Raw genomic sequence first — 115,343 nt, forward strand, 5'->3', positions numbered from 1 at the left:
CCGGCCCGATGAACACGTGCCCCGGATCCGCAGCGGCCTTCTCGGCCCCGGCCCCGGCACATCCCTCATCGTCCACGGCCGGGCACTGCCCGGGTCCGATGGGGATGACGTTGAACACGTGCGGGGCCTGTTCGCGTTCGGGTGCGGGGTCTCCCACCAGGTCGAAACGGCATTGACCGGCCCGATCGCGGCGATGGACGGGACCGGGGCAGGGGAAGGTGTGAACCGGGAGACCGTGGGGGTTTCCTCATCCCTTCAGGGGGAAGAGTCCGGTCGCCCCTCCCCCTCCTCTAAGGAAACCCCTGTGACGGCCACCCCCATCGCCTCCCGGACCGCCGAGGCCATCGACACCTACCGGACCGGCGAACTCACCACGCTCGGGGCCGACGGCACCCCGCTGACCTGGCCAACCGCCGTCTGGCGGCACCCGGACGACACACTACTCATCACCACGTCCCTGGCCTACGCACAGAAGGCGCTCAACGTCCGACGCGACGGGCGCGTGTCGGTGCTCTTCTCCGACCCCACCGGCAGCGGCCGCGCCGACCTGCCCCAGGTGTTCGTCAGCGGGACCGCCACCTGCCCCGAGGAGATCCTGACCGGTCCCGGCGAGGCGGCCGATTACTGGCGCAGGCTCTTCGAACGCCAGCCGCACAGTCTGGGATACGTCCGGGCGCCGGGACGGTGGCTCATGGACTGGTACTACATGAGGTTGTCCATCACCATCACGCCCGACCGGGTGGAGACGCGGATCCCCCTCACCGAGCAACTCGCCGCCGGACCAGTCCCCGGCCAGGACCCCGCTCAGGGAACGGAAACCGGTTCCGGGCCGCTCGGCGCCGACCTGGTGGCACGTTTCCCGAGCGGGGTCCTGGGGGTCCGGGACGCCTCCGGAGCGCCGCTGCTGGCGCGCGTGCGCCCCAGGGCCACCGACGCCGGATTCGTCGTCGAGGCGGACGTCCCCGAGGGCGCCGTCCCCGGGAAGGCATCCCTGCTCGTGCACCGGCACGACGAGCACCTCAACGGCATGCACAACGCCCTGGTCCGGGGTGAGCTGCACATGGACGGGGAGCAATGGGTGCTGGTGCCCAGCAAGGTCATCGAACCGATGGGGGCCGGCAACCGCAGCAGCGCGGTCCGCATCCTGCGGGACGCCCGCCGGTCCACGAACCGGTACCTGGAGCGGCGGGGACTCGACCGGCCCAGGATCGAGTGGGGCCAGTTCCAGGAGCTGTTCTCCAAGAGCTCCCCCGCCTAGATCGTTGATGGGGGTTTGGAGGCGCCTCCTGCTGGACGCGGCGAAGGGCGTCAAGGTCGGTCTTCACATACCGATCCTTGACGCCCTTCGCCATAGAAGCAGTTCAGGAATCTCCCCTCAATGATCTAGGCGCAGTACTGCGCCTGCTTGCCGATCACCCGCTGCGGGCAGTCGGCGTACTCGACGAGTTCGAGCACGGCCCCGCGGTTGCGGCTGGTCTCGCGGTTGATGATGGAACCGGGCGGGTAGAAGCCGCCGCCGCTGGCGCCGCCCGGGTACATCTCGTAGGTGAACGCGAAGATCTTCTGGTTGGCCCAGAGCCAGTCGGTGCTGGACCCGTCGGTGATGTAGAGGTCGCTGGACTGCTGGGGGGTGTAGCCGTTGAGGGCGGCCATACGGCGGCCGAGGGCGGCGTGGGTGTCGTAGTCGTCGCGGGTCATGCCGGTCGCGGTCTCGGCGTAGGTGTAGCCGTAGGGCCACAGGATGAGCTGTCCGTAGGTGTGGAAGTCGATGGAGACGCGGATCTGCTGCTTTCCGCCCACGACCCGGCCGCGCACGAAGTTGGACAGCGCCCTGACCTCGGGCGACGACTCGGCTCGGGGGCCGCGGTAGGTCGTGCTGGAGGGGCTGCCGGAGGAGCCGTTGCAGCACCCCCACAAGTAGGCGAAGTTGCGGTTGAGGTCGGTGCCCACCGCGGTGGTTCCGGAATTGGGTTGGCGGTTCTTGCGCCAGCTGCGGTAGGAGCCGGTGGCGATGTCGTACTCGCTGCCGTCGGGATTGAGGCTGGGCAGGACCCAGATCTCACGGCTGTTGAGCAGCCGCGTGATCTGGGCGTCGTTGCCGTAGCCGTCGCTGAGCAGGTCGATGAGGTAGAGGCCCATCTCGACCGTCAGGTGCTCGCGGGCGTGCAACTGGTGGAAGAAGAGGACCTCGGGCTCGTTCTGATCGGTTGCGACATTGGCGCTGATCTTGACGGCGAGGAGGTTGCGGCCCTCATGGGAGGTACCGAAGGTGGTCTTGCGCACGAGAGTGGGGTGGTCGGCCACGGCCTTGTCGATCCTGGCGACCATTTCGGCGTAGTTGTGGTACGCCGAGTCACTGGGGGGGAAGTCCAGGGTCCGCAGGAGCGGGCTGACCTCGAAGCCCAGGGCCTCGATCGCCCTGACCTCGGCAGAGGTCGCTGTGATCTGCACGGAGCCGGTGTCGACCCCGTCGATGGCCGCGCCCGTGCGGGCCACCTCGGTGCGCTCCGCTGCGGTCGCGGGGCCGTCCACGCGGTACTGCGCCGGGGGGCCGGGGCGGGCCGCGCCGTCCTCGGCGTGGGCTCCGGCGGTAGCACCGCCGGAGAGCACTAACGCCGCGAGGGTGAGTGCCGTGAGCAGTCTTCGTCGTCCGTTCACCAATGCCTCCAAGAAGCGGGGGTGGGAGGGCGGAGCCCGCACGTGGACTTCGCCTCCTTATTGACGGACGAGCACCCAGGGGTGTCAATAAGTAACACAATGTCAACATATTGCGCTTTTATGCCTCCGGGCACGTAACTGCCCGGGTCCGACCCCCGAGACGATGTGGGGCTGACCGATAGCGGCCAGCCCCGTTTAGCGGACGGCTACTCCCAGCCGATGCGCGCCGCCGCCGCGGCCCAGTCCGCCTCCGCGCCGCGGGGCTCGTAGCGGCGCACCTCCTGGGTGGCGGCGATCAGCGCGCGCATTCCGGCCAGGTCGCCGACCAGGCCGGCTGCCCGCGCCTGGACCATGACGTTGCCGATGGCGGTGGCCTCGACCGGCCCGGCGAGCACGGGCAGTCCCAGGGCGTCGGCGGTGAGTTGGCACAGCAGGGCGTTGCGCGCCCCTCCTCCGACGATGTGCACCACTCGCAGGTCGCGTCCGGTGAGCACAGCGGCGGTGCGCAGCGTACGCCGGTGGGCCAGGGCCAGGCTCTCCAGGATGCAGCGCAGGACGGCCGCGCGGCCCCGGGGCGGGGTCTGGCCGGTTTCCCGGCAGTAGGCATCGATACGGGCGGGTATGTCACCGGGGGCGAGGAAACGCGGGTCGTCGGGGTCGACGAGGGCGGCGAAGGCCGGCGCAGCCGCCGCCCGGTCGACCAGGGCGGGGAGCGCCGCGGCGTCCAGTCCCCACGTGCGCATGCTCTCGCTGACCAGCCACAGTCCCATGACGTTGCGCAGGAAGCGGGTGGTGTCGTCCACGCCGAGCTCGTTGGTGAAGTTGGCGCGTCGAGCGCCCTCGGTGCGCAGCGGGGCGTCCAGCTCCAGCCCTGCGAGGGACCACGTTCCGCAGGAGATGTAGCCGAATTCGGGCGTGGTGGCGGGTACGCCGATGACGGCGGAGGCGGTGTCGTGGGAGGCGACCGAGACGACGGGGGTGCCGGTGAGGCCGGTGGAGCGAGCGGGATCGGCCAGTAGTTCGCCGACGGTGGTCCCCGGCTCGCGCAACGGCGGCAGCAGTGCGGGGCGCGCCCCCACGGCTTCGGCGAGTCCGGGCAGCCAGGCACGGGTGGCGGCATCCAGCATCCCGGTGGTGGAGGCGTTAGTGACCTCCGCGCCGATCTGGCCGGTCAGCCAGTAGTTGACCAGGTCGGGGACGAGCAGGAGGGTGGCGGCCGCGTCCAGTGCGGCGCTGTCGCGTGCGGCTGCCAACTGGAACACGGTGGTGAAGGGCAGGAACTGCATGCCGGTCAGCGCGTAGAGGCGTTCGGACCCCAGTTCTTCGGCGGTCCGGGCCGCGACGCCGTCGGTGCGGGTGTCGCGGTAGTGGTGGGGCAGGCCCAGCAGCGCGCCGGTGGCGTCGAGGAGACCGTAGTCCACCGCCCAGGAGTCCACGCCCACCGACACGGGGCGGTGCCCGGCGGCCAGTCGCAGCCCCCGCAGCACTTCGCGGTACAGCCCCAGCATGTCCCAGTGCAGACCGCCGGGCAGGCGCACCGGCTCGTTGGGGAAGCGGTGCGCCTGCTCCAGGGCGAGTTCGGCACCGCCCACCCTGCCCACCACGACGCGCCCGCTGGACGCGCCGAGGTCCACCGCGGCGAAGGATCGGGGCTCGGTCATGCGGGGATGCCTTTCGGTCGGGCTCGGGGCGACTCCGCGGTCCGGGGCGTCCACAGTTCGCGGGCCCGGCGACCGCAGGAGTCGTGACAGGGGCGGGGTACCGCTCGGTCGACGGGGTTGGGAACCCCCTGGTGGGGCGGGATGCAGGAGCGGCGCCGCTCCTGCATCCCGCCCGGTGCTCAGCGTAGGAACGCCGCCGCCACCCCGGCGTCCACCGGGACGTGCAGACCGGTGGTGTGGCTGAGGTCGCCGCCGGTCAGGGCGAAGACCGCGGCTGCCACGTTCTCGGGCAGCACCTCGCGCTTGAGCAGGGTTCGCTGGGCGTAGAACTCGCCGAGCTTGTCCTCGGACACGCCGTAGACGGCGGCACGCTCGGCCCCCCACCCTCCCGCGAAGATCCCCGATCCGCGCACCACCCCGTCGGGGTTGACCCCGTTGACCCGGATCCCGTGCGCACCCAGTTCTGCGGCCAGCAGGCGCACCTGGTGGGCCTGGTCGGCCTTGGCCGCACCGTAGGCGATGTTGTCGGGGCCGGCGAAGACCCCGTTCTTGCTGGAGATGTAGACGATGTCGCCCCCCATCTCCTGGGCGGCCATGATCCGGGCGGCTTCACGGGCCACCAGGAAAGAGCCCCGGGCCATCACGCCGTGCTGGATGTCCCAGTCGGCGGCGGTCGTCTCCAGCAGGGGCTTGGAGATGGACAGTCCCGCGTTGTTGACGACCAGGTCCACACCGCCGAAGGCCAGTGCCGCCGCGGCCAGCGCGGCGGCGACCTCCGACTCGTCGGTGACATCGGCGGTGACGGCAACCGCCCGGTCGGCGGTGCCGATCTCGGCGGCCACCTTCGCGGCCGTGTCGGCATCGCGGTCGGCGACGACCACGCAGGCGCCCTCGGCGGCAAGGCGCAGCGCGATGGCGCGCCCGATCCCCGATCCGCCGCCGGTCACGAACGCCACCCGGGTGGCCAGGGGCTTGGGCGCGGCCATGCGCTGGAGCTTGGCCTCTTCGAGCGCCCAGTACTCGATGCGGAACTTCTCCGCCTCCTCGATGGGGGCGTAGGCGGAGACGGTCTCCGCGCCGCGCATGACGTTGACGGCATTGACGTAGAACTCACCGGCGACCCGGGCGGTCTGGGCGTCCGTGCCGAAGGAGAACATGCCCACGCCGGGGACGAGGACGATGGCGGGGTCGGCGCCGCGCATCGCCGGGGAGTCGGCGTCGGCGTGGCGCTCGTAGTAGCCCCGGTACTCCTCGCGGTAGGCGGCGTGCAGCTCCTTGAGCCTGGTCACCGCGTCGGCCAGCGGTGCGTCGGCGGGCAGGTCCAGGACCAGCGGGCGGACCTTGGTGCGCAGGAAGTGGTCGGGGCAGGAGGTGCCCAACGCGGCCAGGCGCGGATGCTCGGCGCGGGACAGGAAGTCCAGGACCGCGGCGGAGTCGCTGTAGTGGCCGATCTGGGGGCGGTCGGTGGAGGCGAGACCGCGCAGGACCGGGAACAGGGCTGCCGCGCGCGCCCGGCGCTGGTCCTCGGGGAGGGCGGCGCGGCCCTCCAGAACGGGCCCGAAGGCGTGCTCGTCGGTGGTGCGGGCCTCGATGAACGCCTCGGCGGTGCGGATGATCTCCAGGGAGTTGGCCTCGCACTGCTCGGAGGTGTCGCCCCAGGCGGTGATTCCGTGGCCGCCGAGGATCACGCCGATGGCGGTGGGGGTGGCGGCCTTGATGGCGGCGATGTCCAGCCCGAGCTGGAAGCCGGGGCGGCGCCAGGGAACCCAGGCCACGCGGTCGCCGAAGCACTCCGCGGTCAGCTTCTCACCGTCGGCCGCACAGGCCAGGGCGATCCCGGAATCGGGGTGCAGGTGGTCGACGTGGGGGGCTTCCACCAGGCCGTGCATGGCGGTGTCGATGGAGGGGGCCGCGCCGCCCTTGCCGTGGCCGCAGTAGTCGAAGGCCGCGACCATCTCGTCCTCGCGCTCCACTCCCGGGTAGACCCCGGCCAGCGCGCGCAGCCGGTCGAGGCGCAGCACGGCCAGACCGTCCTCCGTGAGCGTGCCCAGGTCACCGCCGGAGCCCTTGACCCACATCAGCTCCACCGGCTCGCCCGTCACGGGGTCGGTGTCGGTGCCCTTGGCGGAGGTGTTTCCCCCGGCGTAGTTGGTGTTGCGCGGGTCGGCGCCCAGCGCGTTGGAGCGGCGCAGGAGTGCCTGGGCCTGCGGGTGGGGCGTGGGAGAGGTCATCTGGCGGTCGGTCCTTCCGATGGGTTGGGTGGTGTGGGGGCGGGGATGCTCACGCCCCCCATCCCGCCTGGTGGCCGCCCACCCTTTCGGCGGCCACGCGCTCGGCGTAGCCGGAGCGGGCGAAAGCGGCCATGGGGTCGGGGTCCAGCCCCTGCTCGGTGCGCAGGTCGGCCAGGAACGGACGTACGTCGGTGTTGTAGGCGTCCATCAGCGCGGCGTTGGCGCCGAGCACGTCGCCCCGGGCCTGGGCTTCCGCCAGCGTGTCGGCGTCGACCAACAGGGCCTTGGCGGTGGCCTCCTGGACGTTGAGCACCGAGCGGATCTGACCGGGGATCTTGGGCTCGATGTTGTGGCATTGGTCGAGCATGAAGGCGACGCCGGCCTCAGCGGAGAGGCCGCCTCCGCGCACCACCTCGTGCAGGATGCGAAACAGCTGGAAGGGGTCGGCGGCGCCGGCCATCAGGTCGTCGTCGGCGTAGAAGCGGGAGTTGAAGTCGAAGGCGCCGAGTTTGCCCGCGCGCAGCAGGAAGGCGACGATGAACTCGATGTTGGTTCCGGGGGCGTGGTGGCCGGTGTCCACCACGACCTTGGCCTTGTCGCCCAGTTCGAGGCAGTGGGCGTAGGCGGTGCCCCAGTCAGGGACGTCCATCGTGTAGAACGCGGGCTCGAAGAGCTTGTACTCCAGCACGATGCGCTGGTCGTCGCCCAGGCGCGCGTAGACCGCGGCCAGTGCCTCTGCGAGGCGGTCCTGGCGGGCGCGGATGTCGTCCTGGCCGGGGTAGTTGGTTCCGTCGGAGAACCACAGCTTGAGGTCGCGCGAGCCGGTGGCGTCCATGACGTCCACGCACTCCAGCAGGTGGTCCAGGGCCTTGCGCCGCACCGCGGGATCGGGATTGGTGACGCTTCCCAGGCGGTAGTCGTCCTCCTGGAAGACGTTGGCGTTGATGGTGCCCAGGCGCACCCCCTGCTCGGCGGCGTATTCGGCGAGTTCGGTGAAGTCCTCGACGCGGTCCCAGGGGATGTGCAGCGACACGGTGGGGGCGATACCGGTGTAGGCGTGCACCTGGGCGGCGTCGGCGATCTTCTCGTGCGGGGTGCGGGGCACCCCCGGCTGGCCGAACACCTTGAACCGGGTGCCGCTGTTGCCGAACGCCCACGAGGGCAGCTCGATGGCCTGGCGGGCCAGCGACTCCTTGACTGCACTGAATTCGGTCATCTCGGGAAGCTCCTGCTCCGATCGGCCAAGTCCACTGATTACAACGTTGCAATTCGATGTCGCTTGGATTTTCCGCCTATCAGTCAAGCGGAACGGTGAAACGACTCGGACGGCAGGGGTCGGGTTGTGGACCGGTTGGGCGTTTGGCGATAAATCGTTTTAACCGACGGCCGGGCCGCTCACGCGAGGTGGAAGACCTCGGTGAGGGGCACCATTGCCTCGTCGGGATTGCCGTCGATGCCCTCGAAGAACGGCGCCATGTCCCGCTGCCAGCGGGCGTTGACCTCCGTACGTTCCATCGCGGCCTGGGCCTCGGCGAAGTCGTCGGTCTCCAGGTAGCCCACGAGGAGGCCGTCCTCGCGGCAGAACAGCGAATAGTTGCGCCAGCCGGACGCGCTGAGCGCAGCGAGCATGTCCGGCCAGATGGCGGCGTGGCGTCGGCGGTACTCGGCCAGCCGCTCGGGCCTCACTTTGAGCAGGAAGCAGACGCGCTGCATGGGTGGTCTCTCCTCGGGGAGCGGTCCCCACTCCGGTGGGCCGGTGCGGGCGTCGCGGATGGGCGGCCCCCACACCGGCCCGGGAGGGCGGGTGGGACGGTGGCTAGAAGTCGAAGTCGTCGATGTTGTCGGCGTTGAACTTGGTGGGCGGGCCCAGGATGACCTCGCTGTTGGGGCCGATCTCGTAATCGCCCAGGCGCCCCGCGCTGAAGGTCTCGCCCTCGGCGCCGGTGATCTGGCCCGCCGACAGCGCCGCACCGGCATAACCGGCCAGGTACCCCAGGTCCTTGGGGTTCCACAGCGCGAACTCCTCGACCGTGCCGTTCTTGACGTACTCGCTCATCTGGTTGGGGGTGCCCAGACCCGTGACGGCGACCTTGCCCTTGTATTCGGAGTCACTGACGTAGCGCGCGGCTGCGGCGATGCCGACGGTGGTGGGCGAGACGACACCCTTGAGGTCGGGGTAGGTCTGGAGCAGGCCCTGCATCTCCTGGAAGGACTTCTGGTCGTCGTCGTTGCCGTAGACGGTGTCCACGACCTCGATGTCGGAGTACTCGGGCTTGGCCAGTTCCTCCTCCATCAGCTCCAGCCAGGCGTTCTGGTTGGTGGCGTTGGGGGTGGCCGACAGGAAGGCGATCTGGCCCTCGCCGTCGACCTGCTCGACGATCATCTCCACCTGCGTCTTGGCGATGCCCTCGGCGGAGGCCTGGTTGATGAAGACGTCGCGGCACTCCGGGGCGGTGTCGGAGTCGTAGGAGACGATGGCCGCACCGGCGTCGCTGGCGGAGTTGAGGGCGGCGCACACGGCGTTGGGGTCGTTGGCGGCGATGACGATGGCGTCGGCGCCCTGCTGGCTCACCGTGTTGATGTAGCTGACCTGCGAGGATGCACTGGCTTCGGAGGGGCCGACCTCCTTGAACTCCCCGTTGAGCTCCTCGACCGCCTCGGCCCCGCCGGTGTTGGCGAACGTGGAGTAGGGGTTGTTGAGCTGTTTGGGCAGGAAGCTGATGGTGAGGCCCTCGGGGATCTCCGCGTCGGGGTCGGCCTCTCCTGCCGGACGCTCGGAGCCGCCCTCCTCGACGGAGTCGCGGGTGGTGCCGCCGCAGGCGGTCAGGAGCAGCAGTGCTCCGGCGGCGGTGCCCGCTGCGATGCCGCGGGCGAGTCGGGTGCGGAACATGGTCACCTCTGGTTGGAGTGTGCGGGGACGGACGGGGTGTCGGGGCGGCGGCGCTCTTTGAGACGGGCCACGATGTTGGGTGCGACCACGGAGATCACCAGCAGCAGGCCGGTCACGACCGAGAGGGTGTCGGAGGAGACGTCGGCGAGTTCCAGGGCCTTGCGAATGGTGCCCAGCAGCAGAACGCCGCCGATGACACCGGGCAGGGCTCCCAGGCCGCCGAAGATGGAGACGCCGCCGAGCAGGACCGCGGCCACCACCGACAGCTCCAGGCCGAAGGCGTTGTCGGCGCGGGCGCTGGAGTACTGGAGGGTCCAGAAGACGCCGGCCAGGGCCGAGACGGCGCCGCTGGCCACGAACAGCCACAGCTTGGTCATGCGGACCGAGATCCCGGCGAAGCGGGCGGCCTCGTCGTTGCTGCCGATGGCGTACAGCGAGCGGCCGATGGGGGTGGCGTGCAAGACGATGCCGAAGACCACGGCGAGGGCGGCGATGAGCAGTACCACCCAGGGGATCGCGGTCTCACCGAGGCGCTGGGTGGCGCCGCTGGTCCAGGAGCGCGGGAAGTCGGCGACGGCGCGGTCTCCCAGGATGACGTAGGCCAGGCCCCGGTACAGCGCCATCGTGCCGATCGTCACCGCCAGCGAGGGCAGGCCGGCCACCGTCACCAGTAGGCCGTTGATCGCACCGAGCACGGCGCCCAGCGCCAGGCACAGGGGGACGATGGTCTCCAGCGGCAGTCCGAGGAACCACAGTTGGCCCATGACGGCGCTGGTCAGCCCGAGGATGCTGGCAACCGAGAGGTCGATCTCGCCGGTGATGACGATGAGCGTCATGGGAAGGGCGATCAGCGCGATCGCCGTGACGTCCAGGATCAGAAAGCCCGCGGTGCGGTCCGTGAAGAAACCGTCCACCCAGAACGAGGCGAGGATGACGGTCACCACGAGGGCGCCCAGGACGGAGGCTTCGCGGGTGGCGAGCAGTCGGCGCAGCGTGCCGCCGCGCGGGGCGCGGTCCGGTCCGAACGGCGCGCCCTGCCCCGATGAGGGGGCGGTCACTTCAGGCGCCACGGGATTGGCCTCCTCGGAGCTTGCGTTCGGCGCGCACGGCCAGGACCCGGTCGAGGCCGATCGCGGTGAGAATGAGCAGACCGACCACGGCCTGCTGCCAGAAACCGCTGACCCGCAGGATCGGCAGGGCCGATCCGATGGTGGTCAGCAGTACCGCGCCCAGCGCGGCGCCCAGGACGGTTCCGCTGCCGCCGAAGATGGCGACGCCGCCCACGACCGCGGCGGCCACGACCTGGAGTTCCAGTCCGGTGCCCACGGTGGCGTCGAGGGTGCCGAAGCGGGCTGCGTAGAGGACGCCGGCCAGTCCGGCGAGGGTGCCGTTGGCGACGAAGGCCATGAAGATGCGACGGTCCACCGGGATGCCGGACAGGCGGGCGGCGGCAGGCTCGGAGCCGATGGCGTAGAGCTCGCGTCCGCTGCGGTAGGAGGTGAGGTACCAGCCCACGACCGCCACGACCAGGACGGCCACCAGCGCCAGGACCGGGATGCCCAGGACGCTGGCGCGGCCCATGCCGAGGAAGGCGGAGGGCATGTCCGAGGCGTTGATCTGCTTGCCCGAGGCCCACCAGTAGTCGATGCCGCGGAAGATGTAGAGCGTGCCCAGGGTGACCACCAGCGCGGGTACGCGGGCCAGGGCGACCAGGGCTCCGTTGACCGCGCCGCACACGGTTCCCACCAGGACCCCGGCGATGATCGCGACGGGGACGGGCATGGTGGGGAACGCCGCGAACAGGCTGCCCACCGCGAACGCCGACAGGCCCAGGATGGAACCGACCGACAGGTCGACGCTGCGGGTGACGATGACCAGCGTCTGGCCCACGGCCAGGATGGTCAGCAGGGTGGCGCCCAGGAGCAGGTCGCGCACGCTCTGGGCGGACAGGAAGTTGGGGTTGACGATGGTGGTGGCGACGACCAGCAGGACCAGGGCGAGCAGGATGCCGACTTCGCGGACCTGGCGCAGTTTGCGGTCGGCCTTGGCGTCGCCTCCCCCGTGCTCTTGCAGCGGGGGTTGAGCGGAAGTGGAGACGGCGCTCACGCGGCGTCCTCCCGCTGCCCGGTGGCGGCGTACATGACGGACTCCTCGGTTGCTTGCGCGCGGCTCAGTTCGGCGCTGACGCGCCCCTCGTGCATCACCAGGATCCGATCGGCCATGCCCAGGACCTCGGGGAGCTCACTGGAGACCATGACGACGGCCAGGCCGCGCCCGGCGAGCTCGGACAGCAGGCGGTGCACCTCGGACTTGGTGCCCACGTCGATGCCCCTGGTTGGTTCGTCCACGATCAGTACCGCGGGGTCGGTGGACAGCCACTTGGCCAGGACGACTTTTTGCTGGTTGCCGCCGGAGAGGGTGGCCACCGCATCCGACAGCGAACCGGCCTTGACCTGCATGCGCCGGGTCCACTCGCGGGCGGTGCGCTCCTCGGTGGAGCGGCGCAGCCAGCCGAACCGGCTCAGGGCCCAGCGGCGGGTGAGGGTGGCGTTGCGCTCGACCGACAGCTCCATGACCAGCCCTTGCTGGCGGCGGTCCTCGGGGACCAGGGCGATTCCGGCTGCCATCGCCGCGGCGGGGCGGCCCTTGCGCAGAGGGCGGCCGTTGACCAGGACCCGGCCGGAGTCGTAGGGGTCGACGCCGAAGACAGCGCGCACGACCTCGCTGCGTCCGGCTCCCACGAGCCCGGCGAGCGCGACGATCTCGCCGGCGCGCACGGTGAAGCCGACGTCGGAGAAGACACCGGTGCGGGTCAGGCCCTCGACCTCGAGGACGACCTCCCCGGGTTCGGTGTCCTGCTTGGGGAAGAGCGCGGCGATGTCGCGACCGACCATCTTGCGCACCACCGCGTCCACCGTCAGTTCGGCGACGGGGTCGGTGGAGATGTAGCGCCCGTCGCGCATGACGGTGATCCGGTCGCACAGGTCGAAGACCTCGTCGAAGCGGTGGGAGATGAACAGGATGGCCGCCCCGGAGTCGCGCAGTGAACGCGCGACGGTGAACAGCCGCTCCACCTCCACCCCCGACAGCGCCGCGGTGGGCTCGTCCATGACCAGGACCCGGGCCTGCAAGGAGAGGGCCTTGGCGATCTCGATGAGCTGCTGGTCGGCGATGGACAGGCCCTTGGCGGGGCGGGCGGGGTCGATGTGCACGCCCAGCCGGGCGAACAGCGCCTCGGTGGCGGCGTGCATGGCCGGGCGGTCGATACGACGACCGCGGGCCAGTGGCTGGCGACCCATGAAGATGTTCTCCGCGACCGAGAGATCGGGGAAGAGCGTGGGCTCCTGGTAGATGACGGCCACACCGGCCTGTTGGGCGTCGGCGGGCCGGGCGAACTCGATCGGTGCTCCGTCCACCTCGACGTGGCCCTCGTCGGGACGGTGCACCCCGGCGATCATTTTGACCAGCGTGGACTTGCCCGCCCCGTTCTCACCGCACAGCGCGTGGATCTCGCCCGCCCGCAGCTCCAACGACACTCCCTGGAGCGCTTTGACCGCCCCGAAGGACTTGGCCGCGCCGACGAGTGCGAGAGGCGGGGGGACGGGCGGAGGCTCCTGGGCCACGGCGCCCTCCTCGACAATCGGGTCCAGTCGCCGCTCACCGCGACGACAAAAACGTTTCAATTGAAGAGGACGTTAGATGCGTCACACCCTTGAGTCAAGAGAACGGCAAAATTATTAACACGAAGCCACAGATATGGACATTTCAGCCACTCAAGTCACATGATGCGCCCCACCCGCAGGGCGCAATGATGAAGATCACATACTGCTATTGACACGTTTCAATTGAGCTGTGACGATAAGCCGCACCTCGCATGTCCACCGTCGCGACCCTGTTCGGAGCCCCCGCGTGTCCTCGACCGAGAACGTCAAACGGCCTGTCGGCATCAACGACGTCGCGGCACGGGCCGGAGTCTCCCCCGGGACCGTCTCCAACGTGTTGAACCGGCCCGAGCGGGTCGCCGAGGCCACCCGGCTGCGGGTGGAGAAGGCGATCCGGGAACTGGACTACGTGCGCAACTCCTCCGGGCGCAACCTGCGCTCCGGGCGCAGCGACTCGGTGGGGCTGCTCGTCCTGGACGTCACCAACCCGTTCTTCACGATGGTGGCCCAAGGGGTGGAGGACGAGGCCGCCGAGGCCGGGCGCACCGTCATGCTGCTCAACTCGGCCGAGGACCTCGCCCGGCAGCGCCGCTCGCTGCGGCTGCTGGCCGAGCAGCGCGTCGCGGGCGCGGTCGTCATGCCTGTGGACAACGACGTGACCGACCTGATGTGGCTGCGCGACCGCGGCATTCCCTGGGTGCTGCTGGACCGCGGCGACGTGGGCGCCGACCTGGGCAGCAGCGTATGCGTGGACAACCACGCCGGGGGGGTGGCCGCAGGACGGCACCTGATCAACCTGGGGCACGAACGCGTCACCTTCCTGAGCGGTCCGCTCGGCCTGGAGCAGTGCCGCACGCGTCTGGCCGGCCTGCGCTCGGCGCTGGCCGAGAGCGGGATCGACGCGGAGGATTCGGTACGGGTGATCGAGACCGGCTCGTTGACGGCCGCCTCCGGGGAGAAGGGCGTGGAGGAGGTCCTGGCCGGCGGCCCGCGCAGGCGCCCCCAGGCGGTTTTCTGCGCCAACGACCAGCTCGCCCTCGGGCTGCTCAAGGGCCTGGGCGAGCGCGGTCTGAGCGCCCCGCACGACATCTCCGTGGTCGGCTACGACGACATCGACGTGGCGGCCCTGGTCCACCCGGGCCTGACCACGGTGGCCCAGCCCAAGTACGAGATCGGACGGGCGGCGATGCGGCTGCTCAGCGCCGAGCTCGACGGCCCCCGCCACGGCTACGAGCGGATGCTCTTCGCTCCCGAACTCGTGGTGCGCGGCTCCACCGCCGCCTACCGCGACTAGACCACGCCCCACCGAACCCCGCGGAGCAGTACGAACGGTCGTGCCGCACGGTCCTCACCGGCAACGCCTTGTGCCAAGGGTCCGGTTCCGACCACCGGGACGACGGAGATGTCCGGCGCTGGCGCGCACCGCGGCCCGTCCCACATCATGGGTGTACACCACGACCGCGATCAGATATGAGAGCCGCCGCATGCCCCCTCCCCCGCCCGTGCCCCGCTCGCTCGAAGAGTTCCAGGACCTCGCCGACCAGGTGACGATCGCGGCGCTGCTGCCGACCCCCGTCGTCACGATGGACGGTCATGACTCCTCCCGTCACGCGGGTGGGCGCAAGGGGGTGCTGGCCCTGCCCTCGGACGTACCGCCCGAGACGGTGGCCGGGGCGCTGGGCCGGGGCGTGGGGCTGGCCGCTACCGCGGCTCGACGCGAACGGGTGCACACCACTCGCCGCCAGGGCGGACCGCTCGCGGCGGCGTTCGCGGTCCCGGTCGTCATCATGCTGGCCATGGGCCAATGGGCGGCCGCAGCGGTGGTGGTGGTGATCGCGGCCGTGTGCTGGTCATGGGTGCTGCTGGCGGCACTGGCCCGGCTGCGCGCCCTGGATCTGGCCGCCGATGCCGAGGGGGCGCGGTTGCTCGGCACCGTCGGCCACCCGGGGCACGATTGGGTGGCCGCCTGGGTGGCCGTGGAGACGGCCGGCCAGGACGCAGCGGACAGCCGCCCGCCGTGGCTGCGCGAGCGGGCCGCGCCCGAGCAGCGCCGTGCCGCGCTGCTCGGGTCGCCGCCGCCACGATGACCGGTCCTGCCGCGTCAGCGCACGCCCAGTAGGTGTTCCACAGCGAGCTGGTCGAGGCGTTCGAAGTGGTAGCCGCGCTCTCCCACCTCGGCCAGGTCGATCTCTTCGGCGAGCAGATCCTTGAGGTTCTCGCCGGGGTCGAGGGTGGGCCGGGCCAGCTCGGCGACCCTGGACGCGGCCAGGGCCTCCTGGACGTCGGGGTCGGCGCGGAAAGCCGCGGCCTTCTCTTTGAGGATGAGGTAGTTGCGCATACAGCCCCGCGCCGACTCCCACACCCCGCTCATGTCCTCGGTGCGCGGCGGCTTGAAGTCGAAGTGCAGCGACCCGTCGTATCCACTGCTCTCCAGCAGGTCCACCAGGAAGAACGCCTCCTTGACGTCACCGGCGCCGAAGCGCAGGTCCTGGTCGTACTTGATACCACGCTGGCCGTTGAGGTCGATGTGGAACAACTTCCCCTGCCACAGGGCCTGGGCGATGCCGTGGGCGAAGTTCAGTCCCGCCATCTGCTCGTGGCCGACCTCGGGGTTGACCCCCACCATCTCGGGGCGCTCCAACTGGTTGATGAAGGCGAGGGCGTGGCCGACGGTGGGCAGCAGGATGTCGCCGCGCGGCTCGTTGGGCTTGGGCTCGATGGCGAAACGCAGGTCGTAGCCCTTGTCCAGGACGTAGCCGCACAGAACGTCGAACGCCTCGCGCAGGCGGTCCAGGGCTGCTGCGTCGTCCTTGCCCGCCTCGGTCTCGGCGCCGTCCATGCCGCCCCAGCACACGAAGGTGCGCGCCCCCAGTTCGGCGGCCAGGTCGATGGTGCGCACGACCTTGCGCAGGGCGTAGCGGCGCACGTCCCGGCTGTTGGAGGTGAATCCGCCGTCGCGGAACACGGGGTCGCTGAACAGGTTGGTGGTGACCATGGGGACGGTGAGCCCGGTCTCGGCGAGTGCTGCGGTGAAGCGTTTGACGACGGTGTCGCGGGCCGCGGCGTCGGAGCCGGGCGCAACGAGGTCGTCGTCGTGGAAGGTGATGCCGTGGGCGCCGAGCGCGGCGAGCGAGTGCACGGCGTCGACCGGATCGAGGACGGGCCGCACCGCCTCGCCGAAGGTGTTGTGGCCGCGCCACCCCACCGTCCACAGGCCGAAGCTGAAGCGGTCCTCTGGGGTTGGCCGGTAGTCGCTCATGCGGGCTGCCTCTCACGGATGGGCCGGGCGGCTTGGCCGATCCGGCCGCCAGACGCGGACCCCATTAGTTTGATCACTAAACAAATTGCCTGTCAAGCCTGTGCGGCTCCGGAGCCGCAACGACCACGACCACGACCACGACGGGAATGTTTCGCGTGCCGCGGGAGTTGTGGGCGTGCCCCCTTCCCCGCGACGAGAGGTGTACCCGACCATGCCGCCCACCCCCACAGCAGGGACCACCCCCACTGGTATCGCCGGTCAGATCGACCGGCTCGTCGAACTGGGCCTGCCGGCGCTGGCCGGTATGACCGTCGAGGAGTTCCACGCCCTGGCGCGCGACCTCCCAGCCGAGGCGCCGGGCGCGATCGTGGCCGTCCACCCCGGGCTCGTCCCTGCGAGCGCGCTGGCGCCCCTGCTCAGCCGGGGAGACAAGAGCGGGTTCGTCGTGGTGGACATGGCCGACCTCGACGCGTTCGCCCCCATCGACGGTCTCGACGCCCCCGAGGACGCGCTGTACCTGATCAACGAGGTCGACCGGGGCGACGACATGGCCAACTGGAGCCCCGATGAGGCGCTTCCGGAGATCAGCTCCAGGGGACGGCGCCCCCTCACCATCGGGGAGGGGATCAGCTGGCTGCTCCAGGAGCCCGAACGCCTCGCGCCCAACCACTGCTTCATGACGATCGGATCCCGCAAGCGCAGGAAGGGCACCGCCCTGGACTCCCGCACCCCCGCGATCTGGATCAGCGGCGGCACCGGGCGCGACGGCCGCGACAACCGCGGTGCCCCGAAGGTCGGCTGGTGCTGGGCCGGCAACCGACACACCTGGCTCGGGTTCGCCTCTGCCGCTGCGCAGCCGCCTGCCTGACCGGCCTTCGGCGGGTGCGGCCGCACCGAAGAGCACCTGGAACGGCCGTTGGGCGGTGTCCGCGAAGGACACCGCCCCGCTCGACGCACCGGCGGTGCACCGCCGCGCATCCCCGTCGTGGGTGTCCGGGGCCGGCGCTCTCGGCCACCCCGGACGCCCACGGGTTCACCTGCGGTCGGCCCCCTGCTCAGTGGTGGCGCCGGTGCTGTCGGGGCGGTCGGCGTCCTGGGCCTCGGACGCGGTCTCGGGTGCGTCCGCCGTGGCGGCCCTTGTGGGCTCCTCCGTGACGGCCTCTCCGCGCGCGACCATCCCGGCGGTGTCGGAGAGCGGGATCTGCTTGAGCAACAGCGCCAGCAGAAGCGCGACGACGAGGAAAGGAACGAGGATCCAGAACACCGGTGCCAGGGAGTCGGCGTAGGCGTCCACGATGACCAGCCTCAGCTGTTCGGGCAGGGACGCGAGGGTCGCCGGATCGATGGTGGCCGCGGCCTCCTCCGCCTCGGCCGCCGAGGCGCCCGCGCCGGAGAACGCCTCGCCGAGCCGCTCGGAGAGACGGGTGGTGAACAGCGCACCGACGACGGCGACGCCCAGGCTCGCACCGACCTCGCGGAAGTAGTTGTTGGTACTGGTGGCGGTACCGACCATCGCGGGGTCCACCGCGTTCTGGACCACCAGGACGACCACCTGCATGACCAGCCCGATACCGCTGCCGAACACGAACAGGTAGGTACAGATGAGCCAGATCGGGGTCTGGCCGCTCAGCGTGGTCATCGCGATCATCGCGACGAGCATGAGGACGATTCCGGCGATCGGGTAGGGCCGGTAGCGTCCGGTGCGGCTGATCGCGAGCCCCGACCACGTGGCGGTGGCGAAGAGGCCCACCATCATGGGCAGCCCCAGCAGGCCGGATGCGGCGGCCGAGGTCCCCGCCGCCATCTGCAGGAAGGTGGGCACGAACGCCAGGGCGGCGAACATTCCCAGGCCGAGCATCAGACCGATGGCGGTGGCGTTGACGAAGATCGGGTTGCGGAACAGCGAGAGCGGGATGATCGGGTCCTGGGCTCGGCGCTCGACCATGAGGAAGCACAGCAGCGCGACGACGAGGCCGCCCGCGGCGAGCAGGGTCACCGGGTCGGTCCACCCGAGTTCGCCGCCGCCCAGGTCGGTGGCGAGGATGAGGCAGGTGGTGGCCACCGACAGCAGCGCCAGGCCGAGCCAGTCGATGCGCTTCACCGGGCGCTTGCCGGGCAGGGTGAGCATCTTCCAGGCGACCGCGAAGGCGGCGATGCCGATGGGGATGTTGATGTAGAAGGCCCAGTGCCAGGTGAGGTGGTCGACGAACAGTCCGCCCAGGAGCGGTCCGGCCACGGCTGAGACTCCGAAGACCGCGCCGAGCGGGCCCATGAACTTGCCGCGCTCCTTGGCCGGGACGATGTCGGCGATGATCGTCTGTGAGAGCACCATCAGCCCGGCGCCGCCGAGCCCCTGCATGGCGCGGAAGGCGACGAAGGTCCAGAAGTCCGGGGCGAACGCGCAGCCGATGGAGGCGACGGTGAAGATCGCGATGGCGCCCAGGAAGAGGTGGCGCCTGCCCAGGACGTCGCCGAGCTTGCCGTAGGCCGGCATGGCGACCGTGGTCGCCAGGAGGTAGGCGGTGGTGATCCAGGTCTGGTGCTCGACCCCGCCGAGCTGGCCGACGATGGTCGGCATGGCGGTGGAGACGATGGTCTGATCGAGGCTGGCCAGCAGCATGCCGCTGAGCAGGGCACCGAAGATGATCCAGATCCGGCGCCGGGTCAGGACCAGCGGGGCCTGCGCGGGCCGGGAGTCGAGGGTGGTGGAGTCCATTGCGGTCCTAGGCTGTGTGGTCGGTCGGGGCCGGGGCGAACAGCGCGCGCGCCGCGGCGAGGTGGGTGTGGACGAGGGCGCCGAGGTCGGTGCCCGGACCGTGGCGCAGGATCTCCTCGGAGGCGGTGCGCATGACGACGCCCACGAGGCGGACGGCCAGGCGGGGCACGGGGTCTTCCTCGGGGAGTCCCTCGCGGGTGCGGACGAGGTCGATCAGCCGCCGGTCGTGCTCCTCCCCGTCGCGCACGATCAGGTTGAGCAGTTGGGGTTCGCGGTCGAGGGCCCGGCGAACGGTCTCGATGTCGTCGAAACCGATGTCGAGGCGGACGAGGTGGCTGACCGAGAATTCGACGAGGTCGTCGACGAGGCGGCCCGGCGCCGCACCGGCGAGGAACCACTCCACCAGGTCGTCGTCGAAACCGTCCTCGACCCGGCCGATGACCGCGTGTTCCTTGGTCGGAAAGTAGTTGAAGAACGTCCGCCGCGAGACACCGACCTCGGCCGCGAGCTCGTCGACGGTGAAGCCCGCCATCCCGTGCCGCGCGACCAGCTCGCGCGCGACCCGGCTCAGTTCATGACGGGTCCTGCTCTTCTTGGCCGCCCGCCCGACCGGTTTTTTTGCACCATCTATCACATCGTGCAATAGTACACTTTGCTTTAAATAGTGCAAAATTACCGCCTCCTCTCGACGCCAGAAGCCCCTTGCGCCACCCCCGCGCACGGCTGCCGAGCAGAAAATCCCATTAGTTTGGTGATTGAATAAATTGATTGCCGAGGCAGCGGCGGCGCAGGCGCCGGCCCGTCCCGCCACACTGGTGCGGGGGCGCCGTCGGCGCGCACGGACATGGGAGAGATGCCGCGTGGTGGGCGTGAGTGAGGGACCGGCCGGATTCCAGGCCATCAGAGAGACCAATCTGGGTATCGTGCTGCGCACGATCCGCGAACAGGCGCCGTGCTCACGCGCCCTGGTCGCGGGCGCCACGGGGCTGACCAAGGCGACCGTGTCCAGCATCGTGGCCGACCTGATCGGCCGGGGGCTGGTCCGCGAGACCGGGCAGCAGGCCGAGCGCAAGGTGGGCCGGCCCGGCGTCATGCTCACCCTGGACCACCAGACCCTGGCCGCCATCGGGCTGGAGATCAACGTCGACTACGTCTCGATCGTAGCCGTTGACCTGCTGGAACAAGAGCTTCTTACCGAACATGTGGAGTTCGACGCGCGCGCGGCCGGACCGGAGGCGTGCGCACGCCGACTGCGTGACGCGCTGCTGGAGGTCATCGGCGACCCCCTGATGCGCCGGCGGGCCCTGCTCGGGGTGAGCGTGGCCGTGCCCGGTCTGATCGACTCTGCCTCGGGCACCGTCACCAACGCGCCCAACCTCGACTGGCACGGTTTCGCCCTGCGCGACCGCCTGTCGGCGCTGCTGGCGGATGCCGGCCACCCGGGACTGGCCCTGCTCGTGGACAACGACGCCAACCTCGGCGCGATCGCCGAGTACCGGGGCGGGCATCTGGCCCGCACCCCCGATCTCGTCTACATCACCGGGGAGGTCGGCATCGGCGCGGGCCTGCTGATGGACGGCCGGTTGCTGCGCGGGTCCGGCGGGTTCGCCGGCGAACTCGGACACATCCCGTTGCTCAAGGACGGTCCCGCCTGCGGTTGCGGCCGACGGGGGTGCCTGGAGGCGCTGGCCGGTGTGGACGCCGTGCTGCGCCGCGCGCTTCCCGACGTCCTGGCTCCCGAGCGCACCGCGAGCATCGACGTCGGCGCCATGGTGGACCTCACGGTGCAGCGTGCCGAGGCCGGGGATCCAACCGTGCTGGAGGCGCTGGAGGACGCCGGGACCTGGCTGGGCCGGGGCGCTGCGACCCTGGTGAACCTGCTCAACCCGCGTGCGGTGGTGTTCGGTGGATACTTCGTGCCCCTGGCTCCGTGGCTGCTGCCGCCCTGCCGGGCGGTCCTGGGCGCGCACGTCTTCGCCGCGGACTCCGGAGGATGCCGCGTGGATGCCTCGGCCCTGGGCCTGAGCGCCGCCGCACGCGGCGGGGCGATGGCCCTGGTGGACGCGCTGGACACCGGTGCGCTGCCGTTGCCGCCCAGCCGAAGCGCCGCCTGAGGCCGCGCCGTTCCGTCTGGCAGACGGTGCCGTGTCGGCAGCAACTGGTTGGATACAGGGATGAACGCTCCTGAGGTCGCCCCCCTGCTCCCGTCGGTTCCGGTTCTGCGCGAGCTGTGCCGGGCCATGGCAGCGGTGGAGTTCCTCGTCGCCCCCGACAACAGCTACCGCACGCATTCCTTCGACAGGGGCTGGTCCGAGCCGTGGGACCTCGCGGGTATGGACAACGGCGGCGGCGACAACTACTCGATCGTGCTGTCCGCCGAGGCCGCGCTGATCCGCTGTTTCGACCACGAGTCCCCGATGAGCCCCTACGTCGCCGTCGACGAGGGACTGTGGCCCGGGCTGACCGACGGCCTGCCCCCGGTGTTCGCCTCCCTGCTGAAGCACCCCGACTTCAGTCCGGAGGGCGTGTTCGAGGCCACCGCTCTGCTGTGGCGGGAGGAGGGGGACGGCGCGTGGCGTACCGCGACGGTGGAGTTCCCGCCCGAGGACCGGGGCGACGACGGCGCGGCGTGGTTGCTGGGCCGGCTGACCGCCGCCGACCCCGCCTCGGCGTTCACCGAGCACCTGTCGGTCCAGTACGGCACGGCCGTGGATCCCGCCGCGGTGGCCCATGTCTTCGACGGCGGGGCGCTCACCACCGAGGTGGCGGCGGCCCTCAACCCGGTGGTGGCCGATCCCTCGGCACTGGCCATCCGCGCATCGGTGGAGTGCGGTTGAAGTCGGTGGTCCCGGCGCGGCGGCGACCGCCCTGATGCAGGGAGTGGTCCACCGGCGCCCCAGGGGAAGCCATCGGCAACGGCGCTGGAGTTTGCCGCAACCTCTGGCCGGGCGGACTCGTGGAGACCCGAACACGAACGCCGGGCGAGCGGCTGCGAGGCGCGTCGTCCCGGTCCGCGTGATCTGGCGAGGACGCGCGCCTGGACGACCTCGCCGGGCACCGTCACGGGTGTTCGTGCTCAATCACACCGACACCGCACAGAAGGTGCGCGCCGCGGATCTCGGCCTGGGCGAGGACGCACACGACCTGGTGTCAGGACACGGGGCCGACCGTCTTGAGCTGGCTCGGGGTGACTGCGCCGTTCTGCGCGGCAACACACGGTGACCCGGCCCTGGGCAGGGGACCGCAGCGGACGTACACTCCTCCTATGAAGCGCACGCACGCGGGACGGGAACGCCAACGGCGCACCCCCTGTGCGTGTCCGGCACCGAGCTCCCGCCCCAAGGCGCCGCACGGCCGCGGCTAGCGCCCCCAGCGGCTCCGCCCCCGCCCCCGTGCGTCTGTGCACGGGACCAGCGGCCCCTCTCCTGATACGAGAACACCGCGCCCGCACGCGCCCCGGCCCCACAAGACCCGGTCCGGCGCAGAGCGCCCGTGCACTCCTGCTCCACCTCACCGCGGTGCCCCACATGCTCCGCCGGCTCCCGTTGCGTGCGCGGAGTCGGCTCCTGACAGCGTGCGCGGCACCGCCCCCCTGAAGGGATCGACCGTGCAACTGAGCAAACTGCTGGCCGGGTGCGAATACGAGGTAATCCAGGGCGACCCGTGGACGGAGGTCACCGCCGGGGCGTGCCTGGACGCCGAACGGGCCGCGGCCGGCTGCCTGTTCGTCGCCCTGTCCGGCCCCGAGGCGGGCGGGGCGGCGGCCGGTGCAGCGGCGCTGGCCCGCGGGGCGGCAGCCGTGCTCGTAGACGGCACGGCAGACGTACCGGGATGGGTCGGGAACGCCTGTGTGGTGCGGGTCGCCGATGCACGGGTCGCGACGGCGGTCGCGTCCGCGCACCACCACGGCGAGCCGGGGCGTGCGATGGAGATGGTGGCGGTGACCGGCACCAACGGCAAGACCTCGGTGTCGTCGATGGTGGAGTCGGTGTTGCGAATCGCCGAGGGCGCACGGGTGGGCGTCATCGGAACGCTGGGCAGCCGGATCGGCGACGCGTTGATCCCGATGCCCCCGACCGTGTTGAGCACGCCTGAGGCCCCGGAGCTGCAGTATCTGTTGGCCCGCATGCGCGCAGGCGGCGCCACGAGCGTGGTGCTGGAGGCCACGTCGATGGCCCTGCTGAACCACCGGGTGGACCGCGCGTTCATCGACGTGGGGGTCTTCACCAACCTGACCCAGGACCACCTGGACGACCACGGGACGATGGAGGACTACCGCGACGCCAAACTGGGCCTGTTCCGCGGTCTGTGCGGGCGAGCGGTGGTCAACGCCGACGACCCGGTCTGCGCGGTGGTGTCGGCGTTGATGCCGGGGGCCACCGCCACCTACGCCCTGGACGCCCCGGCCGACTACCGGGCCACCGACCTGTTCGCGGACGCCGGTGGCACCCGCTTCACCCTGCACCACGGCGGCCGCAAGTACCCGGCGGCGGTCCCGGTGCCGGGCCGGTTCTCGGTGTCCAACGCACTGGCCGCCGTGGCCGCCTGTCACGCACTGGGGCACGACCTGGCCGGACTCGTGTCGGCACTGGAACGGATTCCCCCGGTCCCGGGACGCTTCGAACGTTTTGCGACCGCGGGGGGCGCCACCGTGGTCGTGGACTACGCACACTCCCCCGACTCCTTGGAGAAGGTCCTGACCGCTATCCGCGGCTTCGCCACGGGCCGGGTCATCACGGTCTTCGGCTGCGGCGGCGACCGCGACATCACCAAGCGCGCCGAAATGGGGCGGATCGCCGGCACCCACTCCGACCTGTGCGTCCTCACCTCCGACAACCCCCGCACCGAGGACCCGGAGACGATCCTGGACCAGATCGCACCGGGTCTGGTCGCCGCCGATGCGGTGTTTCGGCGGTTGACCGACCGGCGGGCCGCGATCGCCCTGGCCCTGACCGCGGCCCGTCCGGGCGACACCGTGCTGATCGCGGGCAAGGGCAGCGAATCCCACCAGATCGTCGGCGAGGAACTGCGGCCCTTCAGCGACATGGCGACCGCTCGTGAACTCGCCGACGCTGCGGACGGGCGGGGCTAGAGCGAGCGGGCCGGACGCTTGTGACGGGCGGTGCTCTCCGTGGCCCCGCCCTCGGCCATCTGTTGGGCACGGGCCCTGGCCCCGGCCAGCATGGTGGCGGCGATCCACTCGTAGACCAGGATCCAGGACGAGCTGAAGGAGGAGGACCACACCGGCGACAGGTCGCGGATCGCCCGGACCATGGCGCGGCCCACGAAGGGGTAGTGGTCGGGCTTCACCCCGAGCATCTGGTGGTGGTGCGCCCCGAGCTGACGCAGGTAGTCGGCCACTTCGTGGGGCTGGTCCAAGTGGGTGACCACTTGGAGCAGCACGTCGGCCATGCGCTCGTGCTGGCGGGTCATGTCGGCACCGAACATGGACCGGATCTCCGGGACCAGGTCGAACAGGTGCCAGTAGAAGCGCTCCGCGAGGATCGTGGGGCTGTCGCCGAGATCGGCACAGGAGGCGCGCACCTCCTCGATGGTGCGCTCATCAGGCAGCGGTACGTCATCGATGGGGCGCGGTGCCATGGGCTCTCCGAGGTAATACGACGCGCGGAAGCGAACCAGTCCGTGTGGTGTCCGCTCCGCACCGCCTTGGGCAGGGGGTTGTGCGGTGCAACCGTAGCGATCACCGACACCAACGTGCACAAACCGCGGCTGAGAATACTTTTTCGTAAGCCCCTGACCGTGAAAGATAGTCGTTTCATTTTTTAGCGATAAAAAACACATAGGATTTGCCCATATTTCACTCTTTGTGAGTGGTATATTACCCCGCCCCCGTGATCGGAATGGTCGCTCCGGACCAGCGACAGGGCGGCCGCGTTCACCTCTACCGGCGGACACGGCCCCCAAACACGATCGGGTGGCCCCGCCCGCGACGGCGCCGACGGCTTTGGCCATAGTTGGCGGTTGGAGACCCCCACCGCCGAGGAGCACCATGCCCGACCTGATCCTGGCCAGCGCCCGCCGACTCCCCCGCCCGGTCCCCGAGACCGACCTGCTCGTGGCCGCACTGGACGCAGTGGGGCTGAGCGCCCAGGTGCGCGCCTGGGACGAGCCGCTGGACTGGGCCGAGATCCCTCTGGTCGTGGTGCGCACGCCCTGGGACTACGCCGGGCGCCACGGGGAGTTCCTGCAATGGACCCGGCACGTGGCAGAGGTGTCCCGGCTGCTCAACCCAGCGCCGCTCATCGAGTGGAACAGCCACAAGGGCTACCTGGTGGAACTGGCCGACAAGGGGGCTGCGGTGCTGCCCACCGCGCTGGTGCGCCGCGACGCCTCGCCCGGCCGGCAGGCCGAGGCGCTGCGCGCCTCCGGCACGGGCGAGGTCGTAATCAAACCCGCGGTGGGCGTGGGCGGCCACGGGGCGTTGCGTTCACCCGCCGACGATCCGCGGGCAGCAGACCACCTGGCCGCGCTGACCCGCGAAGGCGATGCGCTGATCCAGCCCTTCGCCCCCTCGGTCCTGGCCGACGGGGAGATCTCTCTGCTGTACTTCGGCGGACGCTTCAGCCACGCGGTGCGCAAGGTGCCCGCCTCGGGCGAGTACCGGGTCCACGAGCACCACGGCGGATCGGTCCTGGACCACACGCCCGATTCCCAGGAGCGCGCCGTGGCCGAACAGGCCCTGGGACTGGCACCGGAAACCACCGGCTACGCCCGGGTCGACCTGGTCCGGACCGCATCAGGACCGGCGGTGATGGAACTGGAACTGATCGAACCCGAACTGTTCCTGACCCGGGACGCCGGTGCCGCGTCCCGCTTCGCCGAGGTCCTGGCCGGCCATGCAGGCGCCCGGCGCTGAGCGAACCCGCTTCCGGGCATACTCCTGACCACTCGCCTGCCCGGCGGTGGTGATGGTTCTCGCCACCGCGGGTAGGTCACCATGAACGTCACGCCCACCGCGCCCGAAGGCGGCACGGGCCCCACGAGCGCGGAGTCTGATCAGCCATGGCAGTGGTGGCCGTCCTCATCTTCATCGGTACGCTCGCGCTGGTGATCTGGCAGCCCAAGGGGCTGGGCATCGGCTGGAGCGCGCTGGGCGGCGCCGCAACGGCGGTGGCGGCGTCGGTGGTGCACCTCAGCGACATCCCCGACGTGGTGGGCATCGTCGGCAACGCCACCCTGGCCTTCGTCGCGATCGTCATCATCTCGTTGCTGTTGGACGCGTCCGGTTTCTTCGAATGGGCGGCACTGCACGTGGCGCGGTGGGGTCGGGGACGCGGAACAGCACTGTTCGTTCTCGTGGTGCTGCTGGGCTCGGCGACCTCGGCGCTCTTCGCCAACGACGGGGCGGCACTGATCCTGACCCCCATCGTCGTACAGATCGTCCTGGCCCTGAAGTTCCCGCCCGGTGCGGCGCTGGCGTTCGTGATGGCCACCGGGTTCATCGCCGACACCGCGAGCCTTCCGCTGGTGGTGTCCAACCTGGTCAACATCATCACCGCCGACTTCTTCGGGATCGGATTCACCCGCTACGCGGTGGTGATGACACCCGTCGGATTGGTGGCGACAGCCGCGAGCCTCGCGGTGCTCCTGCTGTATTTCCGCCGTTCGATTCCCGCGACCTACGCGATGGACGCACTGCCCGCACCGGACACCGCCATCGGCGACCGGCTGACGTTTCGCGCGGGGTGGGTCGTACTGGCGCTGCTGCTGGCCGGCTATTTCGCCGCGGAGCAAGCGGGGGTCCCCCTGTCTGTGGTCGCCGGCCTCGGGGCGTTCGCGCTGGCCGCTGTGGCCGCGCGTCGACCGGCCGTCCTGTTCGCCCGGTTGGATGCGGACCGCCCTGCCGTCCGGCCCGTCGACGTGGGCCGGGTCGTGCGCGAGGCTCCTTGGCAGATCGTGCTGTTCAGCATCGGGATGTACCTGGTGGTCTATGGCCTGCGCAACCAGGGGCTCACCGACGAGCTCGCCCGGCTCTTCGCGTTCTTCGGCGACCACGGCGTGCTCGCCGCCGCCCTGGGGGTGGGCGTCGTCGTGGCCCTGCTGGCCTCGATCATGAACAACCTGCCCGCCGTGCTGGTGGCGGCGCTGGCGATCGGCACGGTGGGCGCCACCGGTCCCATCCACGACGCCATGGTCTACGCCAACGTCATCGGCTCCGACCTGGGACCCAAGATCACCCCCATCGGCAGTCTGGCCACGCTGCTGTGGCTGCACGTACTCGACCGCAAGGGAATGCACATCGGCTGGGGCCGCTACTTTCGCACCGGCGTCGTGCTCACCGTCCCGGTACTGCTCATCACACTGGTCGCCCTGGCCGGCTGGCTGACCGTACTCGGTCCCTGAACAGCGCTCGGGCCCCGCCCCGGGGCGCCGACCGGGCCAACGAGCCGCGACGCCGATCGGGTCACAGGATGCGGTGCGGCAGCACCGGCGGGGCCGGGCGGGCACGCCACTCCCGCGGATAGCCCAGGGACACCTCGTGGAAGCGGACCCCGTCGTGCACGGTGACGCGCGGGATGTGCAGGTGCCCGTAGACCACGGCTGCCGCGCGAAAGCGCCGGTGCCAGTCGGCGGTGTGCTCGGTACCGCACCACTGCGCGAACTCCGGGTAGTGCAGGATCCGGGTGGGCTCGCGGACCAGGGGATAGTGGTTGACCAGGACGGTGGACAGATCGGGATCACAGGCGGCGAGGCGGGCTGCCGTGGAGGCCACCCGGGCCGCGCACCACGCCTGCCGGCTGAGGTAGGGGGAGGGGTCGAGGAGGAACTCGTCGGAACACACCACTCCCGTCTTGTGGGCGTAGGCCAGGGCCTCCTCCGGTGTACTGGTCCCCTCCGGACGCCAGGTGTAGTCGTAGAGCAGGAACAGCGGTGCCACGGTGACGGGGCCGCCCGCTCCCCGCCACACGGGGTAGTCGTCCTCGGGGGTGAGCACACCCAGGGAGCGGCACATCTCGACCAGCGCCAGGTAACGGTCCTCGCCCCTCGGCACGTCGGCCCGGTCGCGCGGCGACCACAGTTCGTGGTTGCCGGGAACCCACACCACCTGGGCGAAGCGGTCGCGTAACTGCCGGAGCGCCCATTCGACGTCTTCGATGGTCTCGGCGACGTCCCCGGCGACCAGCAGCCAGTCCTCGGGGCCTTCCGGGCGGATCGTGTCCAGGACGGGGCGGTTGTCGCGGTGGCTGACATGCAGGTCACTGACGGCGAACAGGACGGACGGGCGCGCGGCCACGGGCGGACTCCCCCACGGGTGGATCGGACAACGACTGACCTCGACGTTATCGGGATCGGGGCGCACGATACGCCCGCAGCGAAGCGCCATCGGCAGGAGGGGCGCCGGTGTCTAGACTGACGGCACCGTCCACCGGCCAGCAGCGGAAGGTCCCATGAGCGATCGCATCCTGCACATCGTGCCCGATCCCGCCCACGACGAGGAACCGTTGCTGCGCCACCTGATCGGTGACGCGCTGCGCCGTGTCCGGCAGGAGCAGGGACGCACCCTGCGCGAGGTCGCCGACGCCGCCCAGGTCTCCATGCCCTACCTCTCCGAGATCGAGCGGGGACGCAAGGAGCCCTCCTCGGAGGTACTGGCCGCCGTCTACCGCGCACTCGACCTGCGGCTCATCGACCTGGTCGGCGACGTCGGCGAGCAACTGTCCCACCGCTTCGCGCCCGCCGCGCCGACGGCGCTTCCCGCGCCCCGCACCGGCCCGCAGGCGATGCTGCTGGCGGCCTGACCTCCTCTCGCCCCCGTCCCCGTCTTCAGCGGTGGGAACGGGGGCACTGCACCGTCACGACGGTGCTGGGCCGCTCAGCCGGCACGCAATGCGCCGTTGGGGATCACCTGGTCGATGATCCCGTACTCCTTCGCCTGCTCCGCGGTGAGGATCTTGTCCCGGTCGGTGTCCTCGCGCAGGGTCTGCACGCTCTGGCCGGTGTGCGCGGAAAGGATCGCCTCGACCTCGGCGCGGACCCGCAGGACCTCCGCCGCCTGGATCTCCAGGTCCGACGCCTGCCCCTGGGCACTGCCGGAAGGCTGGTGCAGCAGTACCCGCGCGTGCCTCAGCGCCGAGCGCTTGCCGGGTGCGCCGGCAGCCAACAGCACGGCGGCGGCCGAGGCGGCCTGTCCCATGCAGACCGTGGCCACGTCGGGGCGCACATACTGGACGGTGTCGTAGATGGCGGTGAGCGCGGTCGCCGAACCGCCGGGCGAGTTGATGTAGAGGTGGATGTCCTGTTCGGCGCTCTCGGCCTCCAGGTGCAGCAACTGCGCCATCACCACGTTGGCCACCCCGTCGTCGATGGCGGTGCCCACGAAGATGATGCGCTCCGACAACAGTCGGCTGAACACGTCGTAGGCGCGTTCGCCGTTGGAGGTGCGCTCCACCACCGTGGGGATCGTGTAGGAGCTCACGCGTCCTCCCCGGCGGTCGCGCCGTTGTCCACGGACCGGCCGACGAAGCCGTAGCCCCGCGAATCGGCGAAACCCACCGCGGCGGCGGAGTCCACGACGTGGTCCACGATCCCGTAGTCCCGTGCCTGCTCGGCGGTGAACCAGCGGTCCCGGTTGCTGTCGCGGGTGATCGTCTCCACGCTCTGGCCGGTGTGCGCGGCGATGCGCTCCTGCATGACGGCTCGGGTGTGGGCAAGGTTCTCGGCCTGGATGGCGATGTCGGCGGCCGTCCCGCCCAGTCCGCCGGAGGGCTGGTGCATCATGATCCGGGCGTGGGGCAGGCTGTAGCGCTTGCCCGCGGTGCCCGCGCACAGCAGGAATTGGCCCATGCTCGCCGCCAGTCCCATGGACAGTGTCGAAACGTCGTTGGGGATGAAGTTCATGGTGTCGTAGATGGCCAACCCGGCGCTGATGGAACCGCCCGGCGAGTTGATGTAGAGGTGGATGTCGTTGCGGGAGTCCTCCGCCGACAGCAGCAGTAGTTGCGCGCAGACGCGGTTGGCGACGGGGTCGTCGACCTGCTCGCCCAACACGACGATCCGGGCGTGCAGCAGGCGGGCCGCCAACTGGTCGTCGAAGGGCTGTGCGGCGGCGACCGCTCCCTCCAGGCGCTGGGTGATCGGTGCCATGGTGTCCTCCTGATGGTGGCCGGACCCGTTCCGGCTCACCACCAGGCTCACCGCTGGAGCACTCCCGGTGGAAGCGAATCTGCCCTGGGGAGATCTGCTACGGGCAGACGACGGCCGGCCCTTCAGCGCCCGGCGCGCCCCCCGGCCACCGTCAGCCCGTCCGGCACCCGGTCGACACGATCGCCCGGCCGGGCCGTACCGGAGCGACGCCGCTGCCGAGCGGGACCGCGCGGGGGCAGGGTGGACAGGGTGACCGCCAGGGCGCCCAGGAGGGCGAGTCCGCCCGCTGGGGCCAGCGCGGCCCACGGTGCGCGCTCGACGTAGCCCATCCCCTCGGCCAGGACCAGACCCCACTCGGGAGCGGGCGGCCGGGCGCCCAGGCCGAGGAAACTGAGCGAGGCCAGGGCCAAGGCGATCCCCGACAGCCGCACCAGCGCGTGCCGCAGGACGAAGGGCAGCACGTTGGGCAGTACCTGGGTTCGGTAGATCCACCAGGTGGAGGCACCGAGGGTCCGGCAGGCCTCGACGTATCCGGTGGCCAACTGTTCGCGCACCAGAGCCGAGGTGTGGGCGGCCAGCGGTGCCCAGGAGGTCGCCGCCACGGCCACGGCCGCCCCCAGAGCGCTCGGCCCCAGGGCCGCGGTGGTGACGAGGCCGGCGACAATGGGCGGCATCGCGTTGACGACCTCCACCGGCCCTCGACTGATCAGGGGGAACATTCCCAGGAGCAGTCCCACGGCCAGGACCGCGACGGTGACGGCCCCGGCCGTGGCGATGGTGCCTGCCGCACCGTGACCGACCCGCGCCAGGACGTCGCGCCCCAACGCGTCGGCGCCGAAGGGCAATGCCCAGGAGGGAGGTGCCAGCCGCATGGAGGTGTCCACCGCCTCGGGGTCGCGCAGCAGGCCGGCGACGATCACCACGCCCAGCACCGCGGCGATGGCCACCGGCAGTGCGCGGCGCAGTCGGCTGTCGGAGGGCGGGGGCGGCGGTGCTCCGGAGAGTGCGGCCCCGCGCAGCGCCGGCCCGATCACGATGAGCTGAGCGAGCGCGGCCAGGGCCCCGGCTGCGACACCCAACAGCAGCAGTATCAGCACGCATGCCTGGAGGACCGGCAGGTCCTGGACGATGGCCGCGCCCACGGCCGTGCGGCCGATACCGGGCACCGCGAACAGCGTCTCCACGGTGACGGCTCCGCCGACCAGGGACACCACGACGAGGGCGAACTGGGGGAACAGCGCGGGCAGGGCGCGGGCGAGTCCGCCGGCGACCACCCGGGTGCTGCGGAACCGCAGGGCCTGCCAGGTCTGGTTCCACTGCTCGCCGAACGCACCGGTCAATCCGTCGTCGACCAGGCGGGCGAGGAGGCCGCCGGCCGGGATCCCCATGGCCAGGGCGGGCAGCACCATGTTCGCGGGACCGTTCCAGCCGTAGGGCGGCAGCCAGCCCAGCCATACCGAGACCACAACGAGCAGCGCCGAGGCGATGAGGAACTCCGGGGTGGCGGTGAGCAGGGCGGCGGTGAAACCGGTGCCTTCGCGCCGTCTGCCGCGCGAACCGGCGTGCAGGGTCGGCAGGACGAGCAGGGCCGCCAGGAACAGGGCCACGGCCAGTGCGCCGCTCATCAGGGTGAGGGAGACCCCGAGGTTGGCCCAGAGTCCGTCCAGGACGGGGCGGCCCGACACCCAGGAGGTTCCGGGGTCGCCGCGCAGGAGGCCGTCCAGCCAGCGACCGAGCAGGGCGAGGGGGCCGTCCTCCAGGTCGAGGCGCCTGCGCACGGCCTCGACCGCCTCGGCGTCGAGATCGCGGTCGGCGGACCCCGCGCGCAGGATGGTCCGGGCGGGGTCGCGGCCCGACCACCAGGGCAGGGTTCCCAGGACGAGGAGCAGCAGCCCGACCGCGACGACCCGGCTGACGGCGACGATCAGCCATGGAGGCGGCCGGAGGTGGTCAAGGCGCACGGGATCAGCCCGCGGCACTGGTGTCGAGGCCGACGAGGAGCCGCTCACGGGGATCGAAGAGCGCTCCGGTCACGCCGGGCGCATTGCCCTGGATGACACGCTCGTGCAGCATCGGCACGGCGGCGCCGGTCCGCAGGATCGCGCGCTCGGCCTCAAGGACCAGGGTGCGGCGCCGGTCGAGGTCGGCCTCCTGTGCGGCGTCCGCGAGCAGGGTGTCGACCTCGTCGTCGCACAGGCCGGAGATGGCGAACCCGCCGTCGCAGGAGAAGTCGCTGACCAGGTAGGCAACCGGGTCGCCGGAGTCCAGGACGGTCGCGCGCGACAGGATGAACAGGTCGAACGCACCGTCCAGGGCGTCGGCCTCGATCTGGGAGTACTCCCGGATCTCCAGTTGGACGTCGAATCCCGCGGCTTCCAGTTGCTGCTCCAGCGTGGCGGCGACCTCGGGGAGTTCGGCGCGGTCGCTGAAGGTGCCCAGGGTGAGGGGGACGTCGTCGGGGTCGGCTGCGTCGGTGGTGAACCGGGGCTCCGGACGTCCGGCGGACCAGGGCAGCGCCGGGCCCAACAGGCCGGCGGCCCGGTCGGCGCGGGACTCGTAGATGTCGGCGACCAGTGGTGCGGGGTCGATCGCCTCGCGGACCGCGGCGCGCAGTCCCGGGTCGGCGAGAGGGCTGCTCTCCCGGGTGTTGAGGTAGAGGGTGTTGGTGCGCGGCATGGGTACCTCGCGGAAGGTGCCCTCCTGGAGCAACGAGGTCTGCGCGGGCGGGATGGCCTCGACGATGTCGGCCTCGCCGGTGCGCAGCGCAGCGGCGCGCGCGGTGCCGTCGGGAACGAAGGAGACGTCGATGCCGGAGGCGGAGGCGGTGCCGTTCCAGTAGTCGTCGTTGCGGTCCAGGGTGGCGCTGTCGCCGCCGCTGAGCGCGGTCAGCTCGAAGGGTCCGGTTCCGCGGCCGGTGGGGTCCACGGCCTGGCCGTCGTAGGCATCGGGTGCCAGGATGCTGAGTTGGGGGCTGGAGAGCCGCTGGGGCAGCAGGGGGTCGTCGGAGTTGCTGCGGATGACCACGGTGTCCCGGCCGACGGCCTGGATCTCCCATTCGACGCCGTCGAGGATGCGCGGCTTGGGCTCGGCCCGGGTGGCGGCGGTCAGGGCGGTGACCACCGTGTCGGTGGTCATGGGGGTGCCGTCGTGGAAGACGACGTCGTCGCGCAGGGTGAACTCCCAGGTCGTGGCGTCCACGCGTTCCCATCGGGCGGCCAGCATGGGGTGGGGGTCTCCTGGCTCGTCGAGTTGGACGAGCGTCTCGGCGATACCGAGCCGGGACAGTTTGAAGGCGTCGTCGGTGAAGGGGTTGAGCGCCGAACGGGGCGGCAGCAGCATGGCCACGGCCAGTCGGTCGTCGGCGGCAGGCGCCCCCGACCCGCTGAAGCAGCCTGATACGGCGAGCAGGGACAGTCCGGTGGCCATGGCGGTCGACGCACGGAGCAGCCGGGCGAGGGGATGGGCAGGCATGAGGGTCTCTTCTACTTCTGGGCGGGGCCGGGGCAGGATCACCGCGCGGGCGGGGCCCGGCGACCGGAAAAACGGCATTGCGGACGAACAGCCACACCTTACAATGAAAACGACAATGATTGTCGTTATTGTTCAGAGTCGGGCACCGGATGCCCCTCGCGGACGCGACCGATCAGCAGCCACAACGCCGCACCGCCCAGTGCGGGGACCCCCGCCAGCACGACCCACGGCAGCGCGCCGAACCCGTCCAGCAGGTGCCCGACCCCCGCCCCGCCGACCAGGACCGCCAGTCCGCCGACCGACGACAGGAAGCCGAAGTGCGCCCCCAGGCGCCGTTCGGCGGCCAGGTCCGCGACCAGGTCCTGGGCGGTGGGAACGGCCAGCATCTGTCCGAATGTGAGCAGCACCACCATCGACACCGCAGGAGTCAGCGCCCCCCAGCCCGGCGCGGCCCAGACATCCAGCGCCACGACAGCGAACGCCGCCGAGAGCAGCGCGAAGCCCAGCGGCAGCGCACGCCGCGGCCCCAGGCGGGCCCGGGCCCAGTCGGCCATCGGCAGCTGGCCGAGCACGACGAGCAGCGAGGCGAGCGCGAACAGCCAGCCCAGCGCCCACGGGTGCCCCGCGCGCTGCAACTCTGCCGGCAGTGCCAGGTAGAGCTGGTTGTGACTGAGCAGGTAACCGCTGTAGCAGAGCGCGAACAGCCAGAACACCCGGTTGCCCAGCACCTCCGACCATCCCGCCAGGACCGGTTCCGTTGCGTGGCGAGGTGCCGAGCGCGGCAGCCAGCGCACGTGCGCAAGGCCGATCAGCACGAAGGCGCCGGCGGCGACCAGACAGACCAGGGCGAAGTCCACCCGCAGCAGCAGGGCCCCCAGCAACGGCCCGGCGACCGCCCCCACCTCTCCGCAGACCGCGAACAGGGCGAACAGTTCGGATCGGGTGATCGTCCCTCGGCGCTCCAGACCGGCCCCCTGTTCGGCCAGCGCCGCCTCGACCGCCGGCGAGAACAACGCGCCGGCCAGCCCGGTCAGCACCGCGCCGACCAGGACCGACCACAGGTCTCCGGCCAGCGCCAGGATGGCAAATCCCGTGACCCGCAGTGCGCACCCGGCCAGCACGGCGGGCCGGGTGCCGAACCGGTCGGCGAGGGCGCCGCCGAGGGCGAACAGTCCCTGCTGGCTGAACGTGCGCACCCCCAGAACCAGGCCGACCGCCCAGCCCGCCAGCATGAGGTCCTGGGCGAGGTGGACAGCGAGGAAGGGCAGGACCAGGTAGAAGCCGACGTTGAAGGCCAGCTGGGTGAGCAGGAGCAGTCGGGTGGGCCCGGGAACGGCGCGCAGGCGGCCCAGCAGCCACCACCGCTGCACCAAGGCTGGGAGGAGTCTGGGCGCACGGGTGGTCGGGGACACGGGAGAGCCCTTGGTCAGTGCGGGTGGGTGAGGTCGTCGGGCGCGGTGGGGAGATCCCATGCCGGGAACGGGTCGGACAGGACAGCCGGGCCCCGCGCGTGCTCGTCTGCGGTGAGCAGGCATTCCTCCAGTGCCGCCTGCAAAGCGTCGGTGCGCAGTCCGGTGCCGATGAAGACGAGTTCCTGGCGAGGGGCGGCCGCCCGGGGGGCTTCCGCGGCGGGGGTCCCCTCCGGCGGTGCCTCGTCGAAATCCCAGAGCCCCGAGGGTTCGAAACGCAGAACCGGGCCGGCCTGGGACCACATCCCGCTCACTGCACCGCGGGTGGCCAGCCAGAAGAAGCCCTTGGAGCGCAGCACCGCGCCGAACTCCGCCGTCTGGACGATGCGCTCGACCACCTGCCACAACCGTTGCGGATGGAAGGGGAGCCCGGCGCGAAAGACCAGGCTGGAGATCCCGTATTCCTGGGTCTCGGGCACGTGGTCGCCGTTGAGCTCGGCCGCCCAGCCGGGAGCGCGTGCGGCCCGCTCCGGGTCGAAGAGATCGGCACCGATGATCAGGGCCGGATCGATGCGGCCGTGACTGGCGCGGACCACCCGGGCCAGGGGGTTGAGTCTGCCGAGCACGGCTGCGACCCGGTCCAGCTCCGCCGGGGCGACCAGGTCGGCCTTGTTGAGCACCAGGACGTCGGCGAATTCCACCTGGTCGATGAGCAGGTCGCTGACGGTGCGCTCGTCGTCCTCGTAGGCATCCAGTCCGCGGGCGGTTAGATCGTCGCCGGCCCCCAGTTCGCGCAGGAAGTTGGCGGCGTCCACCACCGAGACCATGGTGTCCAGGCGGGCACGGTCCAGCAGCCGGGCGCCGCTGTCGTCGGCGAAGGCGAAGGTTGCGGCCACCGGCATCGGTTCGGAGATACCGCTGGATTCGATGAGGAGGTGGTCGAAGCGTCCTTCGTCGGCGAGTCGGCCCACCTCGGCCAGCAGGTCGTCGCGCAGGGTGCAGCAGATGCAGCCGTTGGTCAGTTCAACCAGCCGCTCCTCGGTACGGGACAGGGCACCGCCCTCGCGCACCAGCCCGGCGTCGATGTTGATCTCGCTCATGTCGTTGACGATGACCGCCACGCGCACTCCCGCGCGGTTGTGCAGGACATGGTTGAGCAGAGTGGTCTTCCCTGCCCCCAGGAAGCCCGAGAGCACCGTCACCGGCAGCGTCGCCGCGTCGTCTCCTGTCGCGCCCACGCGCCACCGACCTTTTCGCAATGGTTATCGTTTTCAATATGCCTGTATAGCATCCCCCGTGCCCCGCGCGCACCGGCCCTGCAACGCAACGGGGCCGCCTCCGCGTGCGGAGGCGGCCCCGTTCGACCGGTCTAGGAAGCAGAGGCCGCGGCCTCTTCCGCCTCCACCTGACGGTTCCATTCGGCCTTGCCCGCCTGCCAGCCGTCCTCGTTGTTCCCCAGTCGCCAGTAGCCGGAGATGGACAGGTCGTCGCGGGCCAGGCCCCACTCGACGCGCAACAGGCGGCGCAACTCCTTGACGAACCCGGCCTCGCCGTGGACGAACGCGTGGACCCGACCGGTGGGAACGTCGAGATCGCGGACGGCGGCCACCAGGGCCGCGCCCACGGGGGACGTGCCGCGGTGCAGCCACCGCAGGCGCACTCCGGCCGGCACCGCGAGCTTCTGCTCCTCCTCGGGGCCGGCCACCTCGACGAACACGTGACCGCGGGCGTCCTCGGGCAGGCGCTCGACCGAAGCCGCGATCGCCGGCAGTGCGCTCTCGTCACCGACCATCAGGTGCAGGTCGGCGGCCGGATCGGGGGCGTAGAGGCCCCCCGGCCCCAGGAGTACGATCTCGTCGCCGGCCCGGGCGTTGGCCGCCCAGGGGCCGGCCAGCCCGGTGTCACCGTGGTAGACGAAGTCGATGGTCAGCTCCAGGGACTCGGGGTCCCAGGCCCGCACGGTGTAGGTACGCGTGCTGGGCCACTGCTCGCGCGGGAGGTCCCGGCGCACCGCCTGCATGTCGAAGGGCTCGGGGTAGTCGACTCCGGGCTGCGGGAAGACCAGCTTGACGTAGTGGTCGGTGTACGCCCCCGCCTCGAACCCGGCGAGACCCGCCCCGCCGAGCACCACCCGGATCATGTGCGGGCTCAGCCGTTCGACTGCGCGCACCCGGCCCCGGTTGACCGGTCGGGGATTGCGCTGTGGACGGTCGGACATGGTCACCACCAGCTGTAGTAAGGCACACCTCTTTGTTAGGTAAGCCTAATGCCTCTCCGAAGGGCAGTGACCTCGCACCCCGTCGATGCTATGAACCGATCGATCGCAACGCCGGACCGACCGGTGGCGCCGACACCGCCCGGAGCCTCCGGCGACGGGCACCCCCACTCACGGGCCGGTCGGCTGCCCCACGGGCCCGCTCCGTGTCCTAGGCCGAGTCGTCGGCGGCCAACCTCCGCACGGTGTCGCCGAACCCCGACCAGGCCCGCTCCGTGTCGGAGGTGCGGTCGTGCGGTGCGCGAAAGCAGGCGAGGAACTCGGCCGCGTCGGAGAAGTCCCACCTGAGCCGGTAGAACGCCAGAGCCGCCGGATCGGGCACCCTGCCACTGCGCCCGGCGTAGCGGTCGAGATCGGCGGACGTCGCGGCGACCAGCCACAGGTCGCGCTCGGGCAGGGCCAGCCCCACCGTGTCCCAGTCGACCAGCAGGAGACGCCTCCCCGCCCAGAGCAGGTTGCCCGGGTGCGGTTCTCCGTGGGTCACCACGGGAGTGCCTGCGCCGAGCCCCACCTGCTCGGCCAGGCGGTAGAACGCGGCCAACCGACGACGCAGTCCCGGCGCGTTGGCCGCGACCAGCCGGCGGGCGGGCTCGGCGTAGGGGCCGCCCGCCCAGGGCCGGCCGGTCCCCGCCAGGGCCGCGGCCAACCGGTGGCGCCCGGGCAGTTGAAGTGAACGGTCGGCAACTGCTGCCGGCGGGGTCTGCCGGTGCAGTTCGGCGAGGAGATCGATGACCCGGCCGCGCTCCTCTGCGGCCAGGTCCTGGCCGAAGTGACCGGTTTCCCCCTCCACGAACGGGAAGACACTGATCGTGTAGCGGTCCCCGAGCCGGTGCACCGTCCGGCCGCGCACGGTCCGCGACGGCGCCACGACCGTGCCCGATCCCCCGTCCTCGGCAAGGGCCGCGGCGGTGTCCATGGCGCGCCGCAGACCGTCCAGTGCGGCGGCCCGGTCCGCACCGCAGTGCTCCTTGTGGTCGAGGTCGGCGACGGTGACGAACCACCGCCGGCAACCGGCGTCGAGCACGTGCCAGTGGTGGTCGCCGAAACCGACCGGAGCGTAGTCCGACCGAACGGCGTCGATCCCCCATTCCCGCAGGGAGTGCCGTATTCCGGTCTCGTCGATGTCCGCTGGTCGCTCACGCACGCCGCCACGGTAACGCCCGGTTCCCCCGCACACACCCGAATTACCGCCCCGGCGGCAGTGCCGGTCAGGTCTCGTCGTCCATCAGCCCGCACCGGTAGGCCCAAGCCGCCACCTCGACGCGGTTGCGGGCGCCGAGCTTGGTCTGGACGCTGGACAGGTGCGTCTTGACCGTGCTGAGCGAGACGAACAGGTCGTCGGCCACCTCGACGTTGGTCAGCCCCTGTGCGACCGCGCGCACGATCTCGGTCTCGCGCCGGGTGAGGTCGTGCTCGGGCATCCCCCCGCGCGCGGCGCGTCCGCCCGTGGCGGTGAAATGCCGCAGCAGGCGGACCGTGACCGTCGGCGAGACCAGCGCGTCACCGCGGGAGGCGGCTCGCACCGCCTCGATCAGCAGCGTCGGCCCGGCGTCTTTGAGCAGGAAGCCCACCGCGCCGCCGGTGAGCGCGGCGTGCACGTACTCGTCGAGGTCGAAGGTGGTCACCACCACGACCTTGAGCGGGTCGGCCACCCCCGGGCCCGCGATCCTGCGGGTCACCTCCAGGCCGTCCAGGCCCGGCATGCGGATGTCGAGCAGGGCGACGTCGGGGCGCAGCCGCCCGGCCATCTCCAGGGCGCCTAGCCCGTCGCCGGCCTCACCGACCACCTCGATGTCCTCTTCGGCGTCGAGCATGTAGCGAAATCCGGTCCGGACCATTTCCTGGTCGTCGGCCAGCAGCACGCGGATCACCACGTCGTGTTCCCCTGTCTCACGAGTCCTCTACACCGGGAACCGGGCGTCGACCCGCCACCCTGGGCCGTCCGGCACCGGGCCCGCGGTGAAGTCGCCGTCGAGGATCTTGGCCCGCTCGGCCATCCCGGTCAGACCGTACCCCCTACGCCGGCCGGCGGCCGAAGCACCGCCTCTGCCGTTGTCGCGCACACTGAGTTCCACCCCGTCGCAGGCGACCCGGACCAGGACCTCGATACGGGTGGCATCGCGGGCATGTCGGCGCGCGTTGGTGACCGATTCCTGGGCAATGCGCAGTACGGCGTCGGCGATCTCGACGGGGAGCCGATCGGGGTCGCCCTCGACCCGGACGTCGACCCTCGCCTCGAACTCGCTCCCCGGAGCCGAAAGGGCGTGCAGGGCCACACCGGGCGGGGACGCCTCATGGCCGGAGCCGTCGTCCTCGCGCAGTGTGGCCACGATCCGGCGCATCGCGGTCAGGGCGTCCCCGCTGGCCTCCTCGATGGCGGGCAGCGCCGCCACCGCCAAATCGGGGCGGGCCGCCGCCACGTGGCGCAGGGCCTGGACCTGGACCACGATGCCGGTGATGTGGTGGGCGGCCGCGTCGTGCAGGTCGCGGGCGAGGAGGAGCCGCTCCTCCCGGCGGGCCTGGTCGATGCGCCAGGCGTGCTGGGACGCGCGCCACCGCAGGTAGAACCCGGGCGCCAGCGCGGCCACGCCGAAACCGAGGGGAACGACCCAGTTCTGCGGGTCGTCCCCCACCGTCGCCCGGCGCAGCTCGATGGACAGGTAGGCGACCAGCAGTCCGCCCGCGGTGCACACCAGCGCCCCGGGCGACCCGCGCAGCACGACCAGGTTCGCCAGCAGCGCCAACGCCAGCACCTCGGTCGTGGCGACGGGATAACCGAAGAACTGGCCCGGGGGCCCCGCCCCCAGGACTGTGGAGACCACGATGGACCCGACGGTGATCACCGCGGCGACGATCCAGGTGGGGCGGGCCGGGACCGCGGGAGGCAGAACGGCGAGCGCGGCCACCGCGGTGACCGCACCGAAGACCGGGGGCAGGTAGTCGCGCCACGACGGCGGCGGGCCCATCCACTCCGAGGTGAAACGCAGGTCGGGCAGCGTGTTGCCGAGATCGCTGTACCAGGCCGCCCCGAGCAGTGCGGCGGCAACGGCGGTCAGCAGCACCGACCTCCGGAGGGACATTTTCCCTGCCTTCTGCCCCGTCTGGTCGTACGTCCTGTTCGGCATCGCCCCAGAATAGGCCGCGCGGTGGTGTCGGGGCCTCGGCCGATCGGCCGAGGCCGTGTGAGCCGTCAGGCGGCGGGCTCGACGACCCGCCCCTGCTCCAGGCGCAACCACGGTCCGTCCCAGCCCCTGCGCAGCCACCGGTCGTGCGTGGCCACCACCACCGATCCCGGCGCGCTGCGCAGGGCCTCCTCCAGTTCCTCGGCCAAGGTCAGCGCGATGTGGTTGGTGGGCTCGTCCAGGAGCAGCACCTGCGGGGCGCGGGCCACCAGCAGGGCCAGCGCGACCCGACGGCGCTGGCCGACGCTGAGCGCGCCGACCGGTCGATCGAGGTCGGCGCGCGCCACGAGGCCGAGGCCGGCGAGGTCCGGCGGGTCGTCCATGGTGCGTGTCATGGCCGCGAACAGTCCCGATGGGGTGGCTTCGGGGCGCTTGAACCCGACGTCCTGTTCCAACAGCGCCACCTCGACCCCGCGTCGCCAGCGGACGGTTCCGTGAACGGGACGCAGGGTACGCGCCAGGACGTGCAGGAGGGTGGACTTGCCCGAACCGTTGGGACCGGTCACCAGGAGCCGCCCCGAGCCGGGCAGGTCCAGCTCGGGCACCACCAGTCGGCCCGGGACCTCGACGTCGCGCACCCGCACCGCCGCTCCTTCCGGTGGGATTCCGGTGAGTCCCGCGGCGAAGGAGAGCGGCCGGGGCGGGTGCGCCACCTGGTCGCGCTCCAGCGTGTCCAGACGTTGGCGGGCGTTGCGGACACGGCGGGCGATCTGTTTCTGCACGGCGTTGCCCATCCCCCCGTAGTCCATCCGGTTGCCGTCCTTCATCGGGCGGAACTGGCCGACCTTGCGGGCGGTGTCGTGCACGGACTGGCGCAGGTGCACCAACTCGTCCTGCTCGTCCCGGTACTGCTGCTCCCAGCGCAGTCGCTCCACCCGTTTCTCGCGCAGGTAGTAGCTGTAGGCGCCCCCGTAGAAGGTGCGTCCCTCGCGGGAGGGATCGAGGTCGAGGATCTGGGTGCACACCTCGTCCAGGAACACCCGGTCGTGGCTGGCCAGGACGAGCACGCCGGTCGTGGCGCGCAGGTGGTCCTGCAAAAAGGCCACGGCCGCGTCGTCGAGGTGGTTGGTGGGTTCGTCCAGGACGAGGGCTTTGGGACGGCGGACGAGCAGCGCGGCGAGGGACAGGCGTGCGCGCTCACCGCCCGAGAGCGTGTCCAGGGTGCGCTCGGGGTCGCGGTCGGCGAGCCCCAGACCGGCGAGGACGTGCGCGGCCCGCCGGTCGGCGTCCCAGACCTCACGCGTCTCGGCCTGGTCCAAGGCCGCTCCATAGGCGCTCAGCGCCGCCTCTTCTTCGGGGCGGGCGTCCAGGGCCGCGGAGCGTTCGGCGAGTTCCCGCTCGATCGCGCGGACCTCGGCCAGCGCGTCCTCCACGACCGCGCCCAGCGTGGTGGAACCCGGGTAGGGCGGTTCCTGGTGCAGGAAGGCCGTGTCGGCCGGGCGCACGACGGTACCGGCATCGGCGTCCTCGACGCCGGCGAGCAGGCGCAGCAGGGTGGACTTGCCCACGCCGTTCTCCCCGACGAGGCCCAGACGCTGCCCCGGGGCGACGTCGACACAGAGCCCGTCGAAGACGACGTGCTCGCCGTAGATCTTGGCGAGGTCGCGGGCGCTGAGCACCGGGGACTGCTCCTGGTACTGCTGGAATCGGGTGGTGGACAAGAGGCGGCCGCCTTCGTGGAATCGGGGCGGTGGGCCATGGGGCTCGCACCTGCGAGCACGGAATCGTCCGATTCGGCACGGCCCGGCCGCACACGCGGACCGTGCCGAGGCATAGAAGGGACGACACCGAGCCCACACCGGACAGGGGTCTCGGTTGTGCCCGCCGGGCCTGCTCGACCGCCACCGGAACGCGGAGCGGGAGCGCCACGGACGCGGGCGGTCTCGATGTCGTCACTTCACGTCTTCAACGGTAACGGGGACGGCATCCGCGGACAAGTGATTTTCTTGTGCCCGGTGCCGCCCGCGGCGCGCAGCGCGACCGCACCGGCCCTCACCCTGTTCAGACCATGGCTGCGCTGTCGATGAGCTCCGCCACCGTTCTCCTCTCCCGCACGACGGACTCGATGATCGCGTCGAGGTCGGTGGTCGCCCCCCACCCGATGAGTGCGCGGGCCAGGCCGGTGTCGGGGGCCCGGTGCCCGGCCTCGACGTAGCCGGGGCCGCGCGCGATCTCGTGGTCGATGGTGACCAGGTCGGAGGTGGAGCCGGTCACCGTGCGGACCCGTTGGGCCAGGTGCAGGATGCTGGTCTGCTCGGTGGCGCCGAGGTTGACCGCGCGTCCGTACGCGCCGGGTTGCTGGACCAGGCGCACCAAAGCGGGCACGACGTCGTGCACCGAACAGAAACAACGGCGTTGGGAACCGTCGCCGTGCACGGTCAGCGGGCGGCCCTGGAGGGCCTGCTCGACGAAGGTCGGCAGGACCATTCCGTAGCGGGCGCTCTGTCGCGGTCCGGCCACGTCGAAGAGTCGGACGCTGACCGTGGGCAGTCCGAACTCGTGGTGGTAGCGGGCGGTCAGGAACTCCGCCAGTCCCTTGGCCACGGCGGTGCACCAACGGCCCGTCCGGTCGGGGCCGAGAATGCGGTCGTCGCTCTCGCGCAGGGGCTCTCCCTGGCTGCGGCCGTAGACCTCGGCGGTGGAGGCCAGCAGCACGGAACAGTCGTGTTCCAGCGCCGCGGCGAGCACCCGTTCGGTACCGACCGTGTTGACCCGCAGCACCTGCAAGGGGGCGGGGGCGACCAGCAGCGCGCCCACGGGTGCGGCGAGGTGGTAGACGGTGTCGCAACCGGCGATCGCGCGGTCGAGCGAGTGCGGATCCAGCACCGAGCCCTGGACGACGTCGAGGCGCGGATCGCGCAGCGCCCGGTCGAGGTTGAGGGGGTTTCCGGTGGACAGGTCGTCCAGGATCACCACCTCACGGCCCAGATCGAGCAGGTGGTCCACCAGATGGGAACCGATGAAACCCGCTCCACCCGTCACCAGCACCTTCATGCGCCGACCGCCTCCCACCGCAGAAACACCGCCCCGAAAGGCCATTCAACTACGCAGGGCAACCTCGCTGCGGTAGCCAGCAGGCGTGTCCCGCAATCGCCCCCTCCCGCGACCGGGGCAAGAAGTACCTGTTCAGCGATTAACGATTGCCTCACGAGGAGTCCCAAAGCACACCAATTATCGCCAAAACACACACATTCTGATTGCACAGAGTGATGAGAAATCGTACTTTCGGCATGCCTTCTGTTTCCCCGGCCGCTTCCCGTGCCGGGGCCGCACAGGCGGGTTTCTCCGTCACCCACCGACAGGTCGATGCGCCGTGCTCTCACACTCCACTTCCCGCAGTCACCGTCCGGCCGCCGCAGTAGCGGTCGCGACGCTGTGCGTCCTGGCCGCCTGCTCCACTCCGGCCCCGGAGGAGGCACTGCCACCGGGCCTGCGACTGGTGAGCACCAGCGCACTCACCGACCTCGACCAGCGGGAGGAGGTCGTCACCGCCGACGGAATCGCGACGACCGCCCGCTACCCCTTCCTGCCCGGCGCCCACCCGCTGACCCTGGAGATCCGCACGACGATGGCCGAACTGGAGACGGCGTTCCTCTCCAACGGGTCCAAGGACGCCACCCTGGTCCAGGAGACCCACCTGCTCGCGGCCTCCGCCGACGTCATGGGGGCGCGGTTGGTCGCCCAGGAGAAGAACGGGGACTCCGGCCGCAGCAACGCCACGACACGCTGGTACGACGGCCGCACGAAGCTCGCGCTGCCCTGGACGGCGCTACTCGACGGCGAACCGGCGATCAGCGAACTCGGCGACCGGGTCGCGCGTCTTCTGATCAGTGAGCACGACGTCGCCTCCGATGCCCTTCCCGCGGGTCTGTCCGCGCCCTCCTCCCCGGCCTCTGCGACACCGAGCAGGGCGGCTTCGCCGTCGCCCTCTCCGGTGGACGCCACGGTCGCGTGGGCCGACGCCGACAAGCACAAGGGTTCCCCGTTGGAGGATCTCGGCTTCACCGCGGCCGGCGACCTCGTGGTCAGCCTCAGCCCAGGCGAGGTCGCCGGCTCCGACGACGTCCAGATCACCGTGCCCCAAAGCGCCGGACTGCTCTCGGAGTTCGGGCTGCGGGCCCAGAAGTCGGCCACCGGAAAAGCCGTGCTTCCCGTTCCGGGGAAGGAGAAGGCCCCCACCCACACCATGGACTGCTCCCGCGTCGCGTGCGTGGCGCTGACCTTCGACGACGGCCCCGGTCCCGACACAGCACTGCTGTTGGACCACCTCGCCGCGTACTCCGCGCCCGCGACGTTCTACGTTCTGGGCGAACTCGTGGCCGACAACAAGGACGTGCTCCGACGCGCGACCAGGGAAGGCCACGAGCTGGGCAACCACACCTGGAAGCACGACGACCTCACCCGTCTTTCCGGGAAGGCCGTCGCGGCCGACATCGCCCGCACGAGCAAAGCGGTGCGGGAGGCGACCGGGGCGGACACACCCACCCTGCGACCGCCCTACGGGGCCCACGACGCCAACGCCCAGAAGCACGTGGGCCTGCCGATGATCATGTGGGACGTGGACACCCTGGACTGGCAGCACCGCGACTCCGCCAAGACCGTCAAGAGCGCGATCGCCGACACGACCCCCGGCAGCGTGGTGCTGTTCCACGACATCCACCGCCCCACCGTGGACGCGATCCCCCAGGTGTTGCGAGGATTGCGCGCCAAGGGCTACCACTTCGTGACGGTCTCCCATCTCTTCGGCGGTCAGGACCTCGCCCCGGGCACCGCCTACAACCGGCTCGACCGGCCGACGCCCGAGGGGTGACCGCTCGTCGTGAGGAGCGGATCAGCTGCGCATCGGTCGGGTGAGCACGGGCGTTTCGCCGGGGAAGAGCGTGCCCGGCAAAATCGGGGGCCCGCGCCCCGGCCGCCCGTTCCCGGACCCGGCTGTATGCGTTCCACTGGTCCACAGCCGTTCGCCTCTGTCCCGCGTCGCCGATGCCGTCCTTGGACCGGCTTCCCCCGCAACCGCGCCATCGGTCGCCCGTGACCGTCTCCGATCGGGCCACTGTGGGGACCGTCGCGACCTGGCGGTTCGGTCAGACACGATCGGCCTGCATGATGGGAGGGCAAGCAACGATGCGGGAGGGCGGCGAGACTAATGGGTCGAGTCACGGTCCGGGACAAGGTGTGGCGGATCAAGGGGGCGGAGTCGGGCGAACGGCTGGACTCCCTCGTCGTGGAGGAGCCGCTAGAGGTCCGCCTGGGCGGTCGGGCACTCGCGGTCACCATGCGCACACCGGGGCACGACTTCGAACTGGCCACCGGGTTCCTGGTGAGCGAGGGCGTGGTCACCGAAGCCGAGCAGGTCCACTCGATCCGCTACTGCGCGGGGGCGACGGACGACGGGTCCAACACCTACAACGTGCTGGACGTGGTGCTGGCCCCCGGGGTGACGGTGCCGGAGCTGTCGTTGGAGCGCAACTTCTACACGACGTCCTCGTGCGGGGTGTGTGGGAAGGCGAGTCTGGAGGCGGTGCGCACCATCGCCCGGTTCCCGGTGGACGGCGACCCGGTGCGCTTCTCCACCTCGGTCCTGGCCGCCCTGCCGGACCGGTTGCGCGAAGCGCAGCGCGTGTTCGAGCGCACCGGCGGCCTGCACGCGGCGGCGCTGGTGACCCCCGAGGGCGAACTGCTGGCCGTGCGCGAGGACGTGGGCCGCCACAACGCCGTGGACAAGCTGGTCGGGTGGGCGACGCGCGAGCGCGGGCTGCCGCTGTCGGGCACCGGGTTGCTGGTGTCGGGGCGGGCCTCGTTCGAGCTGGCGCAGAAGGCCCTGATGGCGGGCATCCCCCTGCTGGCAGCGGTCTCGGCGCCGAGTTCGCTGGCGGTGGAGCTGGCAGCGGATTCCGGGCTGAGCCTGGTGGGCTTTTTGAGGGGCGAGTCGATGAACGTCTACGCGGGGCGCGAGCGCGTGTTCGTCGGCTGAGCGCTGTCGGAACAGGAATGCGGCAAGAGGCCGGGGCACGGTGCCCGATGAAAAGCGCACATCTGCGCGCTCGCTCCCGTTTCGGAGTGGGCGGTTGCGGAGCTGCCCGACTGTCCGGCGCGCATGGCCGCCGCGCGTTCTCGGCTGCTCCGCAAAGGCGCAGGACCGGACGCGGGCACGACGATGACGAGCTCCGCGCATGGCCGCTCGCGATTTCAGGACGTGGCCACGCGGAACCGCTCCAGGACGCCCGCCCCGGCAAGGCCGCCCACGAGGACCCGGCGCAGCTGCCGCTGTGGCGTGCTCTCCCGGCCGTGCGGTCGGACCGGGTCGGCGCATGGGCCTGGAGCCCCTGACAGGTGCTCCGGGTAGGCCCCGGTCCGCGCACCGGCCGAAGCCATCGACGCGGCCGGGCCCCTGGAGCACTGACCGGGGGCGTCCTTGCCGATACAGGCGGTGCCGTCGACGGCTATCCGATCCCCGCCGCGATGTCGGTGAGCCGGTCACCGAATCCCCCGGGCGCTCGGGGGGCGGATCGGGCCGAGGTGCGGACGGGGAGATCGACGGGGCGCCGGATGCGATGACCGCGGGCACCGAGTCCGGCCACCAGTGCGTGGTCCTCGGCACGGGCCAGCGGGGCGAACCCGCCGACGTCGAGGTAGGCGGATGCCCGCACCCCGAGGTTGGCCCCGTGCACGTGCGGATGCTCCTCCCGGTGCGCGTCGTACTGGCGCGCGAACGCCTCGGCCAGTCCCGGGGGGCGCCGCGACCAGTCGGCCACGGCCACTGTGCCCACCACCGCGTCCCAGCCGGCCGCGGCGTACCCCAGTTGCGCGGTCAGCCAGCGACGGGGCACGACACTGTCGGCGTCGGTGGTGGCCAGCCAGATCTCATGCGCGGGGTGGGCGCCGGAACGGCCCAGCGCGTAGCGCATCCCCGTGGCCCGCGCGGCCCCGACGCTGCGGTGTGCGACCTCGAGTACGTGGGCGCCGCGGGCCCGGGCGAGGGCCGCCGTGGCGTCGCGACAGTCGTCGGCGACCACGACCAGGTGACAACGGTCGGGCGCGAGGGGGCTCGCGGCCAGCGCGTCGGCAATCGCGCGGAGGCACCGCTCGATGCGCGGGGCCTCGTCGTTGGCCGGGACCACCACGGCGACCGTCTGGATCACGCCAGCCCCTCGCGTTGGGCGACCGAACGTGCGCCGCCCGGGCCAGGGGCCTCGAAGACGTCGAGCACGAAGTCGGTTTCGACGTGGCCGACGACGCGGACCAGGCCCGGAAGGGAACCGAGCGCGGCGTGGACGTCGTCGCCGGTGCGAACATGTTCGACGACCTCGTGGCGCCAGTGCACCGCCAGGAGGGTCGCTCCGGGCCGCAGTGCGGAAACGGTCCGGGACAGCACCGCGTCCAGATCGGTGCCGTCGAAGTAGTAGAGCAGTTCCGAGAGCACCACCAGATCGAAGTCGCCGCTCGGCCAGTCCTGGGGGATCCGCCCTTGGGCGAGGTGCACGTGCTCCGCACCCCGTAGGTGCTCCTGGGCTCGGACGACCGCCGTTTCTGCGCCCTCCCAGGCCACGAGGGAATCGCAGCGCGCGGCGAGCATCCGGGTCAGTGCGCCGATGGAGCAGCCCGGTTCGAACCCCCGCCGGTAGCGTTCGCGCGGCAGCGACGCCAGGGTGAGCGCTCGTTTGCGGCGCTCGTACCAGCGGGTGCGAAACCCCCATGGGTCGCCGGAGCGGGCGTAGGCGTCGTCGAAGTAGGTGGCACCGAGTGTCATCGGAACACGATTTCTGTGGGGCGGTCGAAGTGGGCGAGCATCTGTTCGGACAGGATCGCGGCGTCGTCGGGGTGTTCGCTCAACGGTGCGATCTGGGTGGTGAAGCAGTTGACCGCCTCGGCCTTGCGGCGCTGGATGTTCGCGGGGAGGTCGATGCGCCTCCCGTCGTGCCAGGGGACCTCGCCCTGCCCGGGGACGGCCCAGTGCCACATCCACACCGGGTAGTGGGCGAGGGGGGTACCCGCCGCAACGGCCGCCGCCTCCGCGGCGCGCCCGGTGGCGTCGTGGTCGGGGTGCAGGTCGCCCGGCCACGGGGCCAGGCACAGGTCGAAGCCGGAGCACAGGGCGTTGAGCCGGGTCGCGACTTCGGCCTGGGCCGCTCCCACCGATCCGTCGGGGATGGACAGTTTGACCACCTCGGCGGACTCCGCTCCCAGACAGCGCAGCGCCTCGGCGCGCTCGGCGGAGCGGCGGGCGACGAGTTCGCCCGGGGCGAGGGTCGGGCTGTTCGGGTGCGACGCCTCGCCGTCGGTGACGGCCACGATGCGCAACCGGGCTCCCGCCTCGGCCAGCAGGGCGAGGCTCCCGCCGAAGCCGAGCACCTCGTCGTCGGGGTGCGGGGCGACCACGACCACACTGCGTACGCCGTCGAGGTCGAGAAGGGGGAACTGTGCGAGGTCGGGCCAGGCGCGCCAGTCTTCCTCAGCGGTTCCGCGAGCATCGATGGGGTGCGCGGGATCGCGGTCACCCATTCCCGTGGCCATTGGCCGTCTCCTTTTCCCGGTTGGTGGCGAGCGAGCCGAGCGTCTCCAGCGCGCGGTCGTTCTGGTGTTGGCTCAGGTAGGCGGGGAGGTCCGCGCAGGCGCGGGCGTATTCGGGGTCCGCGGCCAAGGGGCCGGCGCCCAGCGCGCTGCCGGCGTCGGCGAGGACGGAGGCGCACGTCGCGGCGACCACTGCCCGGGCGCGCAGCGTTCGGCGGGCGGCGCCGCCCGCCAGGTCATGGGGGTCCGCGTCGATCTCGTGGGCGGCAAGGCGCAGGACCGCCTCCGCTGCGTGCAGGTCGCGGTCGACGGCCCCCATGCGCGCCAGTGCGTGGGCATCGGCCCGGCCGGCCGCCGCGCGCTCGACGAGCGGGCGGGCCAGGGCCAGTGCGCCGCCGTACCAGCACGCGGCCACTCCGATTCCGCCGTGGTGGAAGCCCGGGCGCCCGATGTAGTCGCCCGGGGCGCCGACCGGCTCGGCCGGGACAGCGTCGAACACGAGCGTCAGGGTGTCGCTGGCGGTCATCCCGCAGGCCGCCCAGGTTCGGGGGTCGGCGACGACGGTGTCGGTAAGGACCGCGAACAGTCGGCGGCCCTCCCCCTCGACCAACGCGCTGACCAGGCCGTGGGTGCATATCCGCGCGCCGGAGCAGAAGCGTTTGACCCCGTCCACCCGCCATTTCCCGCCGTCACGACGGGCGTGCAGGTCGGGCCCCGGCGGATGGGCGGCCCAGACCCCCCACAGCGTGCCCGGTCCGGGATCGGGACCGTGGAGTTCGTCGAGGATGGCCACCGCGTCGGTATGCCCCTCGGCCAGGCGGGCCAAGGACAGGTCGCGGCGACCGAGATCGCGCAGCCGTTCCCAACGCTGCCAGGTTCGGCCCTTGCCGGGGAGCGGGAGGTCCAGTCCGCCCCTGCGGATCTCCTCGGCCAACGCTGCGGCGACGGTTCGAGCGTGGTCGGGCAGCGCGGTGTGACCGGCACCGGCCGCGATTTGGTGGCTGTTGGCCGATTCGGTCACGGCTGCGCCCTCCCCTGTGTCGGCGGTGCCCCACTGCCCCTGAGCCTGTGGGGCAAACGGTTCGGGGCACGGACATGCGGCGTCGAGTGGACCGATCATGGGAGGACCGCGTCGATCGGGGTAGCGCGGCAGGAACGGATGTTCGATCGGGGAAGAAGGAGCGAGCGATGGCGCAGGTCGTGCCCGGGCGGCGGACATGGGTGGCGGAACAGGGCCCCTGGGCCAGGTCGAAGCAGTGGTTGCGGCGCGCGGCGGGCTCGGAGAGCCACGAACGCCACACGCTGCTGTCGATCGGCAAAAGCACCCTGGCCGCGAGCGTGTCTTGGTTGATCGCCTACCACCTGATGCAGGCGTCCTCCGCTGCGTTCGCACCGTTCTCGGCGCTGCTGATGATGCAGGTGACGGTCTACCAGTCGGTGGCGCAGTCGCTGCGGTACGTGGCGGCGGTGGCCGCGGGCGTGGCCTTGCAGGGACTGATCGGGTTCGCTGTCAACCCGGACATGGCCGCCTTCGTACTGGTGACCCTGGTCGCTCTGGTGATCGGCCGCTGGTCGGCGCTGGGCACCCAGGGCTCCCAGGTGGCGACCGCCGCGTTCTTCGCCTTCTCCACCTACGTCAGCACCACCGGAACCGTGGAACGCCTCACCCAGCTCGGCCAGATCATCGTGCTGGTGCTCATCGGCTGTGCGGTGGGGATCCTGGTGAACCTGCTGGTCTTTCCGCCGATGCGGTACCGGAGCGCCGAATACGGCATCCGTTCCCTGGCACACGCCCTCTGCGACCTCGTCGGCGACATCCACCCCTCGCTCAGCGAGGACTCACTGGACCCCGACTCCACGGACCAGTGGCGCACCCGGGCCGAACGGATGCAAACGCTGGTGGAACAGGCCCGTTCCGGCGTGCAGACGGCGCAGGAGAGCGTCTACCTCAACCCCCGGGGATTCCTGCGGCGCCACCGGGGGCACACCAGTTTCACCGGCTACGCCGCCCTGGTCGAAGCACTGGACCGGGTCGCGCGCCAGCTGGTTTCGGTGACGCTCGGGCTGGACCAGGCGCGCTGGGAGGACGAGCGCGGAGCGGACCACCGCGCGTTCGTGCGCGGCTACGGCGACCTCCTCGCGGCGACGGGCGAGATCACCCGATTGCTCAGCGAGCTCGACGAGGACCGGCTGCGTGAGCAGGCCCGGCACCTGTGCGCGCAGGCGGAGAGGGCGCAGGAGTGCCGCACCCTCCTGAGCGACGAAACCGAGAACGGGTCCCTACCGCTCGCCGACCACACCCGGCCCTACGGGATCCTGATGGTGGAGGCGACCCGGCTCATGGACGAGTTCCAGTACACCTGCGACCTATTGCAGCAGTGCGTGGACCAGGCCCTGGGAAGATCGGAGTGCGACGACGGTTCGACGGAATCCACCACCTTTACAAAGTAGATCTCCAGGCGGTCGACTACCCGAAATCGTCCAGGTGGGCGCACAACCAGTTCTCCACCTCGAGGATGTGCATGGTGGCCGCGGCCCGTGCGGCATCGGGGTCGCGCGCCAGCAGCGCCCGGTAGATGCGCTCGTGGTCCTCGCGCAGGCGCACGGTCATCCCCTCCTCCCGGTGGCCGCGCCACACCCGCGCGTTGAACGTGTGCGACGACAGCCCCCCGTTGATCGCGGCCAGGGTCGCGTTGTTGGTGCTGGCCACGATGGCCTGGTGAAAGGTGAGGTCCGCGGAGACCGTCTCCCCCACACTGGTGCCGTGGCCGATCCGGTCGAGCAGGCCGGCCAGGTGGCGCAGCTGGTCGTCGGTGGCGCGAGCAGCGGCCAGCGCGGTGGCGGCCGGTTCGAGCATGCGGCGCACCTGGAGCACCTCGACCAGGGTCTGGCCGTGCGAGATCTCGGCCAGCACCGAAAACGTCTCCAGCAGGTCGGCGGGCCGCAGCGCGGTGACATAGACGCCGGCTCCGTGCCGGGCCTCCAGAACGCCCAGGGTGATCAGGGCCCGGATCGCCTCGCGCATCGAACTGCGCGACAGTCCCATCTCCGCCGAGAGCTCGCGCTCGGTGGGCAGACGCTGGCCGGGACCGAGCGCCCCCTCGGCGATCATCGACTTGATCCGCTCGATCGCCCGCTGGGTGACCGGCATCCGCTCGGCGTCGTCGGCCTCGGTCGACCGCACGCGTTCGGGGATCGTCACTGTGGCTCCCTTTCTCGGGTCGGACCGGCCGCGCCTCACCCGCCCGGTCCGACCGATTTCTCTGCTGCACATACTGGCACCACCGGTGCGAAGAGGGACGCGCTTCGCAATCGCTCCCCGACGCCCTGGGGCGACTTCCCCGGAAGCCGGCGAATATCTCGGAGCAGCAGTGGTGTTTTCCGACGGACAACGATCACCGGGGCAGACCGGAACCGGAAAGCGTCGGCAACCCGGCCGCACGGGGTGTGACCGCACCGGACAGACCGGAAGAATCGAATGCGTGGAGACCGGTGGTGCGACGGCGGACCACCCGTCCGGGGCGGGATGACGGGGGTGAACCCGGCGCGGGCCCTTGCGACCGCCCTCCATGTGTTGTGGAGGGGAGGGGCCCGCGCCGGGCCGTCAGGCGACGGCGCAGGTGGCGCCGTTGAGGGTGAACCCGGTGGGGGCGGGGTTGGACCCCGACCAGGCCCCGTTGAATCCCAGGTCCACGGAGGCTCCCGGTGCGAGCGTGTTGTTCCAGGCCAAGGAGGTGGCGGTCACCGTGTTCCCGGATTGGGACCACTGGGCGTTCCACCCGTTGGTCAGGGTCTGGCCCGCGGCGAAGGCGAACGTGAGTTGCCAGCCGGAGCGGGGGGTGTCACCGGTGTTGGTCAGACGGACCGAGCCGGTGAACCCACCCTGCCAGGTGTTGGCGGTGTAGGCGACTCGGCACGCGGAATCGCCGCCTCCCGCAACCGTGCGAAACGTTCCGTCGGCCCCGGCTGCGGACCGGTTGCCGGCCCGGTCGCGCGCCACCACGCGGTGGGTGTAGCCGGTGTCGGGAGTGAGGCCGGTCAGGGTGAGGGAAGCGGCCGTGGGCGAGCCGACCAGTTCGGTGCCGGAGCCGGTCACCCGGTAGACGTCGTAGCCGGCCAGGCCGCTTCCTCCGCTGTCGGTGGAGGCGTCCCAGGTCAGGACGGCGCCCTGGCCGGTGATCCCGGAGGCGACCGGAGCCCCCGGAACGGTGGGCGCGGTGGTGTCCCCACTGCCCGGGTCGTCACCGCCCTGCCCCTGGTCGGCGATGAAGGAGGCGATCCAGGACAACGGGGCGTTCCAGTTGATGGTCAGCTCGTTGGTGGACCAGGAGTGGATGTCGTCGAGATAGCAGGTCTGGGGCGCACATCCGGTCAATTCCTGATGGGCGAGCTCGTCCCAGGTCCAGCTCTGGGAGTTGGGGCCGCCGGCCAGGGTTCCGTCCGGCGGATTGGGCAGACTCGGGTCGAGCTGGTGGGCGTACCAACGGCTGTGCTGGTTGCGCGCGTCGTTCTCCCCGTAACCGGTCACGTAGGACTGGCCCAGGGCGTTGCGGCCGAAGATGTAGTCCATGCCCTGCAGGACGGTGTCGCGGTAGACGTCGTCGCCGGTGAGGTCGTAGGCCGTGGCCGCGATGATCAGGTTGTTGATCACCAGGTTGTTGGAGCCCCAGTAGAACGCTCCGTCCTCGGTGGCGTAGGCCAGGCCCCATGGGCTGTCGTCGACGAGCTCCACCACCCGGTCGGCCGCGGTGACCACGGAGGCACGCACACGGTCGCGGTCGGCGAGGCCGTTGGGCAGGGTGGCGAGTTGGAGCCGGGCCAGCGGGGCGGTCGAGGCCCACTCGAAGCCGAAGTCGCGGAACACGTTCTCGGTGTGCAAAGGCGAGGCGGTGACCTCGGTGCGGTACTGCTGGGCGCCGGTGGTGATGAACAGTTCCGCCGCGGCCCAATAGAACTCGTCGGTGACGTCGTTGTCGTTGTAGGGGCCGCCGCCCTGGCCTTCGGCGGGGGCATAGACGGCCGGATTGGCCTTGGCCGCCGTCCAGGCCGTCTCGGCCGCGTCCAGGCACTCGGCGGCGAACCCGGAGTCGTAGGGCTCGAAGACCCTGGCGCACTGGGCGGCTGTGGCGGCGAGGTTGAGCGTGGCCGCGGTGGAGGGCGGCTGGAGGTAGCGCCGTTGGGGGTCGGCTGCGGGCATCAGGGGAAGCCCGGTCCAGTTTTCGTCGTGGATCTTGTGATGGGCCATGCCCGCCCGCGGCTGCCCGGCGGGCACCTGCATCTTCAGCATGAACTCCATTTGCCAGCGGGCCTCGTCCAGGACGTCGGGGACCCCGTTGCCGTGCTCGGGCACGCGCAGGGTGGAGTCGCCCAGGGCGCCCTCCTGGACATCGGCCACGCCGGTGCGCTCGAAAGCGCTCATCACCTGGTGCACCGAGATCCCGCCGTTGACCACGTACTTGCCGTGGTCGCCCGCGTCGTACCAGCCACCGGACACGTCCAGGGAGTAGTTGCAGGTCCCGGGTGCGCACGGAACGCTGATATCGCCCTGGTTGGGGGCGACGCCCACGTGACCGGCGGCACGACCGTAGCCGGGGGCGACGGAATCGAGGATCTCGATCCCGCTGCGCTGGGGGTAGTAGAAGGACAGCGCGTCCACCCGCAGGGCGTCGTAGGCACCGGTGTCCAGGTCGAAGGGGTGGCTGGCCGCACCGTCCACGGTGAGCCGGTAGCCGCTTCCGGGTTCGGTGTAGTCGCTGAAGTCGACGCTGTGCACCCGGGTGTCGGTGGAGGGGTCGTAGCCGCGGGGCGTGGTCGTGCCCTCCGCGACAACCGTCCCGGAGGAGGTGCTGAGCTCCCAGGCGAGCGGACTCGCGGCGTCGGTGGTCACCGTGGCGTTCTTGGGGCCGTCGGGGAAGTAGCCGACCTGGTTGACCTTGACGATCGGTCCGACGTCGGCGTGAGCCGGTGCCGCGACGAGCGCGGCACCGGCCAGTACTGCGGAACAGGCGAGGGCGGTGGCGGTAAGGGTACGTGGCGCTCGTCTACCGGGTTCGCGGAACACGAGAGTCCTTTCGCAGGGGGACCGACGATGAGGGGGTGCCGGATGCGGAAGGATCACCATTTGGGAGCGCTCCCATTTATGTGATCTATGCCATAGAACCAGGGTTACGAAAGCGTGTCAATGCGTGAGCATCCCCCTGCGGCCGCGGCCCCACCGCGCGAGGAGTGCGCGATGGAGCCGCAGGGGCAAAGACCTCCGTCCACGCCCTCCGGCGATGGACTTCGCCGACCGAAAAGGTCAGACCACCACCCCGCGAAACAGCAGGACCGCCAATGCCAGCCCCAGGAGCAGGTTGACAACGGTGGCCGCTGCGAACACCCCGATCGGACGCCAGCCGGCCTCCTTGAGCGCCCCGACCCGAAACTCCAGACCGATGCTGGTGAAAGCCGCGATGAGGAACCAGTCGCGCAACGCCTTGGCGGTGTCCAGCCCGGACTGAGCGGCCTCCCCGACCGTTCCCGCCCAGATCGTGGCGACCACCGACGCCACCAGGAATCCGAGCACGAACTTGGGGAACCGTTCCCACAACGTGCGGCCCCACGACGCGGACGCGGCGGCCGGCTCCGCACCGCTTCGCGGGGCGACCACGAAGGCGAAGTAGGCCGTCAGGGCGACGGCGACCACGCCCATCAGGACGTTCTGCGTCGCCTTGACCACGGAGGCGATCTGCAGCGCCCCCTCCCCCACGATGGCACCGGCAGCCGCAACCGCAGCGGTGGTGTCGATGTTGCCGCCGATCCACGCCCCCGCCTGGGCGTCGCTGAGCCCGATGACCTCGACCAGCCAGGGCAGCAGGAAGATGGAGGGCACCGCGAACAGGATGACCAGGCTCGCGGTGTAGGCCAACTGCTCCTTCTTCGCCTGCACCGACCCGGCCGCGGCGATGGCGGCGCTGACCCCGCAGATGGAGACCGCCGAGGCGAGCAGTGCGCGCAGCCGGTCGTCCAGGCCGAGGCGTCCGCCCAGCCACCAGGTGAACAGGAACACCGAGGAGACCAGGACCAGGGCCTGGAGGACCGCCGGCCCCGCGGAACGCACGATCACGTCGAAGAGGACGGTGGAACCCAGCAGCACCAGACCGGTCTTGATGAAGAACTCGGTGCGAAAGCCGCCGGCCAGCCGGTCGCGCAGCCCCGCCACGCTGAGCAGCGCGTTGGCCACCAGCCCGAGGATGATGGCGTAGACGGGATACTCGACCGCCGAGGCGAGGCCGCCGAGAGCGGTGCCCTGGGCGGCCTCGGGCACCACCGTTTCCAGGGTGCGCGTGGCTGCGGCCAGTGCGACGACAACGGCGACCCCGATAACCGCCCAGTACCAGGCCGGCCGGGGGGCCGGATCGATCTGCGCGGACTCGGATTTCGCACCGGGGCGCACCCCGGCGTCCTCGGCGGCCATCAGGGCACCAGCCCTGCGGGGATGAGGCCGACCAGGGCTGCGGCGAGCAGCACCAGGCCGGTGATGGTGGCGGCCCAGTCCTCACTGATGCGCGGCCGGACGGGGGCCGACTTCTCGGGTTCGTCGTTGCTCATGCGTTGTCCTCGACAGGAAAAGGGACGGTGCCGGAGCACCACGGAACAGCGCAATTTTATATTAAACCTACTGATTTAGTATAGATAAAGAGCGCGGCAATCCCCCTGAAACAAAGGGTCCTTCCCCTCGACCCAGCCCCGGGCGGCGCCTACCCTGGTGAGCTGAACCGGTTAATTCTTTGCCGCCCGACCGTCAGGAGCCGCCGTGACCACGGACCCCCTCCCCACTTTCCCCGCAGGATTCCTGTTCGGCGCGGCCACGGCCAGCTACCAGATCGAGGGCGCGGCCACCGCCGACGGACGGGGTCCCTCCATCTGGGACACCTACAGCCACACCCCCGGTCTGGTCCTGGGCGGCCACAACGGCGACGTCGCCTGCGACCACTACCACCGCTACCACGAGGACGTCGCGCTGCTGCGCGACCTGGGAGTGGACACCTACCGCTTCTCGGTGGCCTGGCCGCGGATCCAGCCGACCGGTTCCGGCACCGCCAACCCCAAGGGCCTGGACTTCTACGACCGCCTGGTGGACGCGCTGCTGGCGGCCGGGATCGAGCCGGTTCCGACGCTCTACCACTGGGACCTCCCCCAGGCGCTGGAGGACGCGGGCGGCTGGCGCTCGCGCGACACCGCCGAACGCTTCGCCGAGTACACGACGATCGTGGCCGAGGGCCTGGGCGACCGGGTGCGGCGCTGGATCACCTTGAACGAACCGTTCTGCTCGGCCTTCATCGGGTACGCCGTGGGCCGCCACGCCCCGGGAGCGCGCGAGGGCACTCCCGCACTGGCCGCCGCCCACCACCTGCTCCTGGCACACGGACTGGCCACCCGGCGCCTGCGCGCGGCGGGAGCCTCCGAGGTCGGCATCACCCTCAACCTGGACCGGCTCCTGGCCGCCTCGGACTCCCCCGCCGACCGCGCGGCGGCCGACCGCGCCGAGACCCTGCACAACCGGGTCTGGCTGGAGCCGCTGTTCAACGGCGCCTACCCCGCCAACGAGGACGAGGTATGGGGCCCGCTGGCCGACGGCTCCTTCCGCCGCGAGGGGGACCTGGACATCATCGGTGCGCCGTTGGACTTCCTCGGGGTGAACTTCTACCGACCGATCATGGTCGCCGACGCACCGCACAACGAGCCCGACCCCGCGCTGCGCACCGCCGTGGACGTACGGGCCCCCGAACAGCCCATCGAGGGCCCCCGCCGCACCACGATGGACTGGCCGGTGGTTCCCGACGCCTTCACCGACCTGCTCGTGGACCTCGACCGCCGCTACCCGGGGTTGCCGCCGATCCTGATCACCGAGAACGGGTCCGCCGAACCCGACGAAGTGGCCGCCGACGGCAAGGTGCACGACACCGACCGGGTGGCCTACCTGCGCGACCACCTGAGCGCGCTGTCGGCGGCGATAAAGGCCGGCGTCGACGTACGCGGATACTTCGTGTGGTCGTTGCTGGACAACTTCGAGTGGGCGTACGGCTACGAACGCCGCTTCGGAATCGTCCGGGTCGACTACGACACCCTGGAGCGGCTGCCCAAGGACAGCTACCACTGGTACCGGGAGCTGATCGCCGCCCACCGGCGGGAAGCCACCGGATAGCCGCCGTTTCGCGGCGCGCTCCGGCAACGCACTCCCCGCACAGCGGGTGGACCGGTTCCGGGGCGCGCCGACCATGACCGCCGGTGCGGGCCCTTGGGCACTACGGCTGGACGCGCAACAGCGCGAAGGACTCCGCCCCCAGGCGCGTCTCGCGTCCGTCCACCTCGGCGCCGCCCCAGACCAGCAGGACGTCGGCGGCCGGAGCGTCCAGCGACACAGCGGCCGGTTCGTTACCCAGGTTGCACACCAGCCGCACCCGGCCGCGATGGATTGTCAACACCCGACCGCCCGCGTCGGCGGTGACCCGGTAGCGGTCCAGCCGCGGGTCGGCAAGCTCGGGGTGGGAACGGCGCAGCGCGATGAGCACGCGGTAGAGCTCCAGCACCGCGCGATGCGAAGCCCGTTCCGGCTCTCCCCAGTCCAGCACCGAGCGGTCCCGGGTGGCCGGATCCATCGGGTCGGGAACGTCGGCCTCGCCCCAGCCGTGCGCGGCGAACTCGCGTCTGCGTCCTTCGCGAACACCCCGGGCCAGCTCCGGATCGGGGAAGGAGGCGAAGAACTGCCAGGGGGTGCCGGCCCCCCACTCCTCCCCCATGAACACCATCGGGGTGTAGGGAGAGCACAGGACGAGCGCGGCGCCGCAGCCCAGCAGGCCGCTGGAGACGGTCGCGGCCATGCGGTCACCGGCGGCGCGGTTGCCGATCTGGTCGTGGTTCTGCAGGTAGGCGAGGAAGCGGTGGCCGGGCAGGCGCGCGGTGTCCACCGGGGCGCCGTGGGTTCGGCCGCGAAAGGACGACCAGGTACCCGCGTGCAGGAAGGCATGGGACAGGGTGTGTGCCAGCACGCCGGGGGCGGCGAAGTCGCGGTAGTAACCGTGGTCCTCCCCCGTCAGCGCCGCGTGCAGCGCATGGTGCAGGTCGTCGCACCACTGGGCGCTCATCCCGACGCCCCCCGCCTCGCGTGCGGTGACGGTGCGGGGGTCGTTGAGGTCGGATTCGGCGATCAGGCTGAGCGGGCGGCCCAGCCCGGCGGACAGCGCGTCCACCTCGGCGGCGAGTTCGGTGAGGATGGGGACCGCCCGGGTGTCGCGCAGCGCGTGCACGGCGTCCAGGCGCAACCCGTCCAGGTGGAAGTCGCGCAGCCAGCCCAGCGCGTTGTCGATGACGTAGGCGCGGACCTCGTCGGAGCCGGGGCCGTCGAGGTTGAGGGAGGGGCCCCACGCGTTCTCGCCGCTGAAGTAGGGGCCGAAACGGGGAAGGTAGGCACCTGACGGGCCGAGATGGTTGTAGACGACGTCGAGGAGGACAGCGATGCCGTGCGCGTGACAGGCGTCCACGAACCGTTTGAAGGCGTCGGGACCGCCATAGGGTTCGTGCACCGCCCCCCACAGCACGCCGTCGTACCCCCATCCGTGGTGGCCGTCGAAAGCATTGAGCGGCATGACCTCGACAAAGTCCACCCCGAGCGCGGCGAGGTGGTCCAGCCTGCTGACGGCGGCGTCCAGGGTGCCCTCGGGGGTGAAGGTGCCGACGTGCAGCTCGTAGACGACGCCGGGCAGTCGGCGCCCGGTCCAGGCGTCGTCGGTCCAGGCGAACGCCCCGTGGTCGTAGCGGCGGGTGGGGCCGTGCACGCCGTCGGGCTGCCACAGCGAACGGGGGTCGGGCAAAGGGGTGTCGTCGTCATCGAGGAGGAAGGCGTAGTCGACGCCCGCCTCAAGGCCCGGGACCTGCGCCTGCCACCAGCCGCCCTGCGTCGCCTCCATGGGGTGGTCGGCGCCCAGCGCCCGCACTCGAACCCGCTCGCTCTCGGGTGCCCAGACCCTTACACGTCCCGCTCCAGTGGTAGTCACGGCGCTTAACTACCCTTCCGGCGATGGCGGTAACGCCCATGGGGCAGGGCGAGCGTCACCACAGTGGAGTCCGGCCCGGGCGCGGCACGACGCGTGTCGACGGAGAGTACCGGTGACCGGCCGGACCACCGCCGAGGGTGTTGGCGGGGCCGGCCACGGCTGCGACAGGCAGGCGTCGACACGATCTTCGTCGACGGCCGCGGTGTCGGCCTCCCGACCGGGCGTCGAACCCCGGGCGTGGTGGCGCAACCGGTACCACCCGGGCCCGCGGGCAGCGGCGGGAGCGGGTGGACGGCACCGTCGGGCCAGGCGTCGTCGCTGCGGATCGACCCGGCACCCCCGTGTCCGGCTCCGCCCGGTGGCAGGAGACGCCGCGCCCGAAGCGCGGTACCTGGGTTCCGGTCATCGCGGGAAGGCCGGGGCGCCGCACCCACTTTCCTTGCCTCGCCGCAGGTCAGCGGGGTCGGTACACCGACAGGTGGAACGCGGCGGCGGCCTCGATCGGTTCGGTGAGGACGGCTGCGCGCTCGACCAATGCCTGCGGGGTCGTGTGGCGGGCACTGGGCGTCATGGCGACCAGCCCCACGGCCTCCTCCCGGCTCAGCCCCAAGGAGAAGGCGACGTCCTCGCGGCTCTCCAGGGCGAAGTGGGTGTCCAGGCTCGTCGCCAGGCGCTCCTCCTTGCGCGGGTCCACCTCGATCAGCCCCAGGGGGGAGCGCAACCGCGCGAGATGGCCCGGGGCGGGGGTCACGACCAGGAGGGCGCCGTCGGGACGCAGCACCCGGTGGAACTCGGGGCCGTTGCGGGGCGCGAAGACATTGAGGATCAGTCCGAACGCCCCGGTGGCCAGCGGGAGGCCGTGCCAGGCGTCGCAGCCCACCGCTCCGGCGCGCCCGTGGCATTTGGCGGCGCGGCGCAGCGCGAACTTGGAGGCGTCCGCCGCAACCCCGACGGCCTCGGGCAGCGCGTTGAGGACCTCGGACAGGTAGTAGCCGGTCCCGGCGCCGATGTCGGCGACCACCCCGCCCGGCCAGCAGCGGACCGCCACCGCCGCGACCCGGTCGGCGAGCGGGGCGTAGTGTCCGGCCCGCTGGAAGTCGGCGCGGGAGCGGACCATGTCGCGGTCGTCGCCGCCGCCGGCCACCGGGCGGCCGGAGAGCAGGTTGGCGTAGCCCTCCCGAGCCACGTCGAAGGAGTGCCCGGCCGCGCAGCCCAAGGCGTTGCGCACGGGCGCGAGGGCGCCCCCGCAGTGCGGGCAGGCCAGTGCGGCCAGCGCCGGGGCGGGAATGCGCAGCCGGTCGAGGACGGCGGGGTGTCGGTCGTCGCTGTTGGTCACCATGATCGCCGTTCAGGCTATCGCCGCCGTGCGGCGGCGCGGACGCCGGGCGATCCGTACGGGCGGGGCCGCGGGGCCCGCCCGGCTCAGGAGCGGGGCGGGGCCACCGTGACGGGGGCGGTGAGCCTGCGGGTGTGGTCCACCTCCCGGACCGGCCCGACCAGGTGCGGGCGGACGGTATGGCGGATGTCGGAGCTGGAGGCCGCGAGCTCCAGGACCAGTTCTCCGGGTTCCACGATCGCCCGCCCTTCGGGCCCCGTGTAGGCGGCCAGGTCGGCGGGCACCGTGAACTCGACCCTGCGCTCCTGTCCCGGTTCCAGCGCGACGCGGGCGTAGCCGATCAGTTTGCGCAGGGGGCGGGCCACCCGTGCCACCGGATCGCCGAGGTAGAGCTGGACGACCTCGGTTCCGGCCCTCGCCCCGGTGTTGCGCACCGCGCATCCCAGCCGCAGCTCTCCGTCGGTGGACGCCTCCTCGTCCGCGAGCCGGAGATCGGTCCACTCGAACCGGGTGTAGGACAGGCCGTGGCCGAAGGGGTGCAGTGGGGTCGGGTCGACGGCGCTCACCTCGCTGCGCAGTCCCAGCGGTGCGGCGAGGTAGGTCCAGGGCTGACCCCCCGGGCCGCGGGGAACGCTCACCGGGAGCCGACCCGAGGGGGCGACCCGCCCGCCCAGGACGCCGGCGAGCGCGGGACCGCCCTCCTCGCCGGGGAAGAACATCTGGACCTGCGCCGCGACCCGCGGAGCGAGGCCGCCCAGCGCGTAGGGGCGTCCGGTCAACAGCACCAGGACGACGGGGGTACCGGTAGCGGCCAGTGCGTGGGCGAGGCGTTCCTGGCTCCCGGGCAGCGTCAGGTCGGTGGCGTCGCACCCCTCTCCCGAGGTGCCCCTGCCGAAGAGGCCGGCGCGGTCGCCCAGCACGAGCACGCACACGTCGGCCTCCTCGGCCGCGTGCAGCGCGGCGGCGAAGCCAGTCTCGTCGTCACCGGTCACCGCGCATCCGGCGGCGTGGGTGATCTCGGCGCGGGGCAGTTCCCGGCGCAGTGCGGCCAGAACGGTGGGCACCTCCACTCCCAGCGGCACCTCGGGGTGGTGGGTCCCGACGTGGGCGGGGAAGGAGTAGCAGCCCAGCATCGCGTTCGGGTCGTCGGCCAAGGGCCCTACGACGGCGATCCTGGCGGTCGCACCCAGTGGCAGTACGGCGGCGTCGTTGGCCAGCAGCACGACCGACTCCTCGGCCACCCGCCGGGCCAGTGCACGGTTCTCGGGCGGGTCGAGGTCGATGCTGCCGCGCTCTCCCGCGGATACGGCGGCCGGCAGTGGTGTCCAGTCCTCGTCCAGGAGCCCCAGTTCGCACTTCTGGGTGAGCACCCGGCGCACGGCGGTGTCCACCGCGGCCTCCGGCAGCAGCCCGGTGCGCACCGCCTCCAGCAACGGGGGGCCGAAACAGTGCACGGTGGGCAGTTCGACGTCGACGCCCGCCTGCAGGGCCAGTGCCGCGGCGTCGGCGTCGGTGCCGGCGACCCCGTGCAGGGTGCGCAGGAACGCGATCCCGAAGTAGTCGGCCACGACCGTTCCGGTGAATCCCCACCGCTCGCGCAGAAGCCCGGTGAGCAGGGAGCGGTCGGCCGCGGCCGGGACCCCGTCCACGTCGGCGTAGGAGTGCATGACCGAGCGGACGCCGCCGTGGCGGACGGCCATCTCGAAGGGGGGCAGCAGCACGTCGGCGGTCTCGCGGGGCCCGACCGAGGCGGGGGCGAGGTTGCGGGCCCCGCGCGAGGCCGAGTACCCCACGAAGTGCTTGAGAGTGGCCACCACACCGGCGGACTGGAGGCCGCGCACGTAGGCGGTGCCCAGGGTGGCGACCAGGTAGGGGTCCTCCCCCATGGTCTCCTCGGTGCGCCCCCACCGGGGGTCGCGGGTGACGTCCAGGACGGGGGCCAGGCCCTGGTGCACACCCACGGAGCGCATACTCGCGCCGATCTGGGCGGCCATGCGCTCCACCAGGTCGGGGTCGAAGGTCGCCCCCCAGGCGAGCGGGACGGGATAGATCGTGGCGGTCCATGCGGTGAAACCGGCCAGGCACTCCTCGTGTGCGATGGCGGGGATGGCGAACCGGTTGGCCGCGGTGATGCGCTCCTGGGAGCGGGCCAGCGCCAGCGCCCCCATGGCGGGGTCCACCGGGGTGGTGCCGAACGGCCGGGTGAGCTGGCCCAGCCCGTGCTCGACGAGGGCGTCGAGGTCGGGAGGCTCGACGGTCATGTCGTGCTGGTGGGGGGCGACGCCTTCGCCGGAGTCGTCGGCTCCCACCCACACGCCGTAGAGCTGGGCGGCCTTCTCCCGCAGCGTCATGCGCGCGAGGAGTTCCCCGACCCGCTGGGCCACCGGCAGCGAGGCGTCGCGCCAGGGTGCGGGGCGGCCGACCGGGTCGGCGTGGTGCGGGGGCGAAGTCATGCGGATCTCCTCCTGCTTGCTGGGGGCACCCCGGCCGGGGTGCTGGTCTCACCACACGCGGTCGGCCTATTTGCCGCCCACTCCCATCAGCCCGTTGACCAGGGAGCGCCGGGCCACCAGGTAAAGGAGCAGAATCGGAATGGCCGAGAGCACGACGGCCGAGAGCAGACCGGGGATGTCGGTGCCGTACTGGCCCTGGAACTCGTACAGGCCCAGGGTGATGGGCCGTTTCTCGGGCGAGGTGATGAGGATGAGGGGGAACAGGAAGCCGTTCCACGCCTGGAGCGCGGCGTAGACGGCGACCGTGGCCAGGCCCGAGCGGCTGAGCGGGAGGACCAGTTGCACGAAGGCCCGCAACTGTCCGGCCCCGTCCAGGGCCATCGCCTCATAGAGCTCCTCGGAGATGTCGCGCATGGAGCCGGTGAGGATGAGCACGCATACCGGCAGGGCGAACGCGGCGGTGGGCAGGATGACGGCCAACAGGGTGTCGTTGAGGCCCAGCTGGTTGATGATCAGCAGGACCGGGATGATCACCGCCTGGGCCGGAATGGCCAGGCCCAGGAGGAAGAGCCGGAACACGCCGCTGCTGAAGCGGGTGCGCGAGCGCACCAGCGCGTAGCCGACCGTGGCGGACAGGAACACGACCAGGACGACGACGCCCGCGGTGATCAGGACGGTGTTGAGGACGAAACCGAGGAAACCGTTCTCGATGGCGCGCACGTAGTTGTCGACGGTGGGCCGGGTCGGCGGGGTCAGCGGGTTGGCCTGGGCGTACTCCGGACGCGAGCGCAGGGTGGCCACGAGCATGGCGTACAGCGGCACGGCCACGACCAGCAGCCACAGTGCGGCTCCGAGCCCCGCGAGCGGGTTGGCGCGGGCGCGTCGCGGTGCGGGGGGTGCGGACGAGCGGTTCACATTCCCTCCCGGGTGCTGCGCATCGCCCCGAAACCGGTGAGGCGGACCATGAGCAGGGAGGCCGTGGTGGCCACGACCACGAGGGTGAAGGCGATGGCGCTGGCGTAGCCCAGCTCGTAGCCCCGGAACCCGGTCCAGAACATCAGGTACGGAACGATCGTGGTGTCGGTACCGGGGCCGCCCTGGGTGAGGATCAGCACGGTGTCAAAGTAGGTGAGGGCGCCCACCACCATGAGCACCGAGGAGGTGGTGATGGTGGCGCGCAGCTGGGGCAGGGTGATGTGGCGGAACCGCAGCAGTCGCCCCGCGCCGTCCACTTCGGCCGCCTGGTAGAGAACGGCCGGGATCTGGCGTGCGCCGCCCTGGTAGAGCAGTGCGTGCAGCGGGATGAACTGCCAGGCGCTGACGAAGACGACGGCCGTGAACGCGCCGGTCGAGGTTCCCAGGATGTTTCCGCTGCCCATGCCTAGGGCGTCGCTGATGCGGGCGACGGGGCCGAAGTTGGGGTCGAGCAGGGATTTCCACAGGACGGCGATGGCCGCAGAGGACAACAGCAGGGGGAAGAAGAAGACCGCCGAGAGGACGGCGCGGTTGCGCTGGGGACCGGCGGCCCACACCCCCAGCAGCAACGCGATCGGAGTCTGTACCGCCCAGGTGGCGGCGGTCAGCGCGAGGCTCAGGACGACGGCCTGTCGCATCACCGGGTCGGCCACCAGCCGCGTCCAATTGTCCAGGCCGGTGGGCGCGGGGGTGGCCAGACCGTCCCAGTCGGTGAAGGACAGGTAGGCCACCAGCACCATGGGCACCACGGCGAAGAGCGCGAAGAAGAGGGCGCCGGGGAGGGCCCAGACGGCGCCCGGACGCCCGGTGGCGGGGCCGCGCGGGCGCCGGGTCCCGGTGGTCACCGCAGGGCCGCCACGGCGTCGACGAACTGCTCGGGGGTGCTCTGGCCGTTGAACAGCTTCTGGATCTCGGTCTTCATGGGGTTGGCGATTCTGCTCTCCAGCGCCTGGTCCCAGGAGAGCTGGAAGGCGGGGGCGTCCTGGACCAGCTGGTACTGGAACTCGGCGAAGTCGGGGCTGGGGCTGTCGGCCAGCAGGTCGGCGGCGTTCGCGGTGGTGGGCACCTCGCCGTTGGCGACCATGTCGCGCACGTAGTCGGGGCTCGATGTCAGTTTGAGGAAGGCCACGGCTTCGTCGGGGTGATCGGTGTCGGCGCCGACGGAGAAGTAGTTGGTGGGGTTGCCCACCACGTTGGCCGGGTCGCCCTCGCCGTCGGGCAGGGCCGGGAAGGGGAGGTAGCCCAGTCCGTCCTCGGCGAACTCCGGAGCCTGGCTGAGCTGGGTGGAGTACTCCCAGGAGCCCATGAGGTGCATGGCGGCGCGTCCTTGGGCCAGCAGGGTGGGTGCGCCGCCCTGGGTGTAGTTGACCGAGGCGAAGTTGTCGCCGAAGGCGCCGCGGTCCACGAGGTCGCTCACGGTGCGGGCGGCCTCCAGCACGACCGGGTCGCGCCAGCCCTCGGGGTCGCCGTCCTGGATGCGGCCGAACACCTCGGGGCCGCCGAGGCGGTCCACGAGGTACTGGAGCCACATCTGCTGGGGCCAGCCCTCGGCGCCCGCCAGGGCGAAGGGGGTGATGTCCTCCTCGGTGAAGGTGTCGACGAGGTCGAGGAGGTCCTGCCAGGTCTGCGGGGGCTCGACGCCGGCCTCGGCGAAGACGTCCTTGTTGTAGAAGAGGATCACCGGCTGCGTTCCGCGCAACGGGATGCCGTACTGCACGCCGTCGATCTGTCCGGCCTCCATGACCGAGGGCAGGAACGCGTCGGCGAGTTCGGGGTCGGCGGCCAGGGCGTCGTCCAGCGGCAGCAGCTTGTCGGCCTCGACGTAGGGGCGGATGCTGCCGCCGCCCCAGTTGAAGAAGACGTCGGGGACGTCACCGGAGCCCATCGCGGTGCGGAGCTTGTCCTGGTAGCCGTCGCCGGGTACCGGGATCATCCGGGCGTGGACGGTGGAGCCGGTGTTGAACTCCTCGATCGCCGCCTCCTGGACCACGGCGAGATCGTCCTGGTACATCCAGACGTCCATCCCCGCGTGGTCGTCGTCCCCCCGAGGGGAACAGGCGCTGAGGACCAGCACCCCTGACAGCGCCGCGGCAGCCGCCGCGCGCCCCGATGTCCGTGCGACCGATCGCATGGCGTCTCCTTAGAAACTATCGGTAACTATCCCGAAACTTTGAGAACCGAAAGTACGGGTGGAATCGAGTCGCGTCAATAGGAAAATGAGACCTGCGCCACTCCCCTGCGCCACTTTTCCTGCTCCGAGCACGTAAAATCCCGGGACGTGAGTGCAGATTCAGCGCCGGACACCCCGGACACCGCCGACACCCCGCCGATGACGATCTCGAAACTTGCGGAGGCCGCCGGGGTATCGGTCCCCACGGTCTCCAAGGTGCTCAACGGTCGGTCCGATGTGGCCCCCCAGACCCGTTCCAAGGTCGAGGCCCTGATCCGCCGGCACGGCTACCGGCGCCGCCGTGGCCCCGGATCGGGCCGCGCGGCAACCCTGGACCTGGTCTTCCACGAACTGGACAGCGCGTGGGCCATCGAGGTGATCCGCGGGGTGGAGCGGGTCGCCCGCTCCGAGGGGTTCAGCGTGGTGCTGTCGGAGTCGGGCGGCGAGCGCTCTCCCCGCGACTCCTGGGTGGACTCGGTGCTGGCCCGGCAGTCCGCCGCGGTGGTCCTGGTCTTCTCGGACCTCGCCCCCGCCCAGAAGGCCAGGCTGGCCGCGCGCGGCGTCCCCTTCGTCGTGGTGGACCCCACCGGCGATCCGGGGGACGACGTGCCCTCCATCGGCTCGGCGAACTGGAACGGCGGCCTGGCGGCGACGCGTCACCTCATCGAGTCGGGCCACCGACGCATCGGTTTCATCGGCGGCCCGTCGAACGTGTTGTGCAGCCGGGCCCGCCTGGACGGCTATCGGGCCGCGCTGGACACCGCGGGGCTGGGGGTGGACCAGGCGCTGATCCGCTCCGGGGACTTCCACGTGGAGGGCGGACGCGACCACGGCCGCGCGCTGCTGCTCATGGACGACCCGCCGACGGCGGTGTTCGCCGGTAACGACCTACAGGCACTGGGCCTGTACGAGGCTGCCCGGGAACTGGGGGCCCGCGTCCCCGAGGACCTGAGCGTGGTCGGCTACGACGACCTGCCGGTGGCCCGCTGGGTGGGGCCGCCGCTCACCACGGTGCGCCAGCCGCTGACCGAGATGGCGGAGGAGGCCACCCGGCTCGCGTTGCGGCTCAGTCGCGGGGAGACCCCCGCCAATCTGCGCCTGGACCTGGCGACGAGCCTGGTGGTGCGCCAGAGCACCGCACCACCCGCCGCTGCGGTCCGGCCTCAGCCCGAACGGCCCTCGTAGTCGAACCAGTCGATGTCGGCGTGCGCGGCTCCCGTACCGTCGCCGTGCGCGTAGAGCCCCACGTAGGCGCCGGTGAAACCGCCGGCGCTCTGCGTACTGAGCACCCGGCCGTCGACACAGGCCAACCGGACCGGGGGCTCCCCCGGGCGCGCCCAGGACAGTCGGTAGTCCTGCCCGCGGGCGTGAACGGCCAGGACGAGAGGCCCCGGCGGAACGGGGGCCCGGGCCAGGACCTCTTCCGGTCCGCCGGCGCGGCGAAGGACGCTCAGCACCCGGCCCGCCCCGTCGTCGGCGCGGGTCACGACCAGCAGGACGTGGTGGGTGTCCGCGCGCAACAGCGCCAGACCCGCGCGGTCGGCCACCGCACGCGGGACGAAGTCGACCAGGGCCGCGGCGCGGAAGTCGCGATGGCGCAGGCGCTGGCCCACGAAAGCGGGCGAGGCCCGTTCGGCAAGGGTGGCGGCCAGGGCTCGCAGGCGCAGGTGTCCGGGGCGCTCACTCAGGCTCCACCCGGGTTCGGCCGGCGTGCGCAGGCCGTTCCAGACCGGGGCCAGACCGGGTGCGTCGAAGTCGTCGCGCACCGGTTCGGGGGGCCAGGGGTGGGGTGCGAGGTCGGGCGCGGGTGCACGGGGTTCCAGCCGGCCCGCCCCGGGCGCGAGGAGCGGCCACCCCTCCTCCCACTGCACCCTGGTCAGAAAGGTCTCCCTGCCCAGGGTGTGGTGGTAACCGCCGTAGGAGCGCGACGCCAACAGCAGCGCCCACCACTCACCGCGCTGGGTGCGCACGAGGTCGGCGTGGCCGACGCCGACGACGGGGTGGTCCAGGCCCAGGTGACGGTGGGTCAGGACGGGGTTGCGCGGGTTGCCCAGGTAGGGGCCGGTGATCGAGGCCGACCGGGCGGCCATGACGGAGTGGTTGTGCTCGGTGCCGCCTTCGGCGGTGATGAGGAGGTAGTGTCCGTCCACCCGGTACAGGTGCGGCCCCTCGGCCCAGACTCCCCCGCGCAGCGCTCCCGTCCACAGGACGTGTTCGGGCCCGGTCAGCCGCATTTCCTCGGCGTCGAAGCGGCGCAGCCAGATTTCGGTCTGTCCCGGCCATTGGGGATCGGCCGCCTCGCGACAGCCGGTCCACCACGCGCTCCCGTCGTCGTCGAAGAACAACGATGGGTCGATGCCGTGCGCGTCCTGGATCCAGTGGGGACCGGACCAGGGGCCTGCCGGATCGGTCGCGGTGAGGACGAAGGACCCGTCCTGGGCGGTTCCGTCGACCAGGGTGCACACCAGGTAGAACCGGCCCTCGTGGTGACGGATCGTGGGGGCGTAGAGGCCGCCGGAACAGCGGATTCCGCTCAGGTCCAGTTGGTCGGACCGGTCGAGGGCGTGGCCCAGGATCCGCCAGTGGACGAGGTCCCGGCTGTGGTGGACCGGGAGGCCGGGGAAGTATTCGAAGGTCGAGGTGACCAGGTAGTAGTCGTCGCCGACCCGGCAGACCGAAGGATCGGGGTGGAATCCGGACAGTACGGGGTTGCGAAAACTTCGGGTCATGGGCTCCCCGTCGGGGCGGTCGGCCGAACGGTATTCCGATAGTTTCGAAAATCTTGCCGGTTGCTTTCGGGACTGTAGGCACCCGCGGCGGCACGGTCAAGCCGTGGCCGGATCCGGCCACGGCTCAGCCGACGGGGCTCGCCCCACCTGCGTCGACACGCGGCGCCGATGGCGGGTAAGCCCGGCAGGGGCAACGCGACGGCCAGGAAAAAGCCATGACATCGTCAATCGCGGGCAAAATCCACGCATGGCTACTAGCAGATCCGGCCGTTTCCGACGGCACACGACGAATGCGGCCGTGCTCGCGGTGTCCACGGTCATGGTGGCAGGGTTCGGCACCGTCGCCCACGCGGGCACCGCCCCCACCGGCTCCTTGCTCGCGGCCGGCGCCCCGGCCGCTGCCGGACTGAACCTGAACGCGGCCGACGTGCAGTCGGGTCTGCTGCGCCAAGGCGCCAAGGGCAGCCAGGTCAAAGCGATCCAGCAACGCCTCATCGACCTCGGCTACTGGCTGGACGGTGCGGACGGGGAATTCGGCCCGCTCACCACGCAGGCCGTCTACGCGGTGCAGAAGGCCGCCGGGATCGAGCGCGACGGCGTGGTCGGTCCGGCCACCCGCGCGGCCCTGGACAAGGGTGTTCGCCCCAAGGCGAGCACGTCCTCGGGCAACGTGGTGGAGATCGACCTGGCACGGCAACTGCTGTTGGTGGTCTCCGACGGCAAGGTGCGCCGGATCTTCAACACCTCGACCGGCTCGGGCAAGCCCTACGTCTCCAACGGGCAGAAGCAGGTGGCCACCACCCCCAAGGGCCGCTACCCGGTGTTTCGTGCGGTGGACGCCTGGGATCCCGGCCCGCTGGGCGCCCTGTACCGCCCCAAGTACTTCAACCGCGGCATCGCCGTGCACGGCTACAGTTCGGTCCCGCCCTACCCCGCCTCGCACGGATGCGCACGGGTGAGCATCGCGGCGATGGACTGGCTGTGGGCCAACGGCAGCCTCAAGCAGCACACTCCCGTCGTCGTGCGCTGACCCGGCCCGTCCGCCGATACCGGACGGCACCCGGTACCGGCGGACGGGAGCCGCTCACGCCAGCCTGGCCGGGAAACCGCCCGTGGCGATGGGCCCCCAACGTTCGGGGGTGATGCGCAGCAGCGCCTTGCCCTGGCGGCGCATCGCCTGGCGGTACTCCTCCCAGTCGGGGTGCTCCCCGGAGATGGAGCGGAAGTACTCCACGAGAGGCTCCACCGCATCCTCCCCGGCCAGGACCTCTGCGGTACCGTCCACCTGCACCCATGCCCCGTCGAAGTCGTCGGAGAGCACGACCACGCTCACCCGGTCGTCGCGCTCGGCGTTGCGGGTCTTGGCGCGCTCGGGATACGTGGAGACCACGACGCGCCCTTTCTCGTCCACCCCGCAGGTGACCGGGGACGCCTGCGGTGAACCGTCGGCACGGCGGGTGACCAGGAGCGCGCGGTGGCGCGGCCGCAGGAACTCCAGCAGCTCGGCGCGCTCCACACGGGTGTTGGTGGCGATGGATGGGCTCACGGGTTGTCTCCCCTTGTCTTCGTCTGTGTCGTTCGAGGCGGCACCGCGGAACGGGCGTCAGGCCCGCATCAGGAGCGCCACCGGGTAATCGGCCAGCACGTCGGCCAGCGGGGCAGTGGTGAAGCCGGCGGTGCTGGTGGGGGGCACCGTTCTCCCGGTCAACAGATTGGTCCACTCCCCCTTGCCCGAGGGCAGGGGCACGACGGTATCGCGCCATCCCCCCGCAGCGGCCAGCCCCACGGGCAGGCGGGTGGCGACCACCACCACACCCTGATCGGCCCCACGGGCGAAGGCGAGGCAGTGCCTGGCCGCGGGACCGGAGGCGGGCAGCGGCCGGTATCCGGTGAGTTCACGGGCGCGGCGCAGCCGCAGCGCGGTCGCGACCACGTGCAGTTTCGCCGCCCCGGTCTCGTCCACCGGTGGACGCCATCCGCCGTCCAGGCGCTCCAGCAGCCCGCGGCGCAGGTCGTAGTCGACGAGGCGGCGGTTGTCGGGGTCCACCAGGGACAGGTCCCACAGTTCGGTGCCCTGGTAGACGTCGGGGACGCCGGGCATGAGCAGCTGCACGAGCTTCTGGCCAAGCGCGTTGGACCAACCGGGGCCGCGCACCCGGTCGACGAACGCCGCGACCTCGGCGCTCAACCCGGCATCGCCCAGGACGCGGTCGGGCCAGGCGGCCACCTCCTTCTCGAAGGCGGGATCGGGGTCCACCCAGGACGTGCGCAGCTTGGCCTCCTTGGCGGCCTTCTCCAAGTAGCCCCGCAGCCGGTCCGCGTCGATGGGCCAGGCGCCGACGAGGGTCTGCCAGGCCAGCAGGTCGAGCGTGGGTTCGCTGAGACCCGCGCGCCCGGTCCAGCCCCGAACCGCCTCGGCGAACTCTCCGGGGACCTCTGCGAGCACCGCCAACCGGGCCCGCACGTCCTCGGAGCGCTTGGTGTCGTGGGTGGACAGCGTCGTCATGGACCGGGGCCACGACGCCTCGCGCGCGGCCGCCGCGGCATGGAACTCCGGGACCGTCACCCCGAAGCGATCGGGCGATCCGCCCACCTCGTTGAGCGCGATGAACCGCGAGTAGCGGTAGAAGGCGGTGTCCTCGGTGCCCTTGGCGATGACCATACCGCTGGTCTGCTGGATGCGGCGGGCCAGTTCCCCACCGGGATCGGCGCGCACGCCCTCGTCGACGACCGCCAGCGCCCCGGCGAGGTCGGGGCGCCGCTCGGCCGACCTTGCGATCGCGCGCGCCCAGTCCTGTTCTCCCTCCGGCAGGTAGGAACGGTAGACCTCGAACGCGCCGAGGAGTTCGGCGACGGCGCCGCGGGCGCGGTCGGGCTCGACGCCGGGCACCAGGGCGGCGATGCGTGCGACCTCTGCGGCGAGCACGGTCGTGGCGACCGCGCGTCGGCACTCGGTCTCGACCTCGGTGAAATCGGTGGGCACGCCAAGGCCCTCGGCGAGCAGGGTGAGGCGTCCCTGCCCCGTGTCGTCGACGAACACCCCGCAGACCTCGCGCAGCGCGTCGTACCCGGTGGAACCGTCCACCGGCCAGGAGGCGGGCAGCGTCTCCCCAGGGGCCAGGATCTTCTCCAGCACGATCCAACCGGGGAAGAGTGCGCGCAGCCGGCGGGTGTACTCCCCCGGGTCGCTGAGTCCGTCGGGATGGTCGACCCGGATCCCTTGGACGTCGCCGTCCAGGGCCCAGCGCAACACCTCCCCGTGCGTGGCCTCCAGGACCCCGGGATCCTCCACCCTGACCGCGGCCAGGGTGGTGACGTCGAAGAAGCGCCGGTAGTTGAGCTCGGAGTCCCCACGCCGCCACGAAACGAGCCGGTAGTGCTGGCGTTCCAGCACCTCCAACGGGTTGTCGCCGGGCTCGTAGGTGCCCTCGGCGATGGGGAAACGGTGCTCGTAGTAGGTGATGCAGTCGTCGGCGATGGTCAGGGTGCCGAGGGCTCCCGCACCGTCGTCGCCGTCGTCGCCCAGGACGGGGACCAGCAGCGGACCCGCCGACCAGTCGATGTCGAAACAGCGGGCGTACCGCGACTGGCGGCCGTGCAGCAGCACGTCCCACCACCACTGGTTGGCGGCGGGGTCGGCGATCGACATGTGGTTGGGGACGATGTCCACGACCAGGCCGAGGCCCACCTCGCGCAGGCGGGCCGACAGTTCCCGCCGTGCGCGTTCCCCGCCCAGAGCGGGCGCGGCCCGGGTGGGGTCCACCACGTCGTAGCCGTGGGTGGACCCGGAGGCCGCCGCGAGCATCGGGGAGGCGTAGGCCGCCCCCGTTCCCAGCAGCCGAAGGTAGTCGGCGGTGTCGGCCGCCGCGGCGAAGTCGAACTCGGGGCGCAGTTGCAGCCGGTAGGTGGAGGACGGCGGGGTCGGGACGTCCGCCCCTCTCCGCGCCCACTGCTGGGGGTGTCCGACCGACGGACCCGTGCCGCTCACTCCGCGACCGCGGTGCGTTGCAGCAGCATCAGCGAACGGGCGGGCAGCGGAAAGGAGTCCCCGGCCTTGACGGACTGGGCCTGGGTCGGAGCCGCACCGGCGACCGTACCGGTCACCACCCCGCCGCCGGACTCGGCGAAGACCTCGCCGCTGGCGGTGTCGGCGACCACCGTCCATTCCGTTCCGTAGTCCGCCTGGGGAACGGTGACCTCGACGTCGCCGTCGTGGGCGTTGAAGCACAACAGGAAGGAGTCGTCGGTGACGCGTTCACCGCGCGCGTCGAGGTCGGTGATGCCGTCGCCGTTGAGGAAGATCACCACACAACGACCGAAGCCCGACCCCCAGTCCTCCTGCGTCATCTCGCTTCCGTCGGGGGTGAACCACGCGATGTCGCGCAGTTCGTCGCCGGTGCGGATGGGGCTGCCCGCGAAGAACCGGGTGCGCCTGAAGATCGGGTGGTGGTGGCGCAGCCGGGTGATCGCGGAGGTGAAGGCCACGAGGTCGGCGTTCTCCTCGGCCTGGGACCAGTCCATCCAGGCGATCTCGTTGTCCTGGCAGTAGGCGTTGTTGTTGCCGCCCTGCGTGCGGCCCATCTCGTCGCCGTGCAACAGCATGGGCACGCCCTGGCTGAGCATCATGGTGGCGATGACGTTGCGACTCTGCCGGCGGCGCAGTTTCAGGATCTCGGGGTCGTCGGTGGGGCCCTCGACCCCGCAGTTCCAGGACCGGTTGTCGTTGTGGCCGTCGTTGTTGTCCTCGCCGTTGTCGGCGTTGTGCTTGTCGTTGTAGGACACCAGGTCGGCCAGGGTGAAGCCGTCATGGGCGGTGACGAAGTTGACCGAGGCGAAGGGGCGGCGGCCGTCGTCCTGGTAGAGGTCGGAGGAACCGGTGATGCGGGAGGCGAACTCCCCCAGCGTCGCGTGCTCGCCGCGCCAGAAGTCGCGCACGGTGTCGCGGTACTTGCCGTTCCACTCGGTCCACAGCGGCGGGAAGTTGCCGACCTGGTAGCCGCCGGGCCCGACGTCCCACGGTTCGGCGATCAGCTTGACCTGCGAGATCACCGGGTCCTGCTGCACGATGTCGAAGAAGGCGCTGAGCCGGTCGACGTCGTAGAACTCCCGGGCCAGCGCCGAGGCGAGGTCGAAGCGGAACCCGTCCACGTGCATGTCCAGCACCCAGTAGCGCAGCGAGTCCATGATCAGCTGCAACGAGTGCGGGTCCCGGGCGTTCAGCGAGTTGCCGGTCCCGGTGTAGTCCATGTAGTACGTGGGGTCGTCGTCGACCAGGCGGTAGTAGGCCTCGTTGTCGATGCCGCGCATGGACAGCGTGGGACCCAGGTGGTTGCCCTCGGCGGTGTGGTTGTAGACCACGTCGAGGATCACCTCGATGTTGGCCTCGTGCAGGGCCTTGACCATGGCCTTGAACTCCTGCACCTGTTCGCCGCGCGTTCCCGTGGCCGCGTACCCGCTGTGCGGTGCGAAGAAGCCGATGGTGTTGTAGCCCCAGTAGTTGCGCAGGCCACGGCTCTGCAGGGCGTGGTCGTGCAGGAACTCGTGCACCGGCATCAGTTCGACGGCGGTGACGCCCAGCGTCGTGAGGTGGTCGACGACGGCCGGGTGGGCCAGGCCGGCATAGGTCCCGCGCAGCCGCTCGGGCACGCCGGGGTGGCGCATGGTCAGCCCCCGCACGTGCGCCTCGTAGATGACGCTCTCGTTGTAGGGGGTCCGGGGACGGTTCTCGTTGCCCCAGTCGAAGAAGGGGCTGATCACCACGGAGGTGGGCACGTGGGCGGCGGAGTCGGCGTCGTTGCGCTGGTCGGGGTCGTCGAAGCGGTAGCCGAACAGGGACTCGTCCCACTCCACCTCCCCCGTGACGGCTTTCGCGTAGGGGTCCAGGAGCAGCTTGGCCGGATTGCAGCGCAGGCCGCGGGAGGGGTCGTTGGGGCCGTGCACCCGGTAGCCGTAGCGCTGGCCGGGGCCGACCCCCGGGAGGTAGCAGTGGTGGACGAATCCGCGCACTTCCGGTAGGCGGATGCGCGTCTCGGCTCCGTCGTCGTCCAGAAGGCACAGCTCGACGTACTCGGCTACCTGGGAGTAGAGGGCGAAATTGGTTCCGGCACCGTCATAGGTGGCACCCAGTGGATAGGACGAACCCTGCCAGGGTCGCAAAGCGGACTCCTTCTGAGGCCCCGTCGACCCGTGGGCCGGCGGGGTGGATGCGGACGTGCGGGGCCGCGTCGGCCATGCCCCAAGCCTAGAACGCGCCTTCGCGCAGCACCGTTGTTGGCGCGGCGTGTTGGCGCAGCACGCTCACTAGGCTCGTGAGCAGGCGGCCGACTGCTGGTGGTTCACGGCATCGCACGCCTTTTTCCGTGGATTCTCGGATCGAACTGAAAGGACGCCTTCCCCTATGGACAGCGCCGAAACCGCCCGCCCCACAGTGCTTCTGCTGCACGGCCCCAACCTCAACCTGCTGGGTGAGCGGGACCCCGCGCAGTACGGCACCACCACGCTGGCCGACGTGGAGGAGCGGGTGCGCGCGCTGGGCGCGGAGCTGGGCGTCGACGTCGTGTGCGAGCAGAGCAACCACGAGGGCGTCCTGATCGACCACGTGCACGCGGCGCGCGCCATGGACGGAATCGTGCTCAACCCCGGCGCCTTCGCGCACTACAGCATCGCGCTGCGCGACGCCCTGGAAGCGGTGGCCACGCCGTGTGTCGAGATCCACATCTCCAACGTGCACGCCCGTGAGTCGTTCCGGCACACGTCGGTGACGGCTCCGGTGACCCGGGGCTACGTCAGCGGTTGCGGGACGAACGGCTACGAACTGGCGCTGCGCCAGGTGGTCCACCTCATCGCCGAGCGGACCTGACCTCGCCCCTGTTCGACCAGCACAACAGGGTTGACGCCGGGCCAGGTCGGCACGAGTGTTCAGAGCTTGTTAAATTCGTCGACGGCACCCGAGCACCGGGTGTTCAATCAGGGGATCTAGGAGAGCCGTGTTGCCGTCGACCTATCGCAGGATGCCCGCGATCGCGCTGCTGGGCGCGCTGGCGCTGACGACCGGGTGCGGCAGCGACAACGCCGTGCGCGGCAACGACCCGGTGCCGGTGCCGGCCGACCTGGAGTGCGTGGACGGCACCGTCACGGGGTCGGGGTCGAGCGCGCAGGAAAAGGCGATGCAGGTGTGGATCGCCGGTTTCCAGGGGGCGTGCGACGACGCCCGGGTCTACTACGACTCGATCGGCTCCGGTGGGGGACGCAGCCAGTTCATCGACGGCGCGGTGGCCTTCGCCGGCAGCGACGCGGCGCTGGACCCCGCCGAGGCCGAGGAGGCGAGCCGTCGCTGCACGGACGCCGGCGCCATCAACATCCCGGTCTACGTCGTCCCGATCGCGGTGGTGTTCAACCTCCCGGGCGTGGAATCGCTCAACATGGGCCCCGAGACCATCGCACGGGTGTTCACCGGCGCGATCACCGACTGGAACGACCCGGAGATCGCCGAGGCCAACCCCGACGCCGAGCTCCCCGACCTGCCGATCGCGCCGGTGAGCCGATCCGACGAATCCGGCACAACCGAGAACTTCACCGCCTACCTGGAGGCGACGGCCGGGGACGCCTGGCCCTACGAGCACAGCGGCCAGTGGCCGATCCCCCCGGCCGAAGCCGGGCAGGGCAACAGCGGTGTGGCCCAGGCCGTGGAGAGCGGCGGCGGCACCATCGGCTACCTGGAGTCCTCGCACGCCCAGGGGATGTCCACGGTCAAGGTGGGGGTGGGTGACGGATTCGTCGAGCTGTCGCCCGAGGCTGCCGCCGGGGTCATCGCGGCCTCGCCCGAGCGCGAGGGCAACAGCGAGCACGACCATGCGCTGGACCTGGACTACGCGACCTCCGAGACCGGTGTCTACCCGATCGTGCTGGTCAGCTACGAGATCATGTGCCAGACCTACCCGGAGGCCTCCGACGCCTCCGCGGTCAAGGCGTTCGTGAACTACATCCTGAGCGACGAGGGCCAGCAGGCGGCCTCCGAGGAGACCGGGTCGGCGCCGCTGTCGCCGGAGGTGCGCGAGAACCTGGTGGCCTCGGTGGCGACGGTGGACGGCGGCCGATAACCACGGGCCATTCGGTGTTTACCGGTTCTTGACTCGGTCAGCCGTATCGCAGCGGGTGGGGACGGTCCCCGCCCGCGCGCGAGGAAGGCGGTACCGATGCCCAAGCCGGAGCACGGCCAGACCCAGACCTACCCCGGACGTACCGACGAGATGGACCCCAGGCCCCGCGACGAGATGCGCGGCTACTCCGGCAGCGGCAAGCTCGCCGGGAAGATCGCCCTGGTGGCCGGCGGCGACTCCGGTATCGGAAGGGCGGTGTCGGTCGCCTTCGCCAAGGAGGGCGCGGACGTGGCGATCGCCTACCTGTCGGAGGACGACGACGCCCGGCACACCGCGGCGCTGGTGGAGCAGGAGGGGAGGCGCTGTCTGCTCCTGCCCGGCGACCTCGGCGAGGAGCGCCGGTGCGAGGAGGTGGTGACGCGTACCGTGGCCGAGTTCGGGGGGCTGGACGTACTGGTGGCCCACCAGGCGACCCAGACTCCGGTGGAGGACTTCGCCGACCTGCCCACCGAGCAGTTGCGCCGCACCTTCGAGGTGAACGTGTTCGGAGTCTTCTGGCTGCTGCGCGCCGCTATCCCCGTCATGCCCGACGGCGGGTCGGTGATCGTCACCGGTTCGATCAACGGGCTGCGCGGCAACGCCTCGCTGATCGACTACTCGGTCAGCAAGGCCGCGGTGATGAACCTGACGCACTGCCTCGCCCAGCACTACGTCAAGCGCGGGATCCGGGTGAACTGCGTGGCGCCGGGGCCCGTGTGGACGCCGTTGATCCCGGCGACGCTGCCCGAGGACAAGGTGGAGGGGTTCGGTGGGCAGGCCCCGATGGGGCGGGCGGCCGACCCTGACGAGGTCGCGCCGTCCTACGTGTTCTTCGCCAGCGGCCAACTGTCCTCCTACTACTCCGGTGAGGTGCTGGCACCGGTCGGCGGGGAGATCCAGGCCGGCTGAGCTGACTCTTCACGTTGAGGAAGGTGGAAAACCGCTTTCGCGCGGGACGCCGAGGCGGTGGGCCGAGGCGGTGGGCCGCCGCCCACCACCGCCCTCGTGCACGCGCGCAAGCCGCGGTGACACCGCGGGCACCGGCACGCCGGTCAGTACCGGTCCAGGGCGCTGCGCAGACGGCGCACCCCCTCGGCGATCTCGGTGGTTCCCGCTGTTGCGGCGAAGCTCAACCGCACGTGCGGTGCGGGTGCCTCCGCCGGGAAGTAGAACCGGCCCGGCGCGATCGCCACTCCCGCGCGCAGTGCGGCGGCCACGAGCCCGGTGTCGTCGGTCCCCTCGGGCAGGCGCAGCCAGAGGTGGAGCCCGCCGACGGGAACGCGGGCGAGGGACAGTTCGGGAACCTCGGCCGCGAGTGCTGCGACCATGGCCCGACGGCGCTCGTGGAGACCGCGGGCGACCGTTCTGAGGTGGCGTCCCCACCCCGGGGCGGCCACCAGTTCCGCCGCGGCTTCCTGCAACGGCCGGGGCACGAAGAAGTTCTCCACGACCTGGATGGCGCGCAGCCGCTCCATGACCGGGCCGCGGGCCGTGAGGGCGGCGACGCGCAGGCTCGGTGACGTCGCCTTGGTGAGGGAGCGCACGTGCACGACCGTGCCGTCGGGGTCGTCCGCGGCCAGCGGCGCGGGCACGGGGGCGGCGTCGGCGTGCGCCAGGTGGCGGGCGAAGTCGTCCTCCAGGACGAATGCACCGGCCGATCGGGCGATGTGCAGGACCTCGGCCCGTCCCTTCTGCGAGAGGACCGTGCCGGTCGGGTTGTGGAAGAGCGGCTGGCACACCAGCAACCGCGCCCCGGTCGCCCGGAACGCCTTCTCCAGCAGGTCGGTACGGAGTCCGTCGACGCCGACGGGTACCGGAACGGGGCGGGCCCCGCAGGCCCGGGCCACGGCCAGCATCCCGGGATAGGTCGGCGATTCCACCAGGACGGGGGCTCCCGGCGCGGTGAGCGCGCGCAGCGCGGTGGTGAGGGCGCTCTGCCCGCCGGCGGTGATGAGGACGTCGGCTGCGCGGACCGCGCCGCCGATCTGGCGGGCGAACCAGGCGCGCAGCTCCTCGACTCCTTCGATCGGAGGGCTGGTCCATGCGTTGGGGCGGCGGCCCGCGCGGGCGAGTGCGGACGCCAGTTCGCGTTCGGGTTGCAGCCCGGAGTAGAGGTATCCGCTGTTCATCGCGATCACGTCGGGGGCGGGAACGGCCAGGGTGGCCAGGACGCTGGAGGCGTCCACGGTGCGCTCGCCGTGCTCTGCGGCGGTTGCGGCCTGCTCCGCGCTCAGCGACACCTCCTGCCAGGAGGTGTCGGGAGGGTTGGGGGTCCGGGGCTCGACCGGGGCGCGAAAGGCTCCGGAGCCGGGGCGGGTGCGCACCAGTCCTTGCGCGGCGAGCACGGCGAGCGCGCGGGACACGGTGACGGGGCTGACGCCGAAGCGCTCGACCAGGGCTCGGCTCGACGGAAGCTTTTCCCCCGGAGAGTAGCGGTCGAGGTCACCTTTCAGGGCTTTCACCACATTGTCCACACTGCTACCGTTGTTCATGAAAATAGAGAGTAGCGCTATCAACCGAGAGGCGATAGCGGTGCGCACCGGGACCCTGCTGGCCGGTGCGGGCGTACTGGCCTTTTCGCTGAACTTTCCGGCCACCACGTGGTCGCTGGGGTCCTTCGGCCCGTGGACCACAGCCGCCCTTCGCTGCGTGATCGCCGGGCTCCTGGCGGGCGGTTGCCTGCTGGCGGCGGGGGCACGCGTGCCGGCCAGGCGGCACTGGCCCGGCCTACTCGTCGTCGCCGTCGGGTGCGTTCTGGGTTTTCCGCTGCTCAGCACGCTGGCGTTGGAGACGACTCGCACCTCGCACGCGGCGGTCGTGATCGGCGGCCTGCCCATCGCGACCGCCGTCGTGTCCTGTCTGCGTACCGGGCAACGGCCGTCGCCGGTGTTCTGGGGAGCAGCGGTGGCCGGAGCCGCGACGGTCGTGGGCTTCGTGCTCCTGGAGGGCGGCGGGTCACTGACCGCGGGGGACGGCTACCTCTTGGCGGCACTGGTGGTCTGTGCGGCCGGTTACGCCGAGGGCGGTCGACTGGCCCGTCACCTGCCGGGCTGGCAGGTGATCGCCTGGGCACTGGTGGCGGCGCTACCGCTGACCACACTGGTGAGCACGGTCGCGCTGACGGCCGAACCCGTGCACCCGGCCTGGACGGGGGTGGCCGGGATGGCCTACCTGGCGGTGGTGACGCAGTTCGTGGCCTTCGTGCTGTGGTACGGCGGGATGGGCGTCATCGGCGTGGCCAAGGCCAGTCAGCTGCAACTCGCCCAACCCCTGCTGACCCTGCTGTGGGCGGTGGCCCTCCTGGGCGAACGCCTCACCCCCGCGGCTCCCGCGGCAGCGGCGGCCGTCCTCGCCTGCATCGTGATCACCCAGCGGGCACGCGGCTGAGCAGCGGGGTGCGTGGGACCGGTCAGCGGCGGCGCAGGGAGCGCAGGGAGCGGGTCAGCCGCGCGGCGGCGCGACGCAGGGCCGTACGGCGGCGCGGCGGCGGGGGCACGTCGTAGGGCACGGACTCGCGACGTGGTGCGGGCAGTCCCGGCCAGGGGCGCTGCTGGGACTCCCCCACCGTCAACGCGGTCAGGTCGATCAGCTCGACCGGCGCGCTGTGCGTCCGGTACCGCCCGTGGATCTCGGCGACGACCAGCGCGAGGTCCTCGCCGGGCCGGCGCACCCGCAGTGCGCGGGCGACCGCGCGCGTACGCCACAACCGCACCCCGGGACTGGTGATGCCGGGCAGGCGGCCGAGCTCGGTGAGCCCTGCGCGAGAGCGCTCGGCGCGGGCGACCAACAGGGCGACGGTCTCGCGGCCGACCCCCACTTCGACGGGGAGTTCCAGCAGGTAGGGCGAGGGAAATCCGGTTCGGGGCGCGACCGGGGCGAAGCCGACCCGGGGTTCGGACAGGTAGTTGGCCTGCACCAGGCGTGCCTCCAGGCCGGAGTCGCCCGCACCGTCCCAGTCGGCGACGAGGGTCACCTCCAGGTCGGTCTCGCTACAGGACAGGAGCCGGTCCACGCAGGCGCGCACCAGTTCGTAGCGGACACCGGTGACGTCGACGACCGCGCGCACGAGCGGGACCCGGCTCTCCTGGACTGCGGCCTGCTCGCGGTAGACCCGCGGATGCGGCATGAACCCGGACAGGACCTCCGCACGGAAGTCGGGCGAGGGCACGCGGGTACGGTTGGGGGTCGCCGGGCCCAGGTGCCAGACCCTGGCCGCACGGTCGGGCACGAACACCCCGCCGGCCTGCCAGAGCCGGTAGCCGAGCTCGGTGTCGTGGCCCAGGGTGAGCGCGGGATCGACCCCTCCCGCCGCCTCGTAAAGGGCACGGCCGACGGTGGCGCAGGAGCCCACGAACGCCTGGAAGCCGAGATGATCGGCGTCGCAGAGGTCGGTGGTGGAGTGCAGGAGGCGTTCGACCCAGGCATGGGGCCGGGCGTCCGCGAGAAGCCCGGGGAGCGCTCCGGACGCGGTGAGCCGGGCCGTCTCGGCCGGGGTGAACCACTGGTCGGAGGCGAAGCGCGGGCTGCCGAGCGTGACCGTCTCGGGGTGGACGTGCTGCCATCGGACCAGGGTCGCGATGAGGTCGGCCCCGGCGACGAGGTCGGGGTCCAGCCAGCAGATGACCTCACCGGAGGTCACGTGTGCGCCGTAGGCGCGGGCGTGCCCGACCCCCCAGCCGGTGTCCGGGGCCCGCTCGATCCGGCAACGGGCGGGGCGCAGCGCGGGCAGGCGCAACGGGGCCGCGGAGTGGTCGTCCACGACGACCACGTCGATGAGGTGGGCGGGATAGGTCTGCTCGGCGAGACTGGCCAGCGTGAGGTCGAGCCGGGCCTGGCCGCCACGGGCCGGGATGACGACGCTGACCGAGAGGCGGGGCGTCTCCTCTCCGACCGGCGGCGGGGCCAGCGGCTTCCAGTCGTTGCGAAAGACGCGGGTGTCGACGTGGTCCACCCGGCCTCGGTGGGACACCCCGTCCGCACGTGACACTGCGTACTTAAATGACTGCACATAGTGACTATACGTGAGCTTGGCGGTCCGCGACAGGTTTCGACAGGAACCTCCGCCCCGGACATCGACGCGGGCGGCACCTCGGCCGTCCTCCGAAGCGCCGCCTTCGCCGACAGGACAGACGCTAGCCCGTGGGTACGACACAACGGCGCCGCGCAACCGAAACGCAGTCCGACGAGCGGATCCCGCGCCGTCTCCTGCGGCCGTCCGTTCCGGTCGGGCACCCGGTTCTCGCGGTCGGGACGGCCCCGGTCCCTGCGACAAGGGACCTTGCGCCCCGGAGCGGCGTCGAGGCACACGCAACGGCTGCCCGCACCTGGCCACCAGGGCGTGGCCATGGCCTTTCCACCCCCGTCAGGGCCGCCGCCGAGATCCCGGGCGACGGGCGGGCGGGACGGCGTCCTCGTCCGGCCCGGTGGATGCGACGATCACCCCTCCTCGGCACGGCGCGCACGCAGCGCCCGCACCTTGTGACGGTTGCCGCAGTGCTCCATGGAGCACCAGCGGCGACGCCCCGGGCGGGAGGTGTCGGCATAGACGAGAAAGCAGTCCTCGGCGGAGCACACCCGGATGCGGTGCGCAAACGGACCGGTGAGCAGGTCGACGGCGTCGCGGGCGACGGTGGCGAGCAGTTCGGCGCCACTGGCGGGGCCGGCCCAGCTCCGTTCGCCGGCGGGGCCGATGACCGGCGCCATCGGCGACCGGACCGCGAAAGCATTGATGGCACCCAGGTCCTCGAGGGCGAGCGGACGGTCCTGGGCCCGGGCTGTGGCGACCCGGAACAGCGCGTCGCGCAGGACGCGCGCGTCTGCCAGTTCGGCCTCGGAGACCTCCAGTCGCGGCGTGGGGTCCAGCCGCGACCGCTGCGCCCAGGCGGCGAGGTCGGCGGGGGCGTGCAGCACCTCGTACCGGCGAAACGCCCCCGGGCCTCCGGTGGTCAGCAGCTCCAGGCACAGTGCGCCGGGGTCGAAGCGGTAGGCAGCCCCGGCACGGGAGCGCATCGGCATCCCCGGGGTTGCGGACGAATCCATGTAACCACTATAACCAGCACATGGCACTGCACTGGAAACTGGTCTTCGACGCCACGGACGCACCCGCCCTCGCGGACTTCTGGGCCGCCGCGCTGGAGTACGAAGTGGAGGACACCAGCGCGCTGATCGACCAACTGTTGACCGACGGCCTCGTCGGCGCGGACGCCGTCACCGAGCACAACGGCCGCCGGATCTTTCGCGGCTACGCCGCGATCCGCCACCCCGAGGACCCGTTCGACGCGGTGACCGGCATCGGTGGCGGCCGGAGGCTGCTCTTCCAGGACGTGCCCGAGGAGAAGACGGTGAAGAACCGCCTGCACATCGACGTCCACGGCGCGCCCGGCGAACTCACGGCGCTGGTGGACCGGTTGGAGACGGTCGGCGCCACCCGCGTCCGCGAGGTGGACCAGGGACCGGCCGGGCACTGGTGGATCATGCGCGACCCCGAGGGCAACGAGTTCTGCGCCGTCTAGGGCCGTGGCGGGAAGAGTTCACCCGCCCCTGGGCCCACCTGCCGTTCGCATCGCCGGAGGCCGGTCGGCTCAGTCCGCGGCCACCACCACTCCCATCGCCGCCAGCAGCATCTGGGCCTGGGCCGCGGAGACCGTCGCGCCGCGCATCCACCCGGCCTCGCCCAGGACGACCTCCCCGAGGTCGGCGCCCCTGAGGTCCGCGCCCCGCAGATCGGCACCGCGCAGGTTCGCACCGCGCAGCGCGGACCGGCTCCATGTGGTGTCGCGCAGGTCGGCGCCGCCGAGATCGGCCTCGTCCATGCGCAGCCCGGCCAGTTCCTGACCGCGCAACCCGAGGCGGGGCATCCGCGCCAGCATGAGGTTGCAGCCGGCGAAGGACAGGCCGACCCCGCGGCTGCCCCGGAAATCCGCGCCGCTGAGCCGACAGCCGACGAAGGCGGTCTGCGCCAAGAGGGCGCGGTCCCACCGGGTACCGGCGAGGTCGATGTCGCCGAAGCGCGTGTCAGCGCACTCGGCCTCGGTGAAGTCGGCGTCGGGTGCGCCTCCCCCGGTGAACACGGCGTTGTCCAGGACGGCACGCCCCAGACGGGCACCGTCCACCCGGCAGCCGGTGAAGACCGCACCCACGAGGTCGGCACCGCGCAGGTCCGCACCGCGCAGGTCGCACCCGGTGAACCGGCGCTCGCCCTGCTTCACGGGCGATCCCAACTCCTCGCGCAGGTCCGCGCCGTTCAGATCCGTTCCTGCGAGCTCCCCGCCGTCGGCCAGAACCCGGGCCACCGTCGATTCCACCGCTGCTCCCCTGCTCGTTTTCGCTTCCCCGACTGTCGCGACCGGTGGAGCCTAACCGGACGCGGTGACAAGACCGTTCACTCGCGCAGTCGAAGCGCCAGGAACAGGTCGACCCGCTGATCGATGCGGGACAGGTCGCGCCCGGTCAGCTCCTCGATGCGCCCGATCCGGTAGCGCAGCGTGTTGACGTGGACGTGCATGGCCGCGGCGCAGCGCTGCCACGATCCGGAGTGCTCCAAGAACGCCTGCAGTGTCCACGTCAGGTCGCCCCGGTGGTCGCGGTCGTAGGCCGGCAACGGGCCCAGCACCCGGTCCCGGTAGGACGAACGCACCTCTCCGGGAAGCGAGGCCAGCGAGCGCACGAACTCCTCGGAGTCGGCCGCCCCCGCGTGCCACATCATCCCCCGGTCATGACCAGCTCTCCGCCGGTGGGGGAGCGCTGCGGGCTGGGCAGATCGGTGGTGGGGACCGAGCGCACCGGACGCCGCGCGTGGTGGGCGCCGCTGAGGAAGCGCAGCCGCAGGCGCGGTACGGCGACCAGCTCGCTGATCAGCATGGCCCGTCCTTTGCCGTTGCGCGCAGAAGGACCCCCTGCGCTGCGGCCACGGTAGCCCAGACGGGCTTTTGGAGGAAAACACCGATGAAAGGCCCGACCTGCCGTTCTCTTCATGTCTTCGCGTCCTGGTCCTGGCCCCCGTCAAGTGCTGTACTGGAACCCGGAGAGCGGGCAGGGACCGACACGGCGCACCGTCGCGCGCCGGCGAGCAGCAAGGACGACGTATGCAATTCCTGAGCCCCGCCACCCTGGCGGAGGCGCTCGCCGCCAAGGGCGAGCAGCCGGACGCGGTGCCGATCATGGGCGGCACCGATGTGATGGTGGAACTCAACTTCGACAAACACCGGCCGCCCGCACTGATCGACCTGACGCGCATCGCGGAGCTTCGGGAATGGCGGGTCGAGCCGGGCCACCTGCGCCTGGGGGCCGGGGTGCCCTACACCGAGATCATCGACCGTCTGCGCGGCCGCGCCCCCGGTCTGGCCATGGCCGCACGCGCCGTGGCCTCCCCCCAGATCCGCAACCGCGGCTCGGTCGGGGGCAACCTCGGCGGCGGCTCGCCGGCCGGCGACGCGCACCCACCGCTGTTGGCGGCGGACGCCACCATCGAGCTGGCCTCGGCGCGGGGCGTGCGCCGGGTCGCGGCCCGGGAGTTCTACCTGGGGCCGCGCCGGACGGCGCGCCAGGACGACGAGCTGATCACCGCGGTGCTCCTGCCCGAACCGGCCGGCCCGCAGCAGTTCTGCAAGATCGGCACGCGCAACGCGATGGTGATCGCCGTGGCCTCGTTCGCCCTGGCACTGAACGGCCGCACCCGCGAGGTCGGGACCGGGATCGGTTCGGCCGGACCGACACCGTTGCGCGCACGGGCGGCCGAGGAGTTCATCGCGGCGGAACTGGACTGGGACGAGGCAACGGCCCCCGCGCCGACGGCCGTACGCCGGTTCGGCGAACTGGTCGCCGCGACCGCCCGCCCGATCGACGACGTGCGCGGCAGCGCCGAGTACCGCAAACACGCCCTTTCGGTCATGGCCCGCCGGACCCTGGCCTGGGCCGTCACCGACTACCGGAAGGAGATCGCCACGTGCGCGTGACATTCGAGGTCAACGGCCGGGAGGTGTCGGCCGACAACGTATGGGCCGGTGAGAGCCTGCTGTACGTGCTGCGCGAGCGACTGGGCCTGCCCGGGAGCAAGAACGCCTGCGAACAGGGCGAGTGCGGTTCCTGCACGGTCTACCTGGACGGGGTGACGGTGTGCTCGTGCATGGTCGCCGCCGGGCAGGCCCAGGGGCGGGCGGTGCGCACCGTGGAGGGCATGGCCGAGCAGGGCGCGTCCGGCGAGGCCCGGCTGAGCGTGATCCAGGAGGCGTTCGTCGAGGCCGGTGCCGTGCAGTGCGGTTTCTGCACCCCGGGCCTGCTCGTGCAGACCGAGGACCTCATCGCGCGCACCGTCGGTCGGGGCCGCGGTGTCCCCGAGGACGCCGCGATCCGCGAGCACCTGTCGGGCAACCTGTGTCGCTGCACCGGCTACGAGAAGATCGTCGAAGCCGTGCGCACCGCGGCCGAGCGCACCGAGGAGGGCGCCCGGTGAGCACGACCGTGGTCATCGACGGCGCCCATGTGGTGACCGTGACCGGCGCCGAGTACCCCTCGGGCCACGTCGTCGCCGTGGACGGGCGCATCACCGAGGTCGGCCCTGGCCCCGCTCCGTCCACGGCCGGCGCCCGGATCATCGACGGACGCGGCTGCGTGGCCACCCCCGGGCTGGTCAACACGCACAACCACCTGTACCAGTGGGCCACCCAGGGCCTGTTCACCGACAACACCCTGTTCGAGTGGCTGGCCGGTTCCTACGAGAGCTGGGACCGCCTGGACGCCGACGTGGTCGCGGGCACCACCACAGCGGGGACCGCGTGGCTGGCGTTGTCCGGCTGCACGACCGCCTCCGACCACCACTACATCTTCCCCGCCGGGCGCGGGGACATCGCCTCCGCCGAGGTGGAGGCCGCCCGGGCCGTGGGCATCCGCCTCGATCTGGCCCGCGGCTCGATGGACCGCGGACGTTCCGCGGGCGGCCTGCCGCCCGACAGCGTGGTGGAGACGCTGGACGGAGCGCTGGAGGCGACCGCGGCTGCCATCGACACCCACCACGACCCTGCCTTCGACTCGATGACCCGGGTGGCGGTGGCGCCGTGCTCGCCCTTCTCGGTGAGCCGGGAGCTGATGGTGGGGGCCGCCGAGTTGGCCCGCGCCAAGGGAGTGCGGCTGCACACCCACCTGGCCGAGACCCTGGACGAAGAGCGTCAGTGCCTCGCGGAGTTCGGCTGCACACCGGTGGAATACGCCGAGAAGCTGGGCTGGCTGGGGCCCGACGTCTGGTTGGCCCACGCCGTGCACCTGTCCGACGACGCGATCGCCCGGGTGGCCGCGACCAAAACGTCGATCGCGCACTGCCCCACCTCCAACGCCCGCCTGGGCGCGGGGATCTGCCGGGTGACCGAACTGGTGGCGGCGGGCGCGGCCGTGGGCCTGGGGGTGGACGGCCCCGCCTCCAGCGAGCTGACCCCGTTGGCGGGCGAGATGCACCAGGCACTGCTGATGGCGCGCGCCCGTATGGGGCCCCAGGCGCTGAACGCGCGCCAGGCCCTGGAACTGGCGACCATGGGCGGGGCCCGCTGCCTCGGCCGCGCCGACGAGCTCGGTTCCCTGGAACCGGGGAAGCTCGCCGACATCGCCCTGTGGCGAGTGGACGGTTACGGCTACGACGTCATCGCCGACCCGGTGGTGGCCCTGACCTTCGGTCCCACTCCCCCACTGGAGCATCTGCTGGTCGGCGGTGCAGGCGTCGTGGACCGCGGAGAGCTCCGCACCGTCTCCGCGGAGGCGGCCGCCCTGGCCGGACGCCAGGCCCACACCAGGCTACTCCGGGAGGTGAACCGCTGATGACGACCACGACCGGAACCACCGCGTCGGGCCTCTCCGGCGCGATCAAGGACGGGGTTGGCACCAGCCCGCGCCGTCCCGACGGCACCCTCAAGGTCACCGGGGAATTCGCCTACTCCTCGGACATGTGGACGGAGGACATGCTCTGGGGGATGACACTGCGCAGTCCGCACCCCCATGCCCTCATCAAGGGGGTCGACATCACCGAGGCGCTGCGGCTGCCGGGGGTGTACGCCGTCCTCACCCATGAGGACGTGCCCGGCGAGAAGCGCTACGGGCTGGAGTACCTCGACCAGCCGGTGCTGGCCGAGGGCAAGGTCCGCTACCAGGGCGAACCGGTGGCCATCGTGGCGGCCGACCATCCCGAGACCGCGCGCCGGGCGCTGGAGCGGATCAGGGTCGACTACGAGGTGCTGGCACCGGTGTCGGACCCGATCAGGGCCGCGTTCGACCCCGACTGCCCACTGGTGCACGAGGCGGGTTCGCTGCCGGCGCACCGGCAGTACAACCAGAACGGCAACCAGGTCCGCTACCAGCCGATCCGTACCGGCGCCTTCGCCGAGGGCGCCTCGGTGGAGGAGCTGCGCGCCCGGGCCGACGTCACCGTGTCGGGCTCCTACGAGGTCGGCATGCAGGACCAGGCGTTCCTGGGGCCGGAGTCGGGCCTGGCGGTACCGGCCGAGGACGGCGGCATCGACCTCTACATCGCCACGCAGTGGCTGCACGTGGACCAGCGCCAGATCGCCCCCTGTCTGGGGCTGCCCGCCGACCGGGTGCGCCTGACACTGGCCGGCGTGGGCGGGGCGTTCGGCGCCCGCGAGGACCTGTCGATGCAGATCCACGCCTGCCTGCTGGCGCTGCGCACCGGGCGGCCGGTGAAGATCGTCTACAACCGCGAGGAGTCCTTCTTCGGGCACGTGCACCGCCACCCCGCGCGGATGGAGTACGAGCACGGTGCCCTGGCCGACGGCACGCTGGTGTACGCGACGATGCGCATCGTGCTGGACGGCGGCGCCTACGCCTCGACCACCCCGGCGGTCGTGGGCGTGGCCTCCTCCCTGGGCATCGGGCCCTACGAGGTGCCCAACGTGCTGGTGGACGCCTACGGCGTCTACACCACGAACCCGCCGTGCGGGGCCATGCGCGGCTTCGGCGCGGTCCAGGCGTGCTTCGGGTACGAGTCGCAGATGGACCGCCTCGCCGAACGGCTGGGCATGCACCCGGTGGACTTGCGGCTGAAGAACGCCGTGGCGCAGGGATCGCGCATCATCACCGGTCAGGTGATCGACTCGCCGCTGCCGATGGCCGAGATGCTGATACGCGCCCGGGACGCGCCGATGCCGCCCGAGCGCGCGGCCCTGCCCGACCCCGGCGACCCGCGGATCCTGCCCGGCGGGATGGCCAACACCAGCCACGGCGAGGGGGTGGTGCGCGGCGTGGGCTACGGCGTGGGTCTGAAGAACCTGTGCTTCTCCGAAGGGTTCGACGACCACTCCACCGCACGGGTGCGCCTGGAGGTCATCGGCGGCGAGCCGACGGTCCTGGTGCACACCGCCGCGGCCGAGGTGGGCCAGGGCCTGGTCACGATCAAGGGCCAGATCGCGCGCACCGAACTGGGGGTGGAACAGGTCACCATCCACCCCGCCGACACCCGGGTGGGGTCGGCCGGCTCCTCCTCCGCCTCGCGCCAGTCCTACATGACGGGCGGAGCGGTGAAGAACGCCTGCGAGGCGGTGCGCGAGAGGGTGTTCGGCCTGGTCCGCGAACGCGGGCTGGTGGCTCCCGACCATGCGAGCGCCCTGCTGTCGCTGAGCGGGGGCAAGGTCCTCTCCGCCACCGAGGGGGTGCTGGTGAGCCTGGTGGAGCTACTGGGCGACTCCGCGGTGGAGGAGACCCGCGAGTACCGACACCGCCTGACCCAGATGATCGACCCGGTCACCGGCCAGGGCGACTCCCACACCCAGTTCGGGATGTGCGTGCACCGGGCGGTCGTCGACGTGGACGTGGAACTGGGCCTGGTCAAAGTCGTGGAGATGACCGCGGTCCAGGACGTGGGCCGGGCACTGCACCCCCAACAGCTCGCCGGGCAGATCCAGGGCGCCACCACCCAGGGGATCGGATTGGCGCTGATGGAGGAGATTCAGGTCAAGGACAGCGTGATCCGCAATCCGTCCTTCACCGACTACCTCATACCCACGATCGCGGACACCCCGCCGATGCGCCTGGACATCCTGGAGTGCCCCGATCCTCAGGCCCCCTACGGACTGCGCGGGGTGGGAGAACCCGGAACCCTGTCCTCCACTCCGGCGGTGGTCGCGGCCGTGCGCGCAGCCACCGGTCGGGCGCTTTCCCGGACACCGGTACGCCCCGAGGACATCGTGGGGATCGAGCGGGCGTGACCGTGGCGCCCGGGCACCGAAAGGACCCGGGCGCCCGGTGCTCAGCCCCGCAGCAGCGCCCGGTGGGCGAGTTCTCGGCACACCACGGCGAAGTCCAGGCCCGCCGCCTCCACCGCGAGGGGAAGCGTGGAGGTCTCGGTCATGCCGGGCGAGACGTTGGCCTCCAGGAAGCGCACCGTGCCGGAGTCGTCGACGATGAGGTCGGTGCGCGAGAGGTCGCGCAGCCCCAGGGCCTTGTGGGCGGTGACGGCCGCCTGGGCCGCCGCGGCGGCGACCTCGGCGGACAGCCGGGCCGGGCTGAAGAACTCGGTGCGCCCGGCGGTGTAGCGGGCGGTGTAGTCGTAGGCCCCGCCGTCGGGGACGATCTCCACGGCGGGCAGTGCCACGGGGCCGTCGCCCAGGTCCAGGACGCCCACCGCGATCTCGGTGCCCAAGAGCTGTTCCTCGATCAGCGCGGTGTCGCTGTAGGCGAAGCAGCTGACCAGCGCCGCGGAGAGGTCGGCGGCGCCGGCGACCGCCGTGGCGCCGAACGCGGAACCGCCCTGGTCGGGCTTGACGAACAGCGGCAGGCCCAGGGAGTCCACGATCCGTTCCAGCACGGCCGGGGCGCCGAGGTCGTGGAAGACCGACTTGGGCAGGGCCGCACCGCGGGGGACGGCGACCCCGTGCTCGGCCACCCTGGCCTTGGCGATGGGTTTGGCGTAGGTTGCCCGGCAGGCGTCGGGGCGTGCACCGACATAGGGCACCCCCGACAGCTCCAGGACCTCGCGGATGGCGCCGTCCTCGCCCAGTGCACCGTGCAGGACCGGCAGGACCACCTGCGGCGGGTCGGTGGTCAGTGTCTCCAGCAGCCCCGCGGAGGCGTCGGCGAGCTGCACCTCGATGTCCAGGCGGCGCAGCGCGTCGGCGACCCTTCGGCCGGAGCGCACCGACACCTCATGCTCGGGTGAGAGCCCGCCGGCCAGCACGAGTACTCGGTTCAGGTCGGCCACGGCCCTGTTCTCCCTCTGTCCTGCCACTGCCGGCGCCCCAGTCTCCTCGCCCCGCCGCTACGGCAGGTCGGGTGCTGGGGCGTCGTCTCCCAGGCGCGGCGGCGCCGACGCGCTGCCGAACGTATCACGCAGCGAGATCTCACTCTCCAGTACGCCGACGAGTCGCCGCACGCCCTCCCGGATCTGCTCCGGGGTGGGGTAGCAGAACGACAGCCGCATGTTGCCGCGGCCGTCGTCGCCGTGGAAGAAACCGGTTCCGGGCACGTAGGCGACGCGCTCGCCGACTGCGCGCGGCAGCATGGCCTTGGAGTCCAGTCCTTCGGGCAGGCGCACCCACACGAAGAAGCCGCCCTCGGGCCTGGTCCAGGAGCTCCCCGCGGGCATGAGGGCGTCCAGGCTGGTCAGCATCGCGTCGCGCCTGGCCCGGTACATCTCGTTGAAGTCCTTGATCTGCTCGCGCCAAGGATGCGTGGCGAGATAGCGCCCCACGACCAACTGGTTGAAGCTGGAGTGGCTCAGCATCGCGGACTCGGCGGCCAGGACCAGTTTGTCGCGCACCGCGGAAGGGGCTAGCGCCCACCCGATGCGAAAGCCCGGCGACAGCGTCTTGGAGAAGGAGCCGAGGTAGATGACGTTGCGGGGTGCGTCGGCGCGCAGCGCGCGAACCGGTTCCCCCTCGTAGCGCAGCAGTCCGTAGGGGTTGTCCTCCAGGACGAGGAGGTTGAACCGCTGGCAGATCTCCAGGACCCGTGCGCGGCGTTCGGTGGTGAGCGTGACGCCGGCCGGGTTGTTGAAGGTGGGGACGGTGTAGAAGAACTTGACCCGGGCGCCCTCGGCCGCCAACCGGGTCAGCATCTCTTCGAGCGCCTCGGGGATCACGCCGTCGTCGTCCATGAGGACGTGTTCGATGCGGGCCTGGTAGGCGGCGAAGGTGTTGATGGCCGTCACATAGGTGGGACCCTCGGTGAGCACCACGTCACCGGGGTCGATGAAGACCTTGGTGACCAGGTCGAGCGCCTGTTGGGAGCCCACCGTGACGATCACGTCGTCGGGACTGGCGTCGATCCCCTCCAGGCCCATGACCTCGCAGATGTGCTGGCGCAGCACGGGATCGCCCTGGGCCGAACCGTACTGCAGGGCGGTGGCGCCCTGCTCGGTGACGACGCGCTGGACGATGTCGCTGAGCGCGTCCAGCGGAAGGGCGCTGACGTTGGGCATGCCCCCGGCCAGCGAGACGACCTCGGGCCGCGATGCGACGGCGAACAGTGCGCGGACCTCCGAGGCCACCATCCCCTGGGCGCGTGCGGCGTAGGAACCGACGTAGGGGTCGATGCGCGAGCCCTGCGGGCAGGGCTTGGACTCTCGGGGATCAACGGACACGATCCACCTCCGCGTACTGATGGCAGGAATCCGGGAGGCAGAGGCGGACCTGCGAGAACGGCGGGCATGCGCCGGTCGGCGCCGCGTCGGCGACCCGGTGGTCGCGGGCAAGTCTACGCACTCGCTCACGGGCACGACCGGCGAAGACCACGAAACCCGCTCGCCGGGGGGCGAACCGCGCGCGAGCGCACTCAGGGGGCGCGTTGCGGCCCCGGTTCGTCGTCTCCCGCTCCCATGATCGCCTCGACGAGCGCGAACACCGCCGCCGGCGGCGGATCCTGCCACAGGAGGGCCGCTGCCGCCTCCAGCATCTGACCATCGTCGAGGTCCTCCCAGTCCACGCGTGCCGTCATGGCCTCTCGCTGCCCCGAAGCGTCCGGGGCAACCAGTGGCAATAGCACCGGTTTCACCCGCCGTATGACTACCCGCGGCTTTTGTGGAGGCAAAGAACCCTTCCGACCGGAGTGAAACCTCGGGCAACCACCCCCTCTGGGGCTGTCGTGGGGGACTCCGGGCGGGTAAGTGTGGAACCGCACCATTTTCGCTCCCGGATTTCCGGGCGGCGATTTCTTAAGGTCCGAATAACGGCCTCGTTGCTTCATTCGCACCCGCGCCCCAACCGGCCCGCGTACTCTGCGCGGGATCTTGCCGGCGTAAGGGGCGGCGCCACTTCGTCACGCCGCCGCCAGGGCCAAAAGCAGGAGATCCACATGGCTGGAACGCAAACCGAGTCCTCGAACGCTGCACGCGCACGGATGCCATGGGCGGTCGCGCCTTATCCGCGCCAGGCCGCCGATGACGATGCTCCGAGCACCGAGGAGCTGTTGACCGAATTAGCGGAGGCGGGTTGCGCGGCCGAGGCCGAACCCATCCGCGCCGAGGTCGTGCGCCGTCACGAACACATAGCCAGACGCGAGGCGCGGCGCTACCGCAACCGTGGTGAACCGCTGGAGGATCTGTACCAGGTCGCCGTGCTGGGTCTGATGCGCGCGATCGAGGGCTACGATCCGCGCTTCGGCAAACCGTTCATCTCCTATCTGATGCCGACGATGTGCGGCGAGCTCAAACGCCACTTCCGCGACCACACCTGGGCGGTGCGGGTTCCTCGCAAGTACCAGGAGCTGCGCACCGAGCTCAACCGCATGACCCTGGAATTCGCGCAGGCCAACGGGCGTTCGCCCACTCTGGTCGAGACCGCGCACGAGCTGGGCCTGGCCGTGGAGACCACTGTCGAGCTCCTCGACGCCGCAGCACAGTACCGGGCACTGTCCCTGGACGCCCCGCACGGGGGATCCGACGACGACACCGACAGCCTGGGCGACACCATCGCCTACACCGACCGAGCGCTGGAGGGTGTCGTGGACCGGATCGCCTTGAAGGAGGCCCTGGCCCAACTGCCTTCCAGGGAACGGCGCATTCTGCTGCTGCGGTTCTTCGGTGACAAGACCCAGGCGCAGATCGGCGCGAGCATGGGGTTGTCCCAGATGCACGTCTCGCGGCTGCTGTCGCAGACCCTGGAGCGTCTGCGCGACCACATGCGCGAGCGGAGCTGACGCGCTGGGGCAGTCGCCCCGACCGTCTTCGTTGTGACGGAGCACCCCGCCCGATCGTGGACGGGGACGTCCGCCTGCGCCGAGCGCGGGCGGACGGCCTCGTCACGGCGGCAGGGAACCGGGCACGGCGCGGGAACCCCGGCTGGTGCACCTGCTTTCGGCCGCCCCGCGGGTCAGCCGACCCGTTCGCGTATCCCGGACCCCGTGTGGCCGGCACCGGAGCGCAGATCCGAGCCGGGAACCGGCTGTGCCGGGTCGTCGCCCAGTTCCACGATCCGGTTGGCCGCGTCCACGTGCACGACGCTGGGGACGTGACCGGCCCGTTCGGCCTCGTCCACCACGGCGTAGGAGATGATGATGACGAGGTGGCCGGGGTCGACCAGGTGGGCGGCCGCGCCGTTGATGCCGATCACCCCGCTGCCGCGCTCGCCGGTGATCGCGTAGGTGACCAGCCGGTTGCCGTTGTCGATGTCGACGACGTGCACCTGCTCTCCGTCCACCAGGTCCGCGGCCGCCATGAGGTCGGCGTCGATGGTGATCGATCCGACGTAGTGCAGGTCGGCCTGGGTAACCGTGGCGCGGTGGATCTTGCCGTTGATGAGGGTGCGCTGCACGATCTCTGCGTCCTTAAGCTGTGCGGTCCATCAGGTCTACAGGCCGCGAAGGGTCCCGTGTCCCTCCATCATGCCCTCCGTGCACGCGACGTGCTCACCCGGCGGGGTGGCGGGCGACACCCCCGCCAGTGACGGGGGCAGGCCGAACGTCACGAAGAGCCGGGGGGCGAGGAAGCTGACGACATGGGAGAAGCCCGCCCGGGTGGGGGTGAGCACCTGGAGGAGGAAGGGCCGGTACTCGCCTCCGTCGCGCAGATACACCCCGAACGCCGGCTGGCCGTTGGCGCCGGCCGGCAGCAGGCGGAAGTCGCCGGGACCGCCCGGGCACCTGGCCGCGAGGTGGCGGCCCACCGCGGCCGGGCCCCGGTACCAGGAGGCGAAGGGCGGCATCTCCCATACCGCGTCGGCGGTGAGCAGGCGGGTGATGGCGGCGACGTCCTTGCGTTCGAAGGCCGCGGCGTACCGGTCGAGCAGCCGACGGTACTCGGCGTCCTCCGGTTCGAGGACGCTTTCCTCGGCCGGGGCGGCTTCGGCGATCCGGGCGCGGGCGCGCTGCAAGGAGCTGTTGACAGCGGTGGTCGTGGTGCCCAGCAGTTGGGCGACCTCGGCGGCGCGCCACTGCAGCACGTCGCGCAGCACCAGGACCGCACGCTGGCGGGGCGGCAGGTACTGGAGGGCGGCGACGAGCGCCAGTCGGAGGCTGTGGCGCTGGGTGACGACCGAGGCGGGATCGCCCCATTCGACGGCGACCGGCACATCGGGCAGGGGGTGCAGCCAGGGAATGTCCGCGGAGCGCCTCGGGTCGTCCTCGGGGTCGGCCGGCGAGCCGCCCAGCCCGGTCGGCAGCGGGCGCCGGGCCCTACCGCTCAGGGCGGTCAGGCAGACGTTGGTGGCGATGCGGTAGAGCCAGGTACGGATGCTCGATCGGGCCTCGAACCCGTCGTAGGAACGCCACGCCCGCAGGTAGGTCTCCTGGACCAGGTCCTCGGCATCGTGCACCGAGCCCAGCATCCGGTAGCAGTGCACCAGCAGCTCGCGGCGGAAGGGCGCCGCCGAGTGCAGGAAGGCGTCGTCGGCGAGCACCTGTTCCATGGTCGTGCCTCTCCCGCGCGTGGCCTGTCGGCACCGACCCTAGACCCCGTCAAGGCACCGTCTCGCCATCTGTGTGGCACAGGATGGCGTCGACGAAGGCGAACACCACGGCGGGCGGAGGCTCCTCTTCTATGAGGGCCATGGCCGCGGCCATCAGCTCGTCGTCGTCGAGGTCGCTCCAGTCGGCGTAGGTCATCATGGTTGTTCTGCTGCCCAGTAGGAGCGCGGTCAACACGCCGGCCCCGTGCGTCCTGCCCGTCCCGGGCCAGATCTCCCGCTCCGGCGCGGGCCCCGGCGATGGGAAAACCCGTACTTTTCCGCCCGGGGACCGTCGGTCGTGCATCGCATCACCGAATCGGCCAATCCATGCGCCCACCAGCACCGAATTACCTCTGGGGCGGGGGGAGCCCCCCCCACTGGAGACGGTGGCACGGACCTCACCGCCCCTCTTGGAGGCCACCCCGGTGAAACGCGGGCGCGCTTCGCGTAATGGATGCTGCGCGAAGCGCGTCTGCTAACCGGTTCGGCCCGCACGCGGCCGGGGAAGACGCTAGCGTCGCCACCGTGCCCACGACCCGACTCTCAACTGCCCAGGGATGGCTGCGCCGCCTCTACCACGAGCACGGTGAACCCCTCCTGTTGGCCGCCCGAAGCGATCCGCGCCTGCACGACCTGATCGTGGTGCGGGCCGGGGCCCTACAGGCCGACCTGTGCGCACGGGGGATCAGACCGCGCACCCGACGGGCCCGCCAGGCGATCACCGACCAGGCACGCTCGGCCGTGGAGGCGGTCACCGCCCCGAACGCCCGGCTGCCCCCGCCTGTAGCGGACGGCCACAGCTGGTTCTGCCTGGAACTGGCGGCCTGCTACGTGCTGCTCACCCACAACGAGGTGCGCCGCGAATAGGGTGCCGGGCTCAGCCTTCGTCGCCGGTTCGGTCGGCGGGCTCCATGCGACGCGACAGCCGTCGGGCAGCGAACGCGCCCCCGACGACGAACAGCACCAGTACCCCCACGGCCGCGAGAAAGATCGGCGACGTGGGGGTGGCCGCACCACGGCCCAGGAAGACGTAGACGAACACCGAGGGCACGATGCCGATCGCCGTTCCCAGCGTGTACTGCCTCAGGGTGACCGCGGTGAGGGCGGAGCCGTAGTTGACCAGGGTGAACGGGAAGAGCGGGAAGAGCCGGACCAGTGCGACGGCGAGGGTCCCCCGTCGGGCCAGGAATGCGTTGAGGCGGTCGACCCTGCCCCCGGAGAGGCGTTCGACTGCTTCGCGGGAGAGCCCCCGGCCCAGCAGGAACGCGGCGACCGCGCCCAGCGTCGCACCCGCCCATACCAGGGCCGCCCCCAAAAAGATGCCGAACAGCGCCCCGGCAGCCGCATCGAGGAACGCGACGGGAAACAGCGCGACGGTGGCCAGGGCGTAGAGGAGGACGTAGAGCGGCGGCCCCCACGCCCCCAGTCCCGCGACGTGCTCGCGCGCCGTTGCCAGTGCGTCCAGCCCTTGCGTGGCCGCCAACCAGCCGCACCCCGCCAGGATCGCGACCAGCAGGACCACACGCGGCCACGGCGAGCGCAGCAGACGCACCAGCGGGGCGGCGCGCGAGGGCGCCGGAGGCTCTTCGTGTGTCACCGCGGTCGACTCGCTTCCATCCGCCGCACCGTCCTTGGTAGTCGCGGGCCGGGTCAGAGCAGGAAGGAGAACAGCGGCGACCCCGGGGAGACCCGTTCGATCTGCAGCGGGCTCTCCGACATCCGCTTGACCAGGGCCTCGATGTCGTCGGCGCGGTCCAGTTCGATGCCGACCAGCGCGGGCCCGGTCTCCCGGTTGTTCTTCTTGACGTACTCGAAGGCGACGATGTCCTCGCCCTCGTCCAGCACCTCGTCGAGGAAGTGGCGCAGCGCGCCGGGTTCCTGGGGGAAGGTCACCAGGAAGTAGTGGCGCAGCCCCTCGTGCAGCAGGGAGCGCTCGATCACCTCGCCGTAGCGGCTGAGGTCGTTGTTGCCCCCGGAGACGACGCACACGACCGGCCCCTCGGGCCTGCGCCCCAGTGGCATCCGGGCGGCGGCGCTGGCCAGTGCTCCGGCGGGCTCGGCGATGATCCCCTCGTTCTGGTAGAGCGCGACCATCTCCGTGCACACCGCGCCCTCGGGCACCGACACGATCTCGTCGACCAGGTCGCGCACGAGCCGGTAGCAGTGCTCACCGACCCGGCCCACCGCGGCCCCGTCGACGAAGGTGTCGACGTGGGGCAGCGCGACGGGTCCACCGTTGTCCAGGGCAGCGCGCATACTGGCCGCACCGGCGGGTTCGGCGCCCACGACACGGACCCCGGGCAGGTTCTCCTTGACCCACAGCGCGATGCCGGAGACGAGGCCGCCACCGCCGACCGGGACGACGACGGTGTCGACGGGGCCGGTGAGCTGCTGGGTGATCTCCAGCCCCACGGTGCCCTGGCCGGCGATCGTGCGGGGGTCGTCGAACGGGGGGACGTAGACGGCGCCGGTGCGCCGGCTGTCCTCGTGGGCGGCGGCGTTGGCTTCGTCGAAGGAGCGGCCCACGATCACCTGGCGCACCCAGTCGCCGCCGATCGCCGCGATGCGTCGGCGCTTTTGCCGCGGGGTGTTGGAGGGAAGGTAGACCCGTCCCTTGATCCGGAGTTCGCGGCAGCTGAACGCCAGTCCCTGGGCGTGGTTTCCCGCGCTGGCGCACACGACGCCGCGGCTGCGCTCCTGTTCGCTCAACGACGCGATCAGACTGTAGGCGCCGCGCACCTTGTAGGAACGGCACAGCTGGGCGTCCTCGCGCTTGAGCAGCACCGGGACGCCTACGTCGTCGCTGAGCCGGGCGCTGTGCTCAAGCGGGGTACGCCGTACCACCGCCTCCAGGCGGGAGGCGGCACGGACGATCGCGGCGGGGGTCAACTCATCGGGCTCGTGGGACACGGCAGCGATGCTACCTCGCCTGTTGCGGTCCGCTCGTCGATGCGGGAGCCGGTGCACCGCGACGACGGGCGGACCTTTTCCCTGCGGCCGACCGATGCACCCCATAAGCCGGAGTTGTGAAAGTGAGACGCGGAACACGGGCCCCGGCGCCGAGCGGGCCCTACAGTCATCCCATGTCTCGTGCTCAATCCCGTCTCAGGCGCTGGACGCTGGGCGTCCTCGCGGGCCTGGCGGCCCTCCTGCTCGTCACCGCCGGTCTGGCCGTGTGGACCGTGCAGCGTTCCTTCCCCGACACCGACGGCGAACTGTCGGTGCCCGGGCTGAGTGCGCCTGCGACGGTGCATCGTGACGCCGGCGGCATCCCGCACATCTATGCCGACACCTCCCGGGACCTGTTCCTCGCCCAGGGCTACGTGCACGCCCAGGACCGCTTCTGGGCGATGGACTTCAACCGGCACGTGACCGCGGGGCGCACCGCGGAGCTGTTCGGTGCCGACCAGGTCGCGACCGACGTCTACCTGCGCACCATGGGCTGGCGGCGGGTGGCCGAGCAGGAGTACGCGCTGCTGGGCGCGGATACCCGGGAGTACCTGGACGCCTACACCGAGGGGGTCAACGGCTACCTCGACGGGCGCGCGGCACCGGCGGTGAGCCTGGAGTACGCGGTGCTGGGCCTGACCAACGGCGACTACGCGATCGAGCCGTGGACCCCGGCCGACAGCCTGGCCTGGCTCAAGGCGATGGCCTGGGACCTGGCCGGCAACATGGACGCGGAGATCGACCGTGCCTCGCTGCTGGCCGGCGGTCTCACCCGCGAGCAGGTCGAAGAGCTCTACCCCGATTACCCCGAGGCCGAGCACGCCCCGATCCTGGCAGAAGGCACGGTCGAGGACGGCGTGTTCACCACGGGCGGCGGAACCGACGAGGGCGACGCGGCCAACCCTCCCTACGATGCCGCGGAGGCGGCCCGGGTCCTGCGCGAACTGGGCGAGGGCCTCTCCGGCCTGCCCGAGCTACTGGGCCCCGACGACTCCCCCGACCTCGGCTCCAACTCCTGGGTGGTCTCGGGCGACCACACCGCGTCGGGCAGACCGCTGCTGGCCAACGACCCCCACCTGGGTGCGGCGATGCCCTCGGTGTGGGCGCAGATGGGCCTGCACTGCACGACGGTGGGCGAGGAGTGCCCCTTCGACGTCACCGGATTCACCTTCCCCGGCCTGCCCGGGGTGGTGATCGGCTTCAACCAGCAGATCGCGTGGGGGTTCACCAACCTCGGCCCCGACGTCACCGACCTCTATCTGGAGAAGATCGAGGGTGATTTTGCCATCGTGGACGGCGCCGCCGAACCGTTGGAGACCCGGGCGGAGACCATCGCGGTGGCCGGCGGCGACGACGTGGAGATCACGGTGCGCTCCTCCCGGCACGGGCCGCTGATGTCGGACCCGGAATTGGGTGCGCAGTTGCGCGCCCTGGGCGAGGACGCCCCGGTGGATGCCGAGGGCGAACCGGCCGGGACCGCCCGACCGGGCGGATACGGGGTGGCGATGAGCTGGACGGCGCTGCGACCGGGCCGCACCGCCGACGCGATCTTCCTGCTCAACCGGGCCCGCGACTTCGAGGAGTTCCGCACGGCGGCCTCCTTCTTCGAGGTCCCGGCACAGAACCTGGTCTACGCCGACACCGACGGCGGCATCGGTTACCAGGCGCCGGGGCTGATCCCGGTTCGCGGCAAGGGCGACGGGCGCTGGCCCGCACCCGGGTGGGACTCCGACTACGACTGGGAGGGGTTCGTCCCCTTCGAGGAGCTGCCCAGCGTGCGCGATCCGGAGTCGGGGATGATCGTGGCGGCCAACCAGGCGGTGATCGGCACGGACTACCCGAACCTGCTGACCCGCGACTGGGACTACGGCTACCGCTCCCAGCGCATCACGACCCTCCTGGCCGAGGCGGTCGGGGAGGGCGGGATCACCGTGGCCGACATGTCGCGGATCCACATGGACAACGAGAACTCCGGGGCGCGCGCGGTGGTGCCGCACCTTCTGGCGGCCGAGGTGTCGGGTCCCGCGGCCCGAGCACGCGACCTGTTGGCGGACTGGGACTACCAGCAGGACGTGGACTCCGCGGCGGCGGCCGTGTACAACGCGACCTACAAGCACCTGCTGCCGTTGGTCTTCGACGAACTGGGCGACCTCGGTCCGCCCTCCAACGCCTCGCGCTCCTGGCTGCTGCTGGGCGCCCTGGTGGAGGCGCCGGAGTCTCCCTGGTGGAAGGGGTCCGTCGCCGACAACCGCGACGACGCGCTGGCCATGGCGCTGGAGCGGGCGACCGACGAGCTCACCGACCTCCTCGGCGACGACCCCGCGGACTGGCGCTGGGGCGACCTGCACACGCTGACCGCCACCAACGCCTCGCTGGGCACCTCCGGTATCGCCGCGGTGGAGTGGCTGTTCAACCGGGGGCCGGTGGAGTCGGGAGGCGGTTCCAGCACCGTCAACGCAACCGGATGGAACGCCTCGGCCGAGGGGTACGCGATCACCACCGTGCCCTCGATGCGGATGGTGGTGGACCTGGGCGACCTGGACGCCTCCCGCTGGGTCAACCTGACCGGCGCCTCCGGACACGCCTTCCACCCCCACTACGCCGACCAGCTGGAGCCGTGGGCGCGGGGCGAGACCTTCCCGATGCGCGCCTCGACCGGGGCGGTGCGCGCCGCTGCCGAGAGGACACTGGTCCTGACCCCGTGACCGCCGGGGCGGGCGCGCTTTCCGCACGAGCGCGTCCTCCCCGCCCGCACGACCGGGCCCGGATGGGCCGACCGGCGCCGTTCGGGTTCGACTCGGATTCGACAATGTCGAACGCAAAGCGTGGAAAAGCGATTGCGGTACGGCGCCGACGGGACCACCACGGCAATCGTGCTCCCGGACGGGCGGTGTCGGACCCGCGCCCGAGCGGTTGCCAGGGGGCGAGGCCCCGGGGCCGGTCGCCGCGACCGACCCACTGCACGCCGTTGCGCGGCGCGCATCCTTACGGGGCGACAAAGGACGGCGGGCATCGGGGCGGCGCCGGGTGCCCCGACCACCAGGCGCCCGTGGGGCGAGGACCTTCGATCAGGGCGCGTGCACCGGGCGGGGAGCGGGTAGGGGTCGGTGTCGGCGGCGCCGGTGGACACCGCGGGGGCCGTCGGGCGGAGCCCGCGTGGGACACGGTCCGCTCCGCGGCCCGATCGTGGGGTGCGGGCGGCCCGCGCGGCCTGGCACGACCCGGGTGGGCCGGTACGCCGGCGCGGCCGGTCCGACAGGTTGACACGTCGGAACCCGGAAGGCATTATTCGCAGAAAGTGTTCGACATTGTCGCACGATGGCCGACATAAGGTGACTGGACGGTCCGACGAGCGCGTCCTAAGTCCCCGACCGAGCGGCTCGACGAACCTGTGAGGGGTCCCATGATCACCACATCCCACTCCAGCGGCGACGCCCGGGTGCAGGCCCGCTCGGAACTGTCCCGCGGCACCTTCGACCTCCTGGTCATCGGTGGAGGCATCCTCGGCACCGCGGTGACCTGGATGGCCGCCCAGACCGGGCTGCGCGTGGCGATGGTGGACGCCGGGGACTTCGCCGGCGCGACCTCCAGCGCCTCCTCCAAACTGGTGCACGGCGGCCTGCGCTACCTGCAGACCGGCAACATCGGGCTGGTCGCGGAGAACCACCGCGAGCGCCGCTCCCTGGCCGGTGACGTGGCGCCGCACCTGGTCAACCCGATGCCATTCCTGGTACCGGTATACAAGGGCGGCCCGCACGGCGCGGCCAAGCTGGGCGCGGGCGTGTTCCTGTACTCCGCGCTCTCGGCGTTCGGCGACGGCGTCGGGCGGGTGATGTCGCCCCTGCAGGCACGCCGCATGGTGCCCGGCCTGCGCACCGACGGACTGCGCTCGGTGGCCGCCTACCACGACCACCAGATGAACGACAGCCGCGTCGCGGTGATGACGGTACGCGCGGCCGTGGAGGCGGGCGCGGTCGTGCTCAACCACTCCGAGGTCGTCGGGCTGCGCACCACCCGCGGCCGGGTCGGCGGCGCCGACCTGCGCGACCGGCTCGACGGCAGCGAGTTCGGGGTGGACGCACGCCTGGTGCTCAACGCGACCGGCCCCTGGGTGGACCACCTCCGCCGGATGGAGAACCCCGACGCCGCGCCCAGCGTGCGGCTGTCCAAGGGCGCACACCTGGTCGTGAAGACGCCGCGGCCCTGGCGCGCCGCGCTGACCATCCCGGTGGACAAGTACCGCGTGTCCTTCGCCATTCCCTGGGAGGACCACCTCCTGCTGGGCACCACCGACGAGGAATACACCGGCGACCCCGCCGAGGTGGGCGTGGTGCAGAGCGACATCGACCAGATCCTGGGCGAGGCGGGGGTCGGCGTGGAGCCGGCGCTGCTGGACCCCGCGTCAATCGTCTACTCCTTCGCCGGGCTGCGGGTGCTGCCCGGCGGCGCCGGCGGCACCAGCGCGGCCAAGCGCGAGACGGTGGTGACCGAGGGGCGCGGCGGCATGCTCTCGGTGGCCGGCGGCAAGTGGACGACCTACCGGCACATCGGGCGCAGCGTGATCGAGCGGCTGCGCCGGCTGAGCTCGGTCCCCCTTGCCGAGGACATGGCGGCACCGCTGCGGACCGTGCCGCTGCCGGGGGTGGCCCGCCCCGACGCCGTGGTGCACCGGCTGCTGGCCGAGGACGCCCCCGGCGAGCGGATGGACGTGCTCGTCGCGCGGCACCTGGCCTCCCACTACGGGAGCCTGGCGTTGGACCTGGCCGCGCTCGTGCGCGAGGACCCGGCGCTGGGCGAGCGCATCCACCCCGACGGTCCCGACATCTGGGCCCAGGTGGCCTACGCCCGCGACCGCGAGTGGGCGGCCACCGCCGACGACGTGCTGCGCCGGCGCACCACAGTCACGGTGCGCGGCCTGGCCACGCCGCAGGTCCGCGCGGCGACCGAGTCGATGCTGGCGCCGCCCCTCCGCGCGGCCTGACCGCACGGGGCGAGCGCCCCGTCGCGGGAAGCGCGTCCTTCTCCGACGCGCTTCCCGCTTTCTTGCCGGCACCGGGGGCGGGAGGGGAAGCGGGTCAGGTCGTGCGGCCCAGGGCCCCGGCGAGCAGGTGGTGGGTGTCGCTGCCACGGGGGGTGTGGTCGTCGGGACGCCAGTCGTTGGCCGCCGCCACGCCCGGCTCCAGGAGCTCCATCCCGTCGAAGAAACGGGCGATCTGGTCGGCGGTGCGGAACCAGCCGCTGCCCAGGCCCCCCTTGACCAGCGCCGCCTCGACGTCGCGGGCGCGTTCGTCACCGGAGTCGTAGAAGTGCGTGATCATCACGTAGCTGCCGCTGGGGAGGCGGTCGCGGATCTGGGCGGCGATCGCCCAGGGGTCGTCCTCGTCGTCGAGGTGGTGCAGGATCGAGGCCATGAACACCGCGACCGGCTGGTCGAAGTCCAACAGGCGCAGGGTGTCGGGGTGCTCGAAGATGCCGTCGGGGTGGCGCAGGTCGGCCTGGATGACGGTGGTGGTCTGGTTGTCGGCCAGCAGCGCGCGGGCGTGGGCGAGCACGATGGGGTCGTTGTCGACGTAGACGACCCGCACCTCCGGGTCGGTCTCGTGCGCGATCTCGTGGACGTTTCCGGCCGTCGGCAGGCCCGAGCCGATGTCGAGGAACTGCTTGATCCCGTTCTGCACCAGGAACCGGGTGGCGCGCTGGAGCATGAACCGGCTCTCCTTGCCCAGCTGCTTGCCCTGGGGGAAGACCTGCTCGACGGCGGAGGCTGCGGCACGGTCGGCCGGGAAGTTGTCCTTGCCGCCCATGAAGTAGTCGCACACCCGCGCGATGCTGGGGACCTCCCTGTTGACCTCGGGCGGGAGCTTCGTGGGGTCCGGAGCCTGCGTTTTCATCCAGGAGTCGTTACCCATGGCGATCGGGCCTCTCAATGTCCGGGGACGATACCCGCGCAAAGCGGTTGCCCGCATGATATTCCCGCAACGGCAGGGACCAGGCGGTTTTCAACTACCCCCCGGTAACCCACTTCTGTGACCAGGGATTCTTCGGTCGAAGCAGCGAAAAAGGTGCCCGAATCGCAATTCCACGTCTCGAAAGATTTGCGATAAGTCCGTTTTAATCCCGTTTCGAGAACCGCGGAGGTCCTTCTGCCTACTGGAGTTGCTGGGGGCCGCCGGCCTCCAGGGCCGCGCGGACCTTGGCCAGGACCTCTCCCCCGGAGGCTCCCGCGGGATAGACGGCGACCAGCACCGCCCCCTCCGGCCCGGAGGGCCGCGACCGCCCCGAGGCGGCGGCGCGCAGCGAACCGGCCAGTTCCTCCGTCACGAAGGACAGCGCCTCCTCCAACCTCTGCGCGACAGCGGCCCCCGTCTCCCCCGGCGTGCGCAGCCACCCGCGCAGCACATGGTTGTGCGCGGCGATCACCGCGGCTGCCAGCACCTCCGCGGCCAGCAGGGTGCGGGCGTCGGTGTGGCCGCGCGACAGGTGCTGGGTGAACAGCGCCTGGTAGCGCGCCGACATCGCGATCTCGCGGTCGCGCAGGCCCGTATGTGCGCGGACCAGCTGGTAGCGGGCCAGGGCGACATCGGGATCGGTGGTGTAGCCGCGCAGCACCATCCGGGCCGCCGCGCACACGGCCGCCACCGGTTCCTCGCCCGATTCCGTCAGGAGCGCGCCGATTTCCTCCACCAGCTCATCCTGGTCGGCGAAGAGGACGTCGTCCTTGGAGCCGAAACGGCGGAACAGCGTGCTGCGGCTGACCCCCGCGGCTACCGCGATGTCGTCCATGGTGGTGGCCTCGAAACCGTGCTCGGCGAACAGCCGCAGCGCGGCGCCCACCACTCCCCGCGAGTGCGCCGGCCGCGCGGTGTCGCGCCCGCGCCGGGCCGCCGTGTCCGTGTGCCGCTGCATCGTCCCCCGTTTTCCGCGCCCGTACCGGTCGGGACGCCCCGCCGATTGTCCCGCCTGCGCGGCACAACGCCGATATTGAGACTGAGTTTCAATCCTTGATACTCAGTGTCATACTGGGCGCATCGCGATGCAAGGAGACCGGATGAGCGACTTCGACCTGTACCGCCCCAACGACGAGCACGACGCGATCCGCGAGGCCGTCCGCGCCGTCGCCGAGGACAAGATCGCCCCGCACGCCGCCGAGACCGACGAGACCGCGCAGTTCCCGCAACGCGCCTACGACGCACTGCGCGCCAGCGACTTCCACGCCCCGCACGTGGGCGAGGCCTACGGCGGCGCGGGCGCCGACGCCCTGGCCACCTGCATCGTCATCGAGGAGGTCGCGCGGGTCTGCGCCTCCTCATCGCTCATCCCCGCCGTGAACAAGCTCGGCTCGATGCCGCTGATCCTGGCCGGCTCCGAGGACGTCAAGCAGCGCTACCTCACGCCGCTCGCCGCCGGCGAGGCGATGTTCTCCTACGGGCTGTCCGAGCGCGAGGCCGGATCGGACACCGCGAGCATGCGCGCCCGCGCCGTCCGCGACGGCGACGACTGGGTGCTGTCAGGGCAGAAGTCCTGGATCACCAACGCCGGGATCTCGCAGTACTACACGGTGATGGCGGTGACCGACCCCGACGGTGCGCGCGGGCGCAACGTCAGCGCGTTCGTCGTGCACGCCGACGACCCCGGCTTCTCCCTGGGCGAGCCCGAACGCAAACTCGGCATCAAGGGCTCCCCCACCCGCGAGCTCCTGTTCGACAACATGCGCATCCCCGGCGACCGGTTGGTCGGCGAGGTCGGCGAGGGGCTGCGCATCGCGCTGCGCACCCTGGACCACACCCGGGTGACCATCGGCGCCCAGGCCGTCGGCATCGCCCAGGGGGCGCTGGACTACGCGCTGGGCTACGTCAAGGAGCGGCGGCAGTTCGGCAAGGCCGTCGCGGAGTTCCAGGGCGTGCAGTTCATGCTCGCCGACATGGCGATGAAACTGGAGTCGGCCCGCCAGATGGTCTACGTGGCCGCCGCCAAGTCCGAGCGCGGCGACGCCGACCTGTCCTTCTTCGGCGCCGCCGCCAAGTGCCTGGCCTCCGACGTGGCCATGGAGATCACCACCGACGCGGTCCAGCTCCTGGGGGGCGCCGGGTACACCCGCGACTACCCGGTCGAGCGGATGATGCGCGACGCGAAGATCACCCAGATCTACGAGGGCACCAACCAGATCCAGCGCCTGGTGATGGCCCGGCAGCTGCTGAAGTAGCCCTTGGGCGGGTGCCCCGCGGGCCGCGACGCTCTCCTGAGGGGAGGGAGCCCGTGGCCCGCGTGCTGTCGGGGGGGGAAGCCGGCGGCCGTGACCGTGGCCCGTCCTCTGGATCATCGCGGGACGGCACCCCGGTAGTCGGGGGCGGTTGACTGCGTTTCGCGCCGGACGGCGCACTCCGGCCCCCGGTGGACCGGGGTCAGGCGCCGCGGGATGCGAGCCGGGCGAGCGCGGCGGCGCTCGCGCTGCCCGGCTCGGCGGTGTACATCACCAGGCTCAGGCAGGTGCCGGGCAGCAGCAGGGTCTGGCAGTCCAGGTCGAGGTCGCCCAATTCCGGGTGGCACAAGCGTTTGCGCAAGGCGGGCACCGGGCGCACGTGATGGTCGCGCCACCGGGTCGCGAAGTCGGTACTGTGCGCTGCGAACGCGTTGACGAGCTCGCCGAGGACCCGGTCGGCCGGGCTGCGGACGCTCGCCGCGCGCAGTTGGGCGGCCGTCTGCCGGGCGAACCCGTCGTCCTCTGGGGCCGACGACGAGCACAGCGTGCCGTTGAACCGGATGGCCAACCGTACGGTGTTGCGTTCCTCGACGGGCAGCAGCGCGAAGTCGGTGATCAGTTCGACCGCCGCGCTGTTCCAGGCGAGGACGTCGAGTCGCTCGTCGGCCAGGTAGGCGGGGATCGGCCCCAGCCTGTCCAGCAACCGGCGGGCACCCGCGGGAACCGGTGGCCGACCGGCTCCGACCTCCCGCGAAACCTCCTGCCCGGCCAGCCGTACCAGGTAGTCGCGTTCCTCGGCGGTGAGCCGCAGCGCATTGGCCAGCGAGCCCAGCACCTGCGGCGAGGGACGCGGTGCGCGTGCCTGTTCGAGCCGTTCGTAGTAGCTGGTCGACACCCCGGCCAGTGCGGCCACCTCTTCGCGCCGCAGTCCGGGGGTACGCCGCGCGCGTCGGCCCGGAGGATGGACCGCCGCGGTCGGCATGCGGTCCGGACGCAGCGCTTCGCGTCGGCGGCGCAGGAAATCTGCCAGTTCGGCTCTGCTCACCCGGCCAGGATGGCACAGCGGCCCCGGCGCAGCCACGGACCGGTGGTCCGGGGCTAAGCCGTCCGTTCCTCGACGGTGCTCCCGCCCCCAGCCTGGTGTGGTCACACCCGTTCGACACCGGAGGGCCACCGTGCCACGCACACCCGAAGAGGTATTTCGTCGATTGCTGGATCTGCTGCTGGTCAAGGACATGGACGCCATCGCACGTCTGTGGGCGCCGGACGGCACGGCCGAGTTCCCCTTCGCCACGGGGAGCCAACCGCGGCGGCTGGTCGGACGGGAGGCGGTCCGCGGCTACCTGGCCGACTACCCGGAGCTGATGGACGTGCGTGAGATCTCCGCGGTGACGGTGCACCACACGAAACGGCCGGGGACCGTCGCGGTGGAGTTCACGGCGCACGGCCACACGGTGCGCACCGGTGAGCCCTACCGGCTGGACTACATGACGGTGGTCACCACCCGGGACGGTCTGATCACCCACTACCGGGACTACTGGAGCCCGCTGGCCGCCGCTGCTGCGGCCGGGACGCTGCCCGAACTGCTCGACTCGCTTCGTCCGGAGGTCACCCGATGACCGGTGTACTGGTGACCGGCGGTACGGGGAAGACCGGGGGCGCACTGGTGGACCTGCTGCGAGGCGGTGGGGTCCCGGTCCGGGTGGCCAGTCGCACGCCGTCTGCTCACGACCGCGACGCGGTCCGGTTCGACTGGACCGACCCGGCCACCCATCCGGCTGCGCTCCGGGGGGTCGACCGGGTCTTCCTGGTGCCTCCGGTGAACACCGTCGATCCGATGCCGTTGGTCGGGCCGTTCCTGGCCGAGGCGCAACGGCTCGGCGTGCGTCGGGTGGTACTGCTCGGTTCCGCCATCGTATTGCCCAACGCTCCCGGCGCGGTGGAGATGGCCGCGCAGGTGCGGGCCCGGCCCGGGTGGGTCGTGCTGCGCGCCTCCGGCTTCATGCAGAACTTCCTGGCCCCGCACCCATTGGGCGAGCGGATACGGCGGCACGGCGAGATCCGCACCGCTGCCGGGGACGGCCGGCTGGGCTGGATCGACGCGCGGGACATCTCGGCCGCCGCCTTCGCGCTGCTGGCCGGCTCCGGAACCGCCTCCGACGACCAACGCGACCACCTGCTCACCGGGCCGAAGGCACTGAGCTACACGGAGGCTGCCTCGATCATCACTGCCCGCACCGGATGGCCGGTCCGGGTGACGCCGATCCGCACCGACGAGCAGGCGGCCCATTACCGGTCCGCAGGTATGCCCGCCGAGTTCGCCACCGCCCTGGCCACTGTGGAGGACGGCGTCAGGGCGGGCCGCGAGGACCGGGTCAGCACTGCGGTACTGGATCTGACCGGCCGCCCGCCCCGCGCTTTCGCCGAGTTCGTCCAGGACCACGCGTCCGAGTGGGCCCATGGCGAGGGGACCGCCGACCGCTGAGTCCTTTGCGCCCCCGGAAGAGACCGGAGAAGTCGGACGTCGCCCACCGGGACGCCCGCCGGGTGCGGGGAGGGGGTTCTCGACCTGATCGGATGCCGGCCCTGAGGGCCTGGACGCCCCGGCACCGTATCGGCGTTCGCACGGGCGTGTCGGGGGCGGCCCCTCAGGGGGTCGCCCCCGACGCCTGCCCGCAAGCAGCCGAGCACCGCAAAGTGTTCGTCGGAGGCCCGGACGAACGGCGGCGCACCGTATGGCTGCGTGCTCTTCGGGCTTCGCGCGGACCGGAGTGGAAAGAGAACTCCCACATCCCACGCCCCCTCCAGCCCCAGACGAATCAGAACTAATTAATTCGAACTTTCTTCACTCGCGTCCATCCTGGCCGGATAACCGCCCTCATTCTGGATATCTCCCAATTCCCTCTGGACGGGATGCGGGTCAGTGAATATGATCTCACGGTGCAGTCGAAACAACTTCAACTGCGCCAGGGCGGACATCGAACCATGGGGGCAAGGCTGGCTTTTCTCCGCAAAGGCCGAATTCTCTTCGCGGTTTTCCGGCGGCCCGCCCCGCTCGCGAATTCCAACCGTCGGCAGCAGATGCCAATTCCAGGGAAAGCGCTCCAGGAGCCATTCGATGAAACCCCGACGGTTTCTCTGCTGGGAGGGTGCGTTGCATTATGTGGTCTGATCCCGGGGAAGTGGTGGCCGTGGACGCCCGGAGGGAGGAGTTCACGAGGTCGGGCTATCTCGTCCTCCCCGAAATGGTGCCCCGAGCCCTGATCGACCGGCTCGTTCCGGAGGTGGACCGCTGGGTGGACGACGGGCTGCGCGCCCGCTCCATAGCGTGCTGCACGGACACGGTGCAGGTGAGCGCACCTCCGGTGATGGAGTTGGAACTGCCCGCCCATGGCGCGCTGCTGACCCATCCGCCACTGATGGACGTGCTGGCGCAGCTCATCGGCTCGTCGTTCGTCTTCCATCACCTGCATAGCGATCGGCACGACGCGGGACGCGGGGGCAAGCCCTGGCATCACGACCGTGAGCCCAACGCCAGCGCCGACCCGTCGTTGACGATGGTGCACGCGCTGCATTATCTGGGCGGCCTGGACGAGACGGTGGACAGCCTGGTGGTGCTGCCGGGCTCCCATCATGAGAGCGCCTCCAAGGATTCCCGGACGCATTTGGGTACCAGCGAGTTACCGGACGAGATAATCATCGACCGCCTGCCCCCCGGGTCGACCGTGCTGATCAATTCAGGGCTTTTCCATGCGCGTCGACCCGCGCCTCCGGTCAGCGATCGCTTCCGTTATTTCGTCGACGCCTCCTACTGCCAGACGGGAACGCAGTGGCGGCCCGCGAAACCGTACTGGCGCCATATGCTCTCCCGGGCGCGGTCGCTGGGTCTTGATGGTGGACGATGGCCAGAGCTCTTCGCGGAGCGCCATTTCACCGAGTACACGCAGACGGCCTGAGGGGAACATCACTCGTGGAGATTCTGGAGCGCGTCGCCTTCTCCGACGTTCGACTCGACTACCTGAACGAGCATCCGGCCGAACGGGACCACGCGGGGAACACCAACCAATCCGGGGAGGAGAACCTCTGGCGTGCCGAGAAGCTGCTGGGGGTCTGGTGGCGGGTCCGGCTCTCCCGCCCGGAAGTCCTCTCCGTCGTCCTTCCGTGGCACACCGCCGAGGGAGGGGAGTTCGAGCTGATTCCTCCCTCCGGCCTGACGGTCGGGCAGGTGGCGGCCCGGGTGCGGGCGTTCTCCACCGATATCGAGAAGGCCAACCCGGTCTGCACGGCCAAGATGCGCGTGCTCGGTCAGGCACCCATCACACCGGTGCACCTGAGCACCCTGGCGGTCGACCACATCGACTACGCGGGTTTGCCGTGCAGGGAAGGGCTCATCCACCTCGACGGCCTGCACCGGATGCTGGCCTGGGAGCTGACGGGAAGGCTGGCAAACGGCCCCGGGCTGGAAGTACTGATCGCCGGCGACCCCGAGGGTCCGACCGGTCCCCATACGGCCGAAGGGCCGGACGGGGGATCGTCGGGGTCGACGGGGGATGAGCGGGAGTGACCCAACCGGCGAGAACCCTTCCGCAGGCGCTGGCGCGGGCCGCTCGGCTCCGACCGGACCAGACGGCCCTGACCGACCACGACCGTGCCTACGACTACCGCTCCCTCGCCCGGTCGGCCGACCAGGTCGCCGTCCGTCTCAGGGACCAGGGCGTACGCGCCGGGGACCGGGTCGCCCTGCTCGGCCCACGGGACGCCCGCCTGCTCGTCCTGCTGCACGGTGTTCTGCGGGCGGGGGCCACGGTGGTGGCGACCGACGCGCAGTGGAGCGCCGCCGACCTGGGTTCCAGGCTCCGGTCGGTCGGAGCCCGCCACGCCGTGTGCTCCGAGGAACCGCCGCACGAGCTCCCGGGGCTGCGCGCCGAGGTCGTGGACGTCGACGCCCTCGCGCCCGACGACTCGCCCGTAGCGCTGGGCTTCGAGACGCCGGGCGCGGGCGACACGGCCTATCTCTCCTTCACGTCGGGCTCCACGGGCAGGCCCAAGGCGGTCGCCATCACCCACGCCAACACGCTGCACTACGCGCTGGGGGTGCGCGAACGGCTCGGGCTCGGTGGGGCGGACGCGCCGCGCATCGCCCACCTCACCACCCTGGCGGCCGACCTCGGTCACACCTGTTGGCTGTTGGCCCTGGTCACCGCAGGCTCGGTGCACGTCGTTCCCGAGGACTGCAGGAGGGACGCCGAGGCGTTGTGGGCATCGCTGCGAGACGCCCGCGTCTCGATGCTGAAGACCACCCCGTCGCACATGGCCGCGCTGTTGGAGGAGCGCCCCGATTCCAGCCCTGCTCTGGACACGGTGATCCTGGGCGGCGAACCCCTGCCGCGCCTGCTCGCCGAGCGGCTGCTCACCAAGGGGGTGGGCCGCCGGCTGGTGAACCATTACGGCCCCACCGAGACGACCATCGGCGCCACCTGCTTCATTGCTTCGTCGGTGGAGGACCTTCCCGGCGACGAGGAGAGCGTGCCGATCGGCACGGCGATCGGCGCGGCCCGTCCGCGCCTGCTGGACGGCGAGGGGAACCCGGTCGCCGACGGCTCGGACGGCGAACTGTACATCGGCGGCCCAGGGGTCGGCCTCGGTTACTTCGACTGTCCGGCCGAGACGGCCCGTGGCTTCGTCCGACATGCCGGCGACCGGGTCTACCGCACCGGTGACCTGTGCCGCCGCCGCCCGGACGGCGACCTCGTCTTCCTCGGCCGGGCCGATCGGCAGGTCAAGGTGCGGGGTTTTCGCGTGGACCCGGCCGGAGTGGAACGTGTCATCGGCGGGTGCCCCGGAGTGGTCCAGGGAGTGGTCGTGGCGCGGGACGCTCCGGGCGGCACCACGCTGCTGGCCGCCGTACGCACGGCGGAGGGGCACGACTCCGACGCCACCGTGCAGGTACTCCGCGCCCACCTGCGCGACCGGCTGCCGGAGTACTCGGTGCCCGCCCCGATCGTCGTCCTCGCGGAGTTCCCGGTCGACGCCAACGGGAAACTCGACCGGCCCCGCCTGGAGGCCGCGGTGGACCGGGTCGTGCGGGCCTCGGCCGGGCCCGCCGACGGCGGACGGGCCGCGGCGGAGCCGTCGCACACCTGCCTGACGAGGACGATCGGCGAGCTCTGGGCGGAGGCGCTGGGCCTGCCCGCGGTCGATCCGGACGCGGACGTGCTGCACCTGGGCGGTGACTCGCTGCTGGCCATGCGGACCATCGCGTACCTGCGCCGCGAGGGGCACCGGGTGAGCTTCGACGACTTCTACCGCAATCCGACTCCCGCACGTCTGGCGGCAGCCGCAGCGGCCACGACCGCTCCCCGGCAGGCCGTGGCGGCACCCGTCGTCGCCCGGCACGACCGGCTCGCCCCGGCACAGCGGTGGCTGTCGAGCCGCGGCATCGACGACCCCCGGCACTGGAACCAGTCCGTCCTGCTGCGCTGCGGTCGCCGCGTACGGGCCAAGGCCCTGTCGGCCGCCGTCACCGCCGTCCTGGAACGCCACCCGGCCCTGCGCCGGCCGATCGGCCCGGACGGCCCGGGAGCCGCCAGACCGGCACCCGGCCTGGACGCCGTGTCGTTCTCCCGGATCGAGGCGGCAGGGCCGGAACCGATCTGCGAAACGATCACCAGGACCTGCACCGAACTGCATCGCAGCCTCGACCCGCCCTCCGGCCGGCTGCTCCGCGTCCACCTGTTCTCGGGCGCCCCGTCGACGCAGGACCGCCTGGCACTGATCGCCCACCACCTGGTGGTCGACGGCCTGTCCTGGCGCATCCTCCTGGAGGACCTGGCCCACGCCTACCGCACGGCGCTGTCGGGCGAACAGCCCGTCCTGCCCCTGACCGCCGACTTCTACCAATGGGCCGCCGGGCTGCCCCCCGCGCCGGCGCCGCCCGCACGCACCGCTTCGCCGCTGCCGGTGGACGACCCGGTGGGACCGGTCGAACCCGCCGCCCTGACCTGGGCCCTGGACCGGCGCGGGACCCAACGGCTGATCAGCGGGCACGGCGGCGCGCACGGCCTGGAAGCACTGCTGCTGTCGGCGTTCGCCGACGCCACGTGCCGCTGGAGCGAGCAGCCCTGGGTGGAGGTGGAGGTGGAGACCCACGGCCGCGACACATCGGGCAGCTCGCCCCACCTCGACACCGTCGGCTGGTTCACCGCGGTGAAGCGGGTACGCCTCGACGGCCTCCACGGATCGGACGTGCCCGTCCCCGCCCGTGTGCGGGAGGCCGAGAACCGGGTGCGCGCGGCCCCCGAACTGCCGATGGACGCGGCGGGGCAATCCCCTGAGGCCGCGTTCAACTTCCTCGGCACGTTCCGGCTGCCCGACGAACCGTCCCTGGCCTGGACGCCGGCGGACGAACAGGCGGGGACGGCGCGCTGCCGCAGCGGCGACACCCTGTACCGGCT

At 71.4% G+C, this 115,343-nt stretch carries 96 protein-coding genes and 1 pseudogene (1 of these 97 running past the window's edge); 36 read left to right on the plus strand and 61 right to left on the minus strand.

Annotated elements, in window-relative coordinates:
* Positions 1–304 precede the first annotated feature (304 nt).
* Positions 305–1,258 carry a pyridoxamine 5'-phosphate oxidase family protein gene (locus QSJ59_RS14255; RefSeq protein WP_285760013.1) on the plus strand — a complete coding sequence of 318 codons (954 nt, stop codon included), beginning with the start codon at positions 305–307 and terminating at the stop codon, positions 1,256–1,258.
* A gap of 125 nt (positions 1,259–1,383) precedes the next feature.
* Here QSJ59_RS14255 and QSJ59_RS14260 read toward each other — a convergent pair whose 3' ends face one another.
* The 9 genes from QSJ59_RS14260 to QSJ59_RS14300 form a co-directional block, all read right to left on the minus strand.
* Positions 1,384–2,700 carry a M14 family metallopeptidase gene (locus QSJ59_RS14260; RefSeq protein ID WP_285760014.1) on the minus strand — a complete coding sequence of 439 codons (1,317 nt, stop codon included), beginning with the start codon at positions 2,698–2,700 and terminating at the stop codon, positions 1,384–1,386.
* A 164-nt stretch (positions 2,701–2,864) separates the two neighbouring features.
* Positions 2,865–4,319, minus strand: coding sequence for a rhamnulokinase (locus tag QSJ59_RS14265; protein WP_285760015.1), 1,455 nt, complete (start codon positions 4,317–4,319; stop codon positions 2,865–2,867).
* A gap of 179 nt (positions 4,320–4,498) precedes the next feature.
* Positions 4,499–6,550 (minus strand): bifunctional aldolase/short-chain dehydrogenase, encoded by a 2,052-nt coding sequence (locus tag QSJ59_RS14270; protein WP_285760016.1) that lies wholly within the window; start codon positions 6,548–6,550, stop codon positions 4,499–4,501.
* Positions 6,551–6,599: 49 nt separating this feature from the next.
* Entirely contained in the window at positions 6,600–7,766 is a 1,167-nt protein-coding gene (gene rhaI, locus QSJ59_RS14275) for an L-rhamnose isomerase (RefSeq protein ID WP_285760017.1), read from the minus strand.
* Positions 7,767–7,945: 179 nt separating this feature from the next.
* Positions 7,946–8,263 carry an L-rhamnose mutarotase gene (locus QSJ59_RS14280; RefSeq protein WP_285760018.1) on the minus strand — a complete coding sequence of 106 codons (318 nt, stop codon included), beginning with the start codon at positions 8,261–8,263 and terminating at the stop codon, positions 7,946–7,948.
* A gap of 103 nt (positions 8,264–8,366) precedes the next feature.
* On the minus strand, positions 8,367–9,440 hold the full coding sequence (gene rhaS / locus QSJ59_RS14285; protein WP_285760167.1) for a rhamnose ABC transporter substrate-binding protein: 1,074 nt from the start codon (positions 9,438–9,440) through the stop codon (positions 8,367–8,369).
* A 2-nt stretch (positions 9,441–9,442) separates the two neighbouring features.
* On the minus strand, positions 9,443–10,510 hold the full coding sequence (locus tag QSJ59_RS14290) for an ABC transporter permease (RefSeq protein ID WP_285760019.1): 1,068 nt from the start codon (positions 10,508–10,510) through the stop codon (positions 9,443–9,445).
* Positions 10,500–11,546, minus strand: coding sequence for an ABC transporter permease (locus QSJ59_RS14295; protein WP_349497211.1), 1,047 nt, complete (start codon positions 11,544–11,546; stop codon positions 10,500–10,502). Before QSJ59_RS14295 ends, QSJ59_RS14290 begins: the two co-directional genes overlap by 11 nt.
* Positions 11,543–13,063, minus strand: coding sequence for a sugar ABC transporter ATP-binding protein (locus tag QSJ59_RS14300; protein ID WP_285760020.1), 1,521 nt, complete (start codon positions 13,061–13,063; stop codon positions 11,543–11,545). The genes QSJ59_RS14295 and QSJ59_RS14300 overlap by 4 nt, the downstream gene beginning before the upstream one ends.
* A gap of 286 nt (positions 13,064–13,349) precedes the next feature.
* Here QSJ59_RS14300 and QSJ59_RS14305 point away from each other — a divergent pair, with 286 nt between their 5' ends.
* Both QSJ59_RS14305 and QSJ59_RS14310 read left to right on the plus strand, forming a co-directional pair.
* A complete protein-coding gene (locus QSJ59_RS14305; protein WP_285760021.1) occupies positions 13,350–14,396 on the plus strand; it encodes a LacI family DNA-binding transcriptional regulator in 1,047 nt (348 codons plus the stop codon).
* Between the two features lie 190 nt (positions 14,397–14,586).
* Positions 14,587–15,189, plus strand: coding sequence for a hypothetical protein (locus QSJ59_RS14310; RefSeq protein ID WP_285760022.1), 603 nt, complete (start codon positions 14,587–14,589; stop codon positions 15,187–15,189).
* Between the two features lie 14 nt (positions 15,190–15,203).
* Here the strand turns inward: QSJ59_RS14310 and xylA are convergent, their stop codons facing one another.
* Positions 15,204–16,361: a xylose isomerase gene (xylA, locus tag QSJ59_RS14315; RefSeq protein ID WP_285760023.1), complete on the minus strand. Its 1,158-nt coding sequence runs from the start codon at positions 16,359–16,361 to the stop codon at positions 15,204–15,206.
* A 211-nt stretch (positions 16,362–16,572) separates the two neighbouring features.
* On the opposite strand from xylA, the gene QSJ59_RS14320 reads away from it, so the two are divergent.
* Complete coding sequence (locus QSJ59_RS14320; RefSeq protein WP_285760024.1) at positions 16,573–17,229, plus strand: DUF5701 family protein; 657 nt, start codon at positions 16,573–16,575, stop codon at positions 17,227–17,229.
* 165 nt (positions 17,230–17,394) lie between these two features.
* On the opposite strand, the gene QSJ59_RS14325 is transcribed toward QSJ59_RS14320, so the two are convergent.
* Both QSJ59_RS14325 and QSJ59_RS14330 read right to left on the minus strand, forming a co-directional pair.
* On the minus strand, positions 17,395–19,077 hold the full coding sequence (locus tag QSJ59_RS14325; protein WP_285760025.1) for an MDR family MFS transporter: 1,683 nt from the start codon (positions 19,075–19,077) through the stop codon (positions 17,395–17,397).
* 7 nt (positions 19,078–19,084) lie between these two features.
* Positions 19,085–19,711: a TetR/AcrR family transcriptional regulator gene (locus QSJ59_RS14330; protein WP_285760026.1), complete on the minus strand. Its 627-nt coding sequence runs from the start codon at positions 19,709–19,711 to the stop codon at positions 19,085–19,087.
* Between the two features lie 229 nt (positions 19,712–19,940).
* On the opposite strand from QSJ59_RS14330, the gene QSJ59_RS14335 reads away from it, so the two are divergent.
* From QSJ59_RS14335 to QSJ59_RS14350, 4 genes are all read left to right on the plus strand, one after another.
* Positions 19,941–21,191 (plus strand): ROK family protein, encoded by a 1,251-nt coding sequence (locus QSJ59_RS14335; protein WP_432707484.1) that lies wholly within the window; start codon positions 19,941–19,943, stop codon positions 21,189–21,191.
* A gap of 60 nt (positions 21,192–21,251) precedes the next feature.
* Positions 21,252–21,914, plus strand: a complete 663-nt coding sequence (locus QSJ59_RS14340; protein WP_285760028.1) for a hypothetical protein — start codon at positions 21,252–21,254, stop codon at positions 21,912–21,914.
* A gap of 235 nt (positions 21,915–22,149) precedes the next feature.
* Positions 22,150–22,299: a hypothetical protein gene (locus QSJ59_RS14345; RefSeq protein WP_285760029.1), complete on the plus strand. Its 150-nt coding sequence runs from the start codon at positions 22,150–22,152 to the stop codon at positions 22,297–22,299.
* A 385-nt stretch (positions 22,300–22,684) separates the two neighbouring features.
* Positions 22,685–24,169, plus strand: a complete 1,485-nt coding sequence (locus QSJ59_RS14350) for a UDP-N-acetylmuramoyl-L-alanyl-D-glutamate--2,6-diaminopimelate ligase (RefSeq protein WP_285760030.1) — start codon at positions 22,685–22,687, stop codon at positions 24,167–24,169.
* Here the strand turns inward: QSJ59_RS14350 and QSJ59_RS14355 are convergent.
* Entirely contained in the window at positions 24,166–24,678 is a 513-nt protein-coding gene (locus QSJ59_RS14355; RefSeq protein WP_285760031.1) for a globin domain-containing protein, read from the minus strand. The two genes, QSJ59_RS14350 and QSJ59_RS14355, sit on opposite strands and share 4 nt — an antisense overlap.
* Before the next feature lie 409 nt (positions 24,679–25,087).
* Here QSJ59_RS14355 and QSJ59_RS14360 point away from each other — a divergent pair, with 409 nt between their 5' ends.
* Both QSJ59_RS14360 and QSJ59_RS14365 read left to right on the plus strand, forming a co-directional pair.
* Complete coding sequence (locus QSJ59_RS14360; protein ID WP_285760032.1) at positions 25,088–25,954, plus strand: ATP-grasp domain-containing protein; 867 nt, start codon at positions 25,088–25,090, stop codon at positions 25,952–25,954.
* Between the two features lie 146 nt (positions 25,955–26,100).
* Positions 26,101–27,441, plus strand: coding sequence for an arsenic transporter (locus tag QSJ59_RS14365; RefSeq protein WP_285760033.1), 1,341 nt, complete (start codon positions 26,101–26,103; stop codon positions 27,439–27,441).
* A gap of 61 nt (positions 27,442–27,502) precedes the next feature.
* Here the strand turns inward: QSJ59_RS14365 and QSJ59_RS14370 are convergent, their stop codons facing one another.
* Complete coding sequence (locus tag QSJ59_RS14370; protein ID WP_285760034.1) at positions 27,503–28,333, minus strand: metallophosphoesterase family protein; 831 nt, start codon at positions 28,331–28,333, stop codon at positions 27,503–27,505.
* Positions 28,334–28,487: 154 nt separating this feature from the next.
* Here QSJ59_RS14370 and QSJ59_RS14375 point away from each other — a divergent pair, with 154 nt between their 5' ends.
* Positions 28,488–28,838: a helix-turn-helix domain-containing protein gene (locus QSJ59_RS14375; RefSeq protein ID WP_285760035.1), complete on the plus strand. Its 351-nt coding sequence runs from the start codon at positions 28,488–28,490 to the stop codon at positions 28,836–28,838.
* 74 nt (positions 28,839–28,912) lie between these two features.
* On the opposite strand, the gene QSJ59_RS14380 is transcribed toward QSJ59_RS14375, so the two are convergent.
* From QSJ59_RS14380 to QSJ59_RS14435, 12 genes are all read right to left on the minus strand, one after another.
* Positions 28,913–29,515: an ATP-dependent Clp protease proteolytic subunit gene (locus QSJ59_RS14380; protein ID WP_285760036.1), complete on the minus strand. Its 603-nt coding sequence runs from the start codon at positions 29,513–29,515 to the stop codon at positions 28,913–28,915.
* Complete coding sequence (locus QSJ59_RS14385; RefSeq protein ID WP_285760037.1) at positions 29,512–30,183, minus strand: ATP-dependent Clp protease proteolytic subunit; 672 nt, start codon at positions 30,181–30,183, stop codon at positions 29,512–29,514. Before QSJ59_RS14385 ends, QSJ59_RS14380 begins: the two co-directional genes overlap by 4 nt.
* Positions 30,184–30,305: 122 nt before the next feature.
* Positions 30,306–32,144 carry an ABC transporter permease subunit gene (locus tag QSJ59_RS14390; protein ID WP_285760038.1) on the minus strand — a complete coding sequence of 613 codons (1,839 nt, stop codon included), beginning with the start codon at positions 32,142–32,144 and terminating at the stop codon, positions 30,306–30,308.
* Between the two features lie 4 nt (positions 32,145–32,148).
* Positions 32,149–33,654 (minus strand): ABC transporter substrate-binding protein, encoded by a 1,506-nt coding sequence (locus QSJ59_RS14395; protein WP_285760039.1) that lies wholly within the window; start codon positions 33,652–33,654, stop codon positions 32,149–32,151.
* Between the two features lie 125 nt (positions 33,655–33,779).
* Complete coding sequence (locus QSJ59_RS14400) at positions 33,780–35,066, minus strand: MDR family MFS transporter (protein ID WP_285760040.1); 1,287 nt, start codon at positions 35,064–35,066, stop codon at positions 33,780–33,782.
* 14 nt (positions 35,067–35,080) lie between these two features.
* Entirely contained in the window at positions 35,081–36,301 is a 1,221-nt protein-coding gene (locus QSJ59_RS14405) for a GTP-binding protein (protein ID WP_285760041.1), read from the minus strand.
* Between the two features lie 131 nt (positions 36,302–36,432).
* A complete protein-coding gene (locus QSJ59_RS14410; protein ID WP_285760042.1) occupies positions 36,433–37,281 on the minus strand; it encodes a siderophore-interacting protein in 849 nt (282 codons plus the stop codon).
* 208 nt (positions 37,282–37,489) lie between these two features.
* Positions 37,490–38,482 carry a phosphotransferase gene (locus QSJ59_RS14415; RefSeq protein WP_285760043.1) on the minus strand — a complete coding sequence of 331 codons (993 nt, stop codon included), beginning with the start codon at positions 38,480–38,482 and terminating at the stop codon, positions 37,490–37,492.
* Between the two features lie 64 nt (positions 38,483–38,546).
* Positions 38,547–39,212, minus strand: coding sequence for a response regulator (locus QSJ59_RS14420; RefSeq protein WP_285760044.1), 666 nt, complete (start codon positions 39,210–39,212; stop codon positions 38,547–38,549).
* A gap of 27 nt (positions 39,213–39,239) precedes the next feature.
* A complete protein-coding gene (locus QSJ59_RS14425) occupies positions 39,240–40,463 on the minus strand; it encodes a sensor histidine kinase (RefSeq protein WP_285760045.1) in 1,224 nt (407 codons plus the stop codon).
* 65 nt (positions 40,464–40,528) lie between these two features.
* Entirely contained in the window at positions 40,529–42,181 is a 1,653-nt protein-coding gene (locus QSJ59_RS14430; RefSeq protein WP_285760046.1) for an ABC-F family ATP-binding cassette domain-containing protein, read from the minus strand.
* 340 nt (positions 42,182–42,521) lie between these two features.
* Positions 42,522–43,514, minus strand: a complete 993-nt coding sequence (locus QSJ59_RS14435; RefSeq protein WP_285760047.1) for an NAD-dependent epimerase/dehydratase family protein — start codon at positions 43,512–43,514, stop codon at positions 42,522–42,524.
* A gap of 319 nt (positions 43,515–43,833) precedes the next feature.
* Here QSJ59_RS14435 and QSJ59_RS14440 point away from each other — a divergent pair, with 319 nt between their 5' ends.
* Positions 43,834–45,330 (plus strand): polysaccharide deacetylase family protein, encoded by a 1,497-nt coding sequence (locus QSJ59_RS14440; protein WP_285760048.1) that lies wholly within the window; start codon positions 43,834–43,836, stop codon positions 45,328–45,330.
* A 336-nt stretch (positions 45,331–45,666) separates the two neighbouring features.
* A complete protein-coding gene (gene fdhD, locus QSJ59_RS14445) occupies positions 45,667–46,494 on the plus strand; it encodes a formate dehydrogenase accessory sulfurtransferase FdhD (RefSeq protein ID WP_285760049.1) in 828 nt (275 codons plus the stop codon).
* Between the two features lie 469 nt (positions 46,495–46,963).
* Here fdhD and QSJ59_RS14450 read toward each other — a convergent pair whose 3' ends face one another.
* Genes QSJ59_RS14450 through QSJ59_RS14465 form a run of 4 tightly spaced genes read right to left on the minus strand, consistent with a single transcriptional unit; the run spans position 46,964 to position 50,052 of the window.
* Positions 46,964–47,662 (minus strand): glycosyltransferase family 2 protein, encoded by a 699-nt coding sequence (locus tag QSJ59_RS14450; protein WP_285760050.1) that lies wholly within the window; start codon positions 47,660–47,662, stop codon positions 46,964–46,966.
* The gene (locus QSJ59_RS14455) at positions 47,659–48,270 is read right to left on the minus strand and encodes an SAM-dependent methyltransferase (RefSeq protein WP_285760051.1); all 612 of its coding nucleotides are present in this window, start codon (positions 48,268–48,270) and stop codon (positions 47,659–47,661) included. Before QSJ59_RS14455 ends, QSJ59_RS14450 begins: the two co-directional genes overlap by 4 nt.
* On the minus strand, positions 48,267–49,034 hold the full coding sequence (locus QSJ59_RS14460) for a PIG-L deacetylase family protein (protein ID WP_285760052.1): 768 nt from the start codon (positions 49,032–49,034) through the stop codon (positions 48,267–48,269). Before QSJ59_RS14460 ends, QSJ59_RS14455 begins: the two co-directional genes overlap by 4 nt.
* Positions 49,015–50,052, minus strand: coding sequence for an acyl-CoA dehydrogenase family protein (locus QSJ59_RS14465; protein ID WP_285760053.1), 1,038 nt, complete (start codon positions 50,050–50,052; stop codon positions 49,015–49,017). The genes QSJ59_RS14460 and QSJ59_RS14465 overlap by 20 nt, the downstream gene beginning before the upstream one ends.
* A gap of 167 nt (positions 50,053–50,219) precedes the next feature.
* On the opposite strand from QSJ59_RS14465, the gene QSJ59_RS14470 reads away from it, so the two are divergent.
* Positions 50,220–51,482: an FUSC family protein gene (locus tag QSJ59_RS14470; protein WP_285760054.1), complete on the plus strand. Its 1,263-nt coding sequence runs from the start codon at positions 50,220–50,222 to the stop codon at positions 51,480–51,482.
* A gap of 16 nt (positions 51,483–51,498) precedes the next feature.
* Here QSJ59_RS14470 and QSJ59_RS14475 read toward each other — a convergent pair whose 3' ends face one another.
* The 4 genes from QSJ59_RS14475 to QSJ59_RS14490 all read right to left on the minus strand — a co-directional run bounded on the left by QSJ59_RS14475 (position 51,499) and on the right by QSJ59_RS14490 (position 56,621).
* The gene (locus QSJ59_RS14475; protein WP_285760169.1) at positions 51,499–52,182 is read right to left on the minus strand and encodes a FadR/GntR family transcriptional regulator; all 684 of its coding nucleotides are present in this window, start codon (positions 52,180–52,182) and stop codon (positions 51,499–51,501) included.
* Positions 52,183–52,635: 453 nt separating this feature from the next.
* Positions 52,636–55,092 carry a glycoside hydrolase family 9 protein gene (locus tag QSJ59_RS14480; protein ID WP_285760055.1) on the minus strand — a complete coding sequence of 819 codons (2,457 nt, stop codon included), beginning with the start codon at positions 55,090–55,092 and terminating at the stop codon, positions 52,636–52,638.
* A 237-nt stretch (positions 55,093–55,329) separates the two neighbouring features.
* A complete protein-coding gene (locus QSJ59_RS14485; RefSeq protein ID WP_285760056.1) occupies positions 55,330–56,487 on the minus strand; it encodes a YeiH family protein in 1,158 nt (385 codons plus the stop codon).
* Positions 56,487–56,621: a hypothetical protein gene (locus tag QSJ59_RS14490; protein ID WP_285760057.1), complete on the minus strand. Its 135-nt coding sequence runs from the start codon at positions 56,619–56,621 to the stop codon at positions 56,487–56,489. The genes QSJ59_RS14485 and QSJ59_RS14490 overlap by 1 nt, the downstream gene beginning before the upstream one ends.
* Before the next feature lie 205 nt (positions 56,622–56,826).
* Here QSJ59_RS14490 and QSJ59_RS14495 point away from each other — a divergent pair, with 205 nt between their 5' ends.
* A complete protein-coding gene (locus QSJ59_RS14495) occupies positions 56,827–58,218 on the plus strand; it encodes a GH1 family beta-glucosidase (RefSeq protein ID WP_285760058.1) in 1,392 nt (463 codons plus the stop codon).
* A gap of 100 nt (positions 58,219–58,318) precedes the next feature.
* Here QSJ59_RS14495 and treZ read toward each other — a convergent pair whose 3' ends face one another.
* From treZ to QSJ59_RS14525, 6 genes are all read right to left on the minus strand, one after another.
* A complete protein-coding gene (treZ, locus tag QSJ59_RS14500; RefSeq protein ID WP_285760059.1) occupies positions 58,319–60,067 on the minus strand; it encodes a malto-oligosyltrehalose trehalohydrolase in 1,749 nt (582 codons plus the stop codon).
* A gap of 454 nt (positions 60,068–60,521) precedes the next feature.
* Positions 60,522–61,406, minus strand: a complete 885-nt coding sequence (locus QSJ59_RS14505) for a putative RNA methyltransferase (protein WP_285760060.1) — start codon at positions 61,404–61,406, stop codon at positions 60,522–60,524.
* An 83-nt stretch (positions 61,407–61,489) separates the two neighbouring features.
* A complete protein-coding gene (locus tag QSJ59_RS14510) occupies positions 61,490–63,856 on the minus strand; it encodes a beta-xylosidase/alpha-l-arabinosidase (RefSeq protein ID WP_285760061.1) in 2,367 nt (788 codons plus the stop codon).
* Positions 63,857–63,922: 66 nt separating this feature from the next.
* On the minus strand, positions 63,923–64,771 hold the full coding sequence (locus QSJ59_RS14515) for a carbohydrate ABC transporter permease (protein WP_285760062.1): 849 nt from the start codon (positions 64,769–64,771) through the stop codon (positions 63,923–63,925).
* Positions 64,768–65,676, minus strand: coding sequence for a carbohydrate ABC transporter permease (locus tag QSJ59_RS14520; protein ID WP_285760063.1), 909 nt, complete (start codon positions 65,674–65,676; stop codon positions 64,768–64,770). Before QSJ59_RS14520 ends, QSJ59_RS14515 begins: the two co-directional genes overlap by 4 nt.
* On the minus strand, positions 65,673–66,962 hold the full coding sequence (locus tag QSJ59_RS14525) for an ABC transporter substrate-binding protein (protein ID WP_285760064.1): 1,290 nt from the start codon (positions 66,960–66,962) through the stop codon (positions 65,673–65,675). Before QSJ59_RS14525 ends, QSJ59_RS14520 begins: the two co-directional genes overlap by 4 nt.
* A gap of 198 nt (positions 66,963–67,160) precedes the next feature.
* On the opposite strand from QSJ59_RS14525, the gene QSJ59_RS14530 reads away from it, so the two are divergent.
* On the plus strand, positions 67,161–68,186 hold the full coding sequence (locus QSJ59_RS14530) for a LacI family DNA-binding transcriptional regulator (protein WP_285760170.1): 1,026 nt from the start codon (positions 67,161–67,163) through the stop codon (positions 68,184–68,186).
* On the opposite strand, the gene QSJ59_RS14535 is transcribed toward QSJ59_RS14530, so the two are convergent.
* The gene (locus QSJ59_RS14535; RefSeq protein WP_285760065.1) at positions 68,165–69,730 is read right to left on the minus strand and encodes a glycoside hydrolase family 43 protein; all 1,566 of its coding nucleotides are present in this window, start codon (positions 69,728–69,730) and stop codon (positions 68,165–68,167) included. The two genes, QSJ59_RS14530 and QSJ59_RS14535, sit on opposite strands and share 22 nt — an antisense overlap.
* A 247-nt stretch (positions 69,731–69,977) precedes the next feature.
* Here QSJ59_RS14535 and QSJ59_RS14540 point away from each other — a divergent pair, with 247 nt between their 5' ends.
* Positions 69,978–70,760, plus strand: coding sequence for a L,D-transpeptidase family protein (locus QSJ59_RS14540; protein ID WP_285760066.1), 783 nt, complete (start codon positions 69,978–69,980; stop codon positions 70,758–70,760).
* Positions 70,761–70,814: 54 nt separating this feature from the next.
* On the opposite strand, the gene QSJ59_RS14545 is transcribed toward QSJ59_RS14540, so the two are convergent.
* Genes QSJ59_RS14545 through glgX form a run of 3 tightly spaced genes read right to left on the minus strand, consistent with a single transcriptional unit; the run spans position 70,815 to position 75,886 of the window.
* Positions 70,815–71,276: a PPOX class F420-dependent oxidoreductase gene (locus tag QSJ59_RS14545; RefSeq protein WP_285760067.1), complete on the minus strand. Its 462-nt coding sequence runs from the start codon at positions 71,274–71,276 to the stop codon at positions 70,815–70,817.
* Positions 71,277–71,333: 57 nt separating this feature from the next.
* Positions 71,334–73,718 carry a malto-oligosyltrehalose synthase gene (treY, locus tag QSJ59_RS14550; RefSeq protein ID WP_285760068.1) on the minus strand — a complete coding sequence of 795 codons (2,385 nt, stop codon included), beginning with the start codon at positions 73,716–73,718 and terminating at the stop codon, positions 71,334–71,336.
* Complete coding sequence (gene glgX, locus QSJ59_RS14555) at positions 73,715–75,886, minus strand: glycogen debranching protein GlgX (protein WP_285760069.1); 2,172 nt, start codon at positions 75,884–75,886, stop codon at positions 73,715–73,717. The genes treY and glgX overlap by 4 nt, the downstream gene beginning before the upstream one ends.
* 241 nt (positions 75,887–76,127) lie before the next feature.
* Between glgX and aroQ the strand changes: the two genes are divergently transcribed.
* From aroQ to QSJ59_RS14570, 3 genes are all read left to right on the plus strand, one after another.
* A complete protein-coding gene (gene aroQ, locus QSJ59_RS14560; RefSeq protein WP_285760070.1) occupies positions 76,128–76,589 on the plus strand; it encodes a type II 3-dehydroquinate dehydratase in 462 nt (153 codons plus the stop codon).
* Positions 76,590–76,716: 127 nt separating this feature from the next.
* Positions 76,717–77,829 (plus strand): phosphate ABC transporter substrate-binding protein PstS, encoded by a 1,113-nt coding sequence (pstS, locus tag QSJ59_RS14565; RefSeq protein ID WP_432707480.1) that lies wholly within the window; start codon positions 76,717–76,719, stop codon positions 77,827–77,829.
* Between the two features lie 96 nt (positions 77,830–77,925).
* Complete coding sequence (locus tag QSJ59_RS14570; protein WP_285760071.1) at positions 77,926–78,777, plus strand: SDR family oxidoreductase; 852 nt, start codon at positions 77,926–77,928, stop codon at positions 78,775–78,777.
* Positions 78,778–78,920: 143 nt separating this feature from the next.
* On the opposite strand, the gene QSJ59_RS14575 is transcribed toward QSJ59_RS14570, so the two are convergent.
* Positions 78,921–80,360 carry an aminotransferase-like domain-containing protein gene (locus QSJ59_RS14575; RefSeq protein ID WP_285760072.1) on the minus strand — a complete coding sequence of 480 codons (1,440 nt, stop codon included), beginning with the start codon at positions 80,358–80,360 and terminating at the stop codon, positions 78,921–78,923.
* On the opposite strand from QSJ59_RS14575, the gene QSJ59_RS14580 reads away from it, so the two are divergent.
* The gene (locus QSJ59_RS14580; protein WP_285760073.1) at positions 80,359–81,255 is read left to right on the plus strand and encodes a DMT family transporter; all 897 of its coding nucleotides are present in this window, start codon (positions 80,359–80,361) and stop codon (positions 81,253–81,255) included. The genes QSJ59_RS14575 and QSJ59_RS14580 overlap by 2 nt on opposite strands.
* 22 nt (positions 81,256–81,277) lie before the next feature.
* Here the strand turns inward: QSJ59_RS14580 and QSJ59_RS14585 are convergent, their stop codons facing one another.
* On the minus strand, positions 81,278–82,876 hold the full coding sequence (locus QSJ59_RS14585; RefSeq protein WP_285760074.1) for a glycosyltransferase family 2 protein: 1,599 nt from the start codon (positions 82,874–82,876) through the stop codon (positions 81,278–81,280).
* Positions 82,877–83,304: 428 nt separating this feature from the next.
* Positions 83,305–83,907 carry a CGNR zinc finger domain-containing protein gene (locus tag QSJ59_RS14590; protein WP_285760075.1) on the minus strand — a complete coding sequence of 201 codons (603 nt, stop codon included), beginning with the start codon at positions 83,905–83,907 and terminating at the stop codon, positions 83,305–83,307.
* Positions 83,908–83,927: 20 nt separating this feature from the next.
* Between QSJ59_RS14590 and QSJ59_RS14595 the strand changes: the two genes are divergently transcribed.
* Positions 83,928–84,380 carry a VOC family protein gene (locus QSJ59_RS14595; RefSeq protein WP_285760076.1) on the plus strand — a complete coding sequence of 151 codons (453 nt, stop codon included), beginning with the start codon at positions 83,928–83,930 and terminating at the stop codon, positions 84,378–84,380.
* Positions 84,381–84,449: 69 nt separating this feature from the next.
* On the opposite strand, the gene QSJ59_RS14600 is transcribed toward QSJ59_RS14595, so the two are convergent.
* The 3 genes and pseudogenes from QSJ59_RS14600 to QSJ59_RS14610 form a co-directional block, all read right to left on the minus strand.
* Positions 84,450–85,172 (minus strand): pentapeptide repeat-containing protein, encoded by a 723-nt coding sequence (locus QSJ59_RS14600; protein WP_285760077.1) that lies wholly within the window; start codon positions 85,170–85,172, stop codon positions 84,450–84,452.
* A 77-nt stretch (positions 85,173–85,249) separates the two neighbouring features.
* Positions 85,250–85,603, minus strand: a pseudogene (locus tag QSJ59_RS14605) (PucR family transcriptional regulator); the annotation flags it as partial.
* A complete protein-coding gene (locus QSJ59_RS14610; RefSeq protein ID WP_285760078.1) occupies positions 85,570–85,728 on the minus strand; it encodes a hypothetical protein in 159 nt (52 codons plus the stop codon). The pseudogene QSJ59_RS14605 and the gene QSJ59_RS14610, both read right to left, overlap by 34 nt.
* A 224-nt stretch (positions 85,729–85,952) precedes the next feature.
* Between QSJ59_RS14610 and QSJ59_RS14615 the strand changes: the two genes are divergently transcribed.
* Genes QSJ59_RS14615 through pucD form a run of 4 tightly spaced genes read left to right on the plus strand, consistent with a single transcriptional unit; the run spans position 85,953 to position 91,070 of the window.
* Complete coding sequence (locus QSJ59_RS14615; protein ID WP_285760079.1) at positions 85,953–86,822, plus strand: FAD binding domain-containing protein; 870 nt, start codon at positions 85,953–85,955, stop codon at positions 86,820–86,822.
* Positions 86,813–87,319, plus strand: a complete 507-nt coding sequence (locus QSJ59_RS14620) for a (2Fe-2S)-binding protein (protein ID WP_285760080.1) — start codon at positions 86,813–86,815, stop codon at positions 87,317–87,319. The genes QSJ59_RS14615 and QSJ59_RS14620 overlap by 10 nt, the downstream gene beginning before the upstream one ends.
* Complete coding sequence (locus QSJ59_RS14625; protein WP_285760081.1) at positions 87,316–88,671, plus strand: 8-oxoguanine deaminase; 1,356 nt, start codon at positions 87,316–87,318, stop codon at positions 88,669–88,671. Before QSJ59_RS14620 ends, QSJ59_RS14625 begins: the two co-directional genes overlap by 4 nt.
* Positions 88,671–91,070 carry a xanthine dehydrogenase subunit D gene (gene pucD / locus QSJ59_RS14630; protein WP_285760082.1) on the plus strand — a complete coding sequence of 800 codons (2,400 nt, stop codon included), beginning with the start codon at positions 88,671–88,673 and terminating at the stop codon, positions 91,068–91,070. The genes QSJ59_RS14625 and pucD overlap by 1 nt, the downstream gene beginning before the upstream one ends.
* A gap of 41 nt (positions 91,071–91,111) precedes the next feature.
* On the opposite strand, the gene QSJ59_RS14635 is transcribed toward pucD, so the two are convergent.
* The 3 genes from QSJ59_RS14635 to QSJ59_RS14645 form a co-directional block, all read right to left on the minus strand.
* A complete protein-coding gene (locus QSJ59_RS14635; RefSeq protein WP_285760083.1) occupies positions 91,112–92,062 on the minus strand; it encodes a D-alanine--D-alanine ligase family protein in 951 nt (316 codons plus the stop codon).
* 57 nt (positions 92,063–92,119) lie between these two features.
* Complete coding sequence (locus QSJ59_RS14640) at positions 92,120–93,442, minus strand: aminotransferase-like domain-containing protein (protein WP_285760084.1); 1,323 nt, start codon at positions 93,440–93,442, stop codon at positions 92,120–92,122.
* 191 nt (positions 93,443–93,633) lie between these two features.
* Complete coding sequence (locus QSJ59_RS14645) at positions 93,634–93,795, minus strand: hypothetical protein (RefSeq protein WP_285760085.1); 162 nt, start codon at positions 93,793–93,795, stop codon at positions 93,634–93,636.
* 357 nt (positions 93,796–94,152) lie between these two features.
* Here QSJ59_RS14645 and QSJ59_RS14650 point away from each other — a divergent pair, with 357 nt between their 5' ends.
* Positions 94,153–94,995: a SigB/SigF/SigG family RNA polymerase sigma factor gene (locus QSJ59_RS14650; RefSeq protein ID WP_285760086.1), complete on the plus strand. Its 843-nt coding sequence runs from the start codon at positions 94,153–94,155 to the stop codon at positions 94,993–94,995.
* Positions 94,996–95,168: 173 nt separating this feature from the next.
* On the opposite strand, the gene panD is transcribed toward QSJ59_RS14650, so the two are convergent.
* Genes panD through QSJ59_RS14665 form a run of 3 tightly spaced genes read right to left on the minus strand, consistent with a single transcriptional unit; the run spans position 95,169 to position 96,936 of the window.
* Complete coding sequence (panD, locus tag QSJ59_RS14655) at positions 95,169–95,609, minus strand: aspartate 1-decarboxylase (RefSeq protein WP_285760087.1); 441 nt, start codon at positions 95,607–95,609, stop codon at positions 95,169–95,171.
* Between the two features lie 36 nt (positions 95,610–95,645).
* The gene (locus tag QSJ59_RS14660; RefSeq protein WP_285760088.1) at positions 95,646–96,701 is read right to left on the minus strand and encodes a sigma-70 family RNA polymerase sigma factor; all 1,056 of its coding nucleotides are present in this window, start codon (positions 96,699–96,701) and stop codon (positions 95,646–95,648) included.
* Between the two features lie 49 nt (positions 96,702–96,750).
* Complete coding sequence (locus QSJ59_RS14665; protein ID WP_285760089.1) at positions 96,751–96,936, minus strand: hypothetical protein; 186 nt, start codon at positions 96,934–96,936, stop codon at positions 96,751–96,753.
* 329 nt (positions 96,937–97,265) lie between these two features.
* Here QSJ59_RS14665 and QSJ59_RS14670 point away from each other — a divergent pair, with 329 nt between their 5' ends.
* Positions 97,266–97,607 carry a hypothetical protein gene (locus QSJ59_RS14670; protein ID WP_285760090.1) on the plus strand — a complete coding sequence of 114 codons (342 nt, stop codon included), beginning with the start codon at positions 97,266–97,268 and terminating at the stop codon, positions 97,605–97,607.
* A 10-nt stretch (positions 97,608–97,617) separates the two neighbouring features.
* On the opposite strand, the gene QSJ59_RS14675 is transcribed toward QSJ59_RS14670, so the two are convergent.
* Both QSJ59_RS14675 and ilvA read right to left on the minus strand, forming a co-directional pair.
* Entirely contained in the window at positions 97,618–98,337 is a 720-nt protein-coding gene (locus QSJ59_RS14675) for a TVP38/TMEM64 family protein (protein ID WP_285760091.1), read from the minus strand.
* Between the two features lie 53 nt (positions 98,338–98,390).
* The gene (gene ilvA, locus QSJ59_RS14680; protein ID WP_285760092.1) at positions 98,391–99,650 is read right to left on the minus strand and encodes a threonine ammonia-lyase IlvA; all 1,260 of its coding nucleotides are present in this window, start codon (positions 99,648–99,650) and stop codon (positions 98,391–98,393) included.
* A gap of 173 nt (positions 99,651–99,823) precedes the next feature.
* Between ilvA and QSJ59_RS14685 the strand changes: the two genes are divergently transcribed.
* The gene (locus tag QSJ59_RS14685) at positions 99,824–102,394 is read left to right on the plus strand and encodes a penicillin acylase family protein (RefSeq protein ID WP_285760093.1); all 2,571 of its coding nucleotides are present in this window, start codon (positions 99,824–99,826) and stop codon (positions 102,392–102,394) included.
* A gap of 698 nt (positions 102,395–103,092) precedes the next feature.
* Entirely contained in the window at positions 103,093–104,670 is a 1,578-nt protein-coding gene (locus tag QSJ59_RS14690; RefSeq protein WP_285760094.1) for a glycerol-3-phosphate dehydrogenase/oxidase, read from the plus strand.
* A gap of 94 nt (positions 104,671–104,764) precedes the next feature.
* On the opposite strand, the gene QSJ59_RS14695 is transcribed toward QSJ59_RS14690, so the two are convergent.
* Both QSJ59_RS14695 and QSJ59_RS14700 read right to left on the minus strand, forming a co-directional pair.
* Complete coding sequence (locus QSJ59_RS14695; protein ID WP_285760095.1) at positions 104,765–105,580, minus strand: SAM-dependent methyltransferase; 816 nt, start codon at positions 105,578–105,580, stop codon at positions 104,765–104,767.
* Between the two features lie 256 nt (positions 105,581–105,836).
* A complete protein-coding gene (locus QSJ59_RS14700) occupies positions 105,837–106,595 on the minus strand; it encodes a TetR/AcrR family transcriptional regulator (protein WP_285760096.1) in 759 nt (252 codons plus the stop codon).
* A gap of 142 nt (positions 106,596–106,737) precedes the next feature.
* Between QSJ59_RS14700 and QSJ59_RS14705 the strand changes: the two genes are divergently transcribed.
* Positions 106,738–107,892, plus strand: coding sequence for an acyl-CoA dehydrogenase family protein (locus QSJ59_RS14705; protein ID WP_285760097.1), 1,155 nt, complete (start codon positions 106,738–106,740; stop codon positions 107,890–107,892).
* 199 nt (positions 107,893–108,091) lie between these two features.
* On the opposite strand, the gene QSJ59_RS14710 is transcribed toward QSJ59_RS14705, so the two are convergent.
* Entirely contained in the window at positions 108,092–108,934 is an 843-nt protein-coding gene (locus QSJ59_RS14710; RefSeq protein ID WP_285760098.1) for a helix-turn-helix transcriptional regulator, read from the minus strand.
* Positions 108,935–109,064: 130 nt separating this feature from the next.
* On the opposite strand from QSJ59_RS14710, the gene QSJ59_RS14715 reads away from it, so the two are divergent.
* The 5 genes from QSJ59_RS14715 to QSJ59_RS14735 all read left to right on the plus strand — a co-directional run.
* Positions 109,065–109,508, plus strand: a complete 444-nt coding sequence (locus QSJ59_RS14715) for a nuclear transport factor 2 family protein (RefSeq protein WP_285760099.1) — start codon at positions 109,065–109,067, stop codon at positions 109,506–109,508.
* Positions 109,505–110,374: an NAD(P)H-binding protein gene (locus tag QSJ59_RS14720; RefSeq protein WP_285760100.1), complete on the plus strand. Its 870-nt coding sequence runs from the start codon at positions 109,505–109,507 to the stop codon at positions 110,372–110,374. Before QSJ59_RS14715 ends, QSJ59_RS14720 begins: the two co-directional genes overlap by 4 nt.
* Before the next feature lie 676 nt (positions 110,375–111,050).
* Complete coding sequence (locus QSJ59_RS14725) at positions 111,051–111,845, plus strand: phytanoyl-CoA dioxygenase family protein (protein WP_285760101.1); 795 nt, start codon at positions 111,051–111,053, stop codon at positions 111,843–111,845.
* Between the two features lie 14 nt (positions 111,846–111,859).
* Positions 111,860–112,453 carry a DUF6309 family protein gene (locus QSJ59_RS14730; protein ID WP_285760102.1) on the plus strand — a complete coding sequence of 198 codons (594 nt, stop codon included), beginning with the start codon at positions 111,860–111,862 and terminating at the stop codon, positions 112,451–112,453.
* Positions 112,450–115,343, plus strand: the 5' portion of a protein-coding gene (locus QSJ59_RS14735) for an amino acid adenylation domain-containing protein (RefSeq protein ID WP_285760103.1). It continues 1,306 nt past the right edge of the window; the window shows 2,894 of its 4,200 coding nt (coding positions 1–2,894); it begins with the start codon at positions 112,450–112,452; the stop codon falls past the right edge of the window. The genes QSJ59_RS14730 and QSJ59_RS14735 overlap by 4 nt, the downstream gene beginning before the upstream one ends.

The sequence above is a fragment of the Nocardiopsis ansamitocini genome, assembly GCF_030268225.1.
Lineage (GTDB): Bacteria > Actinomycetota > Actinomycetes > Streptosporangiales > Streptosporangiaceae > Nocardiopsis_D > Nocardiopsis_D ansamitocini.

Bases quoted from the DNA above. Each gene is read 5' to 3' on its own strand.
- QSJ59_RS14265 (WP_285760015.1), bottom strand. From the start codon at position 4,319: ATGACCGAGCCCCGATCCTTCGCCGCGGTGGACCTCGGCGCGTCCAGC.
- QSJ59_RS14270 (WP_285760016.1), bottom strand. From the start codon at position 6,550: ATGACCTCTCCCACGCCCCACCCGCAGGCCCAGGCACTCCTGCGCCGC.
- rhaI (WP_285760017.1), bottom strand. From the start codon at position 7,766: ATGACCGAATTCAGTGCAGTCAAGGAGTCGCTGGCCCGCCAGGCCATC.
- QSJ59_RS14280 (WP_285760018.1), bottom strand. From the start codon at position 8,263: ATGCAGCGCGTCTGCTTCCTGCTCAAAGTGAGGCCCGAGCGGCTGGCC.
- rhaS (WP_285760167.1), bottom strand. From the start codon at position 9,440: ATGTTCCGCACCCGACTCGCCCGCGGCATCGCAGCGGGCACCGCCGCC.
- QSJ59_RS14310 (WP_285760022.1), top strand. From the start codon at position 14,587: ATGCCCCCTCCCCCGCCCGTGCCCCGCTCGCTCGAAGAGTTCCAGGAC.
- xylA (WP_285760023.1), bottom strand. From the start codon at position 16,361: ATGAGCGACTACCGGCCAACCCCAGAGGACCGCTTCAGCTTCGGCCTG.
- QSJ59_RS14320 (WP_285760024.1), top strand. From the start codon at position 16,573: ATGCCGCCCACCCCCACAGCAGGGACCACCCCCACTGGTATCGCCGGT.
- QSJ59_RS14325 (WP_285760025.1), bottom strand. From the start codon at position 19,077: ATGGACTCCACCACCCTCGACTCCCGGCCCGCGCAGGCCCCGCTGGTC.
- QSJ59_RS14340 (WP_285760028.1), top strand. From the start codon at position 21,252: ATGAACGCTCCTGAGGTCGCCCCCCTGCTCCCGTCGGTTCCGGTTCTG.
- QSJ59_RS14355 (WP_285760031.1), bottom strand. From the start codon at position 24,678: ATGGCACCGCGCCCCATCGATGACGTACCGCTGCCTGATGAGCGCACC.
- QSJ59_RS14360 (WP_285760032.1), top strand. From the start codon at position 25,088: ATGCCCGACCTGATCCTGGCCAGCGCCCGCCGACTCCCCCGCCCGGTC.
- QSJ59_RS14365 (WP_285760033.1), top strand. From the start codon at position 26,101: ATGGCAGTGGTGGCCGTCCTCATCTTCATCGGTACGCTCGCGCTGGTG.
- QSJ59_RS14375 (WP_285760035.1), top strand. From the start codon at position 28,488: ATGAGCGATCGCATCCTGCACATCGTGCCCGATCCCGCCCACGACGAG.
- QSJ59_RS14385 (WP_285760037.1), bottom strand. From the start codon at position 30,183: ATGGCACCGATCACCCAGCGCCTGGAGGGAGCGGTCGCCGCCGCACAG.
- QSJ59_RS14395 (WP_285760039.1), bottom strand. From the start codon at position 33,654: ATGCCTGCCCATCCCCTCGCCCGGCTGCTCCGTGCGTCGACCGCCATG.
- QSJ59_RS14410 (WP_285760042.1), bottom strand. From the start codon at position 37,281: ATGTCCGACCGTCCACAGCGCAATCCCCGACCGGTCAACCGGGGCCGG.
- QSJ59_RS14425 (WP_285760045.1), bottom strand. From the start codon at position 40,463: ATGCCGAACAGGACGTACGACCAGACGGGGCAGAAGGCAGGGAAAATG.
- QSJ59_RS14435 (WP_285760047.1), bottom strand. From the start codon at position 43,514: ATGAAGGTGCTGGTGACGGGTGGAGCGGGTTTCATCGGTTCCCATCTG.
- fdhD (WP_285760049.1), top strand. From the start codon at position 45,667: ATGGGTCGAGTCACGGTCCGGGACAAGGTGTGGCGGATCAAGGGGGCG.
- QSJ59_RS14455 (WP_285760051.1), bottom strand. From the start codon at position 48,270: ATGACACTCGGTGCCACCTACTTCGACGACGCCTACGCCCGCTCCGGC.
- QSJ59_RS14460 (WP_285760052.1), bottom strand. From the start codon at position 49,034: ATGGCCACGGGAATGGGTGACCGCGATCCCGCGCACCCCATCGATGCT.
- QSJ59_RS14470 (WP_285760054.1), top strand. From the start codon at position 50,220: ATGGCGCAGGTCGTGCCCGGGCGGCGGACATGGGTGGCGGAACAGGGC.
- QSJ59_RS14475 (WP_285760169.1), bottom strand. From the start codon at position 52,182: ATGCCGGTCACCCAGCGGGCGATCGAGCGGATCAAGTCGATGATCGCC.
- QSJ59_RS14485 (WP_285760056.1), bottom strand. From the start codon at position 56,487: ATGGCCGCCGAGGACGCCGGGGTGCGCCCCGGTGCGAAATCCGAGTCC.
- QSJ59_RS14490 (WP_285760057.1), bottom strand. From the start codon at position 56,621: ATGAGCAACGACGAACCCGAGAAGTCGGCCCCCGTCCGGCCGCGCATC.
- QSJ59_RS14505 (WP_285760060.1), bottom strand. From the start codon at position 61,406: ATGGTGACCAACAGCGACGACCGACACCCCGCCGTCCTCGACCGGCTG.
- QSJ59_RS14510 (WP_285760061.1), bottom strand. From the start codon at position 63,856: ATGACTTCGCCCCCGCACCACGCCGACCCGGTCGGCCGCCCCGCACCC.
- QSJ59_RS14525 (WP_285760064.1), bottom strand. From the start codon at position 66,962: ATGCGATCGGTCGCACGGACATCGGGGCGCGCGGCGGCTGCCGCGGCG.
- QSJ59_RS14530 (WP_285760170.1), top strand. From the start codon at position 67,161: ATGACGATCTCGAAACTTGCGGAGGCCGCCGGGGTATCGGTCCCCACG.
- QSJ59_RS14535 (WP_285760065.1), bottom strand. From the start codon at position 69,730: ATGACCCGAAGTTTTCGCAACCCCGTACTGTCCGGATTCCACCCCGAT.
- QSJ59_RS14540 (WP_285760066.1), top strand. From the start codon at position 69,978: ATGGCTACTAGCAGATCCGGCCGTTTCCGACGGCACACGACGAATGCG.
- aroQ (WP_285760070.1), top strand. From the start codon at position 76,128: ATGGACAGCGCCGAAACCGCCCGCCCCACAGTGCTTCTGCTGCACGGC.
- QSJ59_RS14570 (WP_285760071.1), top strand. From the start codon at position 77,926: ATGCCCAAGCCGGAGCACGGCCAGACCCAGACCTACCCCGGACGTACC.
- QSJ59_RS14580 (WP_285760073.1), top strand. From the start codon at position 80,359: ATGAAAATAGAGAGTAGCGCTATCAACCGAGAGGCGATAGCGGTGCGC.
- QSJ59_RS14575 (WP_285760072.1), bottom strand. From the start codon at position 80,360: ATGAACAACGGTAGCAGTGTGGACAATGTGGTGAAAGCCCTGAAAGGT.
- QSJ59_RS14590 (WP_285760075.1), bottom strand. From the start codon at position 83,907: ATGGATTCGTCCGCAACCCCGGGGATGCCGATGCGCTCCCGTGCCGGG.
- QSJ59_RS14595 (WP_285760076.1), top strand. From the start codon at position 83,928: ATGGCACTGCACTGGAAACTGGTCTTCGACGCCACGGACGCACCCGCC.
- QSJ59_RS14610 (WP_285760078.1), bottom strand. From the start codon at position 85,728: ATGCTGATCAGCGAGCTGGTCGCCGTACCGCGCCTGCGGCTGCGCTTC.
- QSJ59_RS14615 (WP_285760079.1), top strand. From the start codon at position 85,953: ATGCAATTCCTGAGCCCCGCCACCCTGGCGGAGGCGCTCGCCGCCAAG.
- pucD (WP_285760082.1), top strand. From the start codon at position 88,671: ATGACGACCACGACCGGAACCACCGCGTCGGGCCTCTCCGGCGCGATC.
- QSJ59_RS14645 (WP_285760085.1), bottom strand. From the start codon at position 93,795: ATGACGGCACGCGTGGACTGGGAGGACCTCGACGATGGTCAGATGCTG.
- QSJ59_RS14650 (WP_285760086.1), top strand. From the start codon at position 94,153: ATGGCTGGAACGCAAACCGAGTCCTCGAACGCTGCACGCGCACGGATG.
- QSJ59_RS14660 (WP_285760088.1), bottom strand. From the start codon at position 96,701: ATGGAACAGGTGCTCGCCGACGACGCCTTCCTGCACTCGGCGGCGCCC.
- QSJ59_RS14685 (WP_285760093.1), top strand. From the start codon at position 99,824: ATGTCTCGTGCTCAATCCCGTCTCAGGCGCTGGACGCTGGGCGTCCTC.
- QSJ59_RS14690 (WP_285760094.1), top strand. From the start codon at position 103,093: ATGATCACCACATCCCACTCCAGCGGCGACGCCCGGGTGCAGGCCCGC.
- QSJ59_RS14695 (WP_285760095.1), bottom strand. From the start codon at position 105,580: ATGAAAACGCAGGCTCCGGACCCCACGAAGCTCCCGCCCGAGGTCAAC.
- QSJ59_RS14700 (WP_285760096.1), bottom strand. From the start codon at position 106,595: ATGCAGCGGCACACGGACACGGCGGCCCGGCGCGGGCGCGACACCGCG.
- QSJ59_RS14705 (WP_285760097.1), top strand. From the start codon at position 106,738: ATGAGCGACTTCGACCTGTACCGCCCCAACGACGAGCACGACGCGATC.
- QSJ59_RS14720 (WP_285760100.1), top strand. From the start codon at position 109,505: ATGACCGGTGTACTGGTGACCGGCGGTACGGGGAAGACCGGGGGCGCA.
- QSJ59_RS14725 (WP_285760101.1), top strand. From the start codon at position 111,051: ATGTGGTCTGATCCCGGGGAAGTGGTGGCCGTGGACGCCCGGAGGGAG.